Source organism: Pedobacter sp. (assembly GCF_041662865.1).
Taxonomy (GTDB): Bacteria; Bacteroidota; Bacteroidia; order Sphingobacteriales; family Sphingobacteriaceae; genus Pedobacter.
This window is the reverse complement of record NZ_JBAZRL010000010.1, coordinates 1-90110: the sequence shown is the minus strand read 5'-3', so window position 1 is coordinate 90110 and position 90110 is coordinate 1. Positions and strand designations below refer to the sequence as shown.

At 34.1% G+C, this 90110-nt stretch carries 83 protein-coding genes and 2 tRNA genes; 39 read left to right on the top strand and 46 right to left on the bottom strand.

What is annotated here, in order from left to right; genetic code table 11:
* On the top strand, window positions 1–501 hold a 501-nt coding region (locus tag WC622_RS05815; RefSeq protein WP_372818178.1), incomplete at its 5' end, for a Gfo/Idh/MocA family oxidoreductase.
* Between the two features lie 75 nt (window positions 502–576).
* Here the strand turns inward: WC622_RS05815 and WC622_RS05810 are convergent.
* A complete protein-coding gene (locus tag WC622_RS05810) occupies window positions 577–1041 on the bottom strand; it encodes a type I restriction enzyme HsdR N-terminal domain-containing protein (RefSeq protein WP_372818177.1) in 465 nt (154 codons plus the stop codon).
* Window positions 1042–1120: 79 nt separating this feature from the next.
* Between WC622_RS05810 and holA the strand changes: the two genes are divergently transcribed.
* The 3 genes from holA to WC622_RS05795 all read left to right on the top strand — a co-directional run bounded on the left by holA (window position 1121) and on the right by WC622_RS05795 (window position 5357).
* Entirely contained in the window at window positions 1121–2146 is a 1026-nt protein-coding gene (gene holA / locus WC622_RS05805; protein ID WP_372818175.1) for a DNA polymerase III subunit delta, read from the top strand.
* 57 nt (window positions 2147–2203) lie between these two features.
* Window positions 2204–2563, top strand: coding sequence for a VOC family protein (locus WC622_RS05800; RefSeq protein WP_372818173.1), 360 nt, complete (start codon window positions 2204–2206; stop codon window positions 2561–2563).
* 232 nt (window positions 2564–2795) lie between these two features.
* Complete coding sequence (locus WC622_RS05795) at window positions 2796–5357, top strand: zinc-dependent metalloprotease (RefSeq protein ID WP_372818171.1); 2562 nt, start codon at window positions 2796–2798, stop codon at window positions 5355–5357.
* 53 nt (window positions 5358–5410) lie between these two features.
* Here the strand turns inward: WC622_RS05795 and WC622_RS05790 are convergent, their stop codons facing one another.
* On the bottom strand, window positions 5411–5794 hold the full coding sequence (locus WC622_RS05790) for a hypothetical protein (protein WP_372818169.1): 384 nt from the start codon (window positions 5792–5794) through the stop codon (window positions 5411–5413).
* Window positions 5795–5989: 195 nt separating this feature from the next.
* Between WC622_RS05790 and WC622_RS05785 the strand changes: the two genes are divergently transcribed.
* Window positions 5990–6220 (top strand): hypothetical protein, encoded by a 231-nt coding sequence (locus tag WC622_RS05785; RefSeq protein ID WP_372818168.1) that lies wholly within the window; start codon window positions 5990–5992, stop codon window positions 6218–6220.
* A gap of 154 nt (window positions 6221–6374) precedes the next feature.
* Complete coding sequence (locus WC622_RS05780; RefSeq protein ID WP_372818167.1) at window positions 6375–7907, top strand: sulfatase; 1533 nt, start codon at window positions 6375–6377, stop codon at window positions 7905–7907.
* 68 nt (window positions 7908–7975) lie between these two features.
* Here WC622_RS05780 and WC622_RS05775 read toward each other — a convergent pair whose 3' ends face one another.
* On the bottom strand, window positions 7976–8563 hold the full coding sequence (locus WC622_RS05775; protein ID WP_372818165.1) for a DUF4142 domain-containing protein: 588 nt from the start codon (window positions 8561–8563) through the stop codon (window positions 7976–7978).
* Window positions 8564–8760: 197 nt separating this feature from the next.
* Here WC622_RS05775 and WC622_RS05770 point away from each other — a divergent pair, with 197 nt between their 5' ends.
* Window positions 8761–8946: a hypothetical protein gene (locus WC622_RS05770; protein ID WP_372818163.1), complete on the top strand. Its 186-nt coding sequence runs from the start codon at window positions 8761–8763 to the stop codon at window positions 8944–8946.
* 91 nt (window positions 8947–9037) lie between these two features.
* On the opposite strand, the gene WC622_RS05765 is transcribed toward WC622_RS05770, so the two are convergent.
* Both WC622_RS05765 and WC622_RS05760 read right to left on the bottom strand, forming a co-directional pair.
* Window positions 9038–9397, bottom strand: coding sequence for a hypothetical protein (locus WC622_RS05765; protein WP_372818161.1), 360 nt, complete (start codon window positions 9395–9397; stop codon window positions 9038–9040).
* Window positions 9398–9602: 205 nt separating this feature from the next.
* A complete protein-coding gene (locus WC622_RS05760) occupies window positions 9603–9899 on the bottom strand; it encodes a hypothetical protein (protein ID WP_372818159.1) in 297 nt (98 codons plus the stop codon).
* A gap of 554 nt (window positions 9900–10453) precedes the next feature.
* Between WC622_RS05760 and WC622_RS05755 the strand changes: the two genes are divergently transcribed.
* Entirely contained in the window at window positions 10454–10867 is a 414-nt protein-coding gene (locus WC622_RS05755; protein ID WP_372818157.1) for an EVE domain-containing protein, read from the top strand.
* A 1-nt stretch (window position 10868) separates the two neighbouring features.
* Here the strand turns inward: WC622_RS05755 and WC622_RS05750 are convergent, their stop codons facing one another.
* Window positions 10869–11390 (bottom strand): acyl-CoA thioesterase, encoded by a 522-nt coding sequence (locus WC622_RS05750; RefSeq protein ID WP_372818155.1) that lies wholly within the window; start codon window positions 11388–11390, stop codon window positions 10869–10871.
* 160 nt (window positions 11391–11550) lie between these two features.
* On the opposite strand from WC622_RS05750, the gene WC622_RS05745 reads away from it, so the two are divergent.
* Window positions 11551–13026 (top strand): alpha-amylase, encoded by a 1476-nt coding sequence (locus WC622_RS05745; protein WP_372818153.1) that lies wholly within the window; start codon window positions 11551–11553, stop codon window positions 13024–13026.
* 135 nt (window positions 13027–13161) lie between these two features.
* Here WC622_RS05745 and WC622_RS05740 read toward each other — a convergent pair whose 3' ends face one another.
* Both WC622_RS05740 and WC622_RS05735 read right to left on the bottom strand, forming a co-directional pair.
* Window positions 13162–14424 carry a DUF5103 domain-containing protein gene (locus WC622_RS05740; protein WP_372818151.1) on the bottom strand — a complete coding sequence of 421 codons (1263 nt, stop codon included), beginning with the start codon at window positions 14422–14424 and terminating at the stop codon, window positions 13162–13164.
* 1 nt (window position 14425) lies between these two features.
* Window positions 14426–16336 (bottom strand): ABC-F family ATP-binding cassette domain-containing protein, encoded by a 1911-nt coding sequence (locus WC622_RS05735; protein WP_372818180.1) that lies wholly within the window; start codon window positions 16334–16336, stop codon window positions 14426–14428.
* Between the two features lie 254 nt (window positions 16337–16590).
* Between WC622_RS05735 and WC622_RS05730 the strand changes: the two genes are divergently transcribed.
* Entirely contained in the window at window positions 16591–17619 is a 1029-nt protein-coding gene (locus WC622_RS05730) for a quinone-dependent dihydroorotate dehydrogenase (protein ID WP_372818149.1), read from the top strand.
* Here WC622_RS05730 and WC622_RS05725 read toward each other — a convergent pair whose 3' ends face one another.
* The 7 genes from WC622_RS05725 to WC622_RS05695 form a co-directional block, all read right to left on the bottom strand.
* Window positions 17620–17979, bottom strand: a complete 360-nt coding sequence (locus WC622_RS05725; protein ID WP_372818147.1) for an iron chaperone — start codon at window positions 17977–17979, stop codon at window positions 17620–17622. It abuts the gene before it with no gap.
* Between the two features lie 12 nt (window positions 17980–17991).
* The gene (locus WC622_RS05720) at window positions 17992–18537 is read right to left on the bottom strand and encodes a hypothetical protein (protein WP_372818145.1); all 546 of its coding nucleotides are present in this window, start codon (window positions 18535–18537) and stop codon (window positions 17992–17994) included.
* A gap of 66 nt (window positions 18538–18603) precedes the next feature.
* Entirely contained in the window at window positions 18604–19038 is a 435-nt protein-coding gene (locus WC622_RS05715; RefSeq protein ID WP_372818143.1) for an SRPBCC domain-containing protein, read from the bottom strand.
* A gap of 4 nt (window positions 19039–19042) precedes the next feature.
* A complete protein-coding gene (locus WC622_RS05710) occupies window positions 19043–19372 on the bottom strand; it encodes an ArsR/SmtB family transcription factor (RefSeq protein WP_372818141.1) in 330 nt (109 codons plus the stop codon).
* A 175-nt stretch (window positions 19373–19547) separates the two neighbouring features.
* The gene (locus WC622_RS05705) at window positions 19548–19724 is read right to left on the bottom strand and encodes a spore protein (protein WP_372818139.1); all 177 of its coding nucleotides are present in this window, start codon (window positions 19722–19724) and stop codon (window positions 19548–19550) included.
* A 39-nt stretch (window positions 19725–19763) separates the two neighbouring features.
* A tRNA-Cys gene (locus WC622_RS05700) sits at window positions 19764–19834 on the bottom strand.
* An 88-nt stretch (window positions 19835–19922) separates the two neighbouring features.
* On the bottom strand, window positions 19923–20681 hold the full coding sequence (locus WC622_RS05695; RefSeq protein ID WP_372818137.1) for a TrmH family RNA methyltransferase: 759 nt from the start codon (window positions 20679–20681) through the stop codon (window positions 19923–19925).
* On the opposite strand from WC622_RS05695, the gene WC622_RS05690 reads away from it, so the two are divergent.
* On the top strand, window positions 20672–23089 hold the full coding sequence (locus tag WC622_RS05690; RefSeq protein WP_372818135.1) for a BamA/TamA family outer membrane protein: 2418 nt from the start codon (window positions 20672–20674) through the stop codon (window positions 23087–23089). The genes WC622_RS05695 and WC622_RS05690 overlap by 10 nt on opposite strands.
* A gap of 18 nt (window positions 23090–23107) precedes the next feature.
* Here the strand turns inward: WC622_RS05690 and WC622_RS05685 are convergent, their stop codons facing one another.
* The 3 genes from WC622_RS05685 to WC622_RS05675 are packed head-to-tail and all read right to left on the bottom strand — an operon-like array spanning window position 23108 to window position 26467.
* The gene (locus tag WC622_RS05685; protein ID WP_372818133.1) at window positions 23108–23635 is read right to left on the bottom strand and encodes a hypothetical protein; all 528 of its coding nucleotides are present in this window, start codon (window positions 23633–23635) and stop codon (window positions 23108–23110) included.
* Complete coding sequence (locus WC622_RS05680; protein ID WP_372818131.1) at window positions 23632–25947, bottom strand: patatin-like phospholipase family protein; 2316 nt, start codon at window positions 25945–25947, stop codon at window positions 23632–23634. The genes WC622_RS05685 and WC622_RS05680 overlap by 4 nt, the downstream gene beginning before the upstream one ends.
* 31 nt (window positions 25948–25978) lie before the next feature.
* Window positions 25979–26467, bottom strand: coding sequence for a TspO/MBR family protein (locus tag WC622_RS05675; RefSeq protein ID WP_372818129.1), 489 nt, complete (start codon window positions 26465–26467; stop codon window positions 25979–25981).
* A gap of 234 nt (window positions 26468–26701) precedes the next feature.
* Between WC622_RS05675 and WC622_RS05670 the strand changes: the two genes are divergently transcribed.
* From WC622_RS05670 to WC622_RS05630, 9 genes are all read left to right on the top strand, one after another.
* Window positions 26702–27943 (top strand): Pycsar system effector family protein, encoded by a 1242-nt coding sequence (locus WC622_RS05670; protein ID WP_372818127.1) that lies wholly within the window; start codon window positions 26702–26704, stop codon window positions 27941–27943.
* A gap of 1 nt (window position 27944) precedes the next feature.
* Window positions 27945–29990 carry a polyphosphate kinase 1 gene (gene ppk1 / locus WC622_RS05665; RefSeq protein ID WP_372818125.1) on the top strand — a complete coding sequence of 682 codons (2046 nt, stop codon included), beginning with the start codon at window positions 27945–27947 and terminating at the stop codon, window positions 29988–29990.
* Between the two features lie 6 nt (window positions 29991–29996).
* Window positions 29997–30893 carry an SdiA-regulated domain-containing protein gene (locus tag WC622_RS05660; protein ID WP_372818123.1) on the top strand — a complete coding sequence of 299 codons (897 nt, stop codon included), beginning with the start codon at window positions 29997–29999 and terminating at the stop codon, window positions 30891–30893.
* Window positions 30894–30931: 38 nt separating this feature from the next.
* A complete protein-coding gene (locus tag WC622_RS05655) occupies window positions 30932–34528 on the top strand; it encodes a BamA/TamA family outer membrane protein (RefSeq protein ID WP_372818121.1) in 3597 nt (1198 codons plus the stop codon).
* A gap of 12 nt (window positions 34529–34540) precedes the next feature.
* The gene (locus WC622_RS05650) at window positions 34541–36964 is read left to right on the top strand and encodes a GAF domain-containing protein (RefSeq protein WP_372818119.1); all 2424 of its coding nucleotides are present in this window, start codon (window positions 34541–34543) and stop codon (window positions 36962–36964) included.
* A 102-nt stretch (window positions 36965–37066) separates the two neighbouring features.
* Complete coding sequence (locus WC622_RS05645) at window positions 37067–37666, top strand: TetR/AcrR family transcriptional regulator (protein WP_372818117.1); 600 nt, start codon at window positions 37067–37069, stop codon at window positions 37664–37666.
* A 77-nt stretch (window positions 37667–37743) separates the two neighbouring features.
* A complete protein-coding gene (locus tag WC622_RS05640; RefSeq protein WP_372818115.1) occupies window positions 37744–38940 on the top strand; it encodes an efflux RND transporter periplasmic adaptor subunit in 1197 nt (398 codons plus the stop codon).
* A gap of 7 nt (window positions 38941–38947) precedes the next feature.
* A complete protein-coding gene (locus WC622_RS05635) occupies window positions 38948–42115 on the top strand; it encodes an efflux RND transporter permease subunit (RefSeq protein WP_372818113.1) in 3168 nt (1055 codons plus the stop codon).
* Window positions 42116–42218: 103 nt separating this feature from the next.
* Window positions 42219–43628 carry an efflux transporter outer membrane subunit gene (locus tag WC622_RS05630; protein ID WP_372818111.1) on the top strand — a complete coding sequence of 470 codons (1410 nt, stop codon included), beginning with the start codon at window positions 42219–42221 and terminating at the stop codon, window positions 43626–43628.
* Window positions 43629–43794: 166 nt separating this feature from the next.
* Here WC622_RS05630 and WC622_RS05625 read toward each other — a convergent pair.
* A tRNA-Arg gene (locus WC622_RS05625) sits at window positions 43795–43866 on the bottom strand.
* A 128-nt stretch (window positions 43867–43994) separates the two neighbouring features.
* On the opposite strand from WC622_RS05625, the gene mgtE reads away from it, so the two are divergent.
* The gene (gene mgtE, locus WC622_RS05620; RefSeq protein WP_372818109.1) at window positions 43995–45371 is read left to right on the top strand and encodes a magnesium transporter; all 1377 of its coding nucleotides are present in this window, start codon (window positions 43995–43997) and stop codon (window positions 45369–45371) included.
* A 172-nt stretch (window positions 45372–45543) separates the two neighbouring features.
* Here the strand turns inward: mgtE and ychF are convergent, their stop codons facing one another.
* On the bottom strand, window positions 45544–46638 hold the full coding sequence (ychF, locus tag WC622_RS05615; protein ID WP_372818107.1) for a redox-regulated ATPase YchF: 1095 nt from the start codon (window positions 46636–46638) through the stop codon (window positions 45544–45546).
* Between the two features lie 109 nt (window positions 46639–46747).
* Between ychF and WC622_RS05610 the strand changes: the two genes are divergently transcribed.
* The gene (locus WC622_RS05610; protein ID WP_372818105.1) at window positions 46748–47212 is read left to right on the top strand and encodes a DUF5362 family protein; all 465 of its coding nucleotides are present in this window, start codon (window positions 46748–46750) and stop codon (window positions 47210–47212) included.
* Between the two features lie 142 nt (window positions 47213–47354).
* On the opposite strand, the gene WC622_RS05605 is transcribed toward WC622_RS05610, so the two are convergent.
* The 3 genes from WC622_RS05605 to WC622_RS05595 form a co-directional block, all read right to left on the bottom strand.
* A complete protein-coding gene (locus WC622_RS05605; protein ID WP_372818103.1) occupies window positions 47355–48269 on the bottom strand; it encodes a serine hydrolase in 915 nt (304 codons plus the stop codon).
* Window positions 48270–48611: 342 nt separating this feature from the next.
* Window positions 48612–48944 (bottom strand): DUF3276 family protein, encoded by a 333-nt coding sequence (locus WC622_RS05600; RefSeq protein ID WP_372818102.1) that lies wholly within the window; start codon window positions 48942–48944, stop codon window positions 48612–48614.
* A gap of 498 nt (window positions 48945–49442) precedes the next feature.
* Complete coding sequence (locus WC622_RS05595) at window positions 49443–51233, bottom strand: ABC transporter ATP-binding protein (RefSeq protein WP_372818100.1); 1791 nt, start codon at window positions 51231–51233, stop codon at window positions 49443–49445.
* A gap of 103 nt (window positions 51234–51336) precedes the next feature.
* On the opposite strand from WC622_RS05595, the gene WC622_RS05590 reads away from it, so the two are divergent.
* From WC622_RS05590 to WC622_RS05550, 9 genes are all read left to right on the top strand, one after another.
* Complete coding sequence (locus WC622_RS05590) at window positions 51337–52425, top strand: Glu/Leu/Phe/Val dehydrogenase (RefSeq protein ID WP_372818098.1); 1089 nt, start codon at window positions 51337–51339, stop codon at window positions 52423–52425.
* A 40-nt stretch (window positions 52426–52465) separates the two neighbouring features.
* Window positions 52466–53416, top strand: coding sequence for a transcription antitermination factor NusB (gene nusB, locus WC622_RS05585; protein ID WP_372818096.1), 951 nt, complete (start codon window positions 52466–52468; stop codon window positions 53414–53416).
* A 26-nt stretch (window positions 53417–53442) separates the two neighbouring features.
* Entirely contained in the window at window positions 53443–53889 is a 447-nt protein-coding gene (locus WC622_RS05580; protein WP_372818094.1) for a DUF1573 domain-containing protein, read from the top strand.
* Between the two features lie 62 nt (window positions 53890–53951).
* Window positions 53952–54278: a preprotein translocase subunit YajC gene (gene yajC, locus WC622_RS05575; RefSeq protein WP_182922062.1), complete on the top strand. Its 327-nt coding sequence runs from the start codon at window positions 53952–53954 to the stop codon at window positions 54276–54278.
* Window positions 54279–54348: 70 nt separating this feature from the next.
* Complete coding sequence (locus tag WC622_RS05570) at window positions 54349–55296, top strand: YbbR-like domain-containing protein (RefSeq protein WP_372818091.1); 948 nt, start codon at window positions 54349–54351, stop codon at window positions 55294–55296.
* Complete coding sequence (coaE, locus tag WC622_RS05565; protein WP_372818089.1) at window positions 55296–55886, top strand: dephospho-CoA kinase; 591 nt, start codon at window positions 55296–55298, stop codon at window positions 55884–55886. Before WC622_RS05570 ends, coaE begins: the two co-directional genes overlap by 1 nt.
* A gap of 17 nt (window positions 55887–55903) precedes the next feature.
* Entirely contained in the window at window positions 55904–56860 is a 957-nt protein-coding gene (locus tag WC622_RS05560; protein ID WP_372818087.1) for an exonuclease, read from the top strand.
* The gene (locus WC622_RS05555; protein WP_372818085.1) at window positions 56860–57039 is read left to right on the top strand and encodes a DUF5522 domain-containing protein; all 180 of its coding nucleotides are present in this window, start codon (window positions 56860–56862) and stop codon (window positions 57037–57039) included. Before WC622_RS05560 ends, WC622_RS05555 begins: the two co-directional genes overlap by 1 nt.
* Window positions 57039–57488, top strand: a complete 450-nt coding sequence (locus tag WC622_RS05550; protein WP_372818084.1) for a MarR family winged helix-turn-helix transcriptional regulator — start codon at window positions 57039–57041, stop codon at window positions 57486–57488. Before WC622_RS05555 ends, WC622_RS05550 begins: the two co-directional genes overlap by 1 nt.
* 168 nt (window positions 57489–57656) lie before the next feature.
* On the opposite strand, the gene WC622_RS05545 is transcribed toward WC622_RS05550, so the two are convergent.
* From WC622_RS05545 to WC622_RS05530, 4 genes are read right to left on the bottom strand one after another with little or no spacing between them, the layout of a single operon-like run.
* Entirely contained in the window at window positions 57657–58376 is a 720-nt protein-coding gene (locus WC622_RS05545; RefSeq protein ID WP_372818083.1) for a ZIP family metal transporter, read from the bottom strand.
* Window positions 58376–58939, bottom strand: coding sequence for a phosphatase PAP2 family protein (locus WC622_RS05540; protein WP_372818082.1), 564 nt, complete (start codon window positions 58937–58939; stop codon window positions 58376–58378). Before WC622_RS05540 ends, WC622_RS05545 begins: the two co-directional genes overlap by 1 nt.
* Window positions 58936–59385, bottom strand: coding sequence for a hypothetical protein (locus tag WC622_RS05535; RefSeq protein ID WP_372818081.1), 450 nt, complete (start codon window positions 59383–59385; stop codon window positions 58936–58938). Before WC622_RS05535 ends, WC622_RS05540 begins: the two co-directional genes overlap by 4 nt.
* Entirely contained in the window at window positions 59343–59651 is a 309-nt protein-coding gene (locus WC622_RS05530) for a class I SAM-dependent methyltransferase (RefSeq protein WP_372818080.1), read from the bottom strand. The genes WC622_RS05535 and WC622_RS05530 overlap by 43 nt, the downstream gene beginning before the upstream one ends.
* 170 nt (window positions 59652–59821) lie before the next feature.
* Between WC622_RS05530 and glmM the strand changes: the two genes are divergently transcribed.
* The 5 genes from glmM to WC622_RS05505 all read left to right on the top strand — a co-directional run bounded on the left by glmM (window position 59822) and on the right by WC622_RS05505 (window position 64763).
* Complete coding sequence (gene glmM, locus WC622_RS05525; protein ID WP_372818079.1) at window positions 59822–61210, top strand: phosphoglucosamine mutase; 1389 nt, start codon at window positions 59822–59824, stop codon at window positions 61208–61210.
* Between the two features lie 26 nt (window positions 61211–61236).
* Window positions 61237–62385: a cysteine desulfurase family protein gene (locus WC622_RS05520; RefSeq protein WP_372818078.1), complete on the top strand. Its 1149-nt coding sequence runs from the start codon at window positions 61237–61239 to the stop codon at window positions 62383–62385.
* 488 nt (window positions 62386–62873) lie between these two features.
* Window positions 62874–63074 (top strand): hypothetical protein, encoded by a 201-nt coding sequence (locus WC622_RS05515; RefSeq protein ID WP_372818077.1) that lies wholly within the window; start codon window positions 62874–62876, stop codon window positions 63072–63074.
* Between the two features lie 519 nt (window positions 63075–63593).
* Entirely contained in the window at window positions 63594–63797 is a 204-nt protein-coding gene (locus tag WC622_RS05510) for a hypothetical protein (RefSeq protein WP_372818076.1), read from the top strand.
* A gap of 66 nt (window positions 63798–63863) precedes the next feature.
* Window positions 63864–64763, top strand: a complete 900-nt coding sequence (locus tag WC622_RS05505) for an MBL fold metallo-hydrolase (protein WP_372818075.1) — start codon at window positions 63864–63866, stop codon at window positions 64761–64763.
* A 62-nt stretch (window positions 64764–64825) separates the two neighbouring features.
* Here the strand turns inward: WC622_RS05505 and WC622_RS05500 are convergent, their stop codons facing one another.
* On the bottom strand, window positions 64826–66037 hold the full coding sequence (locus WC622_RS05500; RefSeq protein WP_372818074.1) for a S41 family peptidase: 1212 nt from the start codon (window positions 66035–66037) through the stop codon (window positions 64826–64828).
* 168 nt (window positions 66038–66205) lie between these two features.
* On the opposite strand from WC622_RS05500, the gene WC622_RS05495 reads away from it, so the two are divergent.
* Together WC622_RS05495 and WC622_RS05490 are read left to right on the top strand one after the other, a co-directional pair.
* Window positions 66206–67537 carry a cytochrome ubiquinol oxidase subunit I gene (locus WC622_RS05495; protein WP_372818073.1) on the top strand — a complete coding sequence of 444 codons (1332 nt, stop codon included), beginning with the start codon at window positions 66206–66208 and terminating at the stop codon, window positions 67535–67537.
* A gap of 2 nt (window positions 67538–67539) precedes the next feature.
* On the top strand, window positions 67540–68544 hold the full coding sequence (locus WC622_RS05490) for a cytochrome d ubiquinol oxidase subunit II (protein WP_372818072.1): 1005 nt from the start codon (window positions 67540–67542) through the stop codon (window positions 68542–68544).
* Window positions 68545–69527: 983 nt separating this feature from the next.
* Here the strand turns inward: WC622_RS05490 and WC622_RS05485 are convergent.
* From WC622_RS05485 to WC622_RS05455, 7 genes are all read right to left on the bottom strand, one after another.
* Window positions 69528–69992: a YciI family protein gene (locus WC622_RS05485; RefSeq protein ID WP_372818071.1), complete on the bottom strand. Its 465-nt coding sequence runs from the start codon at window positions 69990–69992 to the stop codon at window positions 69528–69530.
* 6 nt (window positions 69993–69998) lie between these two features.
* Window positions 69999–70727, bottom strand: coding sequence for an N-acetylmuramoyl-L-alanine amidase (locus WC622_RS05480; protein ID WP_372818070.1), 729 nt, complete (start codon window positions 70725–70727; stop codon window positions 69999–70001).
* 83 nt (window positions 70728–70810) lie between these two features.
* Window positions 70811–71359, bottom strand: coding sequence for a GNAT family N-acetyltransferase (locus tag WC622_RS05475; RefSeq protein ID WP_372818068.1), 549 nt, complete (start codon window positions 71357–71359; stop codon window positions 70811–70813).
* An 81-nt stretch (window positions 71360–71440) separates the two neighbouring features.
* Entirely contained in the window at window positions 71441–71830 is a 390-nt protein-coding gene (locus WC622_RS05470) for a DUF1398 domain-containing protein (protein ID WP_372818066.1), read from the bottom strand.
* Between the two features lie 90 nt (window positions 71831–71920).
* Window positions 71921–72685 carry a helix-turn-helix domain-containing protein gene (locus WC622_RS05465; RefSeq protein ID WP_372818065.1) on the bottom strand — a complete coding sequence of 255 codons (765 nt, stop codon included), beginning with the start codon at window positions 72683–72685 and terminating at the stop codon, window positions 71921–71923.
* Between the two features lie 104 nt (window positions 72686–72789).
* Window positions 72790–73419, bottom strand: a complete 630-nt coding sequence (locus tag WC622_RS05460; protein ID WP_372818063.1) for a class I SAM-dependent methyltransferase — start codon at window positions 73417–73419, stop codon at window positions 72790–72792.
* A gap of 72 nt (window positions 73420–73491) precedes the next feature.
* Window positions 73492–74763 (bottom strand): NRAMP family divalent metal transporter, encoded by a 1272-nt coding sequence (locus WC622_RS05455; RefSeq protein WP_372818061.1) that lies wholly within the window; start codon window positions 74761–74763, stop codon window positions 73492–73494.
* A gap of 348 nt (window positions 74764–75111) precedes the next feature.
* On the opposite strand from WC622_RS05455, the gene WC622_RS05450 reads away from it, so the two are divergent.
* The gene (locus WC622_RS05450; protein ID WP_372818059.1) at window positions 75112–75858 is read left to right on the top strand and encodes a CPBP family intramembrane glutamic endopeptidase; all 747 of its coding nucleotides are present in this window, start codon (window positions 75112–75114) and stop codon (window positions 75856–75858) included.
* Between the two features lie 118 nt (window positions 75859–75976).
* On the opposite strand, the gene WC622_RS05445 is transcribed toward WC622_RS05450, so the two are convergent.
* The 11 genes from WC622_RS05445 to WC622_RS05395 form a co-directional block, all read right to left on the bottom strand.
* Entirely contained in the window at window positions 75977–76339 is a 363-nt protein-coding gene (locus tag WC622_RS05445; RefSeq protein WP_372818057.1) for an SdpI family protein, read from the bottom strand.
* A gap of 79 nt (window positions 76340–76418) precedes the next feature.
* On the bottom strand, window positions 76419–77390 hold the full coding sequence (locus WC622_RS05440) for a peptidoglycan DD-metalloendopeptidase family protein (RefSeq protein WP_372818055.1): 972 nt from the start codon (window positions 77388–77390) through the stop codon (window positions 76419–76421).
* 284 nt (window positions 77391–77674) lie between these two features.
* Window positions 77675–78091, bottom strand: coding sequence for a DUF3788 family protein (locus tag WC622_RS05435; RefSeq protein WP_372818054.1), 417 nt, complete (start codon window positions 78089–78091; stop codon window positions 77675–77677).
* A gap of 223 nt (window positions 78092–78314) precedes the next feature.
* Window positions 78315–78659, bottom strand: coding sequence for a hypothetical protein (locus tag WC622_RS05430; protein WP_372818052.1), 345 nt, complete (start codon window positions 78657–78659; stop codon window positions 78315–78317).
* A gap of 251 nt (window positions 78660–78910) precedes the next feature.
* On the bottom strand, window positions 78911–79888 hold the full coding sequence (locus tag WC622_RS05425) for a bacteriophage abortive infection AbiH family protein (protein WP_372818050.1): 978 nt from the start codon (window positions 79886–79888) through the stop codon (window positions 78911–78913).
* A gap of 1746 nt (window positions 79889–81634) precedes the next feature.
* Complete coding sequence (locus tag WC622_RS05420) at window positions 81635–82117, bottom strand: helix-turn-helix domain-containing protein (protein WP_372818048.1); 483 nt, start codon at window positions 82115–82117, stop codon at window positions 81635–81637.
* Window positions 82118–82351: 234 nt separating this feature from the next.
* A complete protein-coding gene (locus WC622_RS05415; protein ID WP_372818046.1) occupies window positions 82352–85207 on the bottom strand; it encodes a type I restriction endonuclease subunit R in 2856 nt (951 codons plus the stop codon).
* Entirely contained in the window at window positions 85207–86451 is a 1245-nt protein-coding gene (locus WC622_RS05410; protein ID WP_372818044.1) for a restriction endonuclease subunit S, read from the bottom strand. Before WC622_RS05410 ends, WC622_RS05415 begins: the two co-directional genes overlap by 1 nt.
* Before the next feature lie 2 nt (window positions 86452–86453).
* Window positions 86454–88022 carry a type I restriction-modification system subunit M gene (locus WC622_RS05405; protein ID WP_372818042.1) on the bottom strand — a complete coding sequence of 523 codons (1569 nt, stop codon included), beginning with the start codon at window positions 88020–88022 and terminating at the stop codon, window positions 86454–86456.
* Window positions 88023–88365: 343 nt separating this feature from the next.
* Window positions 88366–89247 carry an AbiJ-NTD4 domain-containing protein gene (locus tag WC622_RS05400; RefSeq protein WP_372818040.1) on the bottom strand — a complete coding sequence of 294 codons (882 nt, stop codon included), beginning with the start codon at window positions 89245–89247 and terminating at the stop codon, window positions 88366–88368.
* 178 nt (window positions 89248–89425) lie between these two features.
* Window positions 89426–90110: hypothetical protein (locus WC622_RS05395; protein ID WP_372818038.1), on the bottom strand; the 685-nt coding region annotated here is incomplete at its 5' end.

Genomic DNA, 90110 nt, shown 5'->3' with positions numbered 1-90110 from the left:
GCTTTCGAAACACAACCTGACGAAATTATAGGTACTGGCGGAATTGATGTTTTTAAAGATGGTAGAGAAACCTATGATAATATACAAGCTACATTACGTTATAAAAACGCAGGGATGATTGGAAATTTTGGAGCAACCTGTGGCAATGCACACGATGGGTATTTGTTCAAAATAAAAGGCACAAAAGGTTCCGTTAATCTATTACCTAATACTGGAATTTTCTATCCAGAAAAAGAAACAGCTAAACAATTAGGAATTGTAGATGGGGTAACCGGTGCCACTAAAATTGTAGTAAATACAGATGGCGGGATTCCAATTTTAGATAAACCCACAAAAGATGGAACTATTTACGCACTAGAAGAATTTTATAAAGCTATCACAGAGAATAAAACACCTGTTTCGAATATAAATACTGGCACACAAGCAGCAATTTGCGTAGCCATGTGTAACGAGGCAATTTATACTTCTAAAACTCAATTCTGGAAAGAAGTGTATTCTTAGTAGGCGATCGTTATCAGCGCAGCCGAAGGATCTTTAACCGCATTAGAGATTCTTCCTTCGTCAAAATGACAAAACCTACAAATCCTTATAATCTGGTAATTGCGCTACAAACAAAAACTTGGCATTGGTATGATCTATTTGCGCATAATAATGCTGTAAACCATTACTAACCGCCAACCATCTCGCTTTATAAACCGAATTATATCGAGCAGCCTGATCAAAAGTAGCTTGAGTAATTGCAACCGATGGCGCCTTACATTCAATTACCATTATTTTTTCACCCAAATTATCGTACACCAAAATATCACTACGCTTTCTAGTTTGGTTTAAACTCAGCCCGCCTTCGATCTGTAATAAAGAAGCAGGGAAATTTTTCTCTTTAATTAAATAACGGATAAAATGCTGCCTAACCCATTCCTCAGGGGTTAAAACCAAATGCTTTTTCCGTATCTCATCAAAAATAAAATACAAATCATCCCTTTGAGTAATTTTAAATGGATGATGTGGAAGATTAAGAGAAGTTGGATTAAATATCGGCATTGCCCAAAGTTAATATTTGTGAATAAACTATTGCCTCAAAATCGTAAATCGTAAATGGTAAATTGTAAATTTACCGCAAATGAGTGCCGTAGAAATTATAAAAGACTTAAAAGCCAGAAAGTTTAAACCCTTGTATTTGTTGCAGGGTGAAGAACCTTATTACATTGATCAAGTAGTTGATTACATGGAAAATTATGTGCTAAGTGATGGGGAAAGAGGGTTTAATCAGACCATTTTGTATGGTAAAGATACCGATATGGCAACGATTTTGAATGCTGCAAAACGATATCCGATGATGTCCGAATATCAACTCATTATAGTAAAAGAAGCACAAGATTTAAAATGGGCAAAAGAAACCGAAGGCAGTGGTAAAGAAGCAGAAGTAGTACTTAACTATTTCGAAAAACCTTTGCCAAGCACAATTTTAGTGTTAGCCTACAAATATGCCAACTTCGATAAACGCAAAAAGATTTACAAAGCGATAAACACTAACGGTATTGTTTTTCAATCAGATCCTGTTCGCGATTACAAATTAATGCCTTGGATTGAAGAACATATTAAAGAGAAAGGGTATAAAATTGCACCACAAGCAGCAGCGCTTATGGCAGAATATTTAGGTACAGACCTTTCTAAAATTGCTAACGAAGTCGAAAAACTTTGTCTAAATATTAGTAAGGACACTATTATTCAAACAGATCATATTCAGCGAAATATTGGGATCAGTAAAGAGTATAATGTATTCGAATTGCAAAAAGCACTAGCATCAAGAAACGTGTTAAAATGCAATCAAATTGTGAATTACTTTGCAGATAACCCTAAAGCAAATCCAATGGTAATGGTCATGGCCAATTTGAACGCCTACTTTACTAAAATCTTAAAATACCATTACTTGCCTAATAAAAACGATGCAGCCAAAGAGTTAGGTGTAAGTCCGTATTTTATTAAAGATTATGAAGCTGCTGCAAGAACATTTAGCGATGCAAAGACTTTCGATATCATTAGTTTATTAAGAGAATACGATCTTAAAAGTAAGGGCTTAGATAGTACAGGCAATACCACAGATGGAGAATTACTCAAAGAAATGCTGTTTAAAATGATCCATTAATAAGGTTTAAACAATTAATGAACAAATTACTGATGAATCAATAAAACAATAACCCATATGTTAAAAGGACTCCGCACAATTATCTACCATGTAACTGATTTAACCAAAGCCAAAGAGTGGTACAAAAATGTGTTAGAAATAGAACCTTATTTTGATGAAACATTTTATGTAGGTTATAGCGTAGGCGGATTTGAACTCGGATTAGATCCAGATCCTGCAAACTTTAGTAACGGGCATAGTTCAATTACCTATTGGGGAGTAGAAGATATTGATTCTTGCTTTAAAAAACTTGAAACCTTGGGCGTCGAAATTCATCAAGCTCCACAAAATGTTGGCGGTGCAATTTGGGTAGGTAGTATATATGATCCGTTTGGAAATGTAATTGGCCTAATCGAAAATCAAGAATTTTCTTCTTAGTAAGTTAGTAGTTATTCTAAATTAACCGTCATTCCCGCAAGCGGTAACCGTAATGCGATAAATAAGCATTTACTATCATCGCATTACGATTCTCAGTCGAGGTGAGAATGATGATCTAAACCTATCTTCTTACCAAATACTATAAAATTTCGGTTTGTAACTATAAAGTTATACCGCTGTGCCTGCTATTGAGGCATTGCCCATTATATTTACTTTAAATTAACTTATTTACATGAAAAGAAATTTACTAACCATTTTATTAACTGTGAGTGCTATAACGATAGCGCAAGCACAAGTTAGACCGCAAGGTGGTGCTGCTGATACCACACGTAGAGGTCCAGGGGCTGCCCTAGGTTCTAACGTGAAGGCTCAACCAAAACCTTACGCTCAAGTAATCACCGATAAAACACTTACCCGCAGGGGGATGATTACCACGCACAAATTAGAAGACAAATTCTTTTTTGAAATTGCAGACACCACTTTAGGTAGAGATATTTTAGTGGTAAGCCGTATTGCTAAATCTGGTGCCGATGTACGAGCAGCACAAGGTTACGCAGGAGACGTAATTGGAAGCACAGTAATCCGTTTCGAAAAAGGACCAAATAACCGCATTTTTATGCGTAAAGTGAGTTTTAAGACCTACAGCCCAGATAGTACCACTGCAATGTATCAGTCGTTAAAAAACTCAAACATCCAAGCCATTGCAGCTTCTTTTAACATTGCGGCATATACGCCAGATAAAACGGGAAGCGTAATCGACGTAACAGATTATATCAATAGCGATAACGATATTTTCTATTTCAGCTCACCAGCATCTAAAACTAGATTTAGGTTAGGTGCACAATTATCAGATCGTAGCTACATCCAAAACATGCGTAGTTTTCCACTTAACGTAGAAATCAGTACCATGAAAACATATAGCTTAACTGCTGCTCCTTCGCCATTTGGTCCAGCAGCGCCAACAGGCGGTGGTGGTGCTTCTGCAGGTTCTGCAACTATAGAGCTAAATACATCGTTGGTTATTTTACCGAAAGTACCAATGAAAGCTAGATATGCCGATCCTCGTGTTGGTTATTTCACAGTAGGTTATACCGACTTTGATTTAAATCCACAAGGTGTAAAAGAAATCGACTTAATTAAACGTTGGAGATTAGAACCTAAACCACAAGATTTAGCGAAATACAAACGTGGAGAATTAGTAGAGCCACAAAAACAAATTGTGTATTACATTGATCCAGCAACACCAAAAAAATGGGTTCCATATCTAATTGCAGGTGTTAACGATTGGGCAAAAGCATTCGAAAAAGCGGGTTTCAAAAATGCAATTGTAGCTAAAGAAGCACCAACATTCGCACAAGATTCTACATGGAGTATAGACGATGCTCGTCACTCAGCAATTGTTTACAAACCTTCGGAAATTGCTAATGCCAGCGGACCAAGTATTTCAGATCCACGTAGTGGAGAAATTATGGAAAGCCACATTAACTGGTTCCATAATGTGCAATCATTAGTACACGATTGGTACATGATTCAAACTGCTGCAGTTGATCCTAGAGCTCGTAAAATGGTATTTAGTGATGAATTAATGGGCGATTTAATTCGTTTCGTATCTTCTCACGAAGTAGGCCATACCTTAGGTTTATTACACAATTACGGTTCAAGTTCAACTACACCAGTAGAAAATTTACGTAATAAAAAATGGGTAGAAGAAAATGGACATACACCATCTATTATGGATTATGCTCGTTTCAACTATGTTGCGCAACCAGAAGATAATATTACTGCAAAAGGATTATATCCTCGCATTGGCGATTACGATAGATGGGCAATTGAATGGGGTTATAAATACTATACAGATACAAAAACTCCTGGCGATGAAGTTGAGAGATTAAATAAAACAGTAATCGAATCCGCTAAAAACAGACGTTTATGGTTTGGTACCGAATCTAATCCAGATGATCCACATTCGCAAAACGAAGATTTAGGTGATAACGCCATGAAAGCAAGTGATTATGGTATTAAAAACTTAAAAGTGATTTTACCAAACTTACCAGCATGGACAAAAGAATCAAACGAAGGATATGCTAATTTATCAAATATGTATGGTCAATTAACAACTCAATTTGGTCGTTATATGGGTCATGTAGCCAAAAACATAGGTGGTATTTACGAAAATCCTAAAATGGTAGAGCAAACTGGTTTAGTTTACGAACGTACACCAGCAGCAACTCAAAAAGAAGCGATGGATTTCTTAAACAGACAATTATTTACCACACCAAAATGGTTATTAAATCAGTCTATTTTAGATAATATCGATCAAAATCCATTAGAAGTAATTGCGAGATTACAAGGAAATACGTTAAACCGTTTATTAAGCAATAGCACATTAGGCAAATTGGTTGCTGCCGAAGCTGCCGATGGTGCAACAGCGTATAAAATCACAGATTTATTTACAGATTTAAATGGTGCAATTTTCACCGAGTTAAAATCAAACGCTTCAGTTGATGTATATCGTCGTAATCTACAAAAAGCTTATGTAGAAAAATTAATTGCCATTGTAAAACCAGCTCCAGCACCAACAGCTACTAACGCCATTTTGGTAGGTAGAGGAGGCGCACCAACCGGCTTAACAGCTTCACAAAGTGATGTGATGTCTGTTGTAAAAGGACAATTACGTGATTTAAATAGCAGTATTAAATCTGCTGCTGCTTCGCAAGGCGATTCGTTAAGCAAATACCATTTGTTAGATTTAACCGATCGTATAGAGGGTGCTTTAGATAACAAGAAAGACTAAATAATTCAAAAATTTAACTTAAAGCGTTCCGACTTCACATCGGGACGCTTTTTTTATTTAGTCGCTTTTGCTAGTATTGCAAAAAGTACAACTGTTGATGCTACTACAACAGTTCCTGCTCCTAAAATAATGTAATGAGCAGCTGTGCGTCTCTTTTTCGTTTGGTAATAAGCAACAGTTCTATAGGTATTTACGTACACCGAATCTTTTAATAAAGAACCATTGCTCACGTTTAACTCGCTAGGTTTAAAATAATCTGAGCTACTGGTATACCTATATTTTCTAAAATTATGCAATTGAGGATTTTTTAACTTAAAAAGATTTTTAACGTCCTTAATTGCTATTTTCTCAATTGAATCTTTATTTACAGGTTGAGCAGGTAATTTAGTTGAGATAAAAAATATCAATAACGTGCTGAATAACAATTGTTTTCCCATAAATAAATATATAAAATATTTTGAAGTCTGTGCTGGTATGAGTGTTTCAACTGTACAATTCCTTATCAGATAAAAGGTTCTAATAAATACACTCATCATATTATACTTTGTATTTAAGATATGGTTCCGCATATCTTTGCAGTCTTCTTTATGAAAAAACAAGCCAATTTAGTGTAAGAAAAATCATTTTGCGTGATGGGAAATGTCCTTTGCGTGATGGGAAAAGCTCTTTGCGTGATGGTAAAAGCTCTTTGCGTGATGAGAAAAGCTCTTTGCGTGATGGGAAATGTCCTTTGCGTGATGGGAAAAGCTCTTTGCGTGATGGGAAAAGCCCTTTGCGTGATGGGAAAAGCTCTTTGCGCAATGGGAAATGTCCTTTGCATGATGGGAAATGTCCTTTGCGTTGAGGGAAAACCGAAAAATTAAAGGAATTACTTCGTATTAAATACGATCATGTTAATCGAAAATGTAGTGAATAGGGTAGTGAGGGCAATAAATAACAAAAGAGCTTGCAAATGCATAAAATATTTGAGTACTTAGCTTGTATATGTATGACATAATATTTTAATAACATAATGCAATGAAAATACTTAGAATCCAGATCCTCCTTTTCGTAGCATGCTTTGGTTTTGCGTTCAATTCGATGGCGCAAACCAGACCTAATATTGTCATTATAGTTTCTGACGATCATGCCTATCAAGCCATAAGTGCCTACGGTAGCAAATTGATGCAAACACCAAATATAGATCGCATTGCAAAGGAAGGAGCTCGTTTTGATAAGGCCTATGTAACCAATTCAATTTGTGGACCTAGCAGGGCAGTTATTCTAACAGGAAAATACAGCCATAAAAATGGATTTAAGGATAATGAGAGCTCGGTGTTTAATGGCGATCAAGATACTTTTGTAAAGCAATTGCAAAAAGGTGGATATCAAACAGCATGGATTGGCAAATGGCATTTAGAAAGCAAGCCTCAAGGATTTGATTTTTGGCAAATTTTACCCGCTCAAGGGCAATACTACAATCCTGATTTTGATATGATGGATGGTTCTAAAAAACGTTTTGATGGGTATGTATCCAATGTAATTGAAGATGTAACCGAAGATTGGTTAGATAAAAGAGATGCTTCTAAGCCATTTTGCTTGGTCATAGGGCACAAGGCTACCCATCGTGTTTGGTTACCAGACACAACAGATTTAGGAAAGTTCGATAACGTTACTTTTGCGTTGCCTCACAATTTCTACGATATGTATGCAAATAGAGAAGCCGCGAAAGTTCAGGACATGACTATTGCGAAAACCATGATTATGGGTTACGATCTAAAAATGTTCGGATCTGATGAAAATGAAAGCAAAGACGGAAATTTTAAAAGAATGAATGTGCAGCAGAGGACCAAAGTTGATGCGTATTATAAGCCAATCGAAACAAGTTTTAATCAGCAAAAACTAACTGGCAATGCATTAACTGAATGGAAATTTCAGCGCTATATGCGAGATTATTTAAGTACTGCAACTTCGTTGGATCGGAATATTGGACGCACATTAGATTATTTGGATAAACATAATTTAACCAAGAACACCATTGTAATTTATCTTTCAGATCAAGGTTTTTACATGGGAGAGCACGGTTGGTTTGATAAACGCTGGATCTATGAAGAATCCTTCCGTACACCAATGGTCATGCGTTATCCAGGTGTGATTAAGCCGGGTACAGTGTCGACTAATTTTGTAATGAACTTGGATATCGCTCCAACGGTATTAGATGCTGCGGGTATTTCTATTCCAAAGGATGAACAAGGGCAATCCATGCTACCATTACTTAAGAACAAGAATACGAAAGGACGAAATGCCATCTACTATCACTATTATGAAAATGGGGAACATTCGGTTTCTCCTCATTTCGGTATAAGAAATCAACGGTACAAATTGGTTCGTTTTTATAAAAGAGTAAACTCTTGGGAGTTGTACGACTTACAAAAAGATCCTAATGAGATGCATAATTTGTATGATCAAAAGGGATACGGCAAAACCATTGCTGCAATGAAAGTTGAATTAAGTCAGTTAATTGACAAATACGATGATCAAGATGCAAAAAAGATATTTCTAGAAAAGTAAGGATAAAAATAATTATACAAAAAAGCCTTCGAATTTTTCGAAGGCTTTTTTTCTAAATCAAACAGGTATTATTTCATACTGTCATTAATTTTTTGAATTTGATCTAGGTGAGCTTTTACAATTGGAGCAGTTTTGCTTGCAAATGCTCTAAGTTCAGCATCCTTGCCATCTTTTGCTTCTTTTTCCATTAAATCTAAGGTCTTTTTGTGGCCATCTACCATAGCATCAACATATTCCTTGTCAAAGTCACGGCCAGTCAGTTTGTTCAAGTCGTTCATTTTCTTAGTATGTTCCTCATCTAAAGAAGTAGGAAGTGTAATACTTTTGGAAGCTGCTATCGTTTTTAATTCTTCATTTGCTTTACCATGATCTTTTACCATCATATCGGCAAATGCTTTAACTTCTGCATTGGTCGATTTACTCAAGGCGATTTTACCAAACTCAACTTCTGCCATTCCGCCCACAGCTGCCTTACCAGCAAACTCTGTATCATCTTGATCTGCCGCCATATCTGCAGTAGTATCTCCATTCATAGTAGTATCCATAGTTTGGTTTAAACTATCGGCGCTATCATTCGAATTTTTTGAATTTGAATTACAGCTTTGAAATGTGAAGGCCAGTAAGGCGATTACACTTAAATAACTTAATTTTTTCATAGTAAAATAATTTAATTGATATAAAATGAATTGATCTAAGATTTTGAACAATTTAATTTGAAATATGTTTCACATTAGAGCAAACTTTTTGTGTCAATTTTTTATTTAGTTAGTAGGATGTATCGGAAGAAGCTTGATGATTAGATTGAATAGGTTAGGAGAAAAACGATTGACTAGCAATGGCAAAAAATAAAACAATGATAAATAAAGACGAAATCTCATTCCTTAAAAGGCATTTAGGCGCTAATAAAGAAGATATTATTAAAGCCGTATCAGTAGTTGGTAACAACCTTGAAAAAATTGAAGTGTATTTATTACAGCAAAAAATGGTGTGCCCAACTAAATACGATGGCTTAAAATCTGGAACTGAAAGAATGCGCTAAAATTAATTTTTTCGTCAAAATGGACATATGTGTTACATGTCTTGGCAATTCACGTCCTTTTGAATCCTTTATTTTTTAATATAGCTACAATTTAAAGAGCTAAAAAAACAATAGTCGGCGCCATTACAATAGCAGTTCCCCAAATCAATACATGATGGCCAGCAGTCCTTCTTTTCAGTGTTTTTAAATAGGTAGCATTGCGATAAGCGCTTACATAAGTCGAATCTTTTAAGAACTGAGGTACACTTACGGTAGAATATGGTTTAAAAAGATCTGAATTTTTACTGATGCTTCCATCCCTAAATTTTTTAAAATCAGTTGCATTTAACCTAAATTTTTGCGCATCAATTCGAACCGCTTTCTTTATTGAATCGGCATAAGTTTTTTGAGCTACCGAATAAGTTGAAGTGAGAATTATAAATAGTAAACTGATTATCAATGATTTTCTCATAATTAAATATAAAATAAATCTTTTGAAATTCGATGAACCAAAAAACAGCTATAAATCGTAAATTCGAAACCAAATAAGATATCAAGTGAATCATTGGCTAATCAAATCTGAAATGAGCCAATTTTTGCGGCTGGAAGTGTCCAATTCAATTTTCGTTTCATAAAAAAAGCCCGTATGAACGGGCTTTTTATAAACCGGCTTTAATTTAAGGTATTCTTTCAAATTCTCCACTAAGGGTAAGCGTAGTATTATCTTGATCATATTGATATCCGGAAACACTTAGATGAAATGTGGTAACATCATATGTAAAACCCGAGGTAAGAAATGGCTCAGGATGCTCTACTTCACTAGACCCAAATCTAACGCTTGTAACAACATGGTTTGCTGGATTGTAATCGATATAGATATCTTGTGATGAATCATAAAAGGTGTAAAGTTGTCTGGTAGTTGCACCTTTCATACTGCTGAATAATATGGCACTACTTACAAGCAGGAATGCCATTACAAACTTTATTTTTTTCATAACATTTTAAATTAGGTAATAATTGGTTTAAGGTAAATATACTTATGTTGCCAGTTTATCGAAGTTATATGTTATAATTACAAATTAATATGATATAAATGTATAATTAATATTCAAATTAAGTAGTTATTGTATAATTAATTTGACATGTAATCACTGCACGTAGATAAAACTACTGTAGTTGGCATTCCTTTCTGGTTTTGGAGTATTGATGGCATCAAAAGCACTTTTTTGGACGTATTTTTTTCATTATATATTTGAGCGTGAACAATTCAAATCTAGATTTGGCCAATAAAAATATATGAAAGGTTTGTTGGAATGTGTTATTTTTGCGGGGAACGATAGATAGAACTCCATCCCATTCCTTTATGAAGTGGTTTTCGGACTGTGGTTGGGCATTGCTGGTTTTCATACTGTTTAAATTTTGAAAGTTTAAATCGTATGCACTGCGGAGATGTCAACTGGATGGTCAGTATTTTTGTCAACGGTTTGTCAACGATTTAAGAAAAAAAGCTCTTAAAATTACTTTAAAAATGCAAAAAACACAATATTGGCTAGTCAAATCTGAACCTATAAAATACAGTTGGGAAAAATTTAACAAAGATGGTCGTACCTTTTGGGATGGCGTTCGTAATTACCAAGCTCGTAATAATCTCAGAGAGATGAAAGAAGGTGATTTAGTTTTGTTTTATCATAGCAACGATGGAAAAAACGTGGTTGGAATTGCTAAAGTCGTTAAGGAATTTTACCAAGACCCAACAACTAGTGATCCAAATTGGGTAGTTGTAGATTTAGCTCCATTTCAATCCTTAGCCAGACCAGTTTCACTCGAGCAAATCAAAGCCGAAGAAAGTTTAAAAGATATTTCTCTAGTCAGACAAGGTCGATTATCAGTTATGCCATTAAAAGCAACAGAATTCGATAAAATTTTAGAAATGGGGAGTTAATTTAATCCTTAAAAAACAAAGCTTTTAATTCGCTAGCATCGTTAGGTTCCATTTTTCCACCCAAAATTAAACGTAATTGTCTACGGCGTAAAGCACCATTGTACAATTCAATTTCTTCTTCAGTTTCTGGTTTTAATTCAGGCACAGGAATGGTTCTTCCACTCTGATCTACTGCTACAAAAGTGTAGTAAGCCTCATTAGATTTCGCTCTTGTTCCAGAAGGAATATTCTCTGCCCAAACATCTAAGCGAACCTCCACAGATGTGTTAAATGAGCGAGTAACTTTAGCCTCAATTGTAATTACATCACCTAGTTTAATGGCATGTTTAAACGAAACATTATCTACCGATGCGGTTACCACAATTCTATTGCAATGTTTTTGAGCAGAAATTGCAGCAGCAATATCCATCCAATGCAATAAACGTCCTCCCATTAAATTATTTAAGGTATTGGTATCGTTAGGTAATACCAATTCATTCATTATCGTATGGGAATTTTTTGGACTTTTAGCTTTTATACTCATATTTGGCAAAACTACAGAAAATTGGGTGTTTTTTTATCAAAATACCCTACATTAAGTTTTTGAAATAAATTGGGCAGACCTAAAAGTGTTCTTTAAAAACTTAATCAAAAACCAAACATATGTGTTGATTTTAAGTTATAGTATTCATAAAAAACACGCTATGCAAAATCAAACGCTCATTCAATACTTCCATTGGTATTATAATGACCAAGATAATTTATGGACAAAAGCAAAAAATGAAGCAACTAGCTTATCCAAAATGGGCTTTACTTCGGTTTGGTTTCCGCCAGCTTATAAAGGTAGTAATGGAGGTTATTCAATTGGCTATGACACCTATGATTTATATGATCTTGGCGAATTTGACCAGAAGAATAGCATACATACAAAATACGGAAGCAAAGACGAATATATTGCAGCAATCAATGCTTTACATGAATATAAAATTAATGTTTTGGCAGATGTTGTTTTTAACCATAAAGCCGGTGGTGATGAATTGGAAAAAATAGAAGTCAGAAAAGTTAATCCAGAGGATAGAAATGAGTTTATTTCTGATGTGATGGAAATAGAAGCATGGACAAAATTCACTTTCCCTGGTAGGCAAGGAAAATATTCAGAATTTATTTGGGATCATCAATGTTTTAGCGGAGTAGATTGGGCACAAGATTTAAATGAAACAGCCATTTTTGCAATTCAAAATGAGTATGGAGAAGGTTGGGAAAAAGTACCGTCAGATGAATTGGGTAATTACGATTATTTAATGTTTGATGATATCGAATTCAGAAATCAAGCGGTAAAGGAAGAATTAAAGCGATGGGGAAAATGGTATTATGAAACCTGTAAAATGGATGGATTTAGGCTAGATGCAGTAAAACATATTTCTACAGAATTTGTGATAGAATGGATAGATGAATTAAAAAAGGCATGCGACCGAGATTTCTTAATTATTTCAGAAAACTGGAATATTGTTGATGTAGAAGAATTGGAACACTACATAGAAATTACTGGTGGAAGAACACAATTGTTTGATTCATTATTGCATCACAATTTTTATTTAGCTTCTACAGCAGGCCAGGAATATGATTTAGATAAAATTTTTGATAACACATTGGTTCAAAAAAGACCTGAATTAGCAATTACTTTTGTGGATAATCATGATTCGCAGCCTTTGCAAGCACTAGAGTCATTCATAGATTTTTGGTTTCGACCATTAGCGTATGCTTTAATTTTATTACGCGAACAAGGTATTCCTTGTGTGTTTTTTACGGATGTATACGGTGCAAATTATGAAGATGACGGTAAATGTGTTGAATTGGTAGCCTTGCCAGAATTACCTAAACTCTTAAAAGCCAGACAATATTTGGCGTATGGTGAACAACATGATTATTTAGATCATAACAATTGCATTGGATGGACCAGAGAAGGTGATGAAGAACATCCAAATTCTGGTATTGCAGTACTAATGAGTAATGGTGAGGAAGGCTTTAAAGCGATGGAAATGGGGAAATCTTTTTCGGGTAAAACCTTTGTTGATAGTTTAGAAAAACGACAAGAAGAAGTTTTAATTGATGAAAACGGGTTTGGAGAATTCTTTTGTAATGCAGGAAGTGTGAGTGTGTGGGTTTTGAAAGTTCAATAGTTCATTTGTTCACTCGTTCATTAGTACTATATAGTTTGATAAAATAGTTCAATAGCGTACTAGTTCATTGGAATTAGACAGTTTTATAGGAGAGATTTTTACATTTGCCACTAATGAACAAATGACGCCAATGAACTACTTCTTAATAGAATTGATGTTGCTAAATCCAATTAATTCGTCCCATCTGCCGCCGGGTTTGTGGTAATAAACTAATACCTGATAACTGTTGTCGGCTTCGAAAAACGAACCTTCAAAAACAGTATCGTCAAATTTTCCATCTTCAGTTACCCAAACGTATTTAAAGTCATATAAACCTTGTTTCAATTTCACATTTCCATAAAAACGTTTTTTAGTTGAATCGTAGTTTAATCTACTTTCCTCATTTAAAATGTAATTATTAAATCGACCAACAACATAGGCATTGCCTTTTGCAGTAGGAGCTGCGGAATTTAATGTAAAAAGAACGTTTGCATAATCACTATCAGTAATATTATCTCTTCCATCTTGATTACGAATAAAGAAATTTCCATTTTCATCAAACTGAGTACTATATTTCGCAATGCCATTAGGCTGGTCAGGAAATAAAATCACGTTTAAGGTACTATCTTTATAAAAATCTTGCACATGCTCAGCTTTGTAACGGAAACTTCTAATATCAAATTTTCGAAATTCATTTCCAGCCCAAAACTCATTGGTGTTTAATTCATTATAAACTAAAGAACCTTGTTTTACAAAAGTTGGTTTTTTGTTAGTAATCGCAGTTTGAGGAATTCCATTTTGCATCACAACAGCCTTTACATCCATATATGGGTTTTGTATTGGCATTGGATGAAATATTGTGAAATTCACTTTTTGCTTGTTCAACCGAAACTCCACCTGACTACTTGGCACAACTTCTACACCCACAGTTGCTAAATTATCTACAATGTAAAAGCGTTGAGTAATGATTACTTTTTTAGGATCATTATTCTCATAGACCTTTAATAAATAATTGCCAGATAGCTTAGGTTTAATCTGCTCGTTTGGAAGTGTCAGTTGATAATGAGTAAACTTTTCTAGCGTGTTAAAAGAATAGCGATATTTGAAAATAATATCTTCTTTAAACGTCTCTAAATAATCTAGCTGATTAATTTTAGAGGGCTTCCAGTCAAAAGTACAATGTTCAATGGTGTAATTATAGCTTTTGCTACCACCTTTTAAATCATCAAATTCAAAAGTAATGGTTTCGCTACTTCGCAAGGCGATAATGGGGAAAGATTGTTCCTTTTTAGTGTTATAACATTCAACCGTTTTAATAGTAGGTTGATATACTCTATTATCATACACAACAATTGGATTTTGTGCAAATGCACTGGTACAAAGTGCGATAATAAAGAATATCAACCCAAATCGTTGCATGTTAAGCTTCCAATTCCATAATCTCAGAAGCTAATTCTTCCCAAGTTTTTTGAGCGTGATCTAATAAAGCTTTCTCTGCTAAATATCTTTTATTAGCCTCATCTAATTTATGTTGACTAGAAAATACTTCTTCTTTTGCTAACTCTGCTTCAACGGCTTTAATACTCAATTCAAAAGCTGCAATTTCCTCCTCAATTCTTTTCAATTTCTCATTCAGCTTTTTTAATTGTTGTTGTGCATTTGCAGGAGCAGGCTCAACTATTTTTGGCTTCTTTTCTTCTGTAGGTCTAACAGGAATTGGCTTTGGTGTAGGAATTACCCTTTTGCTATTCCATTCTTCATATTCTGCATACGTTCCAGGATATTCCTTGATTTTTTCTTCCTCAATAAACCAAATTTTATTAGCCACATTATCTAAGAAATACCTATCGTGAGATACAGCGATAAACGTACCTTCATATTGTTGTAAAGCCTGAATTAAGATATTTACCGACTGAATATCTAAGTGGTTGGTAGGCTCATCCAAAATCAAGAAATTCGAATCGGTAGTTAACGATTTCGCTAAAGCAACTCTCGATTTTTCTCCTCCAGATAATACTTTAATTTTCTTAAAAACATCATCACCCGTAAACAAGAAACAACCTAAAATAGAACGTAATTCCGTGTCTGTATGTTTAGGTGCAAATGCTTGTAATTCCTCCAAAATTGTATTACCAAGATGTAATGATTCTAACTGATGTTGTGCAAAGAAAGTAGTCGTCACATTATGACCAGTTTCACAAGAACCTTGAAATTTCTCAGTTCCAGCAATCATTCTTAACAAAGTAGATTTACCCTTACCGTTAGCGCCAATTAATGCAATTTTATCACCTTTTTCAATCAATGCTTCTGCATCATCTAAAATATCTATGTTAGGATAGCTTTTAGTCGCGTGTTCAATTTTTATTACGTGTCTGCCTGAAGGCTTCGAGAATTTAAAACTGAAATTTACTGTTGGATTATCATCATCAACATCTTCCACACGTTCCATTTTATCCAACGCTTTCATCCGCGATTGCGCCATTTTAGCTTTACTCGCCTTAGCTTTAAAACGCTCAATTAAACGTTCTTCTTGCTTGATTTTAGCTTGTTGGTTTTTAAATTCACCTTTTTGAATTTCACCACGTAACGATTTCTCTTCTACGTAAAAAGAATAATTACCAGCATAAACTGTCAACTTTCCTTTTCTAGATTCAACTGTTTTACGTACAATTTTATCTAAGAAATACCTATCGTGAGATACAATAACAATTGCACCTTCAAAACTGCCCAAATAAGTTTCTAACCACTTAATAGACGGTAAATCCATGTGGTTGGTAGGCTCATCCAGTAATAAAATATCAGGAGTTTGTAATAGAATTTTAGCCAACATTACACGCATCCGCCATCCACCAGAAAACGTATTTAACGGACGATGTTGATCTTCGGTACTAAAACCTAAGCCAGCTAAAATTTCATTTGCACGATATTCAATATTATAACCATCTAAAGCCTCAAACTCTTGTTGCTTATCACTTAGTTTATATAAAATCTCTTCGCTGTAATCCGTTTCAATCTTTTTTAATAATTCTTCAATCTCATCATGCAATTGATTTTGGCGTTCAAAAGCTTCCATTGCCACATGCAAAATGGTATGATGCGAATCGTACGATAATAAATCTTGGTTCAAATAACCAATTTTTATATCTTTCGCCATCGATATGCTACCAGAAGACGGTGCATATTCTCCCACAATTATTTTAAGTAAAGTAGACTTTCCAGTGCCGTTTGCACCGATTAGTCCAACTCTATCGCCTGGTTTAATGTGCCAGTTCGCTTCGTCGTATAAGGCTCTTGAGCCAATTAAGAAGGTTAAGTCGTTTATAGAAATCATTTCGGGTGCAAAAATACGATTTTTTAAGCCTGTTTTCAAGTATAAGTTTTTGAAAATGAAGGGCAGTAGATGATGGCTAAATCAGTCCCGTTTTTCGCTTCAATCCCCGATAAAAAATCGGGGTATTTCCGCTTCAACCGGGTTTAGTTAACAAAGGCTTTTGGGACAATGTAAATGTAAGAGGTAAAACGGGTTTTTGACCACATTTTACAATTTCCCTTTTACATCTTCCATATCTTGAGTATCTTCGCCTTATGTATCGCCTCATTAAACCTGTTTTTTTTAAGTTCGATCCCGAAAACGTTCATCATTTTGTGGTAAAACGCTTAAAATGGTTTCATGATTATTTCCCATTCGGAAAAACTATCCTACGAAGCAGCTATGATGTTCATATAAAAGGATTAGGACGAGAAGTTTTTGGTATTAAATTTAAAAATCCAGTAGGTTTAGCAGCAGGATTTGATAAAAATGGCGAGTATGTTGAGGCATTAAGCAATTTAGGTTTTGGTTTTATTGAAGTAGGAACCGTAACACCTTTACCCCAACCGGGTAACGATAAACCACGCATGTTTAGATTACAGGATGATGAGGCTATTATTAACCGAATGGGTTTTAATAATAAGGGTGTTGATGTGATGGCAGAACGATTACGCTTGCTTAAAGAAAAAGAACCTCAAATAGTTGTTGGTGGAAATATTGGTAAAAACAAAAATACTCCAAATGAAGATGCAGTAAGCGATTATATCAAATGTTTTGATCGTTTATTTGATGTGGTAGATTACTTCGTTGTAAATGTAAGCTCGCCAAATACACCAGGCTTAAGGGCTTTACAAGAAAAAGAGCCACTTAAAGAATTACTCAATACATTACAGCAACGCAATTTAAAAAACGATATTTCTAGACCGATCTTACTAAAAATTGCACCAGATTTAACCAATGAGCAATTGGATGATATTGTAGAAATTGTTAAAGAAACTGGTATTGCTGGAGTAATTGCAACCAACACAACCATAGACAGAAACGGTTTATATACAGAAGAAAAAGTGAAAAGTGAAATGGGTGGTTTAAGTGGAAAACCTTTAACTCAACGTTCAACAGAGGTTATTCGTTATTTATCAGAAAAATCTGGAAAATCTTTTCCAATAATTGGAGTCGGCGGTATTCATTCTGCGCAAGATGCGAAAGATAAAATGGATGCTGGAGCTTCTTTAGTGCAATTATATACTGGTTTTATTTATGAGGGGCCAGGTTTGATTAAACAGATTTGTAAGGAGTTGGTTTAATTACTTAGATTTTTCCATTGCAGTTTTTACTCTGTATCTGGTTATCTTAGCAATAAGATCTAATGGCATTGGTTTATTTAAAGGAAATTGTACAGATCCTTTTGCACCTTTGTATATTGATAAGTCCTCTTTAAAAGCTTCAATACCTTGAGGGGCAGGGTATAATCCAATATGATTTTTATAACCTGCAAAGTGGATTAAATTGCCATTTAAATAAAAAGTAGGCATTCCATAACTAATTTTTTCTTTTGCCTGCGGAGCTGCATTTTTTATAGTTTCTCTAATTTGTCTTAAATGTTCTTGCACTTCATGTGGGAAGCCATTAATATATTCATCAATAGTAGTTATTTTTGTTTCCATGTTTAAAATAAATTATAACATTTTACTCATATACATATACCAATTCCATTCCCAATTTAATCCTCTATCCATAGAGCAAGCTTGGCTCCAAATTGGATTGTTTTTGTCTCTGGCATCCCAACGAAAGGCCATGATAATCTCTTTTCCTTCATGAACGTCTTTCGTGAAGAAATGACCAATGTTATTTTCAAAAAAACCTGAAACAGGAGGGTCTAGTACTCCAGTATTTGAATCAGACCAATAGATGCTCCACAACCTTGTTTTCGGATTAAATAGTCGAAGGCTCATCCCTTCAAATGGTTTGCCGTCGAATTCTGCTAAAAAATTATCGATGTTTCCAAGGCCATTTAAAATTGGATACATTTCTTGTGTAGAATTAAATTCGATCCAATTTGTACAATTGGTAAACCTTGATTGTAGTTTTTTATTATGAAGATTCCATTTACCTATAAAGAAATCAAAATCTTTTTCAGATGAGGTTTCTGAAGGCTTAATAATTAACTCTCCCTCTGGTGTAAAATTTAATTTTGGGAGAGGGATTTCTATATTTTCGTTCATTTTTAAAATTAATGAAAAAATCTAACACCTTAATACTAAGTAGTTTCACAGTGTTAGATTGAATTCTTAACCTTCTGGCTCTAAATAACCTTTCAATGCAGTATGTACAAAGTATGTCCAACCATCATTGAAACTTGTTTTTTCAAATTCTGCACCTAAATCAGCAAAAGTTTCTAAGCCAGCATGCGTTATTCTTAATAAAGTTTGATCGCCTTTGTCAAACAATTCCCAATTCACAAACGAATTACCTGGATAATTATCATACCGCCAGCTATAGGTTATTTTTTTACCATCCACAACTTCGGTCACTTCACATAAATGAAGGTATTGTTTCCCATCTTCTGGACCGCCAAGAAAATCAAACTTAAAACCAACTTTAGGTTTAAAATCTTCTAACTGAAAATACCAGTTTCTCATTTCATCAACATTAGTGATTGCGCTCCAAACTTTATCAATAGGAGCATTGTATGTTCTTTCAACTACAACATTTTCTGATTTCATAGTATTATTTTTTAGGTTCTACTTTAGTTTTGTTAGTTGATAAATAAATTTCGAGTGCATCTAATTTGTTGTCCCAGAATGAACTATATTGTTCTATCCATTTAGAAACTTCCTTGAGTTTTTGAAATTTAACTTCGCAATATCGTTCTCTTCCTTCCTTTTTAATGGAGACTAAGCCACATTCTGTTAAAATTTTGATATGCTGAGAAATAGCAGGTCTGCTCATGTCAAAATTTTCTGCAATTGCATTTAGGTTTAACGATTGAAAAGCAATTAAGTTTATAATTTCTCTTCTTGTTGGATCAGCGATTGCCTGAAATACATCTCTTCTCATACTTGTTGTGTAAGTGTTTACTTACAAATCTATAAGTAAGTATTTACTTACGCAAATTTATTTTTGGATTAGTTTTAAGATCCAGGAGGGAGGAGAGGAATGTCAAAATATGGAGCACAAAAAAGCATCCCAAAAATAATTTGAGATGCTTTAATACTTTAAAGAAAGAAATTGACTACGCTTTAGCTTCTAATTGAGCTAATACAGCATTGTTTTTAGCTAACTGATCTGTTTTAGATTGTTTAGAACGGCTTCCTAATTCTATGTTAGTAGCTAATTTCAACGTATTAACTTCTTGACGAGAAACTGTTTTATTATATCTGTCTTTTCTTTTTAATCTTGTTACTGCCATGATAATGAGCTTTATTTTCTTTAATTAATATAAAATCTGAGGTCGAGAGCGGATTCGAACCGCTGTACAAGGTTTTGCAGACCTCTGCCTAGCCACTCGGCCACTCGACCTTTTAAAATTCAAGGTTGTTCCAAAGGAATGCTTTTCCTTACGGGGCACAAAAATAACAATTATATGTTAGGATACAAAGCACAATGCTTAAAATTTCAATTTATTTATAACTCTACTTAATTCACTACAAAATATAGCAGCAGAAACTGCCACATTTAGTGATTCAGCTGCACCAATACGTGGAATAGTTACTGGGATTGTAATTTTCTCGAGCAAATCCTCACTAATTCCATGCCCTTCATTCCCTAATAAAATTAAACCTTCTTTATCCCAATTGGTTTTGTAAATATTATTTCCGTTTAGTAATGCACCAAAAACAGGAAGTTTTACTTCTTCAAAAAAAGAAGTAAGGTTAGTATAAATAATATTTACGCGACATAAAGACCCCATAGTTGATTGTACCGTTTTTGGGTTATAAGCTTCAACTGTATTTTCAGAGCAGATTACATTTTTTATTCCGAACCAATCTGCAGTACGAATAATTGTCCCAAAATTTCCAGGGTCCTGTACATCATCTAACACTAAAGAAAAACAGTTGTGCAAACTTTTAACATCTAATTTCTGTTTAACAGGGATATGTACTAACGCTAAAATTCCTTGCGGAGTTTGCAAAGTACTAATCTTCTCTAATTCGACGTTGTTTACCTCAAATAACTTTATATTTGCGGTGTTTTTGGGTAAGGATGAGAAGTGTGTGGGAGTGTAATATATACTATGTAGTTGGTAGTTAGAGTTTATGAATTCTATGATAGATTTTATACCTTCAATAATAAATATTCCACTTTCTTTGCGGTACTTTTTTTGATGTAGAGATTTTATAAAACTGATTTGAGATTTTGAAAGCATACAAGTTTAACTATAAGCAGCAGGTACAAATTCTTACAATATTACTATTTATTCTTGTTTTTATCGCAGGATGTTCTTCAACAAAATATATTGAAGATTACCAATCTATTGTTAAAAAAGTGAAGATTGATAGCATTGATAAAACTTTTGAAGAACAAGCTTATAATTATGTGCAAAAGGATATTAGGCCGCCAGAAGGATTAGGAATTAACGTTGCGATATACAATCTTTTTAATACAAAAAACGGCAAATACAAAACTAGTAACATCAAACCATTAGGTTCTCCACCACCAATTTTAGATAGTAACTTAGTTGAAATTTCTCGTGTTCAGATAGAAAAATACTTAAAAAGTAAAGGCTTTTTTATGGCCAAAGTAAAATCTGAAATTGAAGTAAAAGACAAGAAAGCTAAACTAAGGTTTGTGGCAGATCAAGGACCAGAGTTTTTTATTAATAGAATAAGTTATGAAATTCCTGATACAACAGTAAAAACACTTTATCTATCAAATAAAGCATTATTTACTCATTTGAGAGAGGGAATGCAATATGATGAGGACTCATTAGTTTATGAGCGTGAACAAATTTATCAAGTAATGCGTCAAAATGGGTATTATGATTTTGTAAGACCTTATGTGAGATACGAGCCAGATTCGAATCAAAATAATAGCAAAGTAAGTGTAAAGCTTATTATTGATAATCCAATAGATAGCAGTTTAAAACATAAAGTTTATACCATTGGTGAAACGAATATTATTATCGCTCCAAATTCGGAAGGCTTTACAGATTCACTAAAATTAAATGATAGAGCTTTTAGAGGTATTCGGTATACTGACCTTTCAAAAAAATTTAGAAGAAACCCTATTGTTCGCTATGATTTTATAAGAGAAGGTGAAATATATGATATTAGAAAAGAGACTTTAACTTATGATAGATTATACGAATTAAACGTATTTAAGAATGTTAAAATAGACTACACCAAAGCAAAGGATAGTAGCAATAAGGTTGAACCGGTTATTATGCTTATCCCTCAAAAACCGATGAGCAATCGTATTGAAGGTGAAGTTCCATTCAATAGTGGTACAGTTGGGTTTACCTTAAGTAATACCTACACAAATAATAATTTTTTAAGAGGAGCTGAAAAATTTCAATTTCAGGTAAAAGGTGGACTACAATCTAGAATTGGTAATGGTCAGTCGATATTTAGAGATATTTATCAGCGTGATTTTTCTGTTAGCGCTAGCTTAACTGTGCCTAGATTAATGGTGCCATTTGCTATTCCCCTGATGGGTAAAAATGGAATGCCGTATACTACATTTTCATCGAGTTATTTATATGCATTACAGAAAGATATTACTGTCCGTAGGATATTTATTAACTCTATTAGTTATGACTGGGTAGAAACAAAATCTAAATTACACTCACTTACACCACTTAATTTCGAGTATCGTTTTGGTAATGTTTTAATAGATACTCTTGATAAAAGCGATATAGATAAGTACAATAATAATAAAGAAATCTTCGAAAAAAACTCTTACAACATTAAACTTCTTGGTCGTAAAGATTTTACACTTGGAATTAAGTATGCCTATTCTTTAAATGCGGATAAACTATTAGAAAATAGGTCTTTTATTTATTTTAGAGGTAATATAGATCTTGCTGGTAACCTTTTACAATTAGCGACTAGCATTTCAGGCAATAAACACGATCCAAAAAATGGTGATTATGCAACAATATTTGGATTGCCATTTAATCAATATGTTAGGCCAGAAGTGGATATTCGTTGGTACAAGAAATTAGGTGGAGATAGACAATTTATTGCCAGAATAAATGGTGGAGTTGGTTATGCTTATGGAAACTCTGTTTCTATTCCTTTTGAGAAATTATTTTATGCAGGTGGTTCTAGCGGCGTAAGAGCTTGGCAGGCAAGAACGTTAGGGCCTGGTAATTATAATAGAGAAGTAATTACTAGCGCTGAAGCCAGAAACTCTTCTTACGGGATAGATCAGTTAGGTCAAATGCGAATAGAAAGCAACTTGGAGTATAGATACATGCTGATTAATAAGTTGTTTGGGGGAAAATTAAAAGGTGCAGCTTTTGTGGATATGGGAAATGTTTGGAATATCTCACCCGGTAATCCTCAACCTGAAACCTACTTTAAACTTAAAGAATTAGGTAAACAAATTGCAATTGGTGCAGGTATGGGTTTTAGATTTGATGTGCAATTTTTTGTTTTCAGATTTGATTTAGGACTGAAAATAAAAGATCCTCAATTTAAAGGTTCCGAGCAATGGGTAATTGGTAAATTTTTAAATGGTGCTAGTGATTTTAAAAACAATTATTACCTCACTCATAATCCAGACCGTTATCGTTTTATGCAATATAATTTTGGTATCGGGATGCCTTTTTAAGGAATTACACTTTCTCTTCTACACTAAATTTCTCAAATAATCGAAAGTAGTTTCGAAAAATGTAGAAATATTTAAGCCATTACTATAACTGAAATACATGAAAATTAAAAGCAATATAATTGCTATATAAATGAATTTCTTAAAGGCAAAAGCCAAAATTATAATGATTAATGGGATGATAATTAAGAATATACGGCTAATTGTAAAAGGGTTTAGATTTCCGTCTTTTTTGTAGACGTATAGTAACTTACTGTGTGTGCCACTATCGTTTTGATGTTTTATGTATACGAACGTTGATTTATCTATAGGTAAAGGTAATACCGCAACACCATCATTAAAAGTTAAAGACTGAGTAAAGCCACTAATGCTAAAGGTGTAAGTTCCATTTATTTTCTCTAATGGATTATCAAGCGAATCTGCTGCTATTATAGCTAATTTGCTATTTTTTAGTAAACTTTCCTTTACCAAAAAATTATTGATATCGGCATTTTGAGCAAAGCTTTTACCGCCCAAAAACAGTAAAAGGACTATAATTATATGTTTCATTCTAAAGATCGTTTATTATAAATCAGATAGCCTAAATGTAGTAAAACACCATTTCTTTTCACAGGATCATCGTATAAATTATAACTTAAACTTATTGGTCCTACTGGAGTATGGTATACTAAACCTGCAGTGCCCGCATAATGCCATTTACTAAATGCTTTTGCATACTCAACACCTTGCACTCCACTTTTTTCAAATTCTTTGTAAGGTAGAAATAAATAACCTTCTAAGCGAAAATCAAAATTACGCTTAATATTAAACACATTTTTTAATCCGCCAGCAAGGTAACTTGTTGCCCTAAAATTAGTTAAAAAGAGAGATTTACTATCTTGTAAAGGATAAAATGCTGGAGCAGCTAAAAGTGTTTCATAATAATTAAAATATAAAGGCTGATTAGAAATAACACCTTCTGCCAAATAACCCAATGTGTAGTTTTTGGTATGGAAAAAGTAATTCTCATCGCTTAATTTAATACTTCCCCATTCTCTAAATGTGCGTTTAATAACTGCATTTTTAACAAAAGAGTTATAAGTTCCAAAAACATTTCCTGGTGTATAATTTTCTTTACCAGTTAAAAAATTTGCGCTAAAGAATAAATTATGACCCCTATCAGCATATTGTTTTCGATTAAGTGAGTTTTGCTCAAGTAATAAGCTAGTTTTTAATCCATTAAATGTTGTTCTATCCAAAACATCACCAACAGTAAAAGTATTTGTAGGACTGTATCTATCACTATTGTTAATAAATGCAGCACTCAATGTAATTCTCGCATTGCGATTTAATGGCATTCCTAATTTTAGATCTATCTTTCTGTCTGCTTGTTCAATGTAAGTTGGGTGTGGATTTTCGATAAAAATTTGGCTGGTATTGTAATAATTCCAGTGGTTATAAGTTAGCTCTGCAGCTAAAAATAAGGGTAAGCCAGAAGGATAATCTACCCGCCCGCTAAATTGAACGGATTCGTAAAATCTACCTGAATAAAAATTCGTTCCAAATGTGTAGGCTTTGCGATTTAAGTAATTGTATTGCAAACCTAAATACACGTTGCTGATAGGTCTAGAAGAAATATTTCCACCAAAATCTATTTTAAAACTCTTTTTGGGTTTAGCTACAATTTCGAAATTATAACTATCTGTTTCTGGGTGATAAGAAATTTTTGGATAAACAGTTTCAAAGGTTTCGTCAGCTACTAATTTATAATACCCTCTTTTGATATCTTCAAGATTAAAAGTTGCTTGATCACTTTTGAAAAGTCGTTCGATGTATTTTTTTTGCTGAGAATTAACTCCAGAAACGGTTACATTACTAAATACTAAATCAGGTTTCCGTTGATTAAACTTTGTCCTTTTAACTAGTAACTCTTGGGGTGTAACTCGTCGTGATATTGACCTTTTAATTTTATCCATATCGGCCATTGTTGCATCATAACCTCTTTTAATTAACTCTTCAACAGGTGTGAAATTGGTTGTGGTATAATCAACCAAATCGGGTTGTATGTAAACACCATTTTCTCCAACTAAAGTTGAATCAGATTTGGAAAGAAACATATACACCAAAAGTCGATTCATCAATCTGTCATCGTTTTTTGGATATTCATTAAAAGTTTTAGAAGAAACATTTGCGCCAATAATGAAATCTGGTTTAAACTCTTTTTTCATAATATCCGCTGGGAAATTGTTATACAAACCACCGTCAAAAACATATTTTCCATCTAGTTTAATTGGTCTGTAAATCAAAGGAACGGTCATAGTAGCTCTGACCGCTTCGGCTAAACTTCCTTTACTTACGGTAATACTTTTTTGAGATAAAACATCAGAAACCATACAACGATAAGGCACAAAAAGTTGATCAAAATTATCTATTGAAATAGCAGAGGCTTGTGAGAATAATTCTAACAAGGCAAAATTGAGTGGAATATCATTCACTAAGTTAGACCTAAAACTCAGTCTTAAACTGGTATCAATGGATAATTTAGCTGTTAAAACAGCGGCATTTGCACTGTTTTTTTGGAAGTAAAAGCTATAATCACTTTTGTATTTGCCGCTAACCCAATCCTGAAAATCTGAACTTAAAGCAATTTTTTCTATTTGCGATGGAGAATAACCTGCAGCGTACATAGCCCCAACAATGCCACCCATTGATGTTCCAGTAATATAATCTATCGGAATATTATTTTCTTCGAGTGCTTTTAATGTGCCAATATGAGCTAAGCCTTTAGCGCCACCACCGCTTAAAACTAAGCCTACTTTTTGGGCTTTTACCTGTAGCACCAAAAGCAAAAAGAAGAAAACGAATAGCTTTTTAGGATACATCACCCTATAAAAATATTGTTTTCTTTTGAAATTAGTTTAAAATAAAAATAGAATAGGTTAAATAAGACGCAAAGCTGACCCAAAGAATATAGGGCAAAAATAGCCATCCTGCTACTTTATCAATGCGATAAAAAATGAATGCGTTTATGATGATAGTCAACAATAAAATGCCTATTTCTATTAATGCAAAACCAATTTTATGTTCATAAAAAAACAAGTAAGACCACATTAAGTTTAACAATAACTGCAATACATAAATGGTGGATGCCCAAGAATAACCCATTGAGATTTTCCTTTTTTTCCAAATTAGATAAGATGAGATACCCATTAAAATATATAATGTTGTCCAAACCGGTCCAAAGATAGAGTTAGGAGGATTGAAAGAAGGTTTGTTTAACATAACATACCACGTTTTTGTAGATTCTATAGTTAATAAACCTCCAACAGCACCAATTGCAAGTGGAATAATAAGGCAGATAATAAATGGAAAAAATTGAAATTTACGATACCGTTTTGACATGAGTTAACTTATTAATCTAATCTTAACAATTAAACATACAGGTTGTTTTGTAAAGAAAGCCCTAAATTATTTTTTCATGTAAAACAATTTTCATTTTATGGGGTTTTTGATATGCCATGAATAAAAATTCTTATATTTCGTAATTATGTATCTAATAAGAAAATAGCTGTCGTTCTACGAAAATAATAACCTTTAAAAGAATTCTAATCAGCTCTAAACTGTTCAAAAACTAAGATGAATTATAAAAACCTACAACAAGAAGTGGAAAAATATGTATTGGAATATTTCAATACTCACCACGATGAAAAATTGGTTTATCACAATTTAAGCCACACAAAAGATGTGGTAAAGTCAACAATGCAAATTGCCAATCATTATCAATTGAACGATAAGGATTTTTTTATTGTAACCACTGGTGCTTGGTTCCATGATACGGGTTATTTCGAAGCACCTTTAGCCCACGAGCAAAAAGGAGCGGATTTAGCTGTAGAATTTTTGAAAAAGCTCGATGTGCCAGCTGCTATTAGAGATGAAGTAATGCAAGTAATTCTTTCTACAAAAATGCCTCAAAGACCTACTAATCAGCTTGAAAAAATTGTTTGTGATGGAGACCTTTTCCATTTAGGAACAGATGATTTCAGAAAAAAAGGCAAACTTATGCATAAAGAAATAGAGTTGCTGTATGATAAGGAGATTAGTAAAAAGCAGTGGCGTAAAACCGATATTGAGTTTTTAGAAAATCATCAATACCATACTGATTATTGCATTCTGTTACTGAACGATCAAAAATTAAAAAATTTAGAGAAACTGAAGAGCAAGTTGAAGGATGAAGATGAGGATGAAACAGTTTTAATTAGCACAGATAAAAAAGTAGCAAAACCAGTTAAAGACGACAATCCATTTGAACAAGAAAAACTTTTAACTAAAAAAGATAAGAAAAGACCAGATAAGGGTATTGAAACGATGTTTAGAATTACTTCGGCTAATAATCAGCGGTTAAGTGATATGGCTGATAATAAAGCACAGTTGTTAATTACAGTAAACTCTATTATTTTATCTTTAATTGTGAGTTTGGTGCTAAGAAGGTTAGAAGACAATGCCTTTTTAATTGTTCCAACATTTATTTTATTGATGGTAAGTTTATCCACCATTATCTTTTCAATTTTAGCGACACGTCCATCAATTCCCGATGGTTTATTTACAGACAACGACTTAGAGCGTAAAAAAGTAAATCTACTTTTCTTTGGTAATTTCTATAAAATGGCGTTAAACGATTATTCTAAAGGAATGATAAGAGTGATGAATGATAATGAATTTTTGTACGGCACTTTAATTACCGATGTTTATTCTCAAGGTGTGGTGTTAGGTCGAAAATACAAACTTATTAGAATAGCGTATAATATTTTCATGTTTGGTTTAATTGCTGCGGTTTTAGCCTACGTAATTTCTTATATCGCCTACGGTAAACTATCTTAAAATGCCCGAAACTGTACTAAAAAACATTTTTTACGATAGAGATTTAAGTTGGTTATCTTTTAATGAACGTGTGTTGCAGGAAGCTAATAGGGAAAATGTACCTCTATTAGAGCGAGTTAAATTTCTTTCCATCTATTCTTCCAATTTGGATGAGTTTTATCGCGTTCGCATGCCAGTTTTATTAGCTTTGACTAAATTGAGCAAAAAGGGGAAGAACAATATCCACGTTGAAGATGATTTATTAGAAGGAGTGAATGCCGCAATTCGAAGTCATCAACAGGAATACGGACAAATCTTAAAATCAGCAATTATTCCGCACCTGCGGGAAAATAAAATCAACTTTGTTTATGGACACGATATTCCAGAAGAATTAAACCCAATAGTAAATAGATATTTTTTGAGCCAAGTTTTAGCATTTTTACAACCTGTAAATTTGGCTGAAGCAAAATCTTCATTTTTCCCAAATAACAATGAACTCTATTTTCTTATTAATCTGTTACAAAACGGGAAAGAAGAAACAATTATTCTAAATATTCCGTCCAATAATTTACCTCGATTTTATAAAACTACGATAGGAGAAGAAACTTTCATTGTGTTTTTGGATGATATTATAAGAAGTAATTTGAATATACTTTTTAAAGGAGCTGAAATAACAGGATGTTTTAGTTTTAAAATTACAAGAACTGCAGAAATTGATCTTAAGGATGAGTATGCTGGCAACTTGGCAGATCAAATAGAAAAGCAATTACAAAAACGCGATTTTGGTTTGGCTACTCGTTTTTTACATCAGCCAGGGGTTCCGGAATTGACTATGAAATTATTGGCTAAAAAACTGAATTTGCAAAATGCGAATGTAGTAGAAGGCGGTAGGTATCATAATTTAAAAGACTTCGCTTCATTTCCAGTGCATATTCCAAAATTAAGTAATCCGGAATGGCCTAAAATAAATTATCCAGAGATTATAAAAGGCGAATCATTGTATGAACAGATTTTGGAGAAAGATATGCTCATCAATCCGCCATATCAATCATACGATAGTGTTTTACGTTTTTTTAATGAAGCTGCAACCGATCCTCAAGTTGAAGAAATATACATTACACTTTATCGAGTAGCAAGTGATTCTAAAATTGTAAATGCGTTAATCAGCGCCGCAAAAAATGGAAAAAAAGTATTTGTTTTAGTAGAACTAAAAGCTCGTTTTGATGAAGCGAATAACATTAAATGGGCAAAAAAAATGAAAGAAGCGGGTGTAGACATCAGCTACAGTGTAACCGCTTTAAAAGTACATGCTAAAATTGCATTAGTAAAACGAAAAATAGGTTTACGTCATGTTTATGCTGGTTTATTTGCCACGGGAAACTTTAACGAAACTACAGCTAACTTTTATACCGACCATATTTTAATGACCGCTCATCAGGGCATGTTGAGGGAAATGGAATTACTGTTTATTTTTTTAGCAAAAAGAGTTAAACCAACCGATCCAGATTTAATTAAGTTTAAGTATTTATTGGTAGCGCAATTTAATTTACAACAGCAGTTTATTTCTTTAATCCATCGGGAGATTTTAAATGCACAAAAAAGTGAAAAGGCCTCTATCATTATTAAACTTAATAATTTAGAAGAAAAGGTATTGATTGCCAAATTGTATGAAGCATCACAAGCTGGTGTAAAAATAGAATTAATAATTAGAGGCATTTGCCGATTAATTCCAGGTGTAAAAGGGATGAGTGAAAATATTAAGGTGAGAAGAATTGTAGATCGTTACTTAGAACATGGCAGGGTATTTGTTTTTCATAATCAAGGCGATGAAGAAATTTATTTAGGCTCTGCAGATTGGATGAACAGGAATATTTACCGAAGAATTGAAGTGTGTTTTCCAATTTTTGATGATGCGATAAAAAAGGAAATAAAGTCAATGATAAAACTTCAATTGGAAGATAATGTTCAAGCTGTACTATTAAATGACAAAATGATTAACATTCCAATCGTAACAAAACAAGAACCAATACAATCTCAATATCGTATTTATCAATTGCTAAAACAGTAAAATAAGATGGTAAACAAGTTGAAAAATAAAGCAAATAAAAATTATGTTGTAGTGTTAAGTGTTCTTACATTTTTAGCAAGTTTTACTGCACTATCATGTGTAGAGAAAAAAGGTCCAGGTCCAGAAAGCCCAGTAGGTTATGATTTGAATAAACCTCATAAATATCCAATGCCTGATATTTTACAAGAAATTTCAGGAATAGCATTTAATAAAGGAGACAATAAAACAGTATATGCCGAAATGGATGAAGATGGAAGTTTATTTAGTTTACCATTGGGTTCTAAGGAAGAAAAAGTAACCAAATTTGGGAAAAAAGGTGATTATGAAGACGTATCTATTATAAAAGGCTTTGCAGTTTTGCTAAAAAGTAACGGAACTTTATATTCTTTTCCACTAAGCGAAACATCAAAACCAGAAACCACAAATGTTAAAGAAACGAAAGATTTAGTACCAAAGGGTGAATATGAAGGTATGTTTGGTGATGAAACAACTGGACAATTATATGTGTTATGTAAACAATGTAGTGTAGATAAAGGCACGAAAAAAACAAGTGGTTACATTTTAACACTACAAAGTGATGGTTCTTTTAAATCGACAGGCACATTTAATACTGATGTGAGCCAGGTAGACAAGTTAACAGGTAAAAAGAAAGGCACTTTTCATCCATCTGCTTTAGCCATGAATCCATTAACTAAAGAATGGTATATCGTTTCATCTGTTAATAAAGCATTAGTAGTAACTGATGCAAATTGGAAAATAAAAAATGTGTACCATTTAAGTTCTAATATCTTTAATCAGCCAGAGGGAATAGCTTTTGACGCTGCTGGAAACTTATATATTTCTAATGAAGGAAGCGAAACACAAGTCGGAAATATTTTAAGGTTCGATTATAAAAAACCTTAAATCTTAATTAATGAATTGCTAAAGTTCAAAATATCAATATGTTAAAAAAACTACTCCTCATTGTATTTTTATTTCAAGGTTTTGTTGTGTTTGCACAAGACTCTGTGAAATATCGAGTTATTTTAATCGGCGATGCTGGAGAAATGAATAGTGGGCAGGCAGAATCCTTAAAAAACGCAGCCAAACATGTAATTAAAGGTAAAACGACTACACTTTACCTAGGAGATAATGTATATCCTGATGGAATGGCTATTCCTGGTTATGGTGATCTAGCAGAAACAAGTAAAATTTTACAATCTCAATTTAAGCCAATGCGGGATGCTGGTGCTGCTGTTTATTTTGTTCCAGGTAACCACGATTGGGATAAATCAGGCCCGAATGGATTAGCTAAAATTCAAGCACAAAGTGAATATTTAGAATCATTTAACGATCCTCTTTTAAGGTTGATTCCAGCTAATGGATGTCCAGATCCTGTGGCAATTAAATTAACAGATAAATTAACAATTATAGCTTACGATAGCGAGTGGTGGCTGTTTCCTTACAATAAAGCAAACCCCGCTGCAGATTGCGATTGTCAGACAAAAGATGAAGTAATTGCTCGCATGGAAGATTTAATGGAGCAAAACAAGAACAAAATCATCATATTAGCATCACATCATCCGTTTCAAAGTTACGGTGCACATGGTGGATATTTTACATGGCGAAATCACTTATTACCATTAACATTACTCAATAAAAACCTCGTTATTCCTTTACCAGTTATTGGCTCTGTTTATCCGCTGTTGCGCTCTACACTATTAAGTCCGGAAGATTTAAATCATCCTTTGTATAAAGATATGATGAAAAGTGTGAATGGAGTTTTTGGTAAAAAATCGAATGTAATTTACGTAGCTGGCCATGAACATGGTTTGCAGTTAATTAAAGGCGATCAACTGCAAATTGTAAGTGGTGCTGGATCTAAAATGACGCCGAATAAAAAAGGGAAAAATTCCTTGTTTCAAGAAATGAGCCAAGGATACGTTATTGCAGATCAGCTATTTAATAATGATATGCGCTATGAGTATTACATTTATGCAGATAGTGGTGTAAAAAAGGTATTTAGCTATACACAACCATTTAAAGAATTAGCTGCTACCCAAAGAAACGAGTTTAAGGTAATTAAGGGAGATAGCATTAGTATAAAAGTTCATCCATCTTATGATAGTGTGGGCAAGTTTCACCGTTTTCTTTTTGGCGAAAATTACCGGAAAGATTATGCACAGGAAACCAAAGTTCCAGTATTACGTATTTCTGAAATACAGGGCGGTTTAACCCCAACACAATTAGGTGGCGGTAACCAATCTCATTCGCTCAGATTAAAAGATAAAAGTGGAAAAGAATGGGTGTTGAGAAGTGTTGAGAAATTTCCGGAAGTTCTTTTACCACAGGGTCTTAGAGAAACATTTGCCAAAGATATTGTGAAGGATAATATGTCTGCACAGCATCCTTTTGGAGCGTTAGTTGTTCCCACAATTGCAGATGCCGTGAATGTTCCTCACAGTACGCCAATTATTGGTTGGGTTTCGCCCGATGCTAATCTTGGTGATTATTCTGGTCTTTTTGCAAATACACTTTGTTTACTTGAAGAGAGGGAGCCTCTGGGTGATTCGGACAATACTGCAAAAATGTTTAAGAAACTAGATGATGATAATGATAACACTTATGATGGTGAACTATTGTTGAGAGCTAGAGCGCTTGATGTAATGCTTGGCGATTGGGATCGTCATGAAGATCAATGGAGATGGAAGCCTGAAAAAACAGAGAAAGGGGCTAAATACCTAGCGGTGCCAAGAGATCGTGATATGGTTTTTTATAGCACAGATGGCTTTATTCAACGTTACGCACAATCTTCGTCGCTTTTACCAATGATGCAAGGATTTGAAAGAAATATCAAAAAAATTAATTGGTTTTTGTGGGAAGGCAGAGCGATGAATAGCAGGTTAATGTCACAATTTACAGAGTCAGAATGGGATAAAATTATACAAGATTTTTGCGCCAAATTAACGGATGACGTTTTTGAAAAAGCATTAAAGAAACTACCTGAACCTAGCTATTCTTTACGCCACGATCAATTCTTAAAACAATTTAAAGAGAGAAGAGCAGCGTTGCCAAAATTGATGAATGACTATTATCATTTTTTTAACAGAATTGTTGATATCCAAGCTAGTAATAAAAACGAAAAAATAGTGATTACGGATTCTGCTAATCAATATTTAAAAGTTCAAATCAATAAAATTTCTAAAGAAGGAAATATTAAAGAAGAGATTTTTAGCCGGAATTTTGATCCAGAAACCACAAAAGAAATACGTTTATACACCAAAGATGGAAATGATAGTTTACTACTAGATAACAAAACATCCAATATTAAATTAAGAGTAATTGCTGGTGCAGGAAAGAAAGTGTACGAAGTACCAAACTCCTCTCGTGCTGTCCAATTATTTGGCAGGAAAAACGGTAACTCTAAGTTTGAAGGCGATGATCAAAATAAGTTAAGTAAAAGAATGTCAACCGATACATCGAATGTTTCTTATTTAGGTAAAGATATGTACCATCGCTCTTCATTAACATTAAATGCAGGTTATAATGCAGATGATGGATTGTTATTAGGTCTTAATTATAAAATTACTAATCCAGGGTTTAGAAAACAACCGTACGGTAATTCCCAACATATTTCATTTTTACATTCATTTGCAACAACTGCATTTAGGTTTAATTATTTTGGAGATTGGCTAAAAGCTGTTGGTAAAGCTGATTTTACATTAAAAGCAGATGCTTACGCCCCTGATAATACACAGAATTTTTTCGGAGTTGGAAACGAAACAAGATACGATAGCGATAAAAAATATTATAGAGCTAGGTTTAATATTTATCAAATTGAAGCAGGGTTAAGATGGCGACGCCCTAAATCTACATTTAGTGTAGGCCCAAGTTTTCAACTATATAAATATGATCATGAAGATAATGTAGGAAGAATAACTACAAATCTTTCACAATTACATTCTTATGATAGTACTACAGTAACAAAAAATAAATTATATGGCGGAATTGTAGTTAATTTTGTAAATAATACACGTGATAACGAGATCTTACCAACATTAGGAAGTTACGTAGATTTCAAATGGTCTGCATTTAAAAGTTTAAGTAAATACGCCAACTCATATGGACAATTTACAGCAAGCATTGCATTATATAAAAATATCGATGGAAGAGCTAAATTTGTAATAGCAGATCGTTTTGGTGGAGGAATAACTGTTGGGAAACCAGCATTTTATCAAAATTTATTTTTAGGCGGACAGGGAAATCTTTTAGGCTATCGCCAATTTAGATTTGCTGGACAACATAGTTTTTATAACAATTTAGAATTAAGAGCCAAACTAGGCGATTTTGTAAGTTATGTATTACCAGGTCAAGTTGGCCTAATGGGATTTTATGATGTTGGCCGAGTTTGGAAAAACAACGAAAATTCAGATGTCTGGCATCATGGTGTTGGCGCAGGTGTTTATTTTGCACCTGCATCTTTAACTATATTTCGTTTTGTGATGGGGCATTCGAGCGAAGGATGGTATCCTTATGTATCGATGAATTTTAGGTATTAATTAGAGAAAGAGATGAACACAGAGGTAATCCAAATTAATAAAAATGATTGCATAGCATGCCAGGTAGAGTTTACACTGTCTTTTAGGCCTTTAGTTGCTTATTTAAAAAGCAGACTAAAAACCGAACAGACTTTAAAAGCAGAATTTTATCGGTTTTTATTAGAGAAAATAGAAAGAGAAGAAGCGTTACAAAATGATATTAAAGCAGAAGACTTAGTAAAGTACAAAGATACGCTAGAACTTATTTTCACCATTTTAACACCTTTAATGGCAAATGAGAAAGACTTATTTTGGGCATTAAGTACACCTGTACCAGATAAAATTTTCTTTAGTACTGATTCATTTCACGAATTTTTATCCTTACATGCAGAGCAGAAAAAGCAAAACAAGGATGTTGTCGATGAATCATCTAAAGAAAAACAACAATTGCAATTCATTTATAGAATGATATTAGAGAGATTCTATAACTATACTTCAATCTTTAAAAATGATATTTTATATGCTTATACTAGTCCAGAAACACATTTAACTACTTATTACAATATCAATGCTGATACCCAATTTATAGATATAAAATATGAGGGTAAATTACCAGAATTAAATTTCGAATTATTAACTATACATATACAAGAGGGGAATGAAATTGAATTATTACAGAAACTAATTCCACTTAGCAAATTTAAATTCGATGGATTTACTGTAATTTCTTTAGCGGATGTTACATTACAACATGCTATAGATGGCATTCGAGATGCATTAGTTAATCATACATATGAAAATGAAGCGTATGAACATGTAATTCAAGCCTTAAAAACTTTAGTAGGTGATGGACATATTGAATTTGGATTATTGCCATTTTTGATGGTGAACAATAAATTCGTTTTTGATAGTCATCAACACTCACAAAGTATCTTACTTGATTCTGCTAAAAAATATGATCTAGAAGAAGAAACATTTTACGGATTGGTAAATGAATATAAGGACAATCCAAGGCCAGTTTTCTTCAATAATCTAGATAGTGAAAAAATAGAAAAATTCCCATTTTTAGAAGTACTACAAAAAAATGGTATTCATTCTTATTCATTTGTGCCTATTTTTTATAACAACCAATTGGCTGGTGTAATGGAAATTTATTCGACAGAAGCTTTAGAAGTTAATGAAAAGTTATTGTCGAGATTACATTCGGCTTTGCCTCTTTTAGGACAATTGTTGCAGTACAGAATTGAAGAATTTAATACCAGAATGGATAGCGTATTAAAAGATAAATTCACCGCATTACAACCATCTGTACAATGGAAATTTAACCAAGTAGTTTGGGACTTTATCAAAAATAGCAAGGGCAAAAAGAAAACTCAAGAAATAGAAACCGTTACCTTTAAAGGGCTTTATCCATTATTTGGAGCTATAGATATTCGTAATTCAACCGTAGAACGTAATCATGCTTTAAAAGAGGATCTTAAAATACAGTTAGATATTTTAAGCAAAACGTTGACTAATTTGAGAGTCATTATCCCGCTAGATTTGATTGATAAAATTTTATTTAACTGTAAAGATTGGATAAAAAAAATAGACGATTTCATTAGTTCAAGTGAAGAAGCATTACTAAATGAATTTCTTGAATTGGAAGTATATCCTATGCTAACCCATATCGAAAAGGGACATCCACAAGCAAAAGAAATCGTTCAAAATTATTTTAATAGCATTAACTCAGAAAACGGGGTTGCTTTTGAACATAGAAGAACATTAGAGACCTCAATGCAGTTTATTAATACTGCTGTGAGTGAATATTTAGAAGAAGCACAACAAACATTACAAAATTCATATCCATGTTATTTTGCCAAATTTAGAACCGATGGCGTAGAATACGATATTTATATTGGACAAGATATCGCACCAGATGTGCCATTTGATTTATTATACTTAAAAAATATTCGCCTTTGGCAATTAACTGCAATGGTAGAAGTGGCTCGTTTAACCAACGGCTTAGTTAGTCAAATGCCACGAGCTTTATTAACAACACAGTTGATATTTATACATTCTAACCCAATAGATATCAGTTTTAGAAACGACGAAAGACGATTTGATGTAGAAGGCGCTTACAACATTCGTTACGAAGTAGTTAAGAAAAGAATTGATAAAGTTTTAGTAAAAGGAACAGAAGAAAGATTAACCCAGCCAGGCAAAATTTCATTGGTTTATTTTAATGCTTTTGAAGCAAATGAATATTTAGAATATATCAAATATTTGCAAGAACAAGAGTTTTTACAAGATGACTTGGAAATGCTAGAATTGGAAGAACTACAAGGTGTAAGTGGATTAAAAGCATTACGAGTTGGTGTTAATTACATGTCATGTGATTTTTTTGATGAGCAGTGGACTAAACTTAAAAAATCGATTAAAAGTAAATCATTAAAAAAGGCCGATAGCCAACTCTAAAACAACATTTCAACTAATCTGACAAAAAGATGATAAGTATTTTTAAAACTGTTTATACATTTGCTTAACAGTGTTAGATTATTTTATAGCACATAAATTATAATGGGAAGTAAAGAAAGAATACAGCGTCAAAAAGAAGATACTCGCAAGAGCATTTTAGATGCTGCTTTACAAATTGTAAAACAAGAGGGTTGGGCTGCTTTTAGTATGCGCAAAATTGCTGATGTAATTGAATACACAGCGCCAATTATTTACGAATACTTCTCGAATAAGGAAGGCATCTTATTTGAATTAACTAGACTAGGTTATATGCATTTAGGTGTTAAGGTAAAAGCTGCAAGAGATAGTAAAGAAGATCCAGAAGAACAGCTAGAGGCAATGTGGCTAGCGTATTGGGATTTTGCTTTTGAAGAGAAAGAATTCTACCAATTGATGTACGGAGTGCAAGTTAACTGTTGCGAACTTTATACCAAGATGCCTGAAGCTGAATACACAACAGATTTGTTTTATGATGCAATTGAAAAATTACTAACCAAACAACCGGTGTCCGAAGATACATCTTGCTTAAAATATTATACTTTTTGGTCACTAATACATGGTTTAGTTTCTATCAACCTAGTTCAAAAAGGAGCTAACGATGAAATTAATCAGCAAATTTTGAGAAGTGCTATTAAAGCAATTATTAAAACCATAAACGACTAAAACTTTTTTTTGCCCAACAATCTAACACTGTTAGATAAATTATATACGTTAAAATAAACAATTAAAATCTCATAATTATGAATCATATCTCCAAACTTGCTCCAATATCTAACAATGTTAAATTATTTAACGAATGGGTAATTCTGTTAGTTATCACAATTGTATTGTTTTTAGCTAGTTGTACAAATGCTCCTGATCAAATGGCAGCAGCACCTGCACCTGCATTACCTGTAATTACAATTAGCCAAAGTTCGCAACAAACATTTGTAGATTATCCAGCCTCTATACAAGGTGCTACCGATTTAGAAATCCGTCCGCAAATTGCTGGAACAATAGACAGAGTTCTTGTGAACGAAGGACAACTAGTAACTAAAGGTCAATTGCTATTTCAAATTTCTGAACTTCCTTTTAGAGCACAATTAAACACAGCAAAAGCGGCGCTACAAGCGGCAAAAGCTGCCGTGTTAAATGCACAACTTGAAATTGATAAGTTAACTCCGTTAGTTCAAGCAAAAGTAGTTTCTTCGTTTCAATTACAAACCGCAAAGACTGCACATGAAATAGCATTAGCAAATGTAGAACAAGCAAAATCTAATGTGAATAGCGCACAAATCAATTTAAACTACACTCAAATTAAAGCGCCTATAAGTGGTTACATCGGTAGATTGCCTAAAAAGCAAGGTAGTTTAGTGGGGCCAACAGATGTCGAATCGTTAACCCAACTTTCTGATGTTCATGAAGTACACGTATATTTTTCTTTAGCAGAAACTGACTTCATCAATTTTAATGCAAAATACCAAGGCAATTCGGTTGCAGATAGAATTAAGCATTTACCAGCAGTTTCTTTGGTTTTGGCCGATCAGACAATTTATCCTTCTGAAGGAAAAATAGACATGATAGATGGTCAGTTTGATAAAACTACAGGTGCTATTACGTTAAGAGCCAGCTTTTCAAATGCACAAGGTTTATTAAGATCGGGCAATACAGGTAAAGTGAGACTTGGGATTGAACACAGTAATATCCTTTTAGTACCACAAGCTTCAACTATTGAAATACAGGATAAAGTATTTGTGTTTGCAGTAGGTAAGGACAATAAAATAAGTAAGCAACCCATAAAAGTGCTGGGCACAAGCGGTACCAATTATTTGGTAGAAGATGGTTTAAAATCAGGAGACCAAATTGTATCTAAAGGTTTCGAAAGCTTAAAAGAAGGAGATTTAATTCAACCTGAAAAAACAAAAGCAGTAACTGCTTATAACGCCTCAAATAAATAATAATAAGATGTTCAAAATATTTCTAAACAGACCGGTTTTAGCAACGGTTATTTCTATCCTTTTAGTAATTCTGGGTGTGCTAGGATTATCTAAATTACCACTACAACAATTTCCAGATATTGCTCCACCTGCGGTTCAAGTTATGGCTTTTTATCCAGGAGCAAATGCAGAAACTGTATTGCGATCGGTTGCTCCATCATTAGAAGAAGCTATTAATGGTGTTGAAAATATGAGTTACATGAGCTCTACAGCAAGTAACGATGGCTCACTGGTAATTACAGTTTATTTTAAATTGGGCACCAACCCAGATCAAGCTGCGGTAAACGTTCAAAACAGGGTTTCGCAAGCGACAAGTCAGCTGCCAACAGAGGTTGTACAAGCTGGTATCACTACAGCAAAACAGCAAAACAGCTTAATTATGGTTGTCGATCTTTTCACAGATGATGAGAAAAACTACGACCAAACTTTCTTAGCCAATTATGCGCAAATAAATATCATTCCTGATATTAAACGTATACCAGGTGTAGGTTCTGCAAGTATTTTCGGTGGTAATAAAGATTACTCGATGAGAGTTTGGTTAAATCCTTCTAAAATGGCAACCTACGGATTAACACCTAAAGAAGTAATGGCTGTTATTCAGGATAAAAACTTAGAAGCTGCACCAGGTAAATTTGGTGAAAGCAGTAAAGAATCTTTCGAGTATGTAATTACCTATAAAGGGAAATTAAACAAGCCAGAAGAATATGGTGAAATGGTTATTAAAGCCAATCCAGATGGTTCTATTTTACGATTAAAAGATTTAGCTAGAATAGAATTTGGCGCATATTCTTATACAAATTTCACCAGAGTAAATGGTAAACCAGGCATTAACATTGGTATTGTACAATTAGCAGGCTCTAACTCCAATCAAATTCAAATTGCTATTGCAAAGCTGATGGAGAAATCTTCAAAGAACTTTCCAAAAGGCGTAAAACATTTAATCTTATATAACACGAAGAATTCATTAGATCAGTCAATTGATCAAGTAGTACATACGTTGATTGAAGCTTTTGTTTTGGTTTTCATCGTTGTGTTTATCTTCTTGCAAGATTTTCGTTCTACGTTAATTCCAGCTATTGCAGTGCCCGTGGCCATTTTAGGAACGTTTTTCTTCATGTGGATTTTCGGTTTTTCTATTAATTTATTAACTCTTTTCGCTTTAGTATTAGCAATTGGTATAGTCGTCGATGATGCAATTGTGGTCGTCGAGGCGGTACATGCAAAAATGGAACATCGCCATTTGGCACCAAAAGTTGCAACTGCTGCTGCGATGAGTGAGATTACTGGAGCAATTATTTCCATCACCTTAGTCATGTCTGCTGTGTTTTTACCGGTAGGATTTATGGAAGGCTCTACAGGTTTATTTTACAGACAGTTTGCCTTTACCTTAGCTATCGCAATTGTAATTTCTGCAGTAAACGCATTGACTTTAAGTCCAGCTTTAGCAGCGCTGTTTTTGAAAGAAATTCATCACACAGGTGCGGAAAAGAAAACGTTTAAAGAGAAATTCTTTGCAGGATTTAACTCAGGATTTGAAAAAATTACCAACCAATATACCAACACGTTACGATTTTTAGTTCGTTTCCGTTGGTTAACATTAGTTGGTTTGGCTGCGGTAATTATTTCCACAGGTGTGATGATTAAAAGAACGCCATCTGGATTTATTCCATCTGAAGACCAAGGCTTTTTGGCCATCTCTTTATCAATGCCAGCTGGAGCATCTTTAGATCGCACAACAGATGTAATTAAGCAAGCAGAAAGCTTATTAGGTAATATGGAATCTAAACAAACCTTAATGGGTTTATCAGGTTTCAATATGCTTACACAATCGTCTAGTCCTTCGTCTGGAGTATTATTTGTGTTATTGAAATTAACAGACGACAGAGGTAAGATAAAAGATATAGATGGAATTATGAACGAAGTTAGGGGCAAATTGTCAGCCATTAAAGGCGCTAATTTCTTCGTATTCACATTCCCAACTGTTCCAGGTTTTAGTAATATCGATGGATTGGATATGGTGTTGCAGGATAAAACTGGTGGCTCTTTAGATAAATTTAGCGCAGTCTCTACTAATTTTATAGCAGAGCTGATGAAACGTCCTGAAATCGCCTTTGCCTTTACATCATTCAAATCTGATTATCCTCAATTAGAAATGAAATTGGATGAAGTTAAAGCGGCCCAATTAGGTGTTAGTGTGAAGGATATTTTGCAAACTATGCAAGCTTACTTTGGTAGTGCACAAGCATCAGATTTTAACCGTTTTGGTAAATATTACAGAGTTGTTGTGCAAGCAGATAAAACAGATCGTGCTAATTCTGCGGCAATGGATGGTGTATTTGTTAAGAATAAAACAGGTGAAATGGTTCCAATTAACACATTAGTTAAATTGGAAAGAGTTTACGGACCAGAAACAGCATCACGTTATAACCTATTTAATTCGATAGGATTAAACGCAATGACAAAACCAGGTTATAGTTCTGGTGATGCTATTAAAGCAGTAGAAGAAGTTGCGGCAAAACAATTGCCAGGTGGTTATGGCTATGAATTTTCTGGAATGACTAAGGAAGAACTTTCTTCTGGCGGACAATCGGCAATCATTTTTATCCTTTGTTTATTGTTTGTTTACTTCCTATTATCTGCTCAATATGAAAGTTATATTTTGCCTTGGGCGGTTATTTTATCCATCCCAACAGGAATATTTGGTGTATTTGCCGCAATTGGTTTAACTGGAATTTCAAATAATATTTATGTACAGGTTGCACTCGTAATGCTTATTGGTTTGCTAGCTAAAAATGCCATCCTAATTGTAGAGTTTGCCATTCAAAGAAGAAGAGCAGGTAAATCTTTATTATCAGCATCGCTGGAGGCAGCAAAATTAAGGTTGCGTCCAATTATCATGACATCCTTAGCATTTATTGTAGGTATGATTCCGATGATGAGAGCTGTGGGTCCATCGGCTTTAGGAAATCACTCTATTAGTATTGCAGCAGCAGGTGGGATGATTTTTGGAGTAGTATTAGGCGTATTCGTTATCCCTGTATTGTTTATCATCTTTCAGTTTTTACAAGAAAAAATTACCGGTGCTCCATTAGCAGTTGAGCATGCAGAAATTCATGCAGAAAATCATGGAAAATAATCAAAACACCCAAACACAACAGCAAGAACAACCTGTTTTAAACGAGTTCTTGCCGCTAATTTCCTTGTGGTTAAGGAAATGGTACAATTAAAAATATAATAAAATGAAAACGATAATAAATGGTTCTCTCGCAATTTTGCTTTTGGTGTTAAGTAGTTGCGGTCTTACAAAAGACATTGCAACACCAATTAAAGATGTACCTGTCAATTTTAGAGGGACAGAAACTACTGAAGATGCTAGCATTGGCTCATTACCTATTAAAGAGTTCTTTAATAATCCAGCAATGCTGAATTTAATAGATAGTGCCCTTATTAGAAACTTCGATTTACAAATTGCTTTAAAAAATATCGATGCAGCTGAATTGATGTTAAAAAGAGCAAAATTGGGAAATATTCCTCAACTGAACTTGCAGATTAATGCAAGTTCAAATCGTCCTTCAGATAATAGTTTAAACGGATTAAGCACTTCTCAATTTTTAAATACAAGTCATATTGAAGATTACAATGCAAATTTAGCCTTAACTTGGGAAGCTGATATTTGGGGTAAAATTAAAAAGCAAAAAGAAGCAGCATACGCAGGATATTTACAATCTGCTGAAGTGAAAAAAGCGGTACAAACTAGAATTGTGGCAGAGGTAGCTTCAGGTTTTTACAGGTTATTAATGCTTGATGCACAATTAGCGGTTGCCAAAAGAAATGTTGAGTTAACTAACAATACATTAAAAATGATAAAAATGCAGTTTGATGCTGGTCAAGTTACTTCTTTAGCAATTCAACAAGCAGAAGGACAACAGTTAAGAGCAACTCAATTCATTCCTCAAATCACACAAGAAATAAGTATCCAAGAAAATGCATTAAGTGCGTTAACAGGAAAATTTCCTTCTGCAATAGAACGAGCAACTACTTTAGAGCAATTAACTGTCCCAGAGCAGTTGGCAACTGGAGTTCCAGCAACAATGTTAAGTATCAGACCAGATGTAAAAAATGTAGAATTAGGATTGAAAATTGCAAATGCTAAAGTAGGTATTGCAAACGCAAGATTATATCCAAGTTTGGTTATTTCTGCCAGTGGTGGATTAAATTCTTTTCAAGCTAGCAATTGGTTTAATATTCCGGCTTCTTTATTCGGTCTTGTTGGAGGAGGAATCACCCAACCCATTTTTCAGCGTAAAGAGCTAAAAACCCAATTTGAATTGGCAAAAGTAGAAAGAGACCAATCGGTTTTATTATTTAGGCAAGCAGTAATTGGAGCTGTGGTGGAAGTTTCAAATGAACAAGCCAAGATCGTTAATCTTAAATCTGAATTTGCGATTGCTCAAAACAGAGTAAAAACATTGCAATTGGCAGTAAAAAACTCAGACTTACTTTTTAAAAGCGGAATGGCAAATTACTTAGAGGTAATTACTGCTCAAGGAAACTTACTACAAGGCGAATTAGATTTAACTACGTTGAAAACAGCACAGTTAAATGCTAGTGTTTCTTTATATAGGGCATTAGGCGGCGGTTGGCAATAGCATTGCAGGATTTTTTTAAAAGCTCTCCATTCCCAACTTGATTGGGAAACGTAATGCATTACACGTCGCTTTAAGATTCCCATCTTCATGGGAATGACCAGAGGGGTAGGTAATTCCGAAAATCAACCAAAATAAAAAGGCTTGCAAATTTTGCAAGCCTTTTTTGTGTTCCCGACGAGATTCGAACTCATATCGATGGTACCGGAAACCATAATTCTATCCATTGAACTACGGGAACAGTTATTTAACGCTTCGCAAAAATATAAAACTATTTTGGATATTAATAATTGGCTTTTCTGAAAAGAAAAAGGCACTTTTGCAGAGCGATGTAAATAGAAATAAGATGTAAATTTAAACAATAGAGTTATGGAAGAACTGCTAGTAGACGAAATATTGCAATTGTTAGAAAACGATAGTGATAGGCAGTTAAAAACCTATTTAAACGAACTCAACATTTCAGATGTAGAGCATTTAATAGATGAACTTCCACAACACGCAGTTAAATTCATCGAAACACTTTCCATAAAAAGAGCGGTAAACGTATTTCGTATCCTCGATTTCCCTACGCAAGAGCGGATCATTAAAAAACTTCAAAACAATAAACTTACTGAAATAATTAGGCAATTACCGCCCGATGATAGAACCGCACTATTAGGAGAACTTAAGGGTGATGCAGTTAAAAAATTGCTTAGTCTACTGCCAGATAACGACAGAAAAGAAGCATTAAACCTATTAGGATACAAAGAAGATAGTGTTGGGCGGTTAATGACTCCAGATTTTATCGCCGTAAAAATAGATTGGACAGTAAGTCGAGTACTTTCACATATTCGTCGGTATGGCAAAAACTCTGAAACCATAGATGTAGTGTATGTTATTGACAAAGAAGGAGTACTTTTAGATGATATTCGAATAAGAGAAATACTCTTAGCAGATCCTGAAGTTAAAATCGGAGAATTAACAGATAACAGACTAATTGCCTTAAAAGTAAACGACCAACAAGAAGAGGCAATTAACGTGTTCAGAATGAATAATAGAGTCGCTTTACCTGTAATCGATGATCAGAATATCCTTTTAGGTATTGTAACTATTGATGATATTTTGTGGATTGCCCACGAAGAATACACCGAAGACATGCATAAAATAGGGGGTACCGAAGCACTCGATGAACCTTATTTAGATATGCCAATTTTAAAACTTGTCAAAAAAAGAGCAAGTTGGCTAATTGTTCTTTTCCTGGGGGAAATGCTTACTGCGACCGCTATGCAACACTTCGAAATAGAACTCGAAAAAGCGGTTGTACTCTCTCTTTTTATTCCATTAATTATGAGTAGTGGGGGTAATAGTGGTTCACAAGCCTCTACGCTAATTATACAAGCGATGGCACTGGGAGAAGTAACTATTGCATCGTGGTGGCGAGTAATGCGCAGAGAGTTAATTTCTGGATTACTACTCGGTCTAATTTTAGGTACAATTGGCTTTATCAGAATATCTTTATGGCAAAATCTTGATTTGTATAATTATGGTATACATTGGTTTCTAATTGCCTTAACTATATTTTTTACCTTAATTGGAATTGTACTTTGGGGCAGTTTAATTGGTTCAATGATGCCAATCATCATGAAGCGTTTAAAACTCGATCCCGCTACCTCATCTGCGCCCTTTGTCGCCACCATGGTGGATGTAACCGGAATTGTAATTTACTTTAGTATCGCCGTTTTAGTTTTAAAAGGGATATTGCTTTAATCATTTTTTTTGAGCTATCGTCATTTCGACCGTAGTGGAGAAAACTTTGGAGTTAATTTCCAATTAGATTTCTCCGTTTCGCTACGCTCCAGTCGATGACTCGATTGCCTAAACCAATAAAAAAAGCTATCCTTTTGAGATAGCTTTCCATTATATTTTTAAAATTTAAAACTTACACATTAAATCTAAAGTGCATAATATCACCATCTTCAACAACATAAGTTTTACCCTCAACACCTAATTTACCCGCTTCTTTACAAGCAGCTTCAGAACCAAGCGTTATAAAATCATTATATTTAATCACCTCAGCACGAATAAATCCTTTTTCGAAATCGGTATGGATCACACCAGCAGCTTGTGGCGCAGTAAACCCTTTAGTAATTGTCCAAGCTCTAACTTCTTGTACACCAGCAGTAAAATAAGTATACAAATCAAGTAAGCGATACGCTGCTCTAATCAACTTATTTACACCAGATTCTGTTAAGCCTAAATCTGCTAAAAACTCCTGACGCTCCTCATAGCTATCTAATTCAGCAATCTCCGATTCAATCTTTGCAGAAATCACTAAAACCTCAGCATTTTCATCAGCTACACTAGCTTTTACCAAGTCAACATATTTATTGCCATCAATTACCGAAGCCTCATCAACGTTACACACGTACATAACAGGTTTTTGAGTAAGTAAACCTAAATCTTCAATAAAATCGAAATCGTCTTTTTCTACATTCGCAGTACGGATAGATTTTCCAGTTTCTAAATGAGCTTTAAATACCGTTAAAATATCGAAAGTTCTTTTGGCTTCTTTATCAGTTTTAGCCATTTTTTCTACTTTCTGAATACGTTTGGTTACAGTATCTAAATCTTTCAACTGTAATTCAGTATCAATAATTTCTTTATCACGAATAGGATCTACAGAACCATCTACGTGTATTACATTACCATCATCAAAACAACGTAAAACATGTATAATTGCGCTCGTTGCTCTAATATTTCCTAAAAACTGATTACCTAAACCTTCACCTTTAGATGCGCCTTTTACTAAACCGGCAATATCAACAATCTCAATAGTGTTTGGTTGTACTTTATTTGGTTTTACCAGCTCTGCAAGCTTAGTTAAACGATCATCTGGTACAGTAATAACACCAATATTAGGTTCTATAGTACAGAAAGGAAAATTTGCAGCCTGTGCTTTTGCGTTTGATAAACAGTTAAATAAGGTCGATTTACCCACATTTGGTAAGCCAACTATACCACATTGTAATGCCATTTATATTTTAGATTTTAAAATTTACGATTTACGATTTTCACCCTCAAAGGGCGCAAAGATATTAATATTTATTATGTTTATCTTTGAAAATCAATATAAAGACACCAAAATGGAAAACTTAGAAGAGACCAACGAAACACAGGAACAAACCACTTTAATAGTGAGCGAAGAAATGCGTAGCTATATTTATGAAATAGCCAAATGGGCAGGATTTTTAGCTATCGTAGGTTTTGTTTTTACAGGTATTATGATTATTAGCGCATTTACAATTGGTGCCGCAATGAATACTAGTCCAGAAATAATGCTTATGGCAGGACAAATGGGCAAATTTGGCGGTATCTTTTTTACTGTAATTTGCTTAGTGTATGCATTCGCTGTTTTTTATCCGAGTTTATTGATGTTTAAGTATTCTACTAAAGCTAAGCATGGCGTATTATATGGAGAGCAAACAAGTTTAAATGATGCGTTAAGCAAATTAAAATCGCTATTTAAATATTGGGGGATAATTACCATTATTTTCATCAGCTTATATATATTTTTTATTATCTCTACGTTAATGGCTCGGCAAGTTTAATTATAACCTGAGTTTATTAATGCCATATGCTGCATCATTCCAACTTCATCCGATAGCTATCGGATGGAATTTGTAATGCATAAGAGGCTTTTTGTGTATTACGATTCCCGTTTTCACGGGAATGACGAGTAAATCCCATATTTTAATAATATTTCTCCATTCCAGCTGCGGGTTTCCAATCAGATTTTGGTTCGAAATAATGCCATAACTTTTGACTCAACTTTCTTATAAGTGTGGTACCTTCATTAGTATGTGTCCATGAAGTATCTTTTTGGTTTTTTGTAGCAATGCAAAACACATAATCGCCATGAGGTGCATTTACCAAAACCACTTCCGAACGGGCTTCATCTACCGCACCAGATTTTGATGCAGCTTGCACATAAGGAGGGATTTCAGATAATGCTTCTTTGTCAAAATAAATTCGAATCAAATTACGGTAAATACGTTCTGAAGCCGCAGGACTAATCATTTTTCCGTCACGAATAAGCGTTAGTAACGTTGCCATTTCTCTTGGTGTGGTTTGACCCCAGCCGTATTGCTTACGATTTTGCTCTCTACCTGGTGTTCTAGAATTTACACGCGTATATTTTAACCCGTTTTGTTCCATTAACTCATTTATCGCTGTTCCAGTTCCTGCTAAACTTTGGCTCCATAAGCTTGCCGTATTATCACTAGTGGTAATCATTAACATCAAAACCTTACTAAGCCAAATCTTTTCATTGTTTTTAAAAGAACCTAAAATATCTTCGCCAGCGTATAATAAACTGTCTTTATAAATTAATTGCGCTTGATAACTGAGTTCACCCTTTTCTATTTTATTAAAAATACCACAGGTGATGGGTACTTTAACCATACTCGCTGTCGGGAAAATGGTATCGGCATTAAAACTGGCAGTTTTACCTGTTTTTAGGTTTTTCACATACATCCCAACATCACCGTTAAAACCTTTGGCTAGTTCTGCCAACATTTTAGTGAGTTTAGCATCTGTTTTTTCTTCTTGTGCAAATAGGTGAGCGCCAATAAAAAGTAAAATGAACAGCAGTTTAAATGATTTCATGATTAAGGATTTTGGTTAAACGAATATAATAACCTTTGTTTATTATTTTAATAAAAAGCTTATCCTTTAGGTCCGTCATTCCCGTCCAATAGCTATCGGATCAAGTTAGGGATGATGCATAGGCAGAAAAAGCAAACGTACTAGCTACCTCGTCTTTTCGACTGGAGCGCAGCGTAAGGGAGAAATCTTTCAGTTGGGTTAAAGGTTTAGCTTCGCTGAGCACTTCGTGGTTCTCGGCTTCGCTCGAAATGACGGGCAAGATTTTCTAGGTGGCATCATAAAATAGCACAAAAAAAATCCCCCGATTTTAAATCAGAGGACTTTTTATATGTTATTTCTTAATTAGAAAGAAAAATCGTCGCTTTCAGTTTTTGGAGTATGATTATATTCTGCATTTTCAGAATATTCATAACGTTTTTCAACTACATCCTGATGAGATTTGATATACTCTACAGTTTCTGTTAAACCTTCTGTAAACTTTTCAAAGTCTTCTTTGTATAAAAAGATTTTATGTTTTACAAAAACACCATCCTCTAATCTCTTTTTGCTCTCTGTTAAGGTTAAATAATAATCGCCTGAACGTGTTGCTTTTACATCAAAAAAATAAGTTCGCTTACCAGCTCTCACTTTCTTGGAAAAAACCTCTTCTCTCTCTTTGTTGTCAAAATCTCCCATTGTTGTGTGTTGTAATTAGTTTAAGGTTGGGGTAAATATAAAGCAATAATTATTAAAGTTCAAAATAGAATTACAGTAATTATTCAAATTAATAAATAATGATTTTTAGTAGATAAAAAGGACATGTTTTCAAAAAAGTTGATAAAGCTGTTTTTACGTAGTTTACGGTATACTGTACACATAGGGTCAACTTCGTACTTAATTCGTGCCTTGTTCTAGAAAACCTACAATTTTGAAGAATTGCCTACAGTAAAACCAATTGCTAGCCTAGCCTAAAACAGAACTAAACAGGAGCTCTTCTAGAACATAAGTCGCGGTAAGGTCGCTATAAGGTCGCCTTAATGTCGTGGTAAGGATCAAGAAAAAATTAGAATTTGTAACGGGAAATCGTTGTGAACGGTATAGTTTTTAAATATACATTTTTTACTGCAATACTTCGTTCAAAACACAAATTATTGGAACGATGAGCAACTTACAATCCTGTTTAATGGAAGTGCATTAAATGGATGAGTTCTCCTCTTCTAATAGCTGATTATCATACATTTCTGCATAAACACCGTTATTTTTAAGCAATTCTTGATGTGTGCCTTGCTCTATGATCTTTCCATCATCCAGCACAATGATTTTGTCGGCGTTTTTAATAGTAGATATTCGATGAGCGATTAAAATACAGGTTTTTCCTCTCATAATTTCACCCAAATTGCCTAATATTTCTTCTTCAGTTTTGGTATCAACTGCCGAAAGACAATCATCAAATATTAATATTTTGGGTTCTTTAATTAAGGCTCTTGCAATAGAAACACGTTGTTTTTGTCCGCCAGAAAGGGTAATTCCGCGTTCACCAAGCATAGTTTCGAATTTCAAGTCAAAATCTATAATGTTGTTGTATACTGCGGCGTTTTGCGCAGCTTTCTCTACCTGACCCGGCTTAACTTCACTTAAACCAAAGGCGATATTGTTTTTGATCGTATCAGAAAAAAGAAATACTTCTTGAGGTACAAAGCCAATCTGATTTCTATAATTACTTAGATTTAGATTTCTTAATTCAATACCATCAATTTCAATTTTTCCTGAATCAGTATCGTACATGCGCATAATTAAATTGGCCAATGTAGATTTTCCAGATCCAGTTCTTCCAATTACGGCTACAAATTGCCCTTTATCTACTTCAAAACTTACGTTTTTCAACGCTTCTATTCCAGTATCGGGATACGTAAAGCTTACATTTTTAAAGCTAATTTTCCCATCAAAAACAGGTGTTTCAGCAGTGTGAGAACTAATATCTGGTTGTAATTGTAAAAACTCATTGATCCTTTTTTGCGATGCCGCTGCTCTTTGAATTAAGGTAGTTACCCAACCGAGCATGGTTACTGGAAAGGTTAACTGATTTACATACACTATAAATTCTGCAATATTACCAGGGGTGATAGAGCCTTCCATTACTTGTTTACCACCAATGTAAACTGTTAAAATAGTGCTTAAACCAACTAATAAAAGCATGGTAGGATAAAATAACGCCTGAACTTTAACCAAATTCATAGAACTATTCTTATACGCAATGCTTTCATCTGCAAAAACAGATTGAGTTTGTTGCTCTCTTACATACGATTTAATTACCCGAATACCCGAAAATCGTTCTTGTACAAAACTTGATAGTCGTGATAACTGCTCCTGAATTCGCTCGCTTTTTTGATTGATAATTGTATTTACATAGTAAATTGTAACCACTAAAATTGGAAGCGGGAGTAAACAATAAATTGCTAATTTGCTATTTACATCAAACATGAAATAGATAATTAAACAGAAAAGTACTGCTGTATTAATGGTGTACATAATAGCTGGTCCAACGTACATCCGTACTCTATTTACATCTTCCGTTGCACGATTCATTAAATCTCCAGTGTTATTTCTACGGTAAAAACCTAGACTTAATTTTTGATAATGCGCATAAATTTCATTCTTCATATCGTATTCAATATGCCTCGACATGAGAATTATGGTTTGACGCATAAAGAATAAAAACAATCCCCTGATGAGGTAAAGAACTAATATTAAAGCGCCAAAAAAGAACAAGCTGTAACTAAAAATATCATAGATAATTTGTTGACGATCAAAGCCATTAAATAGCTGATAGATTAAAATATTTTCGGTTATTAAATTAAACGCATGCCCAACAACTTGTGCTGGTACTACAGCAAAAATATTCGAAATGATGACGAAGATAATGCCGGGAATAATCCACCATTTATATTTATAGAAGTATTTGTTTAAATAAAAAAGATGTTTCATCAGTTGGTAAAGTTAGCCAAAAGACTTTCTTTTTTTAATAAAAACAAAGTAAAATAATGGTTTTTTTATCTTAATTTTGCCACCGTCAATTCAACAAATTTGTATGTCTGGTACTAGTTCTATCGTCACTTCCGTTTTAGACCAATTAGGTGCATCAGGCCACAAAAAAGTGGTTTTTTGCAATGATCCCGATACCGGATTAAAAGCCATTATTGCTATTCATGATACAACTTTAGGCCCTGCTTTAGGCGGAACACGTATGTTTAATTACAGTTCTGAAGCAGAAGCTTTAGAAGATGTGTTGCGTTTATCAAAAGCAATGACCTATAAATCTGCCATTACTGGATTAAATTTAGGAGGTGGAAAAGCAGTGATCATCGGAGATTCAAGAAAGAATAAAACTGAGGCTTTAATGAGAAGTTATGGTCGTTTTATCAAAAATCTTAACGGTGAATTTATTACTGCCGAAGATATGGGTACTACGACTAGAGATATGGAATATATCCGCATGGAAACAAACCATGTTACGGGTGTTCCTGAATCGCTAGGGGGTGCTGGTAATCCTGCATTATATACTGCTAAAGGAGTTTTTCTAGGAATTAAAGCATCTGTTAAAGAAGTTTTTGGTACCGATATGCTTGCTGGAAAATCTGTGGTTGTACAAGGCATTGGTAATGTTGGAGAGCACTTGGTTGATTTATTGAGACAAGAAAATGTAGAGGTTTACATTAGTGATATTAACGAAGAGCGTTTGCATGAAGTTGCTCGTAAATACAAAGCAAAGCCAATTGATGCAGATAAAATATTTACCATTGGTGCAGATATTTATTCGCCATGCGCATTGGGAGCTACAGTAAATGATAAAACTATAAAAAATATGAAGTTCTCTATCATTGCTGGTTCGGCAAATAACCAACTGGCAGATGAAGATGTTCATGGTCAGTTATTATTGGATAAAGGAATTTTATATGCACCAGATTATTTAATTAATGCTGGAGGGTTAATTAATTGTTACTCTGAGTTAACAGGATTTGGCAAAAAACGTACCATGCAATTAACAGAGCACATATACGATGCAACTCGGGAAGTATTTAAATTATCAAAGTCTGAAAAAATACCTACTAATTTAGCTGCGGCTCGCATTGCGGAAAAAAGAATAAGCGACATTAAAAAAATAAAATCATCATATTAATTAATATAAACGGTATAAATTACCACTCGTTCTTACATTCATGTTAAACAGAAGGCACCTAAGAATTAAAGCTTTGCAAAATATTTTTGCTTGGCACATGACAGAAAAAAAAGATGTAGTAAGCAGTCAAAAAACTTTAATGCAAAGTATTGATAGTGTTTACGAAATGTATATCCGTATGCTTGCCTTATTGGTGGATGTAACAGAATATACCGCAAACGATGCGATTGAAAGAGCAAATAAACATTTGCCAACTGCAGAAGATTTAAGTCCAAATCAGAAGTTATTGCACAATAAATTTGCAGTAATCTTAAAGCAAAATCCAGAATATACTGCGGCAATTAATAAATACCAGGTAAACTGGCATGCAGATCCAGAATTGGTAAAATCTATTTTTATCAAATTAAAGGATACTAAAGAATATGGTGCTTATCTTGAAGAAGGAGAGGAAACATTAGAAAGTTCTAAAGAAATCATCAAATTTATTTTCCGTAAAATCTTATTGAAGAATTTAAATATCGTTCAAGCATTTGAAGATAAATTCATCAACTGGTCGGTAGATAGAGAAGTAATGCAAGGCATGATTGCTAAAACATTAAAGAATTTTACTTCTGAAGATCCTTTTAAAAATAAGTTAACACCAATTAGTGCCGACTGGGTAGAGGATAGCAGATTTGTGAAAGATCTTTTTGCTTATACCTTGAAAAATGATATCGCTTATCAGGAATTAATTGCAGAGCGAACTAAGAATTGGGAATCAGAAAGAATTGCATTAATGGATACTATTTTAATGAAAATGGCCATTTGCGAGCTGATGAATTTTCCATCTATTCCGGTTAAAGTAACCATTAATGAGTACTTAGAGTTATCAAAAGATTACAGTACGCCGAAAAGTAATTCGTTTATAAACGGTATCTTAGATAAAATTTTAAACGATTTAAAAAGAACAAATAGTATTAAAAAATTAGGTAGAGGTCTGATAGAAGATTAATACCTTTAATAAGAAATTAAAACCGAATGAGAAGAATATTCGCTATCGCATTAGTTGTAATTGCCTTTACAGCTTGTAAACAAAGCACAGGTAAAAAAGTAGAAGAAAAAGCTGCTGCAGTAACTGGTACAGCACCTGCAGTTTTAGCAGAAGATGCACCTAAAGTTAAATTTGAAAAAGAAATATATGACTTTGGTGTAATTAAACAAGGTGAAAAAGTACATTACGAATTCAAATTTACAAACACAGGTAAAACGCCATTAATTATTACTAATGCAACTGCTACGTGTGGTTGTACAGTTCCAGAATATCCAGATGCTCCGGTTAAACCAGGTGAAGGTGGTGTTATTAAAGTGATATTTGATAGTACTGGTAAAATGGGAATGCAAGATAAAGTAGTGACTATAACTTCTAATGCAAATCCAGAAGCAGCTAAATTACACTTGGTGGGCGAGGTAAAAGAGGTAAAATAATTTCAGTTTTAGCAATACAATTTAATTAAACAACAACAATATTTAATCTAAAAACAAAATAAATGACATCACCAGTAATTTTACAAGCAGCAGGCGGAAGTAGCCTATATAGTACAATCATACCAATGGTATTAATTATGATTGTTTTCTATTTCTTTATGATTAGACCACAGGTAAAAAAAGCTAAAGACCATAAAAAATTAGTTGAAGGTTTAGGTATAGGCGATAAAATTGTAACTACCGCTGGAATTCACGGTAAAATAGTAGGCGCTAATGATACTACTTTTTTAATTGAAGTAGAAGGTGGAACAAAAATTCGTTTCGATAAATCTGCAGTTTCTTTAGATGCAACTAAGGCAGCTACAACAGCAGCAACTCCAAAAGCATAATTAATCTCTACATGTTAAAGCCGCTCTTTCGTAATTTCGAGAGAGCGGCTTTTTTTTGTAAATTTACACCATGCCATTTATTAAATTAACTAAAATAGAGCGCAAGCGTTTTGTATTACTCATTACCTGCTTACTTTGTGCAATAGCTGCTTGGTTGTTTATGGCGCTTAATAATAAATACATGTATACAGCTAAAACAGAGTTGATATACAAAGATGAGCCTCAAAAAAAAGCATTTAAACCTTTACAGCCAGATGTAGTTGATTTACAAGTAGAAGGAACAGGATGGCAACTGCTTTTCTCTCGGTTGCGCATTAAACCGCAGTCCATTACAGTAAGTTTAGAAAAGCTAAATAACAGAAGTTTCGTGCTGTTTTCAGAGCAGTTGCCACAAATTAATAAGCAGTTAGGAAGTGCGCAAAAAATCATTTCTATTAAACCTGACACCTTGTATTTCGATTTTTCTAAACGAACAAATAAGCGTGTGCCAATAAAATTGGTATCTAATTTAAGTTTTGTTAAACAATATGGCATTTCAAGTGAAATTCAATTGACACCAGCTTATGTAAATATTTCTGGTCCGCAAGAAGAATTAGCTAAAATTTCAATGTGGTACACGGATACTTTAAAATTGGAAAACTTACAAAAACCAACTAATACTCGGATTGCAATTAAACAAAATAGCTCAAATAATATTAGCATTTACCCAAGTAGCGTTAATGTAAAAGTCCCAGTTGATGAGTTTACGGAGAAAACAGTAGAAGTACCTCTCAACGTTATCAATAACAAAGATTTTTACGATATAAAATTGTATCCAAAAAAAGTAGCCGTTACATTTATGGTAGCTTTATCAAGTTATCAAGAAGTTGATGAAGATTTTATAGAAGCCACAGTCGATGTAAACGAGTGGAAACAACTAGGTCATCATAAGTTTTCTGTTAAGATTACACGTTTTCCAAATTATTGTAAATTATTAAGCGTAACACCTAATAAAATCAATTTTATTATCGAAAAATAATGCTAAAAGTAGGTATAACAGGAGGAATTGGTAGCGGTAAAACTACTATTTGCAAAGTATTTGAGACGCTAGGTATCCCTGTTTTTTATGCAGATGCAGTTGCTAAACAACTCATGATTACAGATTTAATTTTAGTAGAAGGTGTAAAAGAAGCGTTTGGTGCAGCAAGTTATTCACCTAATGGGATTTTAAACAATCAACACCTAGCAAATATTGTATTCAATAATAAAGCTGAGCTCGAAAAATTAAACTCGTTAGTTCACCCAGCAGTATTTAGGGCGTTTGATACTTGGGAAAAAGAGATGCCGCAATCCGTGCCCTACACACTTAAAGAAGCTGCTTTGTTATTTGAAAGTGGTTCGTATAAAATGTGCGATAAAAACATATTGGTTACTGCACCTTTAAGCTTGAAATTAGCAAGAGTGATGCAACGCGATGGAGTTACGGAAGCACAAGTGCGGGCTCGGATGGATAAGCAATTTACCGACGAACAAAAAGCTAAAATGGCTGATTATTTTATTGATAACACTGAAAATAGCTCAGTTATTCTACAAGTTTTAGACTTACATCAGCAGTTTTTGAGCCTATAAACTGCTAACTTAAAATTATGTCAAATTCCACTCAAATTATAGACGATTTTATCGTTCAAACTAAAACTGGCTTGTTTTGTAGCTACGGTGATTTCTATTTAGATCCTAAAGAACCGGTTGTACATGCTGTAATTTCTCATGCACATGGCGATCATGCAATCGGCGGAAATCAAAATGTGTATTGCACCGAAGCGACTTCAGTTTTTATGCAACATCGGTACAAAAAATTCGCTGCGGCAGATTTCCATATCAAAACTTACAAAGAGAAATTTGTAGTAAACGGAGTTGAAATAAGTTTTTATCCCGCTGGGCATATATTAGGTTCTTCCTTAGTGTTGATGAGTTATAAAGGGGTGGATTATTTATATACTGGAGATTATAAATTGGAAGAAGACACGACCTGTGAGCCGATTGAGTTTGTACATGCAGATGTGCTAATTACCGAAACTACCTTCGCAAATCCAGAAACGGAACATCCTGATGCAATAACTGAAATTGAAAAGCTAAACGACGTAAAAACAAATATTATGTTGGGTGCCTATGCACTTGGCAAAAGTCAACGTTTAATAGCTATGATCAATCAGCATTGCCCAGAAAAGAGAATATTGGTGCACCACAGTATTATGCCTTTCGTAAAAATTTATGAGCAAATGGGAATGCAACTTGGTAAATACGAAGTTTACGATAGGAAAGTGATGAAAAATAACCAGTCCGGTATGATTTACATTGTGCCACCAATGGTTTTTCATAGCTACATAAAAGCCATAAATGTAGTTAGGATTTTTGCCACAGGGTGGAAACATTTACAAAGTAAAAACGAAGTACAATTGTATATTTCGGATCACGTAGATTGGAAAGCGATTTTAGAAACTATTAAAAATGTAGCACCTAAGCAGGTTTGGACAACGCATGGCAGTGGTACACAGTTACAATCTTATTTTGCTCCTAATTTGGTCGTTAAATTGCTTAATTAATGGAAGAAGGTACTGATTATTATCTCAACGAAGATGGTCTAATGGTTTTTACAGCAGCTTATCACTTAAAAAGGGGTTATTGCTGTAAGAATAAATGCAAGCATTGTCCGTGGAATTATGGGAAAGATAATGGTCAGAAAACCTCAAATCCATCATCTAACCAACCGAAAAACAAATAATGCTAGTACAAAAAGAAACAAAAACCTCAAAATCTGAAAACGTATTCCAAAAAACCTTAGTTAACATCACACACACTTTTCATTGGAGTAGCCAGCAAGTAAAAGACACATTACTGCCTTTTGATATCACTCAACAGCAATATAATGTGTTGAAAATCATCAGAAATCAATATCCTAGCCCATCTACAATAGGCTTAATTCAGGCTAAAATAGTAGATAAAATGAGCGACACTTCTAGAATTGTAGATCGATTAATTCAAAAAGGGTATGTGAAGAAAACCATTAATACCTATGATAAAAGAGCTGTAGATATTATCATCTCAGATGATGGTTTATCTTTATTAAAGGAAATAAACAAGAAAATAGATTTCTCCGCTTTGATAACGCCTAATCTTACGCCTGAAGAAGCTGAGGAGTTAAATGTATTGTTGGATAAAATGAGGGGATAAGCTGTAGTAACGTTAGAGTTCGATTTAAATTTGCTCGTTGTTCCCAACTTGGTCCGATAGTTATTGGATGGGAATCGTAATGAATAGGGTCTTTTGCGTGCATTACGATTCCCGTTTTCACGGGAAAGACGGTAAGTTAAGATATGTTACTACTATGCGGTCATAAACCTAATGTCCTGCGGTATAAAAACCAATAAGCGCAATTCCAATACCTAATAAAACGGCCAGCATTTTACGCTTATTAATTTTATGATCGGCACTTGATTCGAAGAGGATTGTAGTAGAAATATGTAAAAATATTCCGATTACAATTCCCATCATTTTGTTAAAATAAGGTTCCATTCCGCTAATGCTGCCATTACTTAAACTAATGCTAAAGTAATATCCGGCAGGTGCCATTACCGCAAAAAGCAAAATGTAAAAAACAACTCCTTTTGGCTTAAAATGGTTTTGGACTAAAATGCTTGCTAATGCAAATGCAGCAGGAATATGATGCAAAGCGATACCGAAAATCAGTTCATTATTCTGGTCTTTTGCTAAAGGCATCCCTTCTAAAAAAGCATGCAAACACAAACTGATCATTATTCCCCATGGGAAAACATGCCCATCATGGTGTTTATGAATGTGTCCGTGTTCTACACCTTCAGAAAATTGCTCTAAAAATATTTGTAACAGAAATCCAATTAATATGAAAATGCCAATCTCGCTTTTATCAGCTCCGCTATACGCATCTGGTATTAAGTGTAAAACTGTGATGGCAAATAAATACGCACCACTAAAGGAAAGAATGAGTTTTAGCAGTTGAGATTTGTCATTCTTTACTAAAAAGATGGCTAAGCCCCCTAAAAAAGCACAAAAGAATAATACGAGAAATTTCCAGATTTCCATTAAGCCGTGGGTTGTAATTTTTTGTAAAGATAACAGGTAAATAAACCAATGCAAGTTCCTAATAGCGCACCTGCCAACGTATCAATAGGGTAGTGTACACCAACATATATTTGCGCAAAACTGATAATAAATGCCCAAGCTAACCCTAAAGGTAAGATTGGTTTCCATCGCTTATAAAAAAGACAGATTAAAAATACAGCAATTCCAAAATGGTTAGTAGCATGAGAGGATGGAAAACTATAACCACTTCCACAAGGTACTCGATGAATAATTTCGTTTGATAAACTCACCTCATTACAAGGTCTTATTCGTGCAACATTGGGTTTTATAATCCGCGATGCAATTAAATCGCCCATGGCAAAAGTTACCAAAAGCATACAAATAATATAATAACCTTGTTTTTTATACTGTTTGATACAAAATACAATGATAAAAAGATACAATGGCGCCCAAAAGAAACGGTTTCTCATTAATGGCATTAACCAGTCGAAAAACTCATTGCTTAAGCCGCGATGAATTTTTAAAAACAACTCTGTATCAAATTGTTGCAACTCTGCTATCATGCTTTTTTACAAACAAGAATTAAACGGTCAGATTTTGTTTCATCGAATGGATCAAGTGCGTAATTTCCGAAAATAGCAGTAATAGTTAAGCCGCTTTTGCTAAACATACGCTCAAAATCTGCTAATAAAAATGCTTGTACACGCTCCTCAAAAGCATATGCCTTTAATCTGTGTTCAAAATTAATATGCTTAATTATTTTTCCCTCAGCAACAAATTTATGCAGATGAAACTCAATACCATCAACTGTTTTAGTTTCTTGATTGGTTAAATTCTTAATTATTTTCTGTGTATTAAAATAATCAATAACTAAGGTACCGTCTGTTTTTAATCCTTTTCTAAATGCTTTTAGAGCATTTACATGATCCTTTTCAGTGTCAAAATAACCAAAGCTAGTAAACAGGTTTAACGCAAAATCAAAATAATTGATATAGGCCAATTTGCGCATATCATGTTTTTCTGCTCAAATTGTTGGGCATATTTAATACTCTGTTCAGAGAGATCTATTCCGGTAACATCATATCCTTTTTTGTTCAAATAAATAGAATGACGACCTCTTCCGCAAGCGATATCTAGAATCCTACTGTTACTTTTTGGTTTAAGATAAGCAGATAGATTATCAATTAAAAATTCTGCTTCTTCATCATTCCGTTGACTGTAAAGAATATGATAGTAGGGAGAATTAAACCAATATTGAAACCATTTTCGCTGCATTACGCTGATGAGTTAACATTTTGTGATGGGCAAATATAGTATTTTGTACTTCAAGAGCTAGGATTTAAATTTTTTAAGCATACGTCTTGTCCTTTAAAAATTACCTTCATGTGTGTTAAAATAGAAGTCATTCCTTAAATTTTTATTATTTTTGAAAAAATCTACAAAACTTGACTTTAATAAAATCTATATCCGGAATTAGAGGGACCATTGGCGGAAAAGCTGGTGATGGTTTAACCCCAATCGACATTGTTAAATTTACTGCAGCCTATGGTTCATGGGTAATTAACAAAACTCAAAATAAGAAAATTGTACTTGGTCGTGATGCCCGTATTTCGGGAGAAATGGTTAATAATTTAGTAATTGGTACGCTTCAGGGTTTAGGTATTGAGGTAATAGACTTAGGTTTATCGACCACGCCAACTGTAGAGATTGCAGTTCCTTTAGAAAAGGCTGGTGGCGGAATTATCCTAACGGCTAGTCATAATCCAAAACAATGGAATGCTTTAAAGTTATTAAATGAAAATGGGGAGTTTATTAGCGATGCTGATGGAAAGGAAGTTTTAGAAATAGCAGAAAATGCTGATTTTGCCTTTGCAGATGTAAACGAGCTGGGTAGAGTTATTGCAAACGATACATACCTACAAAAACATATTGATATAATTTTGGCACTACCTCTGGTAGATGTTGAGGCAATTAAAAAAGCAAATTTTAAAATTGCAATCGACTGTGTGAATTCAAGCGGTGGTATTTTTATTCCGGCTTTGCTTAAAGCTTTAGGTGTACAAACCGTTTATGAATTGTATTGCGAACCAAATGGAGAGTTTCCTCACAATCCAGAGCCCTTGCCAGAAAACTTAACAGAAATTGCTAAAGTTGTACAAGAAAAAAGAGCTGATTTAGGTATCGTAGTAGATCCTGATGTAGATCGTCTTTGTTTTGTAAATGAAGATGGAACCATGTTTGGTGAAGAATATACACTTGTTGCTGTTGCAGATTATATCCTTAAAAACACAGCTGGTAATACTGTTTCCAATTTATCATCAACTCGTGCTTTAAGAGATGTAACCGAAAAGGCAGGCGGTGTTTATACTGCATCAGCAGTAGGAGAAGTAAACGTAGTGAACCAGATGAAAGCTAGCAATGCTGTAATTGGTGGTGAGGGAAATGGTGGTATTATTTATCCAGAATTACATTACGGTCGCGATGCATTAGTTGGCATTGCATTATTTTTATCTCACTTAGCAAAAGCAGGAACATCTATTTCAATCTTAAGACGTAGCTATCCACAATATCATATTTCTAAGAATAAAATTACGCTTACGCCAGAAATGGATATTGATGCGCTATTGATTAAAGTACAAGAGAAATATAAAAACGAAAAGACAAGTACAATAGACGGTTTAAAAATTGATTTTGCAAACGAATGGGTACATTTACGTCGTTCTAATACAGAGCCAATTATCCGTATTTATAGCGAAGCTGAAAATGAAACTGTGGCAGAAGGTTTGGCCAATAAAATTATATCAGATATTAAAGAAATATTGCAACTCAACTAATACCACATTAGTATAATCATATTAAAATGAAAAGAGTTTATTTAGATAATGCCGCAACCACACCATTAGACAAAGAAGTTATTGCTGAAATGACTAATGTAATGGAAAATTTCTACGGAAATCCATCTGCCATCCATGCACTTGGTCGTGAAGTAAGAACGCTGGTAGAAAAGGCGAGAAAAACGGTGGCTGGCTTACTAAATGCTTCACCATCAGAAATATTTTTTACCTCAGGTGGTACAGAAGCAGATAACACAGCTATTCGTTGTGGTATTTCTGCTTATGGCATTAAACATGCGATTACCTCTAAAATAGAGCATCATGCAGTAGAACATACGCTAAATATGTTGCTTAAAGATGGCGTTATTGATAAGTTGAGCTTTGTAAATATTAACGAAAAAGGGCAAATTGATTATAACCATTTAGAAGAATTACTTCAGAACAATTCACGATCTTTTGTGTCGTTAATGCATGCCAACAATGAATTAGGTACGCTAACAGATATGGAGAAAGTAGGTGATATCTGTGAAAAATACAATGCAATTTATCACGCAGATACCGTTCAAACCATGGGGCATTATCCACATGATGTACGTAAACTGAAAGCTCATTTTATTGTTTGCGCAGCCCATAAATTGCATGGTCCAAAAGGAGTTGGCTTTTTATATGTAAATAGCAATATTAAAATTCCACCAATGATTTACGGTGGCGCACAAGAACGCAATATGCGTGGTGGTACCGAAAATGTATACGGCATTGTAGGCCTAGCTAAAGCGCTAGAAATTGCATATAAAGAAATGGATGAGCACCAAGCTTATATCCAATCCTTAAAAGATTATTTAAAAGAGCAATTAATAGCAGAAATTCCAGGTATTGCTTTTAATGGTGAAACTGATGCTGATAAAAGCCTTTATACGGTATTAAATGTATCTTTTCCAGAAATGGACATGGCCGATATGTTATTATTCAATTTAGATATTAATGGCATTTGTGCATCTGGTGGTAGCGCTTGCTCATCAGGCTCTAACATTGGATCACATGTATTAAATGGTATAAAAGCAGATCCTAATCGTCCTTCAGTGCGTTTTTCATTTAGTAAATACACTACTAAGGAAGACCTAGATTACGTATTAGAAAAAGTTAAAAGGGTGGTGAAACAAAACGCACTAGCTTAATAGTTTTGTCATTCTGAGCTTGTCGAAGAATCAATAATAAGAAATAAAGCCTTGGTGGTTACGCTAAGGCTTTTTTATTGAAAAACAATGCCAACGTACTATCGCAACAACGGTGTCGCTTTTCATCCCAATCTTAGGGAAAGATCTCTCCATTTCGCTACGCTCCAGTCGAGAGGACGTAACACAATCAAAAAAATAATTTAAAACATAGCTATCTTATTAAAAATCAGTATATTTAGTATAGAATTAATAAAGCGGTTTAAGTTTAATGTTAATGCTCCAGGGCGGAGTTAATTTTATAAAACGAAATTCCTTTTCAAAGACCTTAAATTACCCAATAGCTTTAAGGTCAAGTTTCATCCCATCAATTTAAACTGTTTTGATAATGGGTTTTCTCCTTAAAGAGAAAGCACAACATTGGACATCGTTAAATTTGTTTTACTGGGATAAGTTATGCAAGGCATCTTATCCATAACCTGATGAATCTTATGGAACCGAATGCGCACAAAAACAGCAAAAAAGGAAATCTAAAAGCTGAAAGCAAACAAGAAAAAAGACACGTGGAAAATTTTGAACGAAACTCTTCTTCCATTGAATCTACTTTAAATTTTAGTAAACGACATGGTAGGCGTTTTCATTCATTTGGTGACGGTCACGAACCTGGGATTATGCCTGGAACAGGATTTTAAAAGTCAATTCTAGTTAAGCCTAATTAAATTACATCCTCATTAAATAAGGATAGGAATTTCTTTTGTTGTTACTTTATTTATCGGATCAAAGTTATTCTGATGGGATTGTATTGTTTACATATTGTGTCAAGTTACTTTACAATTAGCTGATGCTTAAGTTAATTACCTAATTTTAAGATATAATTAGATCACTTACTTAAAATATAAAATTTATGCAGCCCTTGTTGCTATAAATATTGGCATGGCCTGGGGCTTTTATGAATTTTTTAAAAATGGGAATACATATCTACTTAAGCTTTGTTTTGGTAGCTTTATTTTTCACCTTCTATTGTATTATTTTTTTGTTAAAAGGAGATAGGCAAAGCCAGATTCTTAACTTAAGTAAAGTAGTACTTTATTAATCCTATCAGTGTTATTCTGATGGGATTTTTTGTTTATAACCATCTGATTTTACTGATCAAATCAAACAATAATTAGCAATTGTTGTTATATAATTACATCCCCTTAAAAACAAAAATCATGGAAACAACTAAAAAGAACAGGGAAGTCAAAAATGATTTGATTACCCCAGATACTGAAAAAGAAGAAGTTAGAAATGAAGAAAATATCGAGAAAAACTCATCTTCAAACATTACTAGTAAATTTGAAAAAAAACATGGCCGTACGCAAAATGCATTTGGTGATGGTCATGAACCAGGAACAACACCAGGTACAGGTGTATAATAATTAATCATTATTTATTAAATTTAAACCACGGAAATTTTTCTGTGGTTTTTTAATTTTTCTCTAATGCAAAGAAGACAATTTATTCAGAATTCAGCATTGGCAGCAGCAATGCTTGCTTTTTATAAGTCAGATGTTTTTGCCAATACAAACCTAGCAAGAGCGTATCAGTTTAAGGCATTACGCAATGATGTAGGTATTTTTATTGAGCAAGGTGGCACAATTGGCTGGTTAAACGGTTCTAGTGGTTTTGTAGTAGTCGATGCACAATTTCCAAGTTCTGCACCGCATGTAATAGAAGAATTAAAAAAGCTTGGTGAAAAACCATTCAAATACTTACTGAATACGCATCATCATGGTGATCATACAGCTGGAAATATTTCCTTTAAAGGAATAACAGAACATGTTGTAGCACACCAAAACTCGTTAATTAATCAGAAATTAGCAGCGGAGAAGGCTAAAAACCAAGAAAAGCAACTTTTCCCGGATATAACTTTTGGTAAAGGATGGAAAGCTCCAGTAGGCAAAGAAAAAATAAGCGCCTATTATTATGGCTCAGGTCACACGAATGGCGACGTGGTTTATCACTTCGAAAATGCAAATATTGCCCATGTTGGAGACTTAGTTTTCAATCGCCGATATCCTTATATAGATAAAGATAATGGTGCGCACATTGGAAACTGGATTACTGCACTAGATAAAATTCAAAAGCAATTTGATAATGATACCTTATTTATTTGGGGACATAGCTTAGATCCAGAAAAAGTTACCGGGAGCAAAGCTGATATCAAAGCTTTCCAAAATTACTTGCAGTCCTTATTAACTTTTGTGAGTGCTGAAATTAAAGCAGGAAAAACAAAAGAAGAAATTCTAAAAGCAACTGCTATACCTGGTGCACCAGAATGGCAAGGAGACGGAATAGCTCGTAGTTTGACTGCAGCATATACTGAATTAACTACTGGATAGTTTTTCCAATATATTTAGCCACAGATTTAAAGATTTATTTAATTATAATCAGCGAATTGTGGCTATTTATAGGTTTTGGCGATAAAATTCAACGCCTCGTCTTCTGCGTTTTTAAAGTTAATTACCGAATAGTTAATATTAATATCAGGAGTTAATGCGCCCTTTTTTCCTCTCCAAGTTTCCCAATATTTGGTAGAATAACCAATAGTTAACTTTGTTTTAGGTAAAGTAAATCCTCTTACTTCTCCGTAATGATTAATATTTCCGCTGGTTGGTTCCCCAACAAGTGTTACCGATAAATTTCTTTTAAGTTCAACTGCATTCATCAACGCCGAAGAAAATGTTTTTTTTCCTATCAAAACAAAAAAATGCTTCTTATTATTTAGGTAGCTTTTTTTTATTTTTTGGATAAAGGGATCTAGTATTGCCGAATTACCTCCACTATTGTTACGAAGATCTAATATAATTTTAGTTGGTTTTTTACTCTCAATAAGAGCAAATAATTCTTCATTGAATTTAGATATAGGCTTTTTCTCCATCTCTCTGCATTTAGCATAGTTAAAGTAGAGAACTTTTTTCTGTTCATTATAGTCATACCAATAGAAGTCATTGCTTTTTGTGGCCAGCATTGAAAAATAAGATTCGTTGAAGGTCATATTGTTATTTTCACTTTTTAAAACAGTTTTAAGTGTAATATTTTTTTCCTTGCCAGTTGTGTCTGTCAAAGTATAAGTTGCCTCATCTGTTGAATTTATAATTTTTAAGCCCCTTAAAAAGTTTGGATTATTCAAATAATTTAAAAGACTAACTGAAAAATAAGACGGGTTTTCATGTAGAATTACAGTTCTAAACCTTTTTGATATTTCCTCCATTGAAATCCCATTAATAGCTGTTAATTTTCCTAACATTAGGTTTACAGCTTTTGCATCAATGCCAGTGACATAAATACCTTCTGCAAATTGTTCAAATTTGATGGGAAGGATCTTAGCGTAATTTGGCGAAATGCTAGTATGTTCATCACCAATTGCTACAATGAGTTTAAAAAGTTCAGCGGTAAATGTGTCGTAGTTAAGTGAATCTGCCTTAAGTTCAATTTCAGCAACTTTTGCATTGAAATCTTTTTCGCTGATTTTAGAAAATAAATTGATATGTCGCTGAGGTAATGTTGTTTTAAGATAAACTAGATCTTCTAGAAAATCTGCTTTGCTTAGTTCTTGTGCGAAGCAGCTACTTGTAGTGAAAAGGATGAGAAAAGCGCCAATTATTTTATTCATTTTTGAATTTTACCTTACTAGACGGGTTAATTTGTTGAATGTTGCTTTATCGAAAATATAAATATAATTTATAAACGTTCCATATTAAAAATTTAATAGCTATTTTATTGATAACTAATTAAATCCAAAATCCTATCGGGTATATTTGCACTATTAAATCCCTTTTCTATGGATGATTTTTTAGCTGCCCGTTCGCAAATGGCCCTATCATTGGGCTTCCATATTATTTACGCCTGTATTGGTATGGTAATGCCTTTTTTCATGGCCGTATCCCACTACAAATGGTTGAAAACCAATAATGAAGTGTATCAACATATTACTAAAGCTTGGAGTAAAGGTGTAGCCATCTTTTTTGCGACTGGTGCAGTATCTGGTACTATGCTTTCATTCGAATTGGGATTGCTTTGGCCAAAGTTTATGGAACATGCAGGGCCAATTTTTGGCATGCCTTTTTCTTTAGAAGGAACAGCTTTTTTTATTGAAGCCATTGCATTAGGATTTTTCCTGTACGGATGGAATAAGTTAAATAAGTGGTTTCATTGGTTTACAGGAATTGTGGTTGGTGTAAGTGGACTGGCATCAGGTATTTTGGTAGTTGCAGCCAATGCATGGATGAATAGTCCTGCTGGTTTTGATTTTGTAAATGGACAGTACTTAAATATAGATCCAATTGCTGCCATGTTCAATAAAGCTTGGTTTTCGCAAGCATTGCACATGTGTTTAGCCGCTTTTACAGCCACAGGTTTTGCTGTTGCTGGTGTTCACGCCTTGATGATTCTAAAAAAGCAAAACAAAGATTTCCATTATAAAGCTTTTAAAATTGCGGCCACCTTCGCCACTATTTGTTCCGTTTTGCAACCCATTAGTGGAGATATTTCTGCAAAAGATGTAGCGAAAAGGCAACCAGCAAAATTGGCGGCCATGGAAGCCTTATATCAAACACAAAAACCCGCACCACTTTTAATTGGTGGTATTGTAGATGAAAAGAATAAAAAAGTAAATTATGCGCTAGAAATCCCTGGAGCATTAAGTTTTTTAGCGCATGGAGATTTCAAAGCTGAAGTAAAAGGACTTGATAAAATCTCAGAAAACGAGCATCCACCAATAGCCGTAACGCACTATGCTTTTCAAATCATGGTAGGTATTGGCAGTTTATTGGTACTCATAGCACTCACTTATTTTATTACGTTGTTGCGTAAAAAATCGTTACTAGAACGCAAATGGATCTTATGGTTATTTGTTTGTGCCATTCCCCTAGGTTACATTGCTTTAGAAGCAGGTTGGGTAGTTACAGAAGTTGGTCGCCAACCTTGGATAATTTATGGTGTAATGCGTACTAAAGATGCCGTTACGCCAATGCCTGGTATTGCTTGGTCGTTTTATTTGTTTTCGGCAATTTATGCGTCATTAAGTGTAATTGTTATCTTTTTACTTTACAGACAAATTAAAATGGTGCCTGTTTTATATAGTCCATCACAAAAATCATCAAATACTAAATAGCTATGGAATATGTTGTGATCTCTTTTTTGTGCCTAGCTATTTTGCTCTACTTTTTATTAGGCGGAGCCGATTTTGGTGCTGGGATTATCGAGTTATTTACGTCATCTAAAAACAGAAGTAAAACACGTAAAACGATGTATCATGCCATCGGACCAGTTTGGGAAGCAAACCACATGTGGCTCATTATTACAGTTGTAATTTTATTTGTTGCTTTTCCAAAAATATACAGCACCATGTCGGTTTATTTGCATATCCCATTGGTCATTATGTTAATTGGTATTATTGCCAGAGGTACTGCTTTTGTATTTAGACATTACGATGCCGTTAAAGATGACATGCAATGGCTATATAATCGAATTTTTAAGTATTCTAGTTTCATTACACCTTTGTTTCTTGGTATTATAGCCGGTAGCGTACTTTCTGGTCACATAGATACCGAAGCTACTACTTTTGTAGATGCCTATATATTTAGCTGGTTAAATTGGTTTTCGATAGCAGTTGGTTTATTTACCGTTGCCTTATGCGGATTTTTAGCAGCAATTTATTTAATAGGAGAGAGCAAAGCTGATGAAGATAAAAAACGATTTATCAAAAAAGCAGAGTTTATGAATATTGCTGCGGTACTATTTGGTGCATTAGTTTTTATTGCGGCTAAATCAGAAAATGTGCCCTTAATTGATTGGGTATTTAAAAATAACATTGGATTAATTGCTGTTAGCTTAGCAAGTCTATCGCTTGTATTGTTATGGTATTTATTGCTAAAGGGAAAAACAAAAGTATTACGCATTTTAGCGGGTTTTCAGGTAACCATGATTTTATTGGCCATCAGTTACGCTCATTTTCCGAATTTCATTCGACTAAAAAACGGAGATAAAATTTCACTTTTTGAAAGTATTGCGCCTGTAAAAACTGTTGACAGTTTAGGCTGGGGATTACTACTGGGAAGCTTATTAATTCTACCGTTCTTAGGGTATTTATTTTATAAGTTTCAACAGAAAGAGGAGTAAAGGTATTTATTCAATTTCTTTTTTCGCCATGCATCATTCCCGAGTAGGCCTATTGTGGACACAACCATTTATTTTATTTTATGCTCTATGCCGCAGGGCATTATACTTTTGAAGCATCAAAAGTATACAAAAATGCTTGTCAATCCCTGATGTGCCTTTTCACACATCCCTCTACGCATCAAAAAAACAACATCACTGCATTTTGTTTGTTATTGATAAATGAAAGTATTTGCAAAATTGAGCACAAAACCACTGCGTTTAAGGCTCGGCAGTGATAATTGTTCTTTTGTACTCCTGTTTTTTTGATTGGCTGGCACTGGGGATTGACGGTTGTTCTTGGTCTAAGACAGTTCTTTTTGAACGGAAACTTGCAAATAGCCAAAGAGAAGAGTAGCAAAATTAGTCATGCTGAACTTGTTTCAGCATCTGCTTTATAGGGCAGACTTAGTGTCAAAAATAAAAGTTCATTCGTCATTCCCGCGTAGGCGGGAATCTTAAAGCACTAAGAAGAAATATATATTTCGCATTATCCCAAAGGGACTCCTGTGGAGCGATACCCAATCAAGTTGGGTATGACGAGCTGTATGGTTATTGGATCGAGTTATGTATGACGAGTTGTATAGTTAAGTGCGTCATTCCCGCGTAGGCGGGAATCTTAAAGCACTAAGAAGAAATATATATTCGCATTATCCCAAAGGGACTCCAATGGAGCGATACCCATCCGATTAAGTTGGGTATGACGAAGTAATATTCTTGGTTTGTGAGATATTGTCATTCCGTCGCTTCGCGGACAAACTTTTTTCCTGTAGATGAAAAAAGTATGCAAAAAAATCCACGACTGCGCCCAGCGCTATTAAAGTTTCTGCTGAGGATAATTAGTGCTTTCCGCACTGGACAAGGTCGATTTAAGTTAACGAAGAGCTATTGCTACGGCTTGAGTTAGATTAAGAATAGAAACATGCTTAACCTGAATTCGCCTTAATTTAATACCTAGCTTTCCAGATTTTATCTTCCGCTGGTAAGTATTCGGCAAGGGCAGCAGATCCATACCAGTTCATGATCTCGGCATCGAGTAATTTAGAATTGAATGCTGGATCTGTTGCTAAAAGCGCTTTCGCTTCATCAATAGATTTTGTGTTTAAAATAAAAATACCACGGTAGGTTTTATCATTTTTACCCAAGGGACCAGCAACTACTAACTTGTTAAGTTTTACCAATCGACTAATGTTATCCATATGCCCTTTAAAAAGGCTATCTGTTTCTTTCTTGGTGGCTGTCGTATTAGTTCCAGTTTTCAGAATAACTAAAACATACATTTTCATTCCATTTTCTTCAGCGCCATTTTTTTTGGCCAAAGCTTCATCGTAATTGGGATTTATCTTTTTCTCTTGTGCGTTTACAAAAAAACATAACGCTAACAGAAAAGAAGAGAGCAACAGTTTTTTCATGATATCTTAGTTTAAATTTTTCTCAGTTAACCAGTTGTTGAGTTCAGTTTTTATGGCTTCTCCAATTTTTTTCTGATTGGCAGGATTTTCTAAAAATGCTTTACTCACACCATTGTCGCCAATTTCTAAGAGCACTCTATATTTTGCCGTATTCACATTTTCATCTAAGCTATAAAAGCCACGTTTACCCGTAGTTTTACATAGATAATCATTTCTTCCAGTAGAGCTATCTAATTGTACACCTCTATTTTCTAAATCGGTAGCCTTACTTACCGCTGCAATTAATCGAGCTGCTAATTCTTTATTATCTGCTTCATATGGATCACCTTCATGTATAAAACCCCAAATGGCATGGCGTTTTGTGCCACCGTTGTTGTGAACTGCAATAAATACATCTGGTTTTTTCTTGTTTGCTTCTTGTAACTCATAGGCATAACCAGAAATTTTACCATCTAGTATGGCAGAAGTATGTTCAATCACTGTGTTGCTACCCACATTGTTATGGTGCAAGCCATCTTTATTTAAACTCCAAACCTTATATTCTTTTAATTTGGGTTTGGTAGCCATTGCAGCTTCAACGATGGCATTACATGTTGCAGCCTCACTAAAGTCTACCCCTGTATCCGTTTGGTGAGAGGGTTGCCAAATAATCACAGCTTTATCTTTATGTAAACGATGAATTGTAAAGCTGGAAAGTAAAACGATTAGCAATAGGGGTAAGATTAGTTTTTTCATAGCGGGATGTTTTAATGAACCTAAGATAAAGATTTCTAGTTGATACTCATTTCTTGAAGCGTAACTATTCTTATATAATTAAATTAATCCTGCTTTTTGTTTGGCGAATTTGTCAATGTGAAAATAGTAAAATCAGGCATTTCTTGATCAGCTGCTACTGACTTTGTAAAGTTTAATTTCTCCAACAATTTTGTAGAATTCCTATTGTCGTTATGCGTAAAGGCTATTATTTTTTGAAATTGTAAAGTCTCAAATGCAAAGTCAATAACTGCTGCTGCTGCTTCTTTCATCATTCCCTGTCCTTGAAATTTCGTCATCAACTCATATCCAATCTCGCAACTATTTTTTTCAATGGAAAAGTCAAATAGGCAAATCGTACCGACAACATTTTTTGTATCGGTTAGCGTGATTACCCAATACACTGAATTGTTTTGTTGAATGTTCTCATTCACACTCGTAATAAAGTTTAATGCATCTTCAAGCGTTTTGCTTGGCTGTCGGCCAAGGTATTTGTTTATTGCTGGATCAGAACGTAACGCAAAAATAGTTTGCCCGTCATTGGCTGACAATTGTCTAAGCGTTAACCTTTCGGTTGTTAAGATTGGGAAAGGTGAGAAATTTATGTTTACCATGTTGTTAAATTTGTTTATTTAAGTTGGGGTGCCGTAGCTAATACCTAACGGTTTACCCCAAACTGCTGTTATAGGTAGCTCTTAGTGTGGTATCTGTTCCACCAATAGTTCATTTCCTGCTTTGTCGTAATAGGTGCAGGTCATTTTGTCCATACAGATTGCCCATTTTTCAATACCAAAAGTCGCACACATTTTTATGAATGTCAAGAAATCTGTTTTACCTTGTTGGTGTGCAACTAGCTCTGCTTTAAATTCGTCACTTTTAGCAGTGTCAGCAATTACTAACGGGTCGTACTTTGCAGGCACCTTTGCTATGTAATCATTAGCACCATGATAGTCAATATGACCGTCTGTTACATAGGCTTCGTAATGTGTAACACCTAACAACTTAATTTCTTTAATGTAAGAAGGGAAGTCGGCACCTGATTTTACTTTGCTGTGAGCAGCTTTAATTTGTTCTACTGTAAACATTTTTTAAAATTTTAATGGTTAAACGATTGTTGAATTACCATACAAAGGTGCCTTGCTTAAAATTCCTGTAATTGTAAAAAATCGTTTTTTCTATAAGAAGCGTTTAAAATTTTCTGGGGTTTCTCCTGTAAAATGTTTGAAGTTCTTGATGAAGTGTGCTTGGTCAAAGAAGTTGTTTTCGTAACAAATTTCAGTAAGCGATTTGATTTCTTTCAAGTTGTCGAGCACAGAATTGAAACGAATAATTGAGGTAAATTTTTTAGGTGTAGTTCCCACAACCTTTCTAAATCGTTTCTCAAATGGGCTTTGACTTATAAAAAGCTTTTCATTCAGTTCTTTTACTCTTATTGTTCCTTTACTCATATAGATTAATTTAACTGCTTCAACAATTAGCTTGTCTGCTTGAATGTCTTTGAGCTGTGCTACTAAAAACTGCTCTACAATTTTTATTCGTTGCTGGTCTGTTGTGGCTATCATCAATTTTTCTTCTACCTCACTTATTTCGTTCTTGTTAAAAATGTCATCGAGTGAAAGGCTTAAATTAAACAGTTCGTTTGAAGGGTGCGAAGCAAAATGGGTAAAACCGATTTCGGTAAAGTAAACTAAAACAGTACCGATGTCTGCCGAGTTTTTAAAGATTTTGTAACTATCGGCAATACCTGTAATTCCTGCCGATGTCAGTTTAGTTAAAGTCTTGTCTTTAATTGATGAAAGCTGTCCCTTATACTGAAATCCAATAACAAGTCCAGAAGAAGGAAAAACTTTGTATTCGCTTTCAACATCATTTTCCGATATCACATAATATTTTATGTAATCCTTTAATTTCTCTGTTGGAAAATGCTTGTCAAATTTCATTCTATGTCAATGAGATCCTGTAAAATTGTAGTTAGCGTTTGGGGTTAAAGATTTGGAAGATATTTAGCAAACAGCTTATTAAACTTGTGTGCGTTCGTTGTTCTTTAATTCTTCTTAAATAGCATCGTCAAAATTCTTGGCAGTGTATTTTTATCGTCTTCATCAAAATATTCGTTGATATCAATTAACTGAAAATTATATTTTTTGGCCGAATGTACAAAGTCAGAAATGTTATGGTTAAAGCAAGTGACTACTTGAAGTCCATCAGCTGTTTCGAATCTTGCTTTTGTTCCGTTGTATTGTTTAAATGGATGCAATTCGCCAATGTAAATAGTTCCATTTAAGTTGATGACTTCATTTAGTCGTTGAAATACGATATCTAAGTTTTCAATGTGTTCTAATACCAAGCTAAAAGTTGCTAAATCAAATTTTTTGTTGTCCGTGAAGCTCCATTCTTTGTTGATGTCAGCTTGAACAAATTTTACATTTTCTGAAGTAATTTTCTGTTTAGCTTTTGCTAACATTTCTTCCGATAAGTCAACAGCTAAAATGTTGTCAGCAATAGAAACTAACCATTCGGTATTTTTTCCTGTTCCACAACCTATTTCTAAACACGCACCAAATTTTTGTTCTTTTAAGTTTTGCCTCAGTGAAATTGCCTCTAAATCTCTCGTCTTATTTTCATTTGTGTCATATTGTTCCGACCAAATGTTGTATGCTTCTTTTACGTTCATTTTTCTCTTTTTATGCTAATTTAAGATTTGGTTTTAAAAAAAAGCTCAAATTCTCTTCTTAGCACTACTTTTCTAATTGCCCCAAAATTGCAGATAAATTAAAAGTACAGCAGCAACTGTCATAATTAGTAATGCAGCAAAGCCGAGAAAATTTGCCAATTTACCATTCACATTTTTTCCCATTATAATTTTGTTGTTAGAAATGTGTAAGATAATAGCAATTAGAACAGGAGCAGTTAGGCCATACAAGATAGCTGTATAAATGAGGGACTGAATTGGTGTAATGCCAATGTAGGTTAACGACAAACCAAGGACTAATGAAATAGCAATGATGACATAAAAACCTTTTGCCTCATGAAATTTTTTATCGAGACCTTGTTCCCAGCCAAAAGTTTCGGTAATGATGTAAGATATAGAACCACTTAATACAGGAATTGCAATAAGCCCTGTTCCAATTACACCAATGGCAAAAAGAAGATAGGCTAAGTTTCCTGCTAATGGTTTTAATGCCATTGCAGCTTGTTCTACTGTGTCTATTTGGTGAATGCCGCCATTAAATAAAACAGTTCCCGTAGTAAGAATGATAAAATACATTACAAATCCTGAAACTGTCATTCCAAAATCTACATCTTGATTAATCTCATGAATGATCTTTTTATTCACTATCAAGTGCTTCTTTTTGTTTTTCATTTCTTCTACCTCAACCGAGGCTTGCCAAAAGAAAAGATAGGGTGAAATAGTAGTACCAAGTATGCCGACTATAATGGCAATAAATTCTTTGTTAAATTTTATAGATGGAATAAAAGTAGCCTTGAGAATTGCTGAAAAATCTTGTTTATACAAAAACGGCACAATGAAATAGACCAACATGACGATGCACAAATATTTTAGCACTGCTGCAATTTTTTGATAGGGTAGGTAGATGATTAAACCCAGCAGGATGATGGTGAAAAGGACACTGAAATAATTAGCCTCAATTGCTGGAAACAGCAGATTGCCTACCGCACCCATCCCTGCAATGTCGGCACCAATATTCATTACAATAGCAGGAAAGCTAAACAACAGCATGACATATAAAATGGGCCTTGGGTAGTGTTTTTTAAGTGTACCTGTTAAACCTTGCGAGGTGACCAAGCCAATTCTTGCACACATTTGCTGAATAGAGGCCATTAATGGAAAAGCAATAATTGAAGTCCATAAAGTAGCAAGACCAAATGCAGCACCAGCTTGAGAATACGTTGCTATCCCAGATGGATCATCATCACTTGCTCCAGTTACCAAACCTGGTCCAAGTTTTTTCCAACTACCTAAGAGCTTAACTATAAATGTTTTCTTTTTTATCATTTTGAGTTGTAGTTGAATGGTTGGCAAAACGACAACCAAGTGCGTAGGAAAGCAGTTGTACGATTTGCTTATTTAAAGCTAAGGAAAAAATGCACTATAGTTTTTTATAATATAAAATGATATCACTAGAATTTTTTTGAATGAAGCCTTGTTTGTTGATGATTAATTGGCTTGAAGGAAGCCAGTTTCCTGCTTGGGCCGACCAATACTTCCTACAAATTTGAATGGTGTCGTTGTAGATTCTATATTGACTGTATTGTGCTCTTTTTTGGTAATCTGATGAGATTGGTTGGTTGCAGTTTGTAAAAAAATGCCAAATTTTATATTTTTAGGTTACAAATATATAGTATGAATAAGAAAGCAATTTTGTCCTTTTTAACAGGATTTGTTATCCTCTTTAGTATTTATCATTTTCCTGAGTTTTTTAACGCTTTTTGGATTATGGCTGTTTGTAAAGTTGGGTTTTTACTTATAGCCTTTTTATTAGCCTTAATGCAAGGTTGGAAAGGCTTAGGAGGTTTCGGATTAAGCTTAAAATCAGCTTGGGGATATAATTTAATCAAAGGTTTAAGTATAGGTTTACTTGGTTTTGGATTTTCTGTTTTATGTTCTGTAGGATTGGGATATGAAAGAGTTGCTGTGTATCCAACAATACAAACACTAATTAAGCAATTGCCCACACTTCTTTTAATGACTTCCATACCATCCATTGCTGAAGATATTTTAACAAGGGGGTACTTATTTGGGCATTTAGGAAGTAAGATGAAAAAAGAATATTGGATATTCCTCTCTGCGATTGTATTTGTGCTAAACCATATATGGCGATTGAATGATGGAGCCGCAGTATTAACCTATTTATTCTTATTAGGATTACTTTTAGCCTATACTGTTTGGAATACAAAATCTTTATGGTTGGCATTTGGGATCCATTGGGGATCAAACATTGCGTATGAATCGACAAATTCACTTTTAAACATAGAATCATTAGTGTCACACAAAGGCAGTACTTGGGTATTGGCTATTATATGGGGAGTTATTCTACTAATTTTTCTTTTTTTTAATAGGAACATCAATTTGAAAAGAACTGTTAGCTAAACTTCAACATTTACACCCAACCATCAGAAAAACTCCACCAACTAACACAAAAACAAATTTTATAAATTTTATCATTTATTACAGTTTTTAGTAAGTTGATTAAACGTCATGTTACAGGTTATGTAATTTTTCGATTTCCGTCTTTGTCAAACAAGTTATTGAGGTGTTTTTCTGTCAATACGATCAGTAAAATAACAAACAAAATAACGAACCCAACTGATATGCCCGTACCAATTGTCCCAATACCGGAAAACATAAGTATTAAAATTCCAATAATTGTCATACCTATACCTTCAAAAATCATAAGCCCTGCCGAATATTTGTTAGCAACTGTCCATGTGTCAAGGTTACGCATAGAAGAAGAAGTCCTGTAACCGTATATTGAATTGATTTTTTTGGGAGGGAACATTTTAAATAATAAACCCACTATAAAAAAAATAAGTCCAACGATTAATGTTATTGAAGTCAAAGAGTTGTCCATGAGTTAAAAATTGTCAAGTTTTATTATTATTTAGGGTTGCATTATATTGTCCACTTTACCAAACCCATGTTAGTTGTCGCTATTTTTTTATGTTACTAATTTTCTCTTTTTGTATTGGTGAATAATCCATTTTTGTTAAACCATTCACTTTTATTTTGTCGAAGTAAGATTTCACTCCTGTTGCTGAATTCATATCTTCTACATTTTGGATGTGAAAATGTAAATGGGGTTCTGAAGAATTCCCTGAATTTCCGCAAAGTCCAAGTAACTCTCCTTGCTTTATTTTTTGCCCTTGTTTAACTACGATTGAATGTTGTTTAAAGTGCGCAAAAAAAAGATACTCGTTGTTTTGTGTCTTTATAATAACTGTGTTGCCTGGAACATAAACAGGATTTAAAATTCCTGGAACATTGTCTTTAACTCCATCAACTACCAGAACAACTTCTCCATCACAAGGTGCAATAAGGTCTTTTCCAAAAGCATAATAATCTTCATTTGTTTTTCCGTCTGTCTTGTATGAATTTCCTTTGTCGTTAGTTATTACCATATCAAAGGCATTTTTTTGCGCTTCGCTTTCAACGTGATAGTTTAATTCTTTTGTGTCGCCACCCCAAATTACTGTCCACTCGTCTTTAAAGGGTAAAATTAGTTTTGTCGTGTTGCGAACTAATTTGGGCAAATTACTTTCTGTGAAGGGTTTCACAAACAGCCCATTGATTTTCGAATTGTTGTCAACCGAAATATTAACTGCAAATAATGCTCTTTCAAAATTTGTCTTGTATGAGGCGTAAGTCTGCTCATATTTTACAAATTGCCTCTTTGTAATTTTTCCTGCTTGCGTTTTCAATCCTGCTAAAAACTCTTTCATTTTGTCAAGTGGTAACGCGTTTTGCATTTCTGTTGAGAAGCTCGAAAATATTGCATCAAAATTGTCTGCGTTATAATTCATCTCAAAACTGTCTGCAACAGTTTTATTAACTATTTTTTCAGTTTGTCCAAATGCCACGTTCATAATAGTTGTCAAAAGGATGGTTACTAGATATTTTTTCATTCTGTAGAATTCTGTGAGGTTTGGTATTAGTACAGCCAATTCTTAAATGTACGCAAGTATCTTCAATAAAATACCTTTCTTAATCCATCTTAGCAGTGGTAGCTATTTCATATCAAATTACTATGTAATGCGAGTAGGAGATTGCTTCGACTTGTGAAAAACAAGCCTCGCAAAGACGACACTACCAACGGGGGCATTTTGACAAACCCATTGTTGGCTGTTACTATGACATTATTTTTTTTTCAAAAAACCAATCGTTGCGCCAACGGTTGTTAGCAGTTGGTCTAATTCATAATTTTAATTTTAATTAATTTTTGAAGATCTATAAAGTTACCATTATCTCGGACTTCAATACGTATTCCTCGCCCTTCTGCATAAACTTTAGCTGCTTTAAGTTCCGTTTTTATGGATTCAGCAATATCACTCTCAAGAATTTTTTCAGTTGCTTTTTGTCCAAATACAAATGCGGTTTTGAAGAAATTATCTCTTGGAAGTAAATATACGAGTACACGTTTACTATCTTTTATTCGGAAGCTCCATCCAAACTTTTCACTGGAAAAATTCCATTCTACTTTTGCGTTTGGAAAATTTGCTAAAGTAAACTCTTCAACGTTTTTCCAGAGCTCAAATGTGTTGCCTAACGCAATTTTCAGCCTGTCGGTTGTTGGAACATCATTCTTGTTTGTAAATATGCTTTTCATTGGCTTTGTGCGGCTTTATGGGCGAGTATTTTAGTAAGAAATTTAATTGAAGAACAGCAATTGAATTTTGCACTCCAGATGATACGAAACTGTTCAGGCCGCCTATTGCAATACGAGACAACCTACATCTTTGTCCCACGTTGCTGACGAAATTTAACAGCACACAAGTTAAGAACCTACAATACAGCATATGTTTTATAGCTGATGTTGTAGGTCGTTTTTTCTAACCACTCACTTGAAATCCTTCTATCAGTTTGTTTATTCTTTCAGCTTCCGTTCCGTCCGTCATGTCAAGAATTACAACCTTGTCGATTTCAACATCTTCGTCATTCGCAGCAAAAATTGAAAACCAAATTCCATTGTCAAAATCATTATGCCAAGTGGTCATGATGTCGTGCTTAGGTAAATAGAGATTATCAATGTCTACTTCTCTAAATTGTATTTCATCGTCAATCAAATCATGGTTCTTTTCGCAACTCTTTCCAACTGTACTTACCCAACAAACGTCATTGTTAATAATTTTCGAAATTACTTCGTCTATATAATTTCGTGGCCGGTCATTGTCCACGAGAACGCATAGCCAATTTGACTTTGGTAATTCAGCTGTCCAATTTCTCTCAGTCGAGTACGCAACAAAAATTATTTCTCTATTATTAAGTGTCATACTGTCCCTAGAATAAATGACCCATAACGGTTTGCGGCTTGGCGAATGGTGGCGGTTAAGTGAAATTACTAAAAGATTGGAAAGGTTGTAGAAGAATTCTCCGCCACTTTTGCCAAACCGTTGTTATAGGCTGCCATTCTCTTCATTTTGTCTCGTTAAAATTCAATTTTTAATTGTTTATTATTCTCTTGTATATCTTCAAGTTGAATAAGTCGAATGTTGTCAATTGCAATTCCAAGATTGTTAAGTGTTGTCTTATGTCTGTTATGTTCGTCCAAATTATAAAATGAAACTGTCCATTTTATATCATCACGAACATTTCTTACTATTTCTTCAAAGTAAGGAAGGTCAACAGAAGAGATTGAATGTCCGTAAACGAAGATTTCTTCAACTGTTTTTAAGTTGGCAAAGAAATCAGAATGTCGATTTATTATTTCTTTTGTTGGTTTATATGTGGCTTTAAAATATCTCATTAAGTTTTGTTTCCCTTCGTCATAGGAGTAATCATAATCATCATTTTGATTATGCCATTCTTCTAATTCTTCAGGATCTAAGTCATCAGGTGGCTCAGGTTTTTTTTCTTCAAAAGTCTCAGGGTCAATTCCGTGTCCAAGTATAATTTCGTCTGCACCATAAAAAGCAGAGTTATGAATATAGGTGATTTTAGATTTATCTATTGAATACAGTCTTTCAAGCGTATTAGTGTAGTTGAAAGTTAAAAATGTAGTTTCTTTGTCAATTTCAATTTTGTGTTCCCAAGAATAATTGGGATACTCAACTTGCTGAATAAACTCTTGAAAAGCAGAAAAAAGTCCAATCGTTAATTTCTGAAAGTGTTCATCCATAATGTCAGGGAACACATATCTATCTCTGTCTCTAAAGTCGTCACTTGCATAATCTGGTAATGTGTCCGAATGTTCAGATAGAATTTCTTCTGCGTCAAGATTTGCTAAATTCTCTTCAAATCTAGACCACAAGTCATTTTCCGAAATTGGGTAAGAGACGTAACTTTCCAAGGTTGAATAAATGTCATTATGTTCTTCTCGTAAATAATTCGCAAAGTCATAATAGCTGGTCTTCAGATAATGATGAAGGTCAAATCCATTTCCTATTATATAAAGCTTTGTTGTCATTGTTACTCTGTGCGTTTTGTCTGTCTATAGTTGCCTATAACTTGTATATAGGTCTTACATCATCAGACCTATCCGCCCATTTTTCAGCAGCTAAGTCTGATAAACATCATCCTTTTTTATAAAAGTATTGAAAAAAAACCTATAAATTATATAGCTTTTTATTGATGGATACACCTGAGATTAAGTAAAGTCAAAACGAATGCAAACCCCTTGCTGGTGCACATCTGTGACGCGTACCTTTAAAAACTAAAAAACAGCATAAAACTCAATTTCAAACAAACCTTTTCCACCACTGTAAGCTATTGGGCTACTCTATTTCCAATGCCATGGTTCGCTCACAAAACCCGAACTACTGGGTTATGATGAATATAATCTGCTTGCTGTTTTCTTTTTCATTGTATTCAATTGGTTTGAGAAAGAATTAGGCCTATTGCAATTAATAAAAGGCAAAGCCCCAAAATGAACCAAAATAGCTTACTGTTTTTTCTTTTTGATAAAAATTCTCCTAGCATAATTTTTTAATTTATTGGTTAATCCGTCTTTTGGTTTCCTGTACTGTGTGTCGTCATGGCATTGCTGCTAACGGTTTAGGGCTTAGCGATTTGGCGATTAAGCTAAAATTACTAAAAGATAGGGAAGGTTGAAGAATAATTTAAAACCTAAACTTGCGCTGCACTAATTTAAGCTATCTACTAAAATATCGCAATATAGCGGGCGAACAAGTACTGTTGTAAAGCTTACAACGTATAACCCTTCTTTAGTATGGAATTTATTTACGGCTCAAGGCTCTTTAATTTTTAAATCTTACTATTATTTTCACACGCTACAGGAGGTGCTCTAGTGGGGGGTATTGTATTATTTGGTTCTATTATCGTTTTCAATCCAATTGTGAATAATTTGTTTTAGTGTCTCAATTTTAATAAAGCACACAACAAAATGCACGATGAATAGACCGAATAGCAGAAAGACTGCTTTGTTTAAGGTTGCCCAGTTATACCAAGCAAGAATATAAAGTAGAAATCCATAGATTAAAAAGTTGTATTCAAGTTGTGCAAAGCGAAAACCAAATTTTAAATGAGAGGTGAATTTTACTTTATCCGATTTGTAGTCAATTTTTAAATAGCAAAACATAGGAAGGAACACTTTTAGTGTCTGTCCTTCGGTTTCATATTTATAATTGAAGAGTTTTAGCCTGTCAATAATTTTGTCGGGATTGAATGTTATTTTGTCCATGGGTTATTGTTGTTTTTGGCGATCGGTTAAACTTGCCCATAACGTTTTCCGGCTTTGCGATTTGGCGGTTAAGCTAAAATTACTAAAAGATTGGAACGGTTGGAGAAGGATTTTCCGCCAATTTGCAAAGCCGCTGTTGGGCGAGCTAGTTAATTCTGGAGCCCTTGTTTCTAAATATAATCTTGTCAGCAATAAATGATATTATGAATATAAATGTCAGGTCAGCTACTAAAGCAAAAATATTGATGTTATGTCTGGTCGTAGGTTCGGGGTTTCTTTTACCTCCTAGATATTCATAAAAAGCCCATGGAAAACCAAGTAAATTATTACCGTCAAATGAACTTTGAAACATGCTTGTTGCAATTGTTATTAGTGAAAACAAGATTAAAAATAATATTAAGATTCTTATTGTCTTCATTTTGCATGCATATGGGCAATGAAATTTGCAGTTCCCCCTTGCTAGTGCACGTCCGTGCCATGTTTTTTAATTTTTTGTCTTGTATTGTAATAAGGTTACAGCTTAGAATTAATCCCTTTCAATAGCTCATTTTTCTCTTTCTCACTTGCCAACAACCTTTCGTATAATTCTTTATTAGCCTCTAATGCTTGCATTAACTTGTCTAGAGGATTAAATGTGCAATTATGATTAACTGTAGGGCCGCCATGTATAATGGAGTTATCATAGTTATTTTGAATATTATTTATCACGGCCTCATCCGAGTAGTTTTTAATAGCTTCGGCAGTAACCCCCAAAACCTTTGCGATTTTCTCCAGCGTACTATCCTCAATCTCTTCACTTTGTTCCAGTTTGCTAATTGCCTGTTGGCTAATGCCCAGTTCGGCAGCAAGGGTTTCCTGTTTCATGCCACGCAGTTCGCGAATGCGGCTAATTTTACGGCCTAAGTGAGTTCGGTTTGTTTTTTCAGCGGTTTCCATAGTCAAATATAAATTAATTTTTTTGAGCGTAAGAAACAAGCTATCAATTGTTTTTAACAATAGGCAGTGGTTTGCTACGGCTCTTTAGTAAAGCTAATTTAGGTTTTTATTCACAACCTACAGCTATGGAAAACAAAATTAACTTAAACGAAAAACAAGACAGTAGTGGCTTTAAAGCTTCGATTGAGTTTTTATATTTACGGCTCAAGGGTGTGTGATTTTTATTTTACTATTATTTTCACACGCCAGAGGTGTGCGCTAGCGGGGGGCTTTTAACAAAATAAATAACCAATATCAGCGATGTGTCATTCCATTAATAAATGTGTCCACAAAATCTAAAATCTTGCTCAATATTCTTTCGCCAACTTTTTTGCGTTCTAAAACCGTTGGTTTGTTACCTTCAATGAGTTCTAATACTTCATCTCTCAAGGGTTCTCTTTCGGCAAACAAATAATCTTCTATGATTTTTTCGGTTTTGTCTGCGGATAGATTTTCGTCTTTTACCAATTGGTTAAATGCCTTTTGTTGTTCTTCATTCCAGAATTTGTCGAATGCTTCGGGAATGTCGTCTGTATCTTCTAAAACGGGTAAGTTTTCTTGGATGAACTTTTCTATCAATTCTCGTTTGCTTCGCAATTGTGCATCGCTGTTAAGCAAATTGAAAATTTCCTTTTCTGTTTTGGTAACGTCTTTCTGAACGCTGGCTTTCAGTTTTATGAGCAACTGAATGATGTAATTCACATTGATTTCATCACGGTGAATTAATTCCAGTTCAAAGTCCACATCTTCCAAAATGGAAACTTTCTCTTTTTGATGATTGCTTTTTACTTTGTCGTACAAGTCAAGATACTTGCTTTTGTAATCTTCAAAAAGCTGTTCAGCCATTGCCAAATCTTCCCATTTAAAATCAGCAAAGGCAGTGAGAATATTTTTTATTCGCATCAACTCTCTAAATGCTTTGATGAATTCTAATTCATCATCTTCGCTTTTTAAATCGTTTACACTGTTTACAGTTGGCGTTATTTTTATCAGTTCTATAAATGCCTCATTGAATTTCTTTACATAGTCTTCATAAGGCTTCATTATAATTACTTCTATCGCTTCTTTATTGCTGAATAAAGTAATTGCTTGGTCGGTGGCGTTTTTAAGGTTGCGGAAAACAATAATGTTTCCTTGTGATTTTTGTTCGTTTAAAATTCGGTTTGTTCTCGAATAGGCTTGTATCAGTCCATGATATTTCAGGTTTTTGTCCACATACATTGTGTTCAGCGTTTGACTGTCAAATCCTGTGAGGAACATATTTACCACCAGTAAAATATCAATTTTTCGTTCCTTTACTTTCTTAGAAATGTCGTTGTAATAGTTGTAAAAGCTTTGACTTTCTTTGGTCGAAAATTTGGTTTCAAACATTTGATTGTAATGCCCGATAAATTCGTCCAATTTTTCACGACTGTGAGCCTGTAAGCCATACAATGCTCTTGGTTCTTCTACAACCGAAAGTTCTTCGGGCAAAAATCCATTAGCATCTGCATCGTCTTCGTTGGTGGCGTAGCTAAAAATGGATGCTATTCTTAAATTGTGTTTGCCTTCTTCTTTTTTGCGTTGAAAGATGTCGTAATATTTTATCAGCGTTTCTACACTGCTTACACAAAACATTGCAGTAAAATCCCGATTGTGTGTTTTGCGGTTGTGATTGGCAATAATATAATCGGTAATTTTTTCTAATCGCTTGGGCGATTCCATCAACTCTTTGGTGTCAATGTCTTCTACTTCAATATCAATTTCGGTGGCGGTTTCTTTGCGTTTGTATCTGCCAACATATTCGACTGAAAACTTCAATACGTTTTCGTCTTTAATGGCATCGGTAATTACATATTTATGCAAACATTCACCAAACAGTTCGGTAGTGGTGCGTTTGCCCAATTCATTTTTTACGGCATTGTCGGCAAAAATGGGAGTGCCTGTAAAACCGAATAACTGAATGTTATTGAAAAATGCTTTAATGCGATTGTGTGTTTCGCCAAACTGACTGCGGTGGCATTCGTCAAAAATGAAAACAATGCGTTCGTCTTGCAGTTTTTCCATTTTGCTCAAATACTGTTTTTTGCTGATTGCAGTATTGAGTTTTTGAATGGTGGTAACTATGAGTTTGGTATCGTCTGAAAACTGCTGAACCAATTGTTTGGTATTGTCTGTGCCGTCAATACAACCTTTGCTAAAGCTGTTGAACTCTTTGTTGGTTTGGTAATCCAAATCTTTTCTGTCCACCACAAACACGACTTTTTTTACTTGTGGCAGATTCATTAAAATCTGACTGGCTTTAAACGATGTCAAGGTTTTACCCGAACCTGTGGTATGCCAAATGTATCCGTTTTTATTGCTGTTCTTTACTCTGTCAATAAGTGCTTCTACTGCATAAAACTGATACGGACGAAGCACCATCAATATTTTATTGGTTTCGTTCAGCACAATGTATTTGCATATCATTTTGCTGATGTGGCAAGGCTCTAAAAACTCGCTTGTAAAACCGTTCAGGATATTGGTAAGGCGTTTGTTTTCATTGTCTGTCCAGTAGAAAGTTTGTTTGAAAGATTGATGCCTGTTATTGGCGTAATACTTTGTATTTACACCGTTGCTGATTACAAATATTTGCAGGTATTGAAACAAGGCAGAATGTGCCCCGAATGAATGGCGTTGATAACGGTTGATTTGATTAAACGCTTCTTTCAGTTCAAGCCCTCTGCGTTTGAGTTCTATTTGAACCAATGGCAAACCATTTACCAACAAGGTAACATCGTAACGGTTTTTGTAAGTGCCCTCAACTGTTATTTGATGTGTAACCTGAAACTGGTTTTGACACCAATGTTCTGAATTGATAAATTCAAAATACAAGTTGTCGCCATTATCTCTTACAATGTGTTGTTTTTCTCTTAGTGTTTTGGCTTTTTCAAATACTGAACCTTTGCTCAAAATGTTCAACACCTTTTCAAATTCTGCTTTGCTGAATTGTATGTTGTTGTGTTTCTCTAATTGCTGCTTCAGGTTACCAACTAAATCCTTCTCGTCTTTCAATTGCACCAAGCCATAACCCAACCTTTGCAGTTGTGCCACCAATTGTTCTTCTAATATTTGTTCGGGTTGCTTTGCCATTAAATAAACATTTTTTGAAGTAATCCTTTTCTATATTGCTTTGTATTTTCTAATTGTATATTACAGTAATTTATCTTTGAATCTATTGCAAGTATGTAATCAGCAATTTTAATTTGTTCTTCCAAAGAAGCTGGCAATGAAATCTCAGAGCCATTTAAAAAATCAGTATTTCCTATATTAATAGTATTCTTAGCTCCTTTTTGTACAATTGGAGTTAGGTAGTTTAGCGTATTTTCCCAATTAGAAAAATATAAGTCAAGGAGCAGACCAATACTTTTGTTAGTGGGAATAAAAACACCATATAAAACAGATACTACTCCTGTTCTATTAAGCTTATTCTGTTTAATAATACCAAATGGAAATTCACTTGTAGGACTTTTTGTATAAATAATATCGTTTGGTAATACAACTTTATAATTTGAAATCTCAAGAGAAGCGAAAGAACGACCTAGATGCTCTATTTGATTTATTACGCCTTTGTTTTTTGCAACTGAAAAAACTTCTTCAAATTCACAATTAGTATTTCTTGTTTTCCGTTCTTTTAAAAAGTACTTTAATTTTTTCTTTTCCCACTTTGGAAAATCCTTTCCGTTCTCATCCTTAAATCTTAACTCTTGCGAAAAAAGTTTTTGCATTACGCCTTTTTTGTATTGCTCCAAAAGGTTTTTCTTTTGTTTAAGTTCGGCAATTTTCTTGTCTAAAACTGTGAAGAAAGATGCAATGCGTTTTTGTTCAGGAATAGCAGGTGCAAATATTCTATCGTGCAACACATAAGCGTTGTTAATCTTCATATCATTTTTTGCACCTTTTTTTACCAGTGGTCGCAAATAGCGGTTGGTATTGGCATCTAACGAAAAGTAATAATCAATAAAAGGCCCATAAGCCGTTTGCTGATTTACTTTGTAAACGGCATAAAGCGTAGATACAATTCCTGGTTTGCCTTTGTTCAGTTTTATAATTCCAAAAGGATTTGCTTTAAGAGGGCTTTTGGTATAAACAATGTCGCCAACTTCCACCACGTGGTAATTGTGTACCGAAACACCTGCATAACTTCTGCCTAAATGTTCAATTTGGTTTACAATTCCCAATTCACCCGAAACTGAAAGCACTTCGTCTTTGCCATACTTCAAATCTTCGTTCCGCTTTTTGGCTTCGCTTAAAAGTTCATTCAGTCGTTTGTGTTCCCAAGCGTCTTTAAACTCTGGAAACCTGATAAGCGGTTTTTTGCTTTGTTGTTTTTCCATTGTTAAAAGGGTGTGTCAATTTTAAGTTCCTTACAAAATGCATTTAGTTCAGCATCGGTGTTTTTCATTTCTTTTTCAAGGCTTCGCAATTGCTTTGCAACAGAAGCAATGTCAACACTTTCTTGTTCCTCAAAGGTGTTTACATAGCGAGGAATATTTAGATTGTATTCGTTTTCGGCAATAAAATCAAGCGTTGCCAAACTGCTGTATTTGTCAACTTCCTTTCTTTCTCTGTAAGTTGTAACAATTCGGTCAATGTCTTCTTGTCGCAATGTGTTTTGAGTTCCTCTTTCAAAATGCTCGGCTGCATTGATAAACAAAACATCGTTTGGATTTTCTTTGCATTTTTTGAAAACCATAATGCAAGTAGGAATTGGCGTTCCATAAAATAAGTTTGCTGGCAAACCAATTACTGCATCCAAATAATTTCGGTCTTCAATTAAGTATTTACGAATGTGTTGTTCTGCACCGCTTCTAAATAAAGCACCGTGAGGCAATACAATTGCCATTGTGCCATTTTCTGCCAAATGATGAATCATATGTTGCACAAAGGCGTAATCGGCTTTACTACTTGGTGCTAATTTTCCGTATTGGCTAAAACGGTCATCGCTTGTAAATAATGGGTTTGCACTCCATTCAGCCGAAAATGGTGGATTAGCTACAATGGCTTCAAATTGTTGTCCAGTATGTTGTGGATGTTCTAATGTATCTTCTTGTTTAATATTGAACTTGCGGTAATGCACACCGTGCAAAATCATATTCATTCGGGCAAGGTTGTAAGTTGTGCGGTTCATTTCTTGTCCGTAAAAGTTGCTTACTTCTTTTACTTCCTTTGCCACACGAAGCAACAAAGAACCCGAACCACAAGTTGGGTCGTAAACCGATTTGAGTTTGCTTTTTCCTGTTGTTACAATTTTTGCTAATACCTTACTTACTTCCTGTGGTGTATAAAATTCACCTGCCTTTTTTCCTGCACCACTGGCAAACTGTCCAATGAGGTATTCGTAAGCATCACCCAATACATCTAATTCGGTTTGCTCCAGTTTGAAATCAATTTTGTCAAGGTGCGATAGCACCTTTGCAATAATTTCATTTCTTGCTTCTGGAGTTTTACCAAGTTTGGTGCTGTTCAAATCCATATCCTCAAACAAGTGGTCAAAATCCTCTTCGCTTTCCGTTCCCATTGTCGAGAGCTGTATGTTATTCAAGATTTTTTGCAGGTCTCCCAATATGAAATTGTTTTCGCCTTCTACATCGCTGTTGCCTCGTTTAGCCACTTCGCTAAACAGTTCAGAAGGTTTTAAGAAATAACCCAATTTTTCCAAAGATTCCTCTTTGATGGCTTCAATGTATTCTTTGCCATATTTGGTATTTTCCTTTATCTCTTTGTATTTAATCTTGTCGGCTTTTAGGATATTATTTGCATAAATATCCATTTTCTCGGCAAGGTATTTATAGAAAATAAAGCCCAAAATATAGTCACGAAACTCGTCCGCATTCATTTTGCCTCTTAACGTATTGGCTATATTCCAAAGCTGCTGTTCAAGTTGTTTCTTTTGGTCTTCTGACATTTAAAATTCTCTTTATTAATTTGTTCGCTAATTTACATTTTTTAGTCGGTGTGTTGAATAAAATTGCCTCTTTTGGTTTTGCGAAGGGTCGGCTTGTTATCGGGCAAAACCGTCTTTGCTAAATATGTTGTGGCTTTTATGTCGTATTTCTGTCTGTTCATATTTAGCACTGTTGTCTTTTAGCGTCCCTTGTATCGGCTTTTCTAGCTTGGCGTTCAGGCGGGATTTCGGAGTGCAAAGTTTCAATTTATTACTAAATTTCATGAGAAGGACCAAGCTCCTAGTTTGCACTTCAGCCCGCCTGACTCAAAACCCGTGTTAGCGGCTGCTCTTTTATCCGTCATTATTTTTTACTGTTTAATAAGTTGTCCTTTTTTGCTTTTTCAATTAAGTAATTTGTAAACGATGAACAAGCTATTAAAAAGAATTTGGCATCTTCAAAGTCAACACTTTGCTCGTCCATTAATGCGTGTCTAATGCCGTTTTTGTCGTTGGTATAAGCATATAGCTTTTCAAACCCTGCTTTTAGTGTCCCACTTATTTTTTGGTGTTTGTCAAGTTTATTTAATGCTTTTCCCAAAGTATTTTCGGTTGGTTCAATTATTCGTGAAATTACTTCAACCATACTAATACTTTCTTTTATTGAATTTCTAAAATCTGGTTTCGGTTTCTGCGAAAGAAGTTCGATTGCTGAATTCAAGTGTTCTTGTATGCCTGTTAATCCGTGTTGTTCAGCAGAGCTTTGTGTCTGTTTTAGTTCATTAATTTCTGCTTTATTAGTTACAGGAATAAACTTATTTCCAGTTAATGTGTAGGCTGAATTATTTGCTCTTAATTTCCCATTAACATAATCTTCAAACTCTAAATATTGGTATGTGTGTCCATCTTCAATGTTGCGAAAAACGAACTCGAAAAATTCGTAAACTTTATACCAAGTTCCTTTTTCAATGTGCTGTCTAATGAAGTCGCTAAATTGATAGTCATACTGTGGAAAATCGTCAAGTGCCTTTTTAAAAAAATGAATCCATAAAACTTGATGCAAACTCCGATAAGTCCCTTTTGAATAACTTTCAGCATTTTCAAGTCTGCGGTAAATAAAAATGTAAAACGCATTCCATAATTCTGTCCGTAATATGTGGTCAATATTGTCTGATTGAAAAGGAATTTCAACAGGTTCAAATCCATATCGTTTTGCAAAAGGTAAATTGTCTTTGTCTATTTCCATACTAATATTTTCTTTTCGTTCGTGTCGTTGTCTTAGAGTAGCCTATAACGTTTTGCAGATTTGCGATGGGTGAGATTTTTACCACTAATGTTTATGCGGAGCACATAACTTTCGGCTACCACTAAACTGTCTACGGAGCACGGAAACCCGCCTATTGCGAATGTGATGTTAGCAGTAGTTATTTCTTTTCAATTTCTTTCATAATTGAGTTAATGATATTGTCTTCAAGGTCTGCCACACCAGCAATATTTTGCAACAAGACTTTTATGTATTTCTTTCTTTTTTCTTTGTCAAATGATGCATACCTTGTTTTACTTGGTTTACTATTTCCAAAGTGTCTTTGAGTTGTTTCAATGTAGAATTTTAAATAATCAAGATTTACCAATATATAGTCGTCTATTGAATTTACAAAGTCTTGAGTTGCTTTAATTAAAGAAGCTGTTTCTTTAAAAGTAAAATCTCCTCCTTTTTCCCAAGTTGTCTTTAGTTGATTTATGTCTAATCCTGAAAACCTTGCCTTAACTTCATCTGTTTTATCTATTAAGCATTGCATACTTGATTCACGAATTTCGTTGTCTATGTCGTAATGAAATGTATAATTTCTCCAAGTAATTAATACTTCCATTAATGCTATCAAAATAGGGTCAACATTTATTTCATCTGCAATAAGAATAGTTTTTTTGTAAACAGATTGTCCAGCTTTAGAATAAAGTGAAGTAAAGGTATCAGACTCTAGTAATTTAGGTTTTCTGTTTAGCTCCGTTAAATACATTTCAAGCGATTCAACAGCCCATCCAAGGAATGATTTTAAAACAAATACTCTCGTCCTGTCTGCTGACCTTTTAGTGTATTTGTGTTTCCAC

Excerpts from the sequence above, each read along its gene's own strand:
- WC622_RS05810 (WP_372818177.1), bottom strand. The coding sequence starts at position 1,041 with ATGCCGATATTTAATCCAACTTCTCTTAATCTTCCACATCATCCATTT.
- holA (WP_372818175.1), top strand. The coding sequence starts at position 1,121 with ATGAGTGCCGTAGAAATTATAAAAGACTTAAAAGCCAGAAAGTTTAAA.
- WC622_RS05800 (WP_372818173.1), top strand. The coding sequence starts at position 2,204 with ATGTTAAAAGGACTCCGCACAATTATCTACCATGTAACTGATTTAACC.
- WC622_RS05795 (WP_372818171.1), top strand. The coding sequence starts at position 2,796 with ATGAAAAGAAATTTACTAACCATTTTATTAACTGTGAGTGCTATAACG.
- WC622_RS05790 (WP_372818169.1), bottom strand. The coding sequence starts at position 5,794 with ATGGGAAAACAATTGTTATTCAGCACGTTATTGATATTTTTTATCTCA.
- WC622_RS05785 (WP_372818168.1), top strand. The coding sequence starts at position 5,990 with ATGGGAAATGTCCTTTGCGTGATGGGAAAAGCTCTTTGCGTGATGGTA.
- WC622_RS05780 (WP_372818167.1), top strand. The coding sequence starts at position 6,375 with ATGAAAATACTTAGAATCCAGATCCTCCTTTTCGTAGCATGCTTTGGT.
- WC622_RS05775 (WP_372818165.1), bottom strand. The coding sequence starts at position 8,563 with ATGAAAAAATTAAGTTATTTAAGTGTAATCGCCTTACTGGCCTTCACA.
- WC622_RS05770 (WP_372818163.1), top strand. The coding sequence starts at position 8,761 with ATGATAAATAAAGACGAAATCTCATTCCTTAAAAGGCATTTAGGCGCT.
- WC622_RS05765 (WP_372818161.1), bottom strand. The coding sequence starts at position 9,397 with ATGAGAAAATCATTGATAATCAGTTTACTATTTATAATTCTCACTTCA.
- WC622_RS05760 (WP_372818159.1), bottom strand. The coding sequence starts at position 9,899 with ATGGCATTCCTGCTTGTAAGTAGTGCCATATTATTCAGCAGTATGAAA.
- WC622_RS05755 (WP_372818157.1), top strand. The coding sequence starts at position 10,454 with ATGCAAAAAACACAATATTGGCTAGTCAAATCTGAACCTATAAAATAC.
- WC622_RS05750 (WP_372818155.1), bottom strand. The coding sequence starts at position 11,390 with ATGAGTATAAAAGCTAAAAGTCCAAAAAATTCCCATACGATAATGAAT.
- WC622_RS05745 (WP_372818153.1), top strand. The coding sequence starts at position 11,551 with ATGCAAAATCAAACGCTCATTCAATACTTCCATTGGTATTATAATGAC.
- WC622_RS05740 (WP_372818151.1), bottom strand. The coding sequence starts at position 14,424 with ATGCAACGATTTGGGTTGATATTCTTTATTATCGCACTTTGTACCAGT.
- WC622_RS05735 (WP_372818180.1), bottom strand. The coding sequence starts at position 16,336 with ATGATTTCTATAAACGACTTAACCTTCTTAATTGGCTCAAGAGCCTTA.
- WC622_RS05730 (WP_372818149.1), top strand. The coding sequence starts at position 16,591 with ATGTATCGCCTCATTAAACCTGTTTTTTTTAAGTTCGATCCCGAAAAC.
- WC622_RS05725 (WP_372818147.1), bottom strand. The coding sequence starts at position 17,979 with ATGGAAACAAAAATAACTACTATTGATGAATATATTAATGGCTTCCCA.
- WC622_RS05720 (WP_372818145.1), bottom strand. The coding sequence starts at position 18,537 with ATGAACGAAAATATAGAAATCCCTCTCCCAAAATTAAATTTTACACCA.
- WC622_RS05715 (WP_372818143.1), bottom strand. The coding sequence starts at position 19,038 with ATGAAATCAGAAAATGTTGTAGTTGAAAGAACATACAATGCTCCTATT.
- WC622_RS05710 (WP_372818141.1), bottom strand. The coding sequence starts at position 19,372 with ATGAGAAGAGATGTATTTCAGGCAATCGCTGATCCAACAAGAAGAGAA.
- WC622_RS05705 (WP_372818139.1), bottom strand. The coding sequence starts at position 19,724 with ATGGCAGTAACAAGATTAAAAAGAAAAGACAGATATAATAAAACAGTT.
- WC622_RS05695 (WP_372818137.1), bottom strand. The coding sequence starts at position 20,681 with ATGCTTTCAAAATCTCAAATCAGTTTTATAAAATCTCTACATCAAAAA.
- WC622_RS05685 (WP_372818133.1), bottom strand. The coding sequence starts at position 23,635 with ATGAAACATATAATTATAGTCCTTTTACTGTTTTTGGGCGGTAAAAGC.
- WC622_RS05680 (WP_372818131.1), bottom strand. The coding sequence starts at position 25,947 with ATGTATCCTAAAAAGCTATTCGTTTTCTTCTTTTTGCTTTTGGTGCTA.
- WC622_RS05675 (WP_372818129.1), bottom strand. The coding sequence starts at position 26,467 with ATGTCAAAACGGTATCGTAAATTTCAATTTTTTCCATTTATTATCTGC.
- WC622_RS05670 (WP_372818127.1), top strand. The coding sequence starts at position 26,702 with ATGAATTATAAAAACCTACAACAAGAAGTGGAAAAATATGTATTGGAA.
- ppk1 (WP_372818125.1), top strand. The coding sequence starts at position 27,945 with ATGCCCGAAACTGTACTAAAAAACATTTTTTACGATAGAGATTTAAGT.
- WC622_RS05660 (WP_372818123.1), top strand. The coding sequence starts at position 29,997 with ATGGTAAACAAGTTGAAAAATAAAGCAAATAAAAATTATGTTGTAGTG.
- WC622_RS05655 (WP_372818121.1), top strand. The coding sequence starts at position 30,932 with ATGTTAAAAAAACTACTCCTCATTGTATTTTTATTTCAAGGTTTTGTT.
- WC622_RS05650 (WP_372818119.1), top strand. The coding sequence starts at position 34,541 with ATGAACACAGAGGTAATCCAAATTAATAAAAATGATTGCATAGCATGC.
- WC622_RS05645 (WP_372818117.1), top strand. The coding sequence starts at position 37,067 with ATGGGAAGTAAAGAAAGAATACAGCGTCAAAAAGAAGATACTCGCAAG.
- WC622_RS05640 (WP_372818115.1), top strand. The coding sequence starts at position 37,744 with ATGAATCATATCTCCAAACTTGCTCCAATATCTAACAATGTTAAATTA.
- WC622_RS05635 (WP_372818113.1), top strand. The coding sequence starts at position 38,948 with ATGTTCAAAATATTTCTAAACAGACCGGTTTTAGCAACGGTTATTTCT.
- WC622_RS05630 (WP_372818111.1), top strand. The coding sequence starts at position 42,219 with ATGAAAACGATAATAAATGGTTCTCTCGCAATTTTGCTTTTGGTGTTA.
- mgtE (WP_372818109.1), top strand. The coding sequence starts at position 43,995 with ATGGAAGAACTGCTAGTAGACGAAATATTGCAATTGTTAGAAAACGAT.
- ychF (WP_372818107.1), bottom strand. The coding sequence starts at position 46,638 with ATGGCATTACAATGTGGTATAGTTGGCTTACCAAATGTGGGTAAATCG.
- WC622_RS05610 (WP_372818105.1), top strand. The coding sequence starts at position 46,748 with ATGGAAAACTTAGAAGAGACCAACGAAACACAGGAACAAACCACTTTA.
- WC622_RS05605 (WP_372818103.1), bottom strand. The coding sequence starts at position 48,269 with ATGAAATCATTTAAACTGCTGTTCATTTTACTTTTTATTGGCGCTCAC.
- WC622_RS05600 (WP_372818102.1), bottom strand. The coding sequence starts at position 48,944 with ATGGGAGATTTTGACAACAAAGAGAGAGAAGAGGTTTTTTCCAAGAAA.
- WC622_RS05595 (WP_372818100.1), bottom strand. The coding sequence starts at position 51,233 with ATGAAACATCTTTTTTATTTAAACAAATACTTCTATAAATATAAATGG.
- WC622_RS05590 (WP_372818098.1), top strand. The coding sequence starts at position 51,337 with ATGTCTGGTACTAGTTCTATCGTCACTTCCGTTTTAGACCAATTAGGT.
- nusB (WP_372818096.1), top strand. The coding sequence starts at position 52,466 with ATGTTAAACAGAAGGCACCTAAGAATTAAAGCTTTGCAAAATATTTTT.
- WC622_RS05580 (WP_372818094.1), top strand. The coding sequence starts at position 53,443 with ATGAGAAGAATATTCGCTATCGCATTAGTTGTAATTGCCTTTACAGCT.
- yajC (WP_182922062.1), top strand. The coding sequence starts at position 53,952 with ATGACATCACCAGTAATTTTACAAGCAGCAGGCGGAAGTAGCCTATAT.
- WC622_RS05570 (WP_372818091.1), top strand. The coding sequence starts at position 54,349 with ATGCCATTTATTAAATTAACTAAAATAGAGCGCAAGCGTTTTGTATTA.
- coaE (WP_372818089.1), top strand. The coding sequence starts at position 55,296 with ATGCTAAAAGTAGGTATAACAGGAGGAATTGGTAGCGGTAAAACTACT.
- WC622_RS05560 (WP_372818087.1), top strand. The coding sequence starts at position 55,904 with ATGTCAAATTCCACTCAAATTATAGACGATTTTATCGTTCAAACTAAA.
- WC622_RS05555 (WP_372818085.1), top strand. The coding sequence starts at position 56,860 with ATGGAAGAAGGTACTGATTATTATCTCAACGAAGATGGTCTAATGGTT.
- WC622_RS05550 (WP_372818084.1), top strand. The coding sequence starts at position 57,039 with ATGCTAGTACAAAAAGAAACAAAAACCTCAAAATCTGAAAACGTATTC.
- WC622_RS05545 (WP_372818083.1), bottom strand. The coding sequence starts at position 58,376 with ATGGAAATCTGGAAATTTCTCGTATTATTCTTTTGTGCTTTTTTAGGG.
- WC622_RS05540 (WP_372818082.1), bottom strand. The coding sequence starts at position 58,939 with ATGATAGCAGAGTTGCAACAATTTGATACAGAGTTGTTTTTAAAAATT.
- WC622_RS05535 (WP_372818081.1), bottom strand. The coding sequence starts at position 59,385 with ATGCGCAAATTGGCCTATATCAATTATTTTGATTTTGCGTTAAACCTG.
- WC622_RS05530 (WP_372818080.1), bottom strand. The coding sequence starts at position 59,651 with ATGCAGCGAAAATGGTTTCAATATTGGTTTAATTCTCCCTACTATCAT.
- WC622_RS05520 (WP_372818078.1), top strand. The coding sequence starts at position 61,237 with ATGAAAAGAGTTTATTTAGATAATGCCGCAACCACACCATTAGACAAA.
- WC622_RS05515 (WP_372818077.1), top strand. The coding sequence starts at position 62,874 with ATGGAACCGAATGCGCACAAAAACAGCAAAAAAGGAAATCTAAAAGCT.
- WC622_RS05510 (WP_372818076.1), top strand. The coding sequence starts at position 63,594 with ATGGAAACAACTAAAAAGAACAGGGAAGTCAAAAATGATTTGATTACC.
- WC622_RS05505 (WP_372818075.1), top strand. The coding sequence starts at position 63,864 with ATGCAAAGAAGACAATTTATTCAGAATTCAGCATTGGCAGCAGCAATG.
- WC622_RS05500 (WP_372818074.1), bottom strand. The coding sequence starts at position 66,037 with ATGAATAAAATAATTGGCGCTTTTCTCATCCTTTTCACTACAAGTAGC.
- WC622_RS05495 (WP_372818073.1), top strand. The coding sequence starts at position 66,206 with ATGGATGATTTTTTAGCTGCCCGTTCGCAAATGGCCCTATCATTGGGC.
- WC622_RS05490 (WP_372818072.1), top strand. The coding sequence starts at position 67,540 with ATGGAATATGTTGTGATCTCTTTTTTGTGCCTAGCTATTTTGCTCTAC.
- WC622_RS05485 (WP_372818071.1), bottom strand. The coding sequence starts at position 69,992 with ATGAAAAAACTGTTGCTCTCTTCTTTTCTGTTAGCGTTATGTTTTTTT.
- WC622_RS05480 (WP_372818070.1), bottom strand. The coding sequence starts at position 70,727 with ATGAAAAAACTAATCTTACCCCTATTGCTAATCGTTTTACTTTCCAGC.
- WC622_RS05475 (WP_372818068.1), bottom strand. The coding sequence starts at position 71,359 with ATGGTAAACATAAATTTCTCACCTTTCCCAATCTTAACAACCGAAAGG.
- WC622_RS05470 (WP_372818066.1), bottom strand. The coding sequence starts at position 71,830 with ATGTTTACAGTAGAACAAATTAAAGCTGCTCACAGCAAAGTAAAATCA.
- WC622_RS05465 (WP_372818065.1), bottom strand. The coding sequence starts at position 72,685 with ATGAAATTTGACAAGCATTTTCCAACAGAGAAATTAAAGGATTACATA.
- WC622_RS05460 (WP_372818063.1), bottom strand. The coding sequence starts at position 73,419 with ATGAACGTAAAAGAAGCATACAACATTTGGTCGGAACAATATGACACA.
- WC622_RS05455 (WP_372818061.1), bottom strand. The coding sequence starts at position 74,763 with ATGATAAAAAAGAAAACATTTATAGTTAAGCTCTTAGGTAGTTGGAAA.
- WC622_RS05450 (WP_372818059.1), top strand. The coding sequence starts at position 75,112 with ATGAATAAGAAAGCAATTTTGTCCTTTTTAACAGGATTTGTTATCCTC.
- WC622_RS05445 (WP_372818057.1), bottom strand. The coding sequence starts at position 76,339 with ATGGACAACTCTTTGACTTCAATAACATTAATCGTTGGACTTATTTTT.
- WC622_RS05440 (WP_372818055.1), bottom strand. The coding sequence starts at position 77,390 with ATGAAAAAATATCTAGTAACCATCCTTTTGACAACTATTATGAACGTG.
- WC622_RS05435 (WP_372818054.1), bottom strand. The coding sequence starts at position 78,091 with ATGAAAAGCATATTTACAAACAAGAATGATGTTCCAACAACCGACAGG.
- WC622_RS05425 (WP_372818050.1), bottom strand. The coding sequence starts at position 79,888 with ATGACAACAAAGCTTTATATAATAGGAAATGGATTTGACCTTCATCAT.
- WC622_RS05415 (WP_372818046.1), bottom strand. The coding sequence starts at position 85,207 with ATGGCAAAGCAACCCGAACAAATATTAGAAGAACAATTGGTGGCACAA.
- WC622_RS05410 (WP_372818044.1), bottom strand. The coding sequence starts at position 86,451 with ATGGAAAAACAACAAAGCAAAAAACCGCTTATCAGGTTTCCAGAGTTT.
- WC622_RS05405 (WP_372818042.1), bottom strand. The coding sequence starts at position 88,022 with ATGTCAGAAGACCAAAAGAAACAACTTGAACAGCAGCTTTGGAATATA.
- WC622_RS05400 (WP_372818040.1), bottom strand. The coding sequence starts at position 89,247 with ATGGAAATAGACAAAGACAATTTACCTTTTGCAAAACGATATGGATTT.